At 72.3% G+C, this 109,973-nt stretch carries 117 protein-coding genes and 1 tRNA gene (2 of these 118 only partly in view); 78 read left to right on the forward strand and 40 right to left on the reverse strand.

Annotated features, from left to right (window positions below; all coding sequences use genetic code 11):
• Positions 1-773, forward strand: partial view of a bis-aminopropyl spermidine synthase family protein gene (locus ACQEU6_RS36650; RefSeq protein WP_499338207.1) — the 3' end only. The gene continues 820 nt to the left of window position 1, outside the view; the window shows 773 of its 1,593 coding nt (coding positions 821-1,593); the start codon falls outside the window, past its left edge; its stop codon occupies positions 771-773.
• A gap of 10 nt (positions 774-783) precedes the next feature.
• On the opposite strand, the gene ACQEU6_RS36655 is transcribed toward ACQEU6_RS36650, so the two are convergent.
• Genes ACQEU6_RS36655 through ACQEU6_RS36680 form a run of 6 tightly spaced genes read right to left on the reverse strand, consistent with a single transcriptional unit; the run spans position 784 to position 6,110 of the window.
• On the reverse strand, positions 784-1,821 hold the full coding sequence (locus tag ACQEU6_RS36655) for a threonine aldolase family protein (protein WP_499338209.1): 1,038 nt from the start codon (positions 1,819-1,821) through the stop codon (positions 784-786).
• A gap of 9 nt (positions 1,822-1,830) precedes the next feature.
• Positions 1,831-2,577, reverse strand: coding sequence for an SDR family NAD(P)-dependent oxidoreductase (locus ACQEU6_RS36660; protein ID WP_499338211.1), 747 nt, complete (start codon positions 2,575-2,577; stop codon positions 1,831-1,833).
• A 14-nt stretch (positions 2,578-2,591) separates the two neighbouring features.
• The gene (locus ACQEU6_RS36665) at positions 2,592-3,317 is read right to left on the reverse strand and encodes an MBL fold metallo-hydrolase (RefSeq protein ID WP_499338213.1); all 726 of its coding nucleotides are present in this window, start codon (positions 3,315-3,317) and stop codon (positions 2,592-2,594) included.
• The gene (locus ACQEU6_RS36670) at positions 3,307-4,236 is read right to left on the reverse strand and encodes a succinylglutamate desuccinylase/aspartoacylase family protein (protein ID WP_499338215.1); all 930 of its coding nucleotides are present in this window, start codon (positions 4,234-4,236) and stop codon (positions 3,307-3,309) included. The genes ACQEU6_RS36665 and ACQEU6_RS36670 overlap by 11 nt, the downstream gene beginning before the upstream one ends.
• Before the next feature lie 33 nt (positions 4,237-4,269).
• Entirely contained in the window at positions 4,270-5,367 is a 1,098-nt protein-coding gene (locus tag ACQEU6_RS36675; RefSeq protein WP_499338216.1) for an alanine racemase, read from the reverse strand.
• On the reverse strand, positions 5,364-6,110 hold the full coding sequence (locus ACQEU6_RS36680) for an IclR family transcriptional regulator (RefSeq protein ID WP_499338217.1): 747 nt from the start codon (positions 6,108-6,110) through the stop codon (positions 5,364-5,366). The genes ACQEU6_RS36675 and ACQEU6_RS36680 overlap by 4 nt, the downstream gene beginning before the upstream one ends.
• Before the next feature lie 107 nt (positions 6,111-6,217).
• On the opposite strand from ACQEU6_RS36680, the gene ACQEU6_RS36685 reads away from it, so the two are divergent.
• The 10 genes from ACQEU6_RS36685 (at position 6,218) to ACQEU6_RS36730 (ending at position 18,573) form a co-directional block, all read left to right on the forward strand.
• On the forward strand, positions 6,218-7,792 hold the full coding sequence (locus tag ACQEU6_RS36685) for an N-acyl-D-amino-acid deacylase family protein (protein WP_499338219.1): 1,575 nt from the start codon (positions 6,218-6,220) through the stop codon (positions 7,790-7,792).
• A gap of 35 nt (positions 7,793-7,827) precedes the next feature.
• Positions 7,828-9,177, forward strand: a complete 1,350-nt coding sequence (locus tag ACQEU6_RS36690) for an ABC transporter substrate-binding protein (RefSeq protein ID WP_499338221.1) — start codon at positions 7,828-7,830, stop codon at positions 9,175-9,177.
• A gap of 2 nt (positions 9,178-9,179) precedes the next feature.
• Positions 9,180-10,235 (forward strand): carbohydrate ABC transporter permease, encoded by a 1,056-nt coding sequence (locus ACQEU6_RS36695; RefSeq protein ID WP_499338223.1) that lies wholly within the window; start codon positions 9,180-9,182, stop codon positions 10,233-10,235.
• Positions 10,235-11,119 carry a carbohydrate ABC transporter permease gene (locus tag ACQEU6_RS36700; protein ID WP_499338225.1) on the forward strand — a complete coding sequence of 295 codons (885 nt, stop codon included), beginning with the start codon at positions 10,235-10,237 and terminating at the stop codon, positions 11,117-11,119. Before ACQEU6_RS36695 ends, ACQEU6_RS36700 begins: the two co-directional genes overlap by 1 nt.
• 3 nt (positions 11,120-11,122) lie before the next feature.
• Positions 11,123-12,220 (forward strand): ABC transporter ATP-binding protein, encoded by a 1,098-nt coding sequence (locus tag ACQEU6_RS36705; protein ID WP_499338226.1) that lies wholly within the window; start codon positions 11,123-11,125, stop codon positions 12,218-12,220.
• Positions 12,213-13,670 (forward strand): aldehyde dehydrogenase family protein, encoded by a 1,458-nt coding sequence (locus tag ACQEU6_RS36710; RefSeq protein ID WP_499338228.1) that lies wholly within the window; start codon positions 12,213-12,215, stop codon positions 13,668-13,670. Before ACQEU6_RS36705 ends, ACQEU6_RS36710 begins: the two co-directional genes overlap by 8 nt.
• A gap of 16 nt (positions 13,671-13,686) precedes the next feature.
• Entirely contained in the window at positions 13,687-15,981 is a 2,295-nt protein-coding gene (locus tag ACQEU6_RS36715) for a thiamine pyrophosphate-binding protein (RefSeq protein ID WP_499338229.1), read from the forward strand.
• Between the two features lie 104 nt (positions 15,982-16,085).
• The gene (locus tag ACQEU6_RS36720; RefSeq protein ID WP_499338231.1) at positions 16,086-16,499 is read left to right on the forward strand and encodes a VOC family protein; all 414 of its coding nucleotides are present in this window, start codon (positions 16,086-16,088) and stop codon (positions 16,497-16,499) included.
• 142 nt (positions 16,500-16,641) lie between these two features.
• The gene (locus tag ACQEU6_RS36725; protein WP_499338233.1) at positions 16,642-17,796 is read left to right on the forward strand and encodes a PP2C family protein-serine/threonine phosphatase; all 1,155 of its coding nucleotides are present in this window, start codon (positions 16,642-16,644) and stop codon (positions 17,794-17,796) included.
• 525 nt (positions 17,797-18,321) lie between these two features.
• Positions 18,322-18,573, forward strand: coding sequence for a hypothetical protein (locus tag ACQEU6_RS36730; protein ID WP_499338234.1), 252 nt, complete (start codon positions 18,322-18,324; stop codon positions 18,571-18,573).
• A gap of 211 nt (positions 18,574-18,784) precedes the next feature.
• Here the strand turns inward: ACQEU6_RS36730 and ACQEU6_RS36735 are convergent, their stop codons facing one another.
• Complete coding sequence (locus tag ACQEU6_RS36735) at positions 18,785-19,396, reverse strand: hypothetical protein (protein WP_499338235.1); 612 nt, start codon at positions 19,394-19,396, stop codon at positions 18,785-18,787.
• Positions 19,397-19,948: 552 nt separating this feature from the next.
• On the opposite strand from ACQEU6_RS36735, the gene ACQEU6_RS36740 reads away from it, so the two are divergent.
• The 3 genes from ACQEU6_RS36740 (at position 19,949) to ACQEU6_RS36750 (ending at position 20,957) form a co-directional block, all read left to right on the forward strand.
• On the forward strand, positions 19,949-20,248 hold the full coding sequence (locus ACQEU6_RS36740) for a DUF6247 family protein (protein WP_499338236.1): 300 nt from the start codon (positions 19,949-19,951) through the stop codon (positions 20,246-20,248).
• Positions 20,245-20,502, forward strand: coding sequence for a hypothetical protein (locus tag ACQEU6_RS36745; RefSeq protein ID WP_499338237.1), 258 nt, complete (start codon positions 20,245-20,247; stop codon positions 20,500-20,502). The genes ACQEU6_RS36740 and ACQEU6_RS36745 overlap by 4 nt, the downstream gene beginning before the upstream one ends.
• 161 nt (positions 20,503-20,663) lie before the next feature.
• Complete coding sequence (locus ACQEU6_RS36750; protein WP_499338238.1) at positions 20,664-20,957, forward strand: MafI family immunity protein; 294 nt, start codon at positions 20,664-20,666, stop codon at positions 20,955-20,957.
• Between the two features lie 202 nt (positions 20,958-21,159).
• Here ACQEU6_RS36750 and ACQEU6_RS36755 read toward each other — a convergent pair.
• Positions 21,160-21,231: transfer RNA gene (locus tag ACQEU6_RS36755), tRNA-Arg, on the reverse strand.
• Between the two features lie 115 nt (positions 21,232-21,346).
• Between ACQEU6_RS36755 and ACQEU6_RS36760 the strand changes: the two genes are divergently transcribed.
• The 16 genes from ACQEU6_RS36760 to ACQEU6_RS36835 all read left to right on the forward strand — a co-directional run bounded on the left by ACQEU6_RS36760 (position 21,347) and on the right by ACQEU6_RS36835 (position 37,865).
• The gene (locus tag ACQEU6_RS36760) at positions 21,347-21,709 is read left to right on the forward strand and encodes a response regulator transcription factor (RefSeq protein ID WP_258942170.1); all 363 of its coding nucleotides are present in this window, start codon (positions 21,347-21,349) and stop codon (positions 21,707-21,709) included.
• Between the two features lie 21 nt (positions 21,710-21,730).
• Positions 21,731-22,405: a DALR anticodon-binding domain-containing protein gene (locus tag ACQEU6_RS36765; protein WP_499338240.1), complete on the forward strand. Its 675-nt coding sequence runs from the start codon at positions 21,731-21,733 to the stop codon at positions 22,403-22,405.
• Positions 22,402-23,793 carry a diaminopimelate decarboxylase gene (gene lysA / locus ACQEU6_RS36770; protein WP_499338242.1) on the forward strand — a complete coding sequence of 464 codons (1,392 nt, stop codon included), beginning with the start codon at positions 22,402-22,404 and terminating at the stop codon, positions 23,791-23,793. Before ACQEU6_RS36765 ends, lysA begins: the two co-directional genes overlap by 4 nt.
• Positions 23,790-25,094, forward strand: a complete 1,305-nt coding sequence (locus ACQEU6_RS36775; protein ID WP_499338244.1) for a homoserine dehydrogenase — start codon at positions 23,790-23,792, stop codon at positions 25,092-25,094. The genes lysA and ACQEU6_RS36775 overlap by 4 nt, the downstream gene beginning before the upstream one ends.
• A 59-nt stretch (positions 25,095-25,153) precedes the next feature.
• Complete coding sequence (gene thrC, locus ACQEU6_RS36780) at positions 25,154-26,221, forward strand: threonine synthase (protein ID WP_499338245.1); 1,068 nt, start codon at positions 25,154-25,156, stop codon at positions 26,219-26,221.
• A gap of 22 nt (positions 26,222-26,243) precedes the next feature.
• A complete protein-coding gene (thrB, locus tag ACQEU6_RS36785; RefSeq protein ID WP_499338247.1) occupies positions 26,244-27,164 on the forward strand; it encodes a homoserine kinase in 921 nt (306 codons plus the stop codon).
• 452 nt (positions 27,165-27,616) lie between these two features.
• Positions 27,617-29,740: a transcription termination factor Rho gene (gene rho / locus ACQEU6_RS36790; RefSeq protein WP_499338248.1), complete on the forward strand. Its 2,124-nt coding sequence runs from the start codon at positions 27,617-27,619 to the stop codon at positions 29,738-29,740.
• Positions 29,741-29,930: 190 nt separating this feature from the next.
• On the forward strand, positions 29,931-31,316 hold the full coding sequence (locus ACQEU6_RS36795) for a sensor histidine kinase (RefSeq protein ID WP_499338250.1): 1,386 nt from the start codon (positions 29,931-29,933) through the stop codon (positions 31,314-31,316).
• 40 nt (positions 31,317-31,356) lie between these two features.
• Positions 31,357-32,004: a response regulator transcription factor gene (locus ACQEU6_RS36800; RefSeq protein WP_499338252.1), complete on the forward strand. Its 648-nt coding sequence runs from the start codon at positions 31,357-31,359 to the stop codon at positions 32,002-32,004.
• 169 nt (positions 32,005-32,173) lie between these two features.
• Positions 32,174-32,392 (forward strand): 50S ribosomal protein L31, encoded by a 219-nt coding sequence (rpmE, locus tag ACQEU6_RS36805; RefSeq protein ID WP_067453124.1) that lies wholly within the window; start codon positions 32,174-32,176, stop codon positions 32,390-32,392.
• A gap of 111 nt (positions 32,393-32,503) precedes the next feature.
• Complete coding sequence (gene prfA / locus ACQEU6_RS36810; RefSeq protein WP_499338255.1) at positions 32,504-33,565, forward strand: peptide chain release factor 1; 1,062 nt, start codon at positions 32,504-32,506, stop codon at positions 33,563-33,565.
• A gap of 166 nt (positions 33,566-33,731) precedes the next feature.
• Complete coding sequence (gene prmC / locus ACQEU6_RS36815; RefSeq protein WP_499338257.1) at positions 33,732-34,592, forward strand: peptide chain release factor N(5)-glutamine methyltransferase; 861 nt, start codon at positions 33,732-33,734, stop codon at positions 34,590-34,592.
• Positions 34,593-34,653: 61 nt separating this feature from the next.
• The gene (locus ACQEU6_RS36820) at positions 34,654-35,469 is read left to right on the forward strand and encodes an L-threonylcarbamoyladenylate synthase (RefSeq protein ID WP_499338259.1); all 816 of its coding nucleotides are present in this window, start codon (positions 34,654-34,656) and stop codon (positions 35,467-35,469) included.
• 106 nt (positions 35,470-35,575) lie between these two features.
• Positions 35,576-36,049 (forward strand): AfsR/SARP family transcriptional regulator, encoded by a 474-nt coding sequence (locus tag ACQEU6_RS36825; protein ID WP_499338260.1) that lies wholly within the window; start codon positions 35,576-35,578, stop codon positions 36,047-36,049.
• Positions 36,046-36,249: a hypothetical protein gene (locus ACQEU6_RS36830; protein ID WP_499338263.1), complete on the forward strand. Its 204-nt coding sequence runs from the start codon at positions 36,046-36,048 to the stop codon at positions 36,247-36,249. The genes ACQEU6_RS36825 and ACQEU6_RS36830 overlap by 4 nt, the downstream gene beginning before the upstream one ends.
• Positions 36,250-36,260: 11 nt before the next feature.
• The gene (locus ACQEU6_RS36835) at positions 36,261-37,865 is read left to right on the forward strand and encodes an RNA polymerase sigma factor (RefSeq protein WP_499338265.1); all 1,605 of its coding nucleotides are present in this window, start codon (positions 36,261-36,263) and stop codon (positions 37,863-37,865) included.
• A gap of 90 nt (positions 37,866-37,955) precedes the next feature.
• On the opposite strand, the gene ACQEU6_RS36840 is transcribed toward ACQEU6_RS36835, so the two are convergent.
• Positions 37,956-38,387, reverse strand: coding sequence for a hypothetical protein (locus ACQEU6_RS36840; protein ID WP_499338267.1), 432 nt, complete (start codon positions 38,385-38,387; stop codon positions 37,956-37,958).
• Between the two features lie 238 nt (positions 38,388-38,625).
• On the opposite strand from ACQEU6_RS36840, the gene ACQEU6_RS36845 reads away from it, so the two are divergent.
• From ACQEU6_RS36845 to ACQEU6_RS36910, 14 genes are all read left to right on the forward strand, one after another.
• Positions 38,626-39,762 (forward strand): DUF2207 domain-containing protein, encoded by a 1,137-nt coding sequence (locus ACQEU6_RS36845; protein WP_499338269.1) that lies wholly within the window; start codon positions 38,626-38,628, stop codon positions 39,760-39,762.
• A gap of 100 nt (positions 39,763-39,862) precedes the next feature.
• Positions 39,863-41,023, forward strand: a complete 1,161-nt coding sequence (locus ACQEU6_RS36850) for an MraY family glycosyltransferase (protein ID WP_499338270.1) — start codon at positions 39,863-39,865, stop codon at positions 41,021-41,023.
• A gap of 230 nt (positions 41,024-41,253) precedes the next feature.
• On the forward strand, positions 41,254-41,670 hold the full coding sequence (locus ACQEU6_RS36855; protein ID WP_499338272.1) for a Cg1360 family ATP-synthase-associated protein: 417 nt from the start codon (positions 41,254-41,256) through the stop codon (positions 41,668-41,670).
• A gap of 87 nt (positions 41,671-41,757) precedes the next feature.
• A complete protein-coding gene (locus ACQEU6_RS36860) occupies positions 41,758-41,982 on the forward strand; it encodes an AtpZ/AtpI family protein (RefSeq protein ID WP_499338274.1) in 225 nt (74 codons plus the stop codon).
• 61 nt (positions 41,983-42,043) lie between these two features.
• Positions 42,044-42,835, forward strand: coding sequence for a F0F1 ATP synthase subunit A (atpB, locus tag ACQEU6_RS36865; protein ID WP_499338276.1), 792 nt, complete (start codon positions 42,044-42,046; stop codon positions 42,833-42,835).
• Between the two features lie 102 nt (positions 42,836-42,937).
• Positions 42,938-43,168, forward strand: coding sequence for an ATP synthase F0 subunit C (gene atpE, locus ACQEU6_RS36870; protein WP_179846409.1), 231 nt, complete (start codon positions 42,938-42,940; stop codon positions 43,166-43,168).
• A gap of 32 nt (positions 43,169-43,200) precedes the next feature.
• Positions 43,201-43,758, forward strand: coding sequence for a F0F1 ATP synthase subunit B (locus tag ACQEU6_RS36875; protein ID WP_499338279.1), 558 nt, complete (start codon positions 43,201-43,203; stop codon positions 43,756-43,758).
• Positions 43,755-44,576 (forward strand): F0F1 ATP synthase subunit delta, encoded by an 822-nt coding sequence (locus ACQEU6_RS36880; RefSeq protein WP_499338280.1) that lies wholly within the window; start codon positions 43,755-43,757, stop codon positions 44,574-44,576. Before ACQEU6_RS36875 ends, ACQEU6_RS36880 begins: the two co-directional genes overlap by 4 nt.
• A gap of 41 nt (positions 44,577-44,617) precedes the next feature.
• Positions 44,618-46,252, forward strand: coding sequence for a F0F1 ATP synthase subunit alpha (atpA, locus tag ACQEU6_RS36885; RefSeq protein ID WP_499338282.1), 1,635 nt, complete (start codon positions 44,618-44,620; stop codon positions 46,250-46,252).
• 5 nt (positions 46,253-46,257) lie between these two features.
• Positions 46,258-47,154: a F0F1 ATP synthase subunit gamma gene (locus ACQEU6_RS36890; RefSeq protein ID WP_499338284.1), complete on the forward strand. Its 897-nt coding sequence runs from the start codon at positions 46,258-46,260 to the stop codon at positions 47,152-47,154.
• 7 nt (positions 47,155-47,161) lie between these two features.
• Entirely contained in the window at positions 47,162-48,592 is a 1,431-nt protein-coding gene (atpD, locus tag ACQEU6_RS36895) for a F0F1 ATP synthase subunit beta (protein WP_499338285.1), read from the forward strand.
• Between the two features lie 78 nt (positions 48,593-48,670).
• Positions 48,671-49,057: a F0F1 ATP synthase subunit epsilon gene (locus tag ACQEU6_RS36900; RefSeq protein ID WP_499338287.1), complete on the forward strand. Its 387-nt coding sequence runs from the start codon at positions 48,671-48,673 to the stop codon at positions 49,055-49,057.
• A gap of 23 nt (positions 49,058-49,080) precedes the next feature.
• The gene (locus ACQEU6_RS36905; RefSeq protein ID WP_499338288.1) at positions 49,081-49,545 is read left to right on the forward strand and encodes a DUF2550 domain-containing protein; all 465 of its coding nucleotides are present in this window, start codon (positions 49,081-49,083) and stop codon (positions 49,543-49,545) included.
• 139 nt (positions 49,546-49,684) lie between these two features.
• Positions 49,685-51,223 (forward strand): M28 family peptidase, encoded by a 1,539-nt coding sequence (locus tag ACQEU6_RS36910; RefSeq protein ID WP_499340479.1) that lies wholly within the window; start codon positions 49,685-49,687, stop codon positions 51,221-51,223.
• 28 nt (positions 51,224-51,251) lie between these two features.
• Here the strand turns inward: ACQEU6_RS36910 and ACQEU6_RS36915 are convergent, their stop codons facing one another.
• The 3 genes from ACQEU6_RS36915 to ACQEU6_RS36925 form a co-directional block, all read right to left on the reverse strand.
• Complete coding sequence (locus tag ACQEU6_RS36915) at positions 51,252-51,818, reverse strand: DUF4913 domain-containing protein (protein WP_499338290.1); 567 nt, start codon at positions 51,816-51,818, stop codon at positions 51,252-51,254.
• Positions 51,819-51,950: 132 nt separating this feature from the next.
• A complete protein-coding gene (locus ACQEU6_RS36920; RefSeq protein WP_499338292.1) occupies positions 51,951-52,889 on the reverse strand; it encodes a DUF4097 family beta strand repeat-containing protein in 939 nt (312 codons plus the stop codon).
• Between the two features lie 120 nt (positions 52,890-53,009).
• Entirely contained in the window at positions 53,010-53,624 is a 615-nt protein-coding gene (locus ACQEU6_RS36925) for a cob(I)yrinic acid a,c-diamide adenosyltransferase (protein ID WP_499338294.1), read from the reverse strand.
• A gap of 70 nt (positions 53,625-53,694) precedes the next feature.
• Between ACQEU6_RS36925 and ACQEU6_RS36930 the strand changes: the two genes are divergently transcribed.
• The 3 genes from ACQEU6_RS36930 (at position 53,695) to ACQEU6_RS36940 (ending at position 57,254) form a co-directional block, all read left to right on the forward strand.
• Positions 53,695-55,287, forward strand: coding sequence for a GMC family oxidoreductase (locus ACQEU6_RS36930; RefSeq protein WP_499338295.1), 1,593 nt, complete (start codon positions 53,695-53,697; stop codon positions 55,285-55,287).
• Between the two features lie 419 nt (positions 55,288-55,706).
• Positions 55,707-56,786 carry a DUF6745 domain-containing protein gene (locus ACQEU6_RS36935; protein WP_499338297.1) on the forward strand — a complete coding sequence of 360 codons (1,080 nt, stop codon included), beginning with the start codon at positions 55,707-55,709 and terminating at the stop codon, positions 56,784-56,786.
• Between the two features lie 12 nt (positions 56,787-56,798).
• On the forward strand, positions 56,799-57,254 hold the full coding sequence (locus ACQEU6_RS36940) for a DUF8820 family protein (RefSeq protein WP_499338298.1): 456 nt from the start codon (positions 56,799-56,801) through the stop codon (positions 57,252-57,254).
• 6 nt (positions 57,255-57,260) lie between these two features.
• Here the strand turns inward: ACQEU6_RS36940 and ACQEU6_RS36945 are convergent, their stop codons facing one another.
• The 5 genes from ACQEU6_RS36945 to ACQEU6_RS36965 all read right to left on the reverse strand — a co-directional run bounded on the left by ACQEU6_RS36945 (position 57,261) and on the right by ACQEU6_RS36965 (position 61,909).
• Positions 57,261-57,740 carry a GNAT family N-acetyltransferase gene (locus ACQEU6_RS36945; RefSeq protein ID WP_499338299.1) on the reverse strand — a complete coding sequence of 160 codons (480 nt, stop codon included), beginning with the start codon at positions 57,738-57,740 and terminating at the stop codon, positions 57,261-57,263.
• Positions 57,741-57,758: 18 nt separating this feature from the next.
• Positions 57,759-59,258 (reverse strand): aldehyde dehydrogenase family protein, encoded by a 1,500-nt coding sequence (locus tag ACQEU6_RS36950; RefSeq protein WP_499338301.1) that lies wholly within the window; start codon positions 59,256-59,258, stop codon positions 57,759-57,761.
• Positions 59,259-59,324: 66 nt separating this feature from the next.
• Entirely contained in the window at positions 59,325-60,683 is a 1,359-nt protein-coding gene (locus tag ACQEU6_RS36955; protein ID WP_499338303.1) for a carotenoid oxygenase family protein, read from the reverse strand.
• A 36-nt stretch (positions 60,684-60,719) separates the two neighbouring features.
• Positions 60,720-60,959: a hypothetical protein gene (locus ACQEU6_RS36960; RefSeq protein WP_499338304.1), complete on the reverse strand. Its 240-nt coding sequence runs from the start codon at positions 60,957-60,959 to the stop codon at positions 60,720-60,722.
• Between the two features lie 128 nt (positions 60,960-61,087).
• Complete coding sequence (locus ACQEU6_RS36965) at positions 61,088-61,909, reverse strand: SDR family oxidoreductase (RefSeq protein WP_499338305.1); 822 nt, start codon at positions 61,907-61,909, stop codon at positions 61,088-61,090.
• 85 nt (positions 61,910-61,994) lie between these two features.
• Here ACQEU6_RS36965 and ACQEU6_RS36970 point away from each other — a divergent pair, with 85 nt between their 5' ends.
• Entirely contained in the window at positions 61,995-62,615 is a 621-nt protein-coding gene (locus tag ACQEU6_RS36970; RefSeq protein ID WP_499340480.1) for a TetR/AcrR family transcriptional regulator, read from the forward strand.
• On the opposite strand, the gene ACQEU6_RS36975 is transcribed toward ACQEU6_RS36970, so the two are convergent.
• The 5 genes from ACQEU6_RS36975 to ACQEU6_RS36995 all read right to left on the reverse strand — a co-directional run bounded on the left by ACQEU6_RS36975 (position 62,612) and on the right by ACQEU6_RS36995 (position 67,035).
• A complete protein-coding gene (locus ACQEU6_RS36975) occupies positions 62,612-63,433 on the reverse strand; it encodes a site-2 protease family protein (protein WP_499338307.1) in 822 nt (273 codons plus the stop codon). The genes ACQEU6_RS36970 and ACQEU6_RS36975 overlap by 4 nt on opposite strands.
• 52 nt (positions 63,434-63,485) lie before the next feature.
• Positions 63,486-64,079, reverse strand: a complete 594-nt coding sequence (locus ACQEU6_RS36980) for a TetR/AcrR family transcriptional regulator (protein ID WP_499338311.1) — start codon at positions 64,077-64,079, stop codon at positions 63,486-63,488.
• 31 nt (positions 64,080-64,110) lie between these two features.
• Complete coding sequence (locus ACQEU6_RS36985; RefSeq protein ID WP_499338313.1) at positions 64,111-64,518, reverse strand: DUF3224 domain-containing protein; 408 nt, start codon at positions 64,516-64,518, stop codon at positions 64,111-64,113.
• 250 nt (positions 64,519-64,768) lie between these two features.
• Positions 64,769-66,148, reverse strand: coding sequence for an amidase family protein (locus ACQEU6_RS36990; protein ID WP_499338315.1), 1,380 nt, complete (start codon positions 66,146-66,148; stop codon positions 64,769-64,771).
• Between the two features lie 446 nt (positions 66,149-66,594).
• Positions 66,595-67,035: a YybH family protein gene (locus ACQEU6_RS36995; protein ID WP_499338316.1), complete on the reverse strand. Its 441-nt coding sequence runs from the start codon at positions 67,033-67,035 to the stop codon at positions 66,595-66,597.
• 811 nt (positions 67,036-67,846) lie between these two features.
• On the opposite strand from ACQEU6_RS36995, the gene ACQEU6_RS37000 reads away from it, so the two are divergent.
• Entirely contained in the window at positions 67,847-69,685 is a 1,839-nt protein-coding gene (locus ACQEU6_RS37000) for a serine/threonine-protein kinase (RefSeq protein ID WP_499338317.1), read from the forward strand.
• A 59-nt stretch (positions 69,686-69,744) separates the two neighbouring features.
• Here the strand turns inward: ACQEU6_RS37000 and nucS are convergent, their stop codons facing one another.
• Complete coding sequence (gene nucS / locus ACQEU6_RS37005; protein WP_499338319.1) at positions 69,745-70,425, reverse strand: endonuclease NucS; 681 nt, start codon at positions 70,423-70,425, stop codon at positions 69,745-69,747.
• A 33-nt stretch (positions 70,426-70,458) separates the two neighbouring features.
• Positions 70,459-71,481 (reverse strand): HEAT repeat domain-containing protein, encoded by a 1,023-nt coding sequence (locus ACQEU6_RS37010; RefSeq protein WP_499338321.1) that lies wholly within the window; start codon positions 71,479-71,481, stop codon positions 70,459-70,461.
• A 160-nt stretch (positions 71,482-71,641) separates the two neighbouring features.
• Between ACQEU6_RS37010 and ACQEU6_RS37015 the strand changes: the two genes are divergently transcribed.
• Together ACQEU6_RS37015 and ACQEU6_RS37020 are read left to right on the forward strand one after the other, a co-directional pair.
• Positions 71,642-71,830, forward strand: coding sequence for a hypothetical protein (locus tag ACQEU6_RS37015; RefSeq protein WP_499338323.1), 189 nt, complete (start codon positions 71,642-71,644; stop codon positions 71,828-71,830).
• Between the two features lie 137 nt (positions 71,831-71,967).
• Positions 71,968-72,354 carry an SCO5389 family protein gene (locus tag ACQEU6_RS37020; protein WP_499338325.1) on the forward strand — a complete coding sequence of 129 codons (387 nt, stop codon included), beginning with the start codon at positions 71,968-71,970 and terminating at the stop codon, positions 72,352-72,354.
• A 124-nt stretch (positions 72,355-72,478) separates the two neighbouring features.
• Here the strand turns inward: ACQEU6_RS37020 and ACQEU6_RS37025 are convergent, their stop codons facing one another.
• Entirely contained in the window at positions 72,479-73,519 is a 1,041-nt protein-coding gene (locus tag ACQEU6_RS37025) for an LLM class flavin-dependent oxidoreductase (RefSeq protein ID WP_499338327.1), read from the reverse strand.
• Between ACQEU6_RS37025 and ACQEU6_RS37030 the strand changes: the two genes are divergently transcribed.
• The 4 genes from ACQEU6_RS37030 to ACQEU6_RS37045 all read left to right on the forward strand — a co-directional run bounded on the left by ACQEU6_RS37030 (position 73,518) and on the right by ACQEU6_RS37045 (position 77,118).
• Positions 73,518-75,089: a 3-hydroxyacyl-CoA dehydrogenase family protein gene (locus ACQEU6_RS37030; RefSeq protein WP_499338330.1), complete on the forward strand. Its 1,572-nt coding sequence runs from the start codon at positions 73,518-73,520 to the stop codon at positions 75,087-75,089. The genes ACQEU6_RS37025 and ACQEU6_RS37030 overlap by 2 nt on opposite strands.
• Before the next feature lie 81 nt (positions 75,090-75,170).
• Complete coding sequence (locus tag ACQEU6_RS37035) at positions 75,171-75,482, forward strand: Rv1322 family protein (protein ID WP_499338332.1); 312 nt, start codon at positions 75,171-75,173, stop codon at positions 75,480-75,482.
• 58 nt (positions 75,483-75,540) lie between these two features.
• On the forward strand, positions 75,541-76,263 hold the full coding sequence (locus ACQEU6_RS37040) for an alpha/beta hydrolase (RefSeq protein WP_499338334.1): 723 nt from the start codon (positions 75,541-75,543) through the stop codon (positions 76,261-76,263).
• A 63-nt stretch (positions 76,264-76,326) separates the two neighbouring features.
• Positions 76,327-77,118, forward strand: coding sequence for an alpha/beta fold hydrolase (locus tag ACQEU6_RS37045; RefSeq protein ID WP_499338336.1), 792 nt, complete (start codon positions 76,327-76,329; stop codon positions 77,116-77,118).
• Between the two features lie 47 nt (positions 77,119-77,165).
• Here ACQEU6_RS37045 and ACQEU6_RS37050 read toward each other — a convergent pair whose 3' ends face one another.
• The 3 genes from ACQEU6_RS37050 to mce all read right to left on the reverse strand — a co-directional run bounded on the left by ACQEU6_RS37050 (position 77,166) and on the right by mce (position 80,846).
• Positions 77,166-78,656: an AI-2E family transporter gene (locus ACQEU6_RS37050; protein WP_499338338.1), complete on the reverse strand. Its 1,491-nt coding sequence runs from the start codon at positions 78,654-78,656 to the stop codon at positions 77,166-77,168.
• A gap of 100 nt (positions 78,657-78,756) precedes the next feature.
• The gene (locus ACQEU6_RS37055; protein ID WP_185027575.1) at positions 78,757-80,082 is read right to left on the reverse strand and encodes a DivIVA domain-containing protein; all 1,326 of its coding nucleotides are present in this window, start codon (positions 80,080-80,082) and stop codon (positions 78,757-78,759) included.
• Positions 80,083-80,411: 329 nt separating this feature from the next.
• Positions 80,412-80,846, reverse strand: coding sequence for a methylmalonyl-CoA epimerase (mce, locus tag ACQEU6_RS37060; protein WP_499338340.1), 435 nt, complete (start codon positions 80,844-80,846; stop codon positions 80,412-80,414).
• 107 nt (positions 80,847-80,953) lie between these two features.
• On the opposite strand from mce, the gene ACQEU6_RS37065 reads away from it, so the two are divergent.
• The 3 genes from ACQEU6_RS37065 to ACQEU6_RS37075 all read left to right on the forward strand — a co-directional run bounded on the left by ACQEU6_RS37065 (position 80,954) and on the right by ACQEU6_RS37075 (position 85,296).
• Positions 80,954-82,153 carry an acetyl-CoA C-acetyltransferase gene (locus tag ACQEU6_RS37065; protein WP_499338342.1) on the forward strand — a complete coding sequence of 400 codons (1,200 nt, stop codon included), beginning with the start codon at positions 80,954-80,956 and terminating at the stop codon, positions 82,151-82,153.
• Between the two features lie 418 nt (positions 82,154-82,571).
• Positions 82,572-85,034, forward strand: coding sequence for an NACHT domain-containing protein (locus tag ACQEU6_RS37070; RefSeq protein ID WP_499338344.1), 2,463 nt, complete (start codon positions 82,572-82,574; stop codon positions 85,032-85,034).
• A 7-nt stretch (positions 85,035-85,041) separates the two neighbouring features.
• Positions 85,042-85,296, forward strand: a complete 255-nt coding sequence (locus tag ACQEU6_RS37075; RefSeq protein ID WP_499338346.1) for a hypothetical protein — start codon at positions 85,042-85,044, stop codon at positions 85,294-85,296.
• A 26-nt stretch (positions 85,297-85,322) separates the two neighbouring features.
• Here the strand turns inward: ACQEU6_RS37075 and ACQEU6_RS37080 are convergent, their stop codons facing one another.
• Both ACQEU6_RS37080 and ACQEU6_RS37085 read right to left on the reverse strand, forming a co-directional pair.
• Complete coding sequence (locus ACQEU6_RS37080; RefSeq protein WP_499338348.1) at positions 85,323-86,048, reverse strand: DUF4230 domain-containing protein; 726 nt, start codon at positions 86,046-86,048, stop codon at positions 85,323-85,325.
• 34 nt (positions 86,049-86,082) lie between these two features.
• Positions 86,083-86,880, reverse strand: a complete 798-nt coding sequence (locus tag ACQEU6_RS37085) for a DUF2127 domain-containing protein (protein WP_499338350.1) — start codon at positions 86,878-86,880, stop codon at positions 86,083-86,085.
• A gap of 123 nt (positions 86,881-87,003) precedes the next feature.
• Between ACQEU6_RS37085 and ACQEU6_RS37090 the strand changes: the two genes are divergently transcribed.
• Positions 87,004-87,312 (forward strand): DUF3817 domain-containing protein, encoded by a 309-nt coding sequence (locus ACQEU6_RS37090; protein WP_499338352.1) that lies wholly within the window; start codon positions 87,004-87,006, stop codon positions 87,310-87,312.
• A 41-nt stretch (positions 87,313-87,353) separates the two neighbouring features.
• On the opposite strand, the gene ACQEU6_RS37095 is transcribed toward ACQEU6_RS37090, so the two are convergent.
• Complete coding sequence (locus tag ACQEU6_RS37095; protein ID WP_499338354.1) at positions 87,354-88,640, reverse strand: hypothetical protein; 1,287 nt, start codon at positions 88,638-88,640, stop codon at positions 87,354-87,356.
• Positions 88,633-89,559, reverse strand: a complete 927-nt coding sequence (locus ACQEU6_RS37100; RefSeq protein WP_499338356.1) for an ATP-binding cassette domain-containing protein — start codon at positions 89,557-89,559, stop codon at positions 88,633-88,635. The genes ACQEU6_RS37095 and ACQEU6_RS37100 overlap by 8 nt, the downstream gene beginning before the upstream one ends.
• A gap of 421 nt (positions 89,560-89,980) precedes the next feature.
• On the opposite strand from ACQEU6_RS37100, the gene ACQEU6_RS37105 reads away from it, so the two are divergent.
• Both ACQEU6_RS37105 and ACQEU6_RS37110 read left to right on the forward strand, forming a co-directional pair.
• Positions 89,981-90,934 carry a tetratricopeptide repeat protein gene (locus ACQEU6_RS37105; protein ID WP_499338358.1) on the forward strand — a complete coding sequence of 318 codons (954 nt, stop codon included), beginning with the start codon at positions 89,981-89,983 and terminating at the stop codon, positions 90,932-90,934.
• A gap of 437 nt (positions 90,935-91,371) precedes the next feature.
• A complete protein-coding gene (locus tag ACQEU6_RS37110) occupies positions 91,372-92,775 on the forward strand; it encodes an NAD-dependent malic enzyme (RefSeq protein ID WP_499338360.1) in 1,404 nt (467 codons plus the stop codon).
• 46 nt (positions 92,776-92,821) lie between these two features.
• On the opposite strand, the gene ACQEU6_RS37115 is transcribed toward ACQEU6_RS37110, so the two are convergent.
• Complete coding sequence (locus ACQEU6_RS37115) at positions 92,822-93,487, reverse strand: hypothetical protein (RefSeq protein WP_499338361.1); 666 nt, start codon at positions 93,485-93,487, stop codon at positions 92,822-92,824.
• Positions 93,488-93,648: 161 nt separating this feature from the next.
• On the opposite strand from ACQEU6_RS37115, the gene ACQEU6_RS37120 reads away from it, so the two are divergent.
• The 4 genes from ACQEU6_RS37120 (at position 93,649) to ACQEU6_RS37135 (ending at position 97,546) form a co-directional block, all read left to right on the forward strand.
• Positions 93,649-94,224, forward strand: a complete 576-nt coding sequence (locus ACQEU6_RS37120; RefSeq protein ID WP_499338363.1) for a YqgE/AlgH family protein — start codon at positions 93,649-93,651, stop codon at positions 94,222-94,224.
• Between the two features lie 10 nt (positions 94,225-94,234).
• Positions 94,235-94,498: a DUF3039 domain-containing protein gene (locus tag ACQEU6_RS37125; protein WP_089310307.1), complete on the forward strand. Its 264-nt coding sequence runs from the start codon at positions 94,235-94,237 to the stop codon at positions 94,496-94,498.
• A gap of 207 nt (positions 94,499-94,705) precedes the next feature.
• Positions 94,706-95,767 (forward strand): zinc metalloprotease, encoded by a 1,062-nt coding sequence (locus tag ACQEU6_RS37130; protein ID WP_499338365.1) that lies wholly within the window; start codon positions 94,706-94,708, stop codon positions 95,765-95,767.
• 36 nt (positions 95,768-95,803) lie between these two features.
• The gene (locus ACQEU6_RS37135; RefSeq protein ID WP_499340482.1) at positions 95,804-97,546 is read left to right on the forward strand and encodes a DEAD/DEAH box helicase; all 1,743 of its coding nucleotides are present in this window, start codon (positions 95,804-95,806) and stop codon (positions 97,544-97,546) included.
• A gap of 4 nt (positions 97,547-97,550) precedes the next feature.
• Here ACQEU6_RS37135 and ACQEU6_RS37140 read toward each other — a convergent pair whose 3' ends face one another.
• Both ACQEU6_RS37140 and ACQEU6_RS37145 read right to left on the reverse strand, forming a co-directional pair.
• A complete protein-coding gene (locus ACQEU6_RS37140; RefSeq protein WP_499338367.1) occupies positions 97,551-97,916 on the reverse strand; it encodes a hypothetical protein in 366 nt (121 codons plus the stop codon).
• Entirely contained in the window at positions 97,913-98,347 is a 435-nt protein-coding gene (locus ACQEU6_RS37145) for an ATP-binding protein (RefSeq protein ID WP_499338368.1), read from the reverse strand. Before ACQEU6_RS37145 ends, ACQEU6_RS37140 begins: the two co-directional genes overlap by 4 nt.
• A gap of 133 nt (positions 98,348-98,480) precedes the next feature.
• On the opposite strand from ACQEU6_RS37145, the gene ACQEU6_RS37150 reads away from it, so the two are divergent.
• Positions 98,481-99,293 carry a helix-turn-helix domain-containing protein gene (locus tag ACQEU6_RS37150; RefSeq protein ID WP_499338370.1) on the forward strand — a complete coding sequence of 271 codons (813 nt, stop codon included), beginning with the start codon at positions 98,481-98,483 and terminating at the stop codon, positions 99,291-99,293.
• On the forward strand, positions 99,284-99,469 hold the full coding sequence (locus ACQEU6_RS37155; protein ID WP_499338371.1) for a DUF397 domain-containing protein: 186 nt from the start codon (positions 99,284-99,286) through the stop codon (positions 99,467-99,469). The genes ACQEU6_RS37150 and ACQEU6_RS37155 overlap by 10 nt, the downstream gene beginning before the upstream one ends.
• Positions 99,470-99,592: 123 nt before the next feature.
• Here ACQEU6_RS37155 and ACQEU6_RS37160 read toward each other — a convergent pair whose 3' ends face one another.
• Both ACQEU6_RS37160 and ACQEU6_RS37165 read right to left on the reverse strand, forming a co-directional pair.
• Positions 99,593-99,760 (reverse strand): hypothetical protein, encoded by a 168-nt coding sequence (locus tag ACQEU6_RS37160; RefSeq protein ID WP_499338373.1) that lies wholly within the window; start codon positions 99,758-99,760, stop codon positions 99,593-99,595.
• Positions 99,761-100,867: 1,107 nt separating this feature from the next.
• Entirely contained in the window at positions 100,868-101,089 is a 222-nt protein-coding gene (locus ACQEU6_RS37165; protein ID WP_499338374.1) for a hypothetical protein, read from the reverse strand.
• 3 nt (positions 101,090-101,092) lie between these two features.
• On the opposite strand from ACQEU6_RS37165, the gene ACQEU6_RS37170 reads away from it, so the two are divergent.
• Entirely contained in the window at positions 101,093-101,512 is a 420-nt protein-coding gene (locus ACQEU6_RS37170; protein ID WP_499338375.1) for an ABATE domain-containing protein, read from the forward strand.
• A gap of 100 nt (positions 101,513-101,612) precedes the next feature.
• A complete protein-coding gene (locus ACQEU6_RS37175; protein ID WP_499338376.1) occupies positions 101,613-101,927 on the forward strand; it encodes an FHA domain-containing protein in 315 nt (104 codons plus the stop codon).
• A gap of 211 nt (positions 101,928-102,138) precedes the next feature.
• Here the strand turns inward: ACQEU6_RS37175 and ACQEU6_RS37180 are convergent, their stop codons facing one another.
• The 3 genes from ACQEU6_RS37180 to ACQEU6_RS37190 all read right to left on the reverse strand — a co-directional run bounded on the left by ACQEU6_RS37180 (position 102,139) and on the right by ACQEU6_RS37190 (position 104,697).
• Positions 102,139-102,684 (reverse strand): gluconokinase, encoded by a 546-nt coding sequence (locus ACQEU6_RS37180; protein ID WP_499338377.1) that lies wholly within the window; start codon positions 102,682-102,684, stop codon positions 102,139-102,141.
• Between the two features lie 2 nt (positions 102,685-102,686).
• Positions 102,687-103,268: an isochorismatase family protein gene (locus tag ACQEU6_RS37185; RefSeq protein ID WP_499338378.1), complete on the reverse strand. Its 582-nt coding sequence runs from the start codon at positions 103,266-103,268 to the stop codon at positions 102,687-102,689.
• Between the two features lie 76 nt (positions 103,269-103,344).
• Positions 103,345-104,697, reverse strand: a complete 1,353-nt coding sequence (locus ACQEU6_RS37190; RefSeq protein ID WP_499340483.1) for a nicotinate phosphoribosyltransferase — start codon at positions 104,695-104,697, stop codon at positions 103,345-103,347.
• A gap of 127 nt (positions 104,698-104,824) precedes the next feature.
• Here ACQEU6_RS37190 and clpS point away from each other — a divergent pair, with 127 nt between their 5' ends.
• The 9 genes from clpS to ACQEU6_RS37235 form a co-directional block, all read left to right on the forward strand.
• Positions 104,825-105,121 (forward strand): ATP-dependent Clp protease adapter ClpS, encoded by a 297-nt coding sequence (clpS, locus tag ACQEU6_RS37195; protein WP_138646758.1) that lies wholly within the window; start codon positions 104,825-104,827, stop codon positions 105,119-105,121.
• A 4-nt stretch (positions 105,122-105,125) separates the two neighbouring features.
• Positions 105,126-105,653, forward strand: coding sequence for a DUF2017 domain-containing protein (locus ACQEU6_RS37200; RefSeq protein WP_499338379.1), 528 nt, complete (start codon positions 105,126-105,128; stop codon positions 105,651-105,653).
• Between the two features lie 21 nt (positions 105,654-105,674).
• Positions 105,675-106,088, forward strand: a complete 414-nt coding sequence (locus ACQEU6_RS37205; protein WP_499338380.1) for a M67 family metallopeptidase — start codon at positions 105,675-105,677, stop codon at positions 106,086-106,088.
• Between the two features lie 73 nt (positions 106,089-106,161).
• On the forward strand, positions 106,162-106,284 hold the full coding sequence (locus tag ACQEU6_RS37210) for a hypothetical protein (protein WP_499338381.1): 123 nt from the start codon (positions 106,162-106,164) through the stop codon (positions 106,282-106,284).
• 91 nt (positions 106,285-106,375) lie between these two features.
• Positions 106,376-106,648, forward strand: coding sequence for a MoaD/ThiS family protein (locus ACQEU6_RS37215; RefSeq protein WP_089310034.1), 273 nt, complete (start codon positions 106,376-106,378; stop codon positions 106,646-106,648).
• Positions 106,649-106,669: 21 nt separating this feature from the next.
• Positions 106,670-107,617, forward strand: coding sequence for a PLP-dependent cysteine synthase family protein (locus ACQEU6_RS37220; protein WP_499338382.1), 948 nt, complete (start codon positions 106,670-106,672; stop codon positions 107,615-107,617).
• A gap of 110 nt (positions 107,618-107,727) precedes the next feature.
• On the forward strand, positions 107,728-108,525 hold the full coding sequence (locus tag ACQEU6_RS37225; RefSeq protein WP_499338383.1) for a thioesterase family protein: 798 nt from the start codon (positions 107,728-107,730) through the stop codon (positions 108,523-108,525).
• A gap of 146 nt (positions 108,526-108,671) precedes the next feature.
• On the forward strand, positions 108,672-109,511 hold the full coding sequence (murI, locus tag ACQEU6_RS37230) for a glutamate racemase (RefSeq protein WP_499338384.1): 840 nt from the start codon (positions 108,672-108,674) through the stop codon (positions 109,509-109,511).
• 29 nt (positions 109,512-109,540) lie between these two features.
• Positions 109,541-109,973, forward strand: partial view of an MBL fold metallo-hydrolase gene (locus ACQEU6_RS37235; RefSeq protein ID WP_499338385.1) — the 5' portion only. 317 nt of this gene lie beyond the right edge of the window; 433 of the gene's 750 nt are visible here — the first part of the coding sequence; it begins with the start codon at positions 109,541-109,543; its stop codon lies off the right edge, out of view.

A 109,973-nucleotide genomic window follows, 5' to 3' on the forward strand; every position in this document is an offset into this window, starting at 1 on the left:
TCGTGAGCGAGGCCGTCTACCCCGACTTCAACGGCTACTTCGGCGCGGAGGCGATCGGTTCGCGCGCCGACCTCTACGTCCTGCGGCCGACCGGCAGGAGCCTGCCTGCCGCGGACGCCCGCGCCGACCGGTTCGCCACCGCCATCTACACCCAGGGGCCCCAGGCCGTCGAGGCCCGGACGGCCGCGCCGGCGTCGCCCGACGACGTCGCCGACCTGCGGCCGGACGTGCTGGTCGGGGACTGGCCCAAGCAGGTGCTCCCGCAGGCGCCGCGGGTGCGGCTGACGACCTGGCTGGCCAAGCCGTACGCCGCGCGGGTGCGGCGCGCTGCCGTCGCGCTGCCCCCGGGGCTGGAGGGCGCGCTGGTCCGCGTGCTGCTGGCCACGCGCGCCGAGCACGTGCGGGTGTTCCTGCCCGAGCCTCCCGGCGACCTCGCTGACGAGGCCGCGTCGCTGGCGGCGGTGTACGAGCTGGCCCGGCGCGGCTCGACGGTGGAGGCGGTGCGCACCCCGTCCGACACGTCCGACCCGATCCAGCGGGTGGTGCGCGCCATCATGGACCGGGCGCACGGGAAGGTCGCGAACGTCTGGCGCGACGCCCTGCTCGACGCGCACGCGGGCCTGACCAAGCGGCAGGCCCGCGCGGTCGTGGCCGACGCCGCTCCCTGGGCGCGGGACGTCACGCTGCTCGAACTGCCGCTCCACCGGCTGCGCGACCTGCCCGCCGCCGTGCGCGCCTCCCTGGACCTCGTCACCACGTCACCGGCCGGCTGAGACCACCCGGTCACAGGTCCTTCGACAGGGCCTCGACGGTGCGGGCGGCGGCGGTGCGGAGGTCCGCCTCGGTGTGGCCGAGATGGGTGACGGCGCGCAGGACGGTGGGGTGGTGCGCGTTGGACCACAGCACGCCGTTCGAGCGCAGGCGTGCCCGGACATCGTCCCGGTCGAGCCCGAGCGAGGCCAGGTCGAGGAAGACGAAGTTGGTGTCGACCGCGGCGGGGTCGATCGGCAGGCCACCCTCGGCGAGCAGCGTGGCGAGGGCGCGGGCGCCCGCGTGGTCGTCGGCCAGCCGCGCGACGTTGTGCCGGAGCGCGTACCGGGCGGCGCCCGCGAGGACGCCGGCCTGGCGGAGCGACCCGCCGAGCATCTGGCGGACGCGCCGGGCCGGGGCCAGCACGTCGGCGCGCCCGACGAGGGCCGCGCCCGCGGGGCAGCCGAGGCCCTTGGAGAAGCAGACGGCGACGGTCCGCGCCCGCGCGGTGATCCGGTCGGGCGGGACGTCCAGCGCGACGGCGGCGTTGAAGAGGCGCGCCCCGTCGATGTGGACGGCGAGCCCCAGCTCGTCGCAGGTGTCGTAGAGGTGGTCCAGCGCGGCGAGCGGCCAGGTCCGGCCGCCGGAGACGTTGTGGGTGTCCTCCACGACGGCGAGCGCGGTCCGGGGCCGGTGCTCGGAGTCGCGGACCTGGGCGATCTCGCGGACCTGGTCGCCGGTGAACACCCCGGCCTCGCCCGGCAGGCCGGTGACGACCGCCCCGGCGAGGAAGGCGGGGCCGCCCGCCTCGTAGCGGAACATGTGGCTGTGCCGCTCCCCGACGATCTCCTGGCCGCGCTGCACCTGGCACAGCATCGCGATCTGGTTGGCCATCGTCGCCGAGGGGACGAACACCGCCGCCTCCTGGCCGAGCAGCCCGGTCAGCTCGTCCTCCAGCGCGAGGACGGTGGGGTCCTCGCGCTCCTGCTCGTCGCCGAGCGGGGCGGCGGTCATCGCGCGCAGCATGCCCTCGGTGGGCAGCGTCATCACGTCGGAACGAAGATCGATCATGGTGGGCCCCTAACCGGCGAGGTATCCGCCGTCGACGACGATCTGGGTGCCGGAGACGAACGAGGCCCCCGGCGAGCAGAGGAAGGCGACCACGTCCGCGATCTCCTCGGGACGGCCGCGCCGGCCGAGCGGCGGCAGGCCCGCGACCCCCGAGCGCGCCCGGTCGGCCTCGACGAACTCGACGAGCCGGTCGCTGCCCGGGGTGCTGATGTCGCCCGGGTCGACCTGGACGACCCGGACGCCGGACGGCCCGAGCTCCATGGCGAGCGCGCGGGTCAGCCCCGTCATCGCCGACTTGCTGACGGTGTAGGCGGAGGCGTCGAGCTGGCCCCGGTGCGCGGCGATCGACCCGATGTTGACGATGGTGCCGCCGCCCGCCGCGACCATGTGCCGCGCCGCCTCGCGGGCGCAGACGAACGGCCCGACGGTGTTGACCGCGAGGATGCGCGCCAGCAGGTCGTCGGAGGTGTCGAGCAGGGGCGCCTTGGCCGGGACGCCGGTCACGGCCGCGCAGTTCACCAGGATCTCCGGGGGCCCGTGCGCGGCGGCGACCTCGGCGACGGCGGCGCTGATCGCGGCCGGGTCGCCGGCGTCGACCGCCATGACCTCGGCGGCGGGCCCGAGGTCGGCGCGGGCCCGTTCGGCGGCGGGCCCGGCCTCGAAGACGGCGACGGTCCGGCCGGGGGCGGCGAGGCGGCGCGTGATGGCGGAGCCGATCCCGCCCCCTCCGCCGGTGACGATGACGCTGGTGCTCATGGGCGCTCCTCGGGTCAGTGGAAGGTGCCGGGCAGCCGGCCCAGCTCGAAGGCGGACAGGGCCTGCTCGATGTGCCAGATCGCGTCCGACATGACCGGTGTGCCGTGGCCGGGCAGCAGGACGTCGGGACGCGCGGCGCGGAGCCGTTCGAGGGACCGCCGCAGCGCCTGGACGTCGGCGTCCTCGGCGCCCGGGAGCACGATCCGGCCCCGGCTGAAGAGGAGGTCGCCGGTGCAGGCGTACGTCGTGCCGCCCGCGGTGAACAGCCAGGCCGTGTGGTCGGCGCTGTGCCCCGGGGTCGGCAGGGCCCGGAGCGGGCCCTCCTCCAGGCCCGCCTCGGCGGGCGTGAGCACGCCGGGGCAGGACGCGAACCGGTAGCCGGCCGGGTAGATCCCGGCGCGCAGCGCGGCGGTGAGGCCGAGCGGCCCGGGGTCGGCGTCGCGGACCAGTTCGGCGGTCAGCGGACCGGCGACGATCGTGGTGCCGTTCGCGGCGAGCCCGGCGGCGCCGCCCGCGTGGTCGGCGTGCGCGTGCGTGACGACCGCGCCGCTCAGCGGCCGCCCCGCGAGCGCCTCCTCGACGCGCGCGAGCAGGACCTCCTGGTCGAGGCCGCTTCCGGTGTCGGCCAGCCAGGCGCCGTCGTCGCCGCGCAGCAGGTAGACGTTGCCGTCGTAGGCGTTGCTGAGCCCGGGGCCGAGCCGTCCGCCGCCGACGAGGTCGACGGCCGCGTCAAGCCGCACGGCCGTCCTCCCCGGCGACGATCGCGGCGACCTCGCCGGGCGTGACCCGCAGGTCGTGGCGCAGCATCATGACGACGCCGGCTGCGTCGGCCCGCACGGTCTCCACCCGGCGCCCGCCGTCGTCGTACACGGCGCCGATCGTCTGACCCGCGGCCACCGCGTCCCCGGCGGCGACGCGGGAGACGAAGGCTCCCGCCGTACCGAACAGGACGCCGGTGTCGGTGTTGCCGTCCCCGCCCGTCACGACGACCTGCCGCGCGGGCGGCGGGCCGGCGAAGGAGACGGGATCGACCGCGCCCGCGACCTCCAGCAGGCGCAGGACCCCCTGCGCGTACCGGTCGACGTCGGCCTCGCGGAGGGCGCCGCCCCCGCCGCTCTCGAAGTAGGCCCAGGGCTTGCCGAGGGCGTCGGCGCGGCTGACGGAGCGGCCCGGCGCGACCGACGCGTGCGACCACAGGTAGGGGAAGGGCGTCGTGCGGGCGGCGTCCAGCAGCGGCCGGCCGCCGAGCGTTCTGTTCGCCCCGAACCCGCACATCGGGGGCATCCGGTAGCGCCGTCCGGCGGAGTGCAGGTCGATCAGCAGGTCGCACGGGTCGATGAGCGCGGTGGCGATCGCGTGGGCGATGCGCTCGCTGAGGCCGCCGCCGGGGTCGCCGGGGAAGAGCCGCGCGAGGTTGGCGTCGCCGTCGCCGTGCCGGGTGCCCGCCGCGAGGGCGGGCGGGTTGGCGCGCGGCAGCACCGTCACCGTGCCGCGGACCGTCGCCGAGGCGAGCAGGTCCGCGACGCGGTACGCGGCGAGGACGCCCTCCATCTCGTCGCCGTGCACTCCGCCGAGGACGGTCACCGCGGGGCCGTCCCCGTCGCCGAACCGGACGGTCTCCAGGTCCAGCCCGGGGCCTGCCGAGAGGCGCCCTCTCACCGCTGTCATCATGCGTGCGTTCCCTTCGTCCGGTCAGCGCCTGCGCGCCTGGATGGGCCAGGTGTCCGCGAAGGACGTCCCGTCGTGCACCTGGTACCGGCCGAACAGGTTCACCGCGGTGCAGGCGTGGTTGGGGATCACCGCGACCCGGTCGCCCGGCGCCAGGCCGTGCGGCTCCGCCGATCCGGCGAGCCCGTGCTCCTCGTAGAGCTTCTCGACGACGATGCCCGGGTGGCCGTCCACCAGGCCGAAGCCGGGCGTCAGCGTGGTCATCCGCTCGGCGGGCAGGCTCTTGGCCCCGGCGTCCAGGACGAGCCGGTCCGGCGCCGGGACGTCCACCACCGTGCTGACCACGGCGAGCGCGCACTCGGCGGCGTCCGGGCCGCCGAGCGCGACCTGCGTGGCGTCGTAGAAGGCGTAGTTGCCGTACCGGTACTCGTGGGCGCGGCCCGATTCCAGCCGGGCCAGCGGGGTGACGCCGACGCTGTGGACGGGCGCCTCGATCCCGCGCCCGGCCAGCGCCGCGCCCGTGCTCTCCAGCGCGCCGTCCTGCTGGTCGCGGACGGCGGCCAGCCCGGCGGCGTCGGCGGCGGCGTAGGCGTGCCCGGCGAACGTCATCAGGCCGCGGAGCCGGACGCGTCCGCCGAACGGCGCGGCGGCGACGGCGTCCGCGGTGGGCGCGCCGGGGGCGGTGCCGAGCCGGCGCGTCCCGGAGTCGATCTCCCAGTAGACGTCGAACTCCGCGCCGGTCGCGGCGAGCGCGGCGACGTGCTCGGGGCGCGAGCAGGTGACGGCGACCCGGCCGCGCCCGGTGAGCTCGGTGAGCGCGCGGACGCGCTCGCCCGGGACGGGCGGGTAGGCGACGAGCACGGACGGGAAGCCCGCGTCGAAGGCGAGGGCGGCCTCGTCGGCGGTCGAGACGGTCGCACGGGAGGCCCCCGCCGCGACCTGGGCCCGCGCGATCTCCAGGCACTTGTGGGTCTTGAGATGGGGTGTGGAGTGCCCGCCGCGGCCCGTGACGCGGTCGGCCATCTCGCGGATGTTGGCCATGAGCCGGGAGTGGCGCAGGGCCAGGAAGGGCGTCGGCGGCCCGTCCCCGGCGCAGACCGCGGCCCAGCCGGCGCCCGTCATCGGGGCACCCCCGGCAGCGTGGCCTTGCCGGTGATCTCGCGGGCCAGGTCGGCCACGGCGGGGCCCATCTCGCGTTCCAGTTCCGGCGACATCCGCTCGACCGAGACGATCAGGCTGAGCGCGGCGACCGGCTCGCCCTGCCGGCCGAGCGCCGACGCGACGCCGGCGATGCCGTCGAAGAACTCGCCCCGGTCCACGGAGTAGCCGCGGGTCGCGGACCGCTCGACGTCGTCGGCGATCCGGGCGCGCACCTCGTCCGACAGCGCCGACCAGCGGGGGCCCGCGCACAGGTCCCGCCGCTGGGCGGCGTCGAGCCGGGCCAGCACGGCCCGTCCGGCCGCGCCCTCCCAGATCGGGGCGGTGCTGCCGAGCCGGGCGCTCGGCGCGAACGGGATGCTGCTGTCGGTGCGCTCGACGTAGACCATCTCGTCGCCGTTGGGGACCGAGAACGCGGTCGCGGCGTCGAACCGCCGGCCGAGGGGGGCCAGCGCCGCCATGGCGTCCCGCCGCATGTTGCGGTGCGAGAGCCGGATCGCGGCCAGCCGGAGCGGCAGTTCCCCGATCTGCCAGTTGCCTTCGGGGTCGCGCTCCACCATGCCGATCTCGGCGAGCCCGCTCAGCAGCCGGTGCGCCGAACTCTTGCTCAGCCCCGCCCGCTCGGCGCATTCGGCGAGGCCGAGGACGGGTTCCTCCTGACTGAACGCGGCGAGCAGAGCACCGACGCGATCGACCACTTGCACCACGAACGCCTCCAGGAATGCCTTGACCGGGGACTGGCAGCGAGATTAGGTTGCCACAACATCCCATCATGTGGAATGCCAAACCACAGAATGGAACGCAGAGGACAGTGGTGAAGATCATCCGAGGGGGTCGCGTCGTCGACCCGGGCGCCGGCACCGACGCCGTGCTCGACCTGCTCATCGAGGGCGAGCGGGTGACGGCGCTGGCGGCGCGGATCGCGCCGCCCGCCGGCGCGACGGTGATCGACGCCTCCGGGCTGGTCGTCCTGCCGGGCTTCGTGGACATGCACACGCACAGCGACTTCACGCTCCAGCACGACCCCGACGCCCTGGCGCGCCTGCACCAGGGCGTCACCACCGACGTCACCGGGAACTGCGGTTTCTCCCCCTTCCCGCTGCCCAGGACGAGCAGGGGCTTCGGGTCCTTCTTCAGCTCGCGGCTGGACCCCGGCTTCCCCGACCTCGACGCCTACGCCGCCCACCTGGAGTCGCTCGGGACGGGCGTCAACGTCGCCCCGCTCGTCGGCCTCGGCGCCGTCCGCGAGCACGTCGCGGGCTCCGACCCCCGGCCGCCGTCGGACGAGGCCGTCGCCGCGATGCGGCGCCTCGTCGACGACGGGCTCGACCAGGGGGCGTTCGGCGTCTCCAGCGGCCTGGTCTACACGCCGGGCCGGTTCGCCGCCGCCGACGAGCTGCGGCGGGTCATCGCGCCGCTGCGCGGGTCGGGCCGCTTCTACGCCACCCACCTGCGGGACGAGCGGGACGGCCTGGTCGCGTCCGTGGCGGAGGCGATCGCGACGGCCGAGCGGGCGGGCGTCGACCTCCAGATCTCCCACCACAAGGCGCTGGGCAGGGCCAACTGGGGACGGACGGAGCAGACCCTCGCGATGGTCGACGAGGCCAACGCCCGCGGCGCCGTCGAGGTCGCCGTCGACTACTACCCCTACACCTCCGGCAGCACGGGCGTCTCCAGCCTGCTGCCGCCCGGCTCGCTGGACGGCGGCTGGCCGCTGCTGCGCACGCGGGCGGGGGAGGGCGCCGAGCGGCTGCGCCTGCTGCGCCACCTGGACGGCGCGGCGCAGTTCCGGCCCGATGAGATCATCATCGGCCGCTCCCGGACCCGGCCGGACGCGTCCGGCCGCACGCTGCCGGACTACGCCGCCGGGCTCGGCCGCGCCCCCGTGGAGGTGCTGCTGGAGCTGATCCTGGCCGAGGGCGAGAGCCTGACCATGATCGTCCCGGCGGCCTCGCGGGACGACCTCGCCCGCGTGTCCGCGCACCCCGCCGCCATGCACGGCAGCGACGGCTGGCTGATGACGGCCGGGCAGGCGCGGCACGAGCACCCGCGCAACCTCGCGAGCACCACCGAGGTGCTGGTCCCCGCGCTCCTCGGGCGGACCCCGCTCGACCGGGCGGTCCGGCACCTGGCCACCGCGCCCGCCCGGCGGCTCCGCCTGGACGGCCGCGGGACCCTGCGCCCCGGCGCGTTCGCCGACATCGCCGTCGCCGACCCCGGACGCGCCGCCGCCTACGAGAGCGGCCGGGGGACGGAGGCGGGCGCGGCTCCGGCAGCGGAGCGCGCCTACCCCGACCTCATGCGCTGGGTCTTCGTGAACGGCGAACCCGCCATCGAGAACTCCCGCCCCACCGGTCGGCGCCCAGGCAAGGTCCTGCGCGCGGCATGACCGTCCCCCACGCACCGATTGGAACGGAGCAGACCATGGCACCCAGGAACGCGTCCCCGGCCGCACCGCACGTCACCCGACGTTCCTTCCTCCGCGGGACGATGGCGCTCGGCGCCGTCGCCGGGCTCGGCGGCACGGGCCTGCTGACGGCCTGCGGGTCCTCCGGCGACGACGGCTCGCCGAACGACCTCCAGATGCACCACGACGCCGCCGTCGGCCCGCTGTTCAAGCCGTACGTGGACTACTTCAACACCAACTACGCCCCGCTCAAGCTCGGCACGTCCTACGTCGCGCAGGACTACCTCACCGTGACCAACCAGCAGCTCGCGGGCGGCAACGCGTCCTACGACGTGCTGTTCGCGGACGAGGGCTACCTGGAGTCGTGGTCGAAGAACCAGTGGGTCCGCTCGCTCAAGGACCTGCCGGGCCTGGACAAGCTGGTCGCCAACATGAACCCCGGCGTCGCCGACGCCCTCAGGGGCCCGGACGGGGAGGTCTACGCGCTGCCCTACTTCCAGGGCGCCGAGCTGTTCGCGGTCAACACCGCCCACCTCAAGAAGATCGACGCGTCGGCGCCCGCGACCTGGGAGGAGTTCCTGGAGCAGGCGCGGGAGCTGAAGTCCAAGGGGATCAGCCAGACGCCGTACTCGCCGTACTGGATCAAGTACGCGTTCCTGATGTGGCACCAGTTCGCCGCCGAGGTCGCCTCCGAGGGCGGCGGCTCGCTGTTCGACCCGTCCGGGAAGGCGAACCTCGCCGGGAACCCCGTCGCGCGCGCCACCCTGGAGCGCTGGCGGACCCTGTACTCCGAGGGGCTGGTCCCCAAGGACCTGTTCACCACCGACTACGGCGGCGTGACCAACGTCTTCGGCGGCGGCAAGAGCAGCTTCTCGATGCGCTACCAGGCGCAGGTCGTCGGCTGGAAGGACCCGAAGCAGAGTTCGGCGGCCAAGGACATCAAGAACGTGCTGATGCCCGGCAAGACGCGTCAGACCCACAGCTTCGGCGCGTACTGGATGCTCTCGTACAACACCGAGGGCGAGAAGAACGCCGGGACGGTCATCGACTACCTCGGCGGCGCGGGCAAGGACGGCTCCTTCCACGTGCCGAAGAACCTGGTCGCGACCGCGCTCGGCCTCTCCAGCGGCTACAGGAGCGTCGACTCCGACCCGGCCGTGCTCAAGTCGTGGGCCGAGTGGGCGGACGTGGACGCCCTCACCGGCCAGCTCGCCAAGACCGTGCCCCTCGGGCCCGTCACCACCAAGACCTGGTACCCCAAGTTCGCCGACATGGCGTGCGCCGTGCTCCAGGAGGTCGTGCTCGGCAAGAAGTCCTCCGACCAGGGGCTCAAGGAGCTGAGCGACTTCGCGGGCACGCAGAAGTAGCCGTGTCCCCGACCCAAGGAAGCGAGCCCGCCGCGGACATGACGACCGAGTCCGACCGGCGCCCGGCGCAGCCGCGCCGGCGACCGGAACGTTCCAGCAAACGTCCACCTCCCACCGGCGCCGGACGCCGTGGCCGGTCCGGCCGCACCGGCCGCACCGGCTACGGGCGGGGCGAGGCGAGGTTCGGCATGGCCATGGCCATGCCGGCCCTGGTCGTCACGCTGCTCCTGCTCGGCTACCCGCTCGTGTACTCGTTCTGGGTCAGCCTGCACGAGCAGACGCTCGGCAGCCGGGCCCCGGCCCGCTGGGTCGGGTTCGACAACTACACCGCCGTCCTCGGCGATCCGATCTTCCTGCCCTCGCTGACCCGCACCGTCCTGTTCGCCGGCGCCGTCGTCCTCGGCACGCTCCTGCTCGGAACGGTGTTCGCGCTGGCCCTGAACCAGGAGTTCCGGGGCCGGTCGGTGGTGCGGGGGGTGCTGATCCTGCCGTGGTCGCTGTCCCAGATCACGCTGGCGCTGACCTTCGGCTGGATCTTCAACTCCACGTTCGGCCCGCTGAACGGGGCGCTCCAGCAGGCCGGCGTGATCGACAAGTACGTCGCCTGGTTCGCCTCCGGGCAGGTGGCCCTCACCGTGATGGCGGTCGCGTTCGTCTGGAGCCTGGTGCCGTTCGCCACGCTGCTGATCCTCGGCGCGCTCCAGACCGTCCCCGAGGACCTGCACAAGGCGGCGCGGATCGACGGCGCCGGGCCGGTCCGGCGGTTCTTCTTCGTCACCCTGCCCTGGATCCGCGACACCGTGCTGGTGGTGTCCGTGCTCGCCCTGATCAACGCGTTCCTGGCGTTCGCGCTGATCTACATCCTGACCGGCGGCGGGCCGGGCACCGAGACGACGCTGCTGTCCTGGTGGGGGTACACCACCGCGTTCCGCGACCTCGACCTCGGCCGGGGCGCGGCGATCTTCTACCTGATGACGCTGGCGATGGTGCTCCTCGCCGGGCTGACCGCGCTCGTCATCCGGGGACCCCGCAGGAACCGCGAAGGGAGGACCGCGTGATGGCCGCCGGAGACCGCGGGCGCACCGCCAGGAAGGCCGCGGCGCGCGCGCTGCGCGCCGGAACCGTCCTGGCGCTGCTGGCATGGGTGCTGCTGCCGTTCTACTTCCTGCTGCTGGTGGCGCTGACGTCCCGGGCCGACTCGCTGCGCACCCCGCCGCGGTGGATCCCCGCCATGGACTTCGGCAGCTTCCGGCAGATCCTCGACTCGGCGTTCAGCTCCGCGCCGCCGAGCAACCCCAGCGACCTGATCGTCCCCGGCATGCAGAACAGCGCCGTGGTCGCGGTCTGCGTCGCCGCCCTCAACGTCGTGATCGCCAGCACGGCGGGCTACGCGTTCGCCCGGTTCCGCTTCCCCGGTTCCCGGGCGGTGCCGGGCCTGATGCTCGGCAGCCAGCTCGTCCCGGTGTTCGCGCTCGTCGTGCCCTTCTACGTGATGCTCCACTCGCTCGGCCTCACCGACACCAGGGCGGGCGTCGTCATCGCCCACCTCGGGTTCACGGTGCCGTTCTCGGTGTGGATGATGCGGGCCTACTTCAACGGCGTCCCCGTCGAGGTGGACCGGGCCGCGATGATCGACGGCTGCACCCGCTGGCAGGTCTTCGCCCGCGTGGTGCTGCCGCTCGCCCGGCCGGGGATCATCAGCGTCGGGCTCTTCTCGTTCATGGTGTCGTGGAACGACTTCCTGTTCGCGCTGGTCCTGAACTCGCGGACGGACGCGATGCTGATCCAGCCCGCCATCTCCGGGCTCTACAACGTGCGCGAGCAGTCCTTCGGCATCATGGCCGCCGGCACCCTGCTGGCCGCCCTGCCCACGATGCTGCTCGCCCTCGTCTCGCAGCGGTTCCTCGTACGCGGCCTGACCTCAGGCGTCGGAAAGGTGTGACGCGTGTCCAGTATCGAACTCCGGCAGGTCACCAAGCGGTTCGGTGACACGCTGATCGTCGACTCGGTCGACCTGACCATCGAGGACGGCGCCTTCACCGTGCTGCTCGGCCCGAGCGGGTGCGGCAAGACGACCACCCTCAACATGATCTCCGGGCTGGAGGAGGTGTCCTCCGGGGAGATCCTGTTCGACGGCGTGCAGGTGCAGGACGTCCCGCCGAACAAGCGCGACGTCGCGATGGTGTTCCAGTCGTACGCGCTCTACCCGAACCGCAGCGTGCGGGAGAACATCTCGTTCGCCCTCAAGCTGCGCAAGCTGCCCGCCGCCGACATCGCGGCGCGTGTCGCCGAGGTCGCCGACATGCTCAGCATCGGCGCGCTCCTGGACCGCAAGCCGCGCCAGCTGTCGGGGGGCCAGCAGCAGCGGGTGGCCCTGGCGCGGGCGATCGTCCGCCGCCCCAACGTCTTCCTGCTGGACGAGCCGCTCAGCAACCTCGACGCCAAGCTCCGCGCCGACATGCGCATCAGCCTGCGCGAACTGCAACGCGAACTCGGCGGCACCTTCGTGTACGTCACGCACGACCAGGGGGAGGCCATGAGCATGGCCGACCAGGTCGTCGTCATGAACGGGGGCGTGGTGCAGCAGGAGGCCCCGCCGCTCGACCTCTACCGGCGGCCCGCGAACCGGTTCGTCGCCGGCTTCGTCGGGACGCCCGGCATGAACTTCGTGCCGGGCGCGGTGGACGCCGGCGGTTCGTTCGCGCACGGCGACTGGACGGTGCCGATCGGCTGGACCGGCGCCGCCCGGGACGGCCTGACGCTCGGCGTCCGCCCCGAGGACGTCACCCTGGAGCCGGACGGTTCCGGCGCGGCGGGCCGCGTCCGCCTGATCGAGCGGCTCGGGGTGGAGGCGATCGTCGTGGCCTCGTTCCCGTCCGGCGACGTCATCGCCCGCGCCGACCCGGACGTCGACCTGGACGCCGGCGCCCAGGTGTCGATGCGCGTCCGTCCCGGGAAGGTCCATCTGTTCGACTCCGGGAACGGCGACGCGGTCGCGTGGACGCCCGCCCCGGCGGCCGCCAAGGAGGTCCGGAATGCCTGACGATGTCGCCCTGCGGATCGGAGGCCGCGCCCGCGCCGCCCGCGGGGAGGCGGTCTACGACGCGGTGAGCCCGGCGACCGGGGAGCGGATCGCCGCCGTCGCGCGGGCCGCGGAGTCCGACGTGGACGCCGCGGTGGCCGCCGCCGCGGAGGCGTTCGAGGCGCACCGCCAGGAGAGCGCGTTCACCCGGGCGGACCGGTGCCACCGGATCGCCGGCCTGGTCGAGGAGCGCGCCGCGGTCATGGCCCGGCTCCTGTCCCTCGAACACGGCAAGCCGGTGGACCAGGCCGAGGCCGAGATCCGGCTGGCCGCCGACGGCTTCCGGCTCGCCGCCGAGGAGGCCAAGCGGCTCGGCGGCGAGACCATCCCGGCGCGCGACGGCGCCAAGCTCGTGCTGACGACCCGCAGACCGCGCGGCGTGTTCGCCGTGATGACCCCCTTCAACTTCCCGGTGAACATCCCCGTGGAGTACCTCGGACCGCTGCTGGCCTGCGGCAACGCCGTCGTCTGGCGTCCGGCCCCCTCCATGGCGGCGGTGGCGGGCGCGCTCTGCGACTGCATCGAGGACGCCGGCGTCCCGCCCGGCCTGGTCAACCTGATCACCGGCCCCGACCTCGGCCCGGCGCAGCGCCTGGTCTCCCATCCCGCCGTCAACGGCGTCGGGTTCACCGGCAGCTCGAAGGCGGGCGCCGAGATCGCCCGCCTCGCCGCGGGCAAGGCCCAGGTGATGGAACTGGGCGGCAACGGGCCCATCGTGGTGCTGCCCGACGCCGACCTGGACCGGGCCGCCCCGGCGATCGCCTCGGCGGCGTTCGCCAACTCGGGCCAGTCCTGCTCGGCCGCGGGACGGGTCGTCGTCGCCGAATCGGTCGCGGCCGAACTGGAGGAACGCCTGGTCGAAGAGGCCCGGCGCGAGGTGGTCGGGTCGCCCTTCGAGGCGGGCACCACCATGGGACCGGTGCACACGCGCGGTGTGGCCGACACGATGGCCCGGCACGTCGCCGACGCCCTGGCCCGCGGCGGCCGGACGGCCTTCGGCGGCGGCCCCCTGCCGGACCGCCCCACCGACCTGTACTGGCGTCCCACCGTCCTGGTCGGGCTGGACGCGGAGGCCGCGGCCATGAGCGAGGAGACGTTCGGCCCCCTGGCGCCAGTGCTCCGGGTCGCCGACGACACCGAGGCCATCCTCGCCGCCGCCAACCGGGGCCGCTACGGGCTCAGCTCGGCGGTCTTCGGACGCGATCTGGACCGTACCCTGGCGGTGGCCGGCCGGCTCCGCGCGGGCCAGGTCACCGTCAACGACACCAGCAACTACTGGGAGCTGCACCTGCCGTTCGGCGGTGCGCCGGGCACCGACAGCGGGCACGGCCGGCTGGGCGGCCGCTACATCGCGGAGGCCGTCACGGAGATCCAGTCGATCTCCGTCGACCTGACCCCGCCCTGGCGCTGAGGCGAAGGAGCCGACGATGAACGATCCTGTGGCGACGGCCACGCACTCCGGCGTGCTGGAGGAGGTCGAGCGGCGGGTGCTGTGGCTGTCCACGGCCATCGTGCACCACGCCAACCGCGTCCGGCCCAACCCGTCCGGGCTGAAGGTGGGCGGCCACCAGGCGTCCTCGGCGTCGATCGCGTCCATCATGACCGCGCTGTGGTTCCGCCACCTCGGCCCGCAGGACCGCGTCTCGGTCAAGCCGCACGCCTCCCCCGTCCTGCACGCGATCAACTACCTGCTCGGCGAGCTGGACGAGCGGTACCTGACGACCCTGCGCGAGTTCGGCGGGCTCCAGAGCTACCCCAGCCGGACCAAGGACCCCGACCCCGTCGACTACTCCACCGGATCGGTGGGCATCGGGGCCACCGCGCCGATCTGGGGCGCGGTCGCCCGCCGGTACGTGGAGGGGGCGCCCGCCGGACGCCAGTACTCCCTGGTCGGCGACGCCGAACTGGACGAGGGCGCCGTCTGGGAGGCGATCCTCGACCCGGGCGTCGCCGACCTGGGCGAGATCGTGTGGATCGTCGACCTCAACCGGCAGTCCCTCGACCGCGTCGTCCCGTACCTGGCCGCGCACCGGCTGAAGGGCATGTTCGCCGCCGCCGGCTGGCAGGTGCTGACGCTGAAGTACGGCCGGCTCCTCACCGGGCTGTTCGAGCGCCCCGGCGGCGAGGACCTGCGCGCCCGCATCGACGCGATGCCCAACCCGGAGTACCAGCGCCTGCTGCGCTGCGACGCCGCCGAACTCCGCGACCGCCTCCCCGGCGGCAGCGAGCCCGTCGCCCGCCTCATCGCGGAACTCGACGACGCCACCCTCCTCGCGGCCCTGCGCAACCTCGGCGGCCACGACCCCGGCACCCTGGCCGAGGCGTTCGACGCCATCGACGACACCCGGCCGACCGTGATGTTCGCGTACACGGTCAAGGGCCACGGCCTCCCCAGCGAGGGCCACCCGCAGAACCACTCCTCGCTCCTCACCGCCGACCAGATCGCCGAGCTCGCTCCGCGCCTGGGCGCCGACCCGGACGCCCCCTGGGCCCGTTTCGAGGAGGGTTCGGACGCCGCCCGCCTGTGCGCCGAGACGGCCGCGCGCCTGCGCCGCGCCCCCGCCGATCTCCAGGCCCCGCCCTCCGTGCCGGACGACATCGGCCGGACCCCCAAGGGCACCGCCACCACCCAGGCCGCCCTCGGCCGCCTCCTGCTCGACCTCACCCGCGAGGCCCCCGACGCCGCCGCCCGCGTCGTCACCGTGAGCCCGGACGTCAGCTCCAGCACCAACCTCGGCGGCTGGGTGAACAAGGCCGGCGTCTGGTCGACCTCCGAACGCCGCGACTGGTTCGCCGACGACGGCGAGACGATCCTGCACTGGCGCGAGGGCCCGGCGGGCCAGCACATCGAACTCGGCATCGCCGAGACCAACCTGGTCGGCCTCCTCGGCGAACTCGGCGCCACCTGGAGCCGCTGGAACCGCCCCCTGTTCCCGATCGGCGTCCTGTACGACCCGTTCGTCGGCCGCGCGCTCGAACCCTGGTCGTTCGGCATCTACGCGGGCGGCCAGTCGATCCTGATCGGCACCCCGTCCGGCGTCACGCTGGCCCCCGAGGGCGGCGCGCACCAGTCCATCGTCACCCCGTCGATCGGCGTCGAGCAGCCGGGCTGCGTCGCCTACGAGCCCGCGTTCGTCCTCGACACCGAGTGGACGCTGCTCGCGAGCATGGCCCGCCTCGGCCGCCCGGACGGCGGCTCCGCCTACCTGCGCCTGTCGACCCGTCCCGTCGACCAGACCCTCGCGGACGTCCCGGCCGACCCGGCCGCCCGCGAGCGCCGCCGCCGCCAGGTGATCGCCGGCGCCTACCCGCTGCGCCGCTCCGCCCGTCCCGCCGTCACCCTCGCGGCGATGGGCGCCCTCGTCCCCGAGGCCCTGGCCGCCGCCGACCGCCTGGAGCAGGCCGGCGTGGGCACGGACGTGGTCTGCGTGACCAGCCCCGGGCTGCTCTTCCAGGCCCTGCGCTCCCGCCAGGGCCAGGACGACGGCCCGAACTGGATCCTCGACCAGGCGTTCCCCGCCTCCCGCGCGACGCCGCTGGTCACCGTCCTGGACGGCCACCCCCACACCCTGGCCTTCCTGGCCGGCGTGAACAACGTCCCCTGCACGCCCCTGGGCGTCACCGCCTTCGGCCAGTCGGGCTCCATGGAGGACGTCCACCGCCACCACGGCATAGACGCGGACTCGATCATCCGCGCCGCACTGGACCTCCACCCCTGCTGAACCCGCCCGGAGGATCGATCAGGAATCGAGAAGTACCTCCCCCCTCCCCTTACGTAGCGTGATCCCTGCAAGGCAGACGACCACGCATCCAAGGGGGACACGACATGAAGGCGCACGTGAGCTCGATCCTGCTGGGCGTCCGGGACATGGACCGGGCCAAGCAGTTCTACACCGAGGGCCTCGGCTGGAAGATCAAGAACGACTACGGCATCTCGGTGTTCTTCGAGTCGGACGGAGCCTCGCCCGTCGGCTTCTACGGCCGCGACGGCCTCGCCGACCTGGTCGGCACGAGCCCGGACGGCAGCGGCTTCAGCGGGCTGGTGCTCACCTACGTCGTCCGCAGCGAGGCGCGCGTCGACGAGGTCATGGCGGAGGCCGAGAAGGCCGGCGCCACGATCCTCAAGCCCGCCGGCGCCCTGCCGTGGGGCGGGTACGGCGGCACCTTCGCCGACCCGGACGGCTACGTCTGGAGCCTCGGCTACAGCGCCCAGGGCGCCGACCAGCCCTACGCGGAGTGATCATCGGTTCGGCGTCGACGCGACACCGCGTCGGCGCCGGACCGCCGCCCGTCGAACGAGAGCCCTGAGCGGACCGCACCCCTGGAAACCGCGGTGCGTGTTCTAATGATCACAGCAGGGACGGCTTTCGGCGGGGCAGGAGATGCGCATCTCGGAGGATCCGGACGGCGCCACGGGACGGGGCGGGGGCCTCACCTGGCGGGTCGTGGCGGGATGGATGGTGGGGATCACGGCCGCCCTCGCGGTGACCGGCGTCGCGCTCGGCAGGGAGACGGGCTTCGCCCCGTTCCTGGTCTTCCTCCCTACTCTGATCGCCGGCCGTGGAACGGTCCGGCAGACCACGGTCGCCTCCGTCTGGACGATCCTGGTCATCATCGGCTCCCTGATCCGCAGCCCGCCGGCGAACGCGGCGGCCACCGCCAGCGTGATCACCTTCGCCGTCGCGCTCAACGGCCTGAGCGTGGTCCAGGCGGTCCGGCGCATCCGCCAGGAAAGGGAGATCAGCCGCCTCCGCTCCGCGGCCGCCGCCCTCCAGCGCCAGATCCTGCGCCCGTTCCCCCTCGCCACCGCCGAACTCGTCGTCCACGGCCTGTACGAGCCGGTCGAGGAGGACAGCATGGTCGGCGGCGACGTCTACGAGGCCATGCCGACCCCGTACGGCAGCCGCGTCCTCATCGCCGACGTCCAGGGCAAGGGCCTCCCCGCCATCAGCGCCGCCTTCGCGGTGCTCAGCTCCTTCCGCGAGGCGGCCCTGGCGGAGCCCACCCTCACCGCCGTCGTGAACGCCCTGGAGAACTCGGTCCTGCGACACAACTCCTTCGCCGCCCAGTCAGGCGAGGAGCAACGATTCGTCACAGCCCTGATCCTGGACATCGGCCCGCGGACAACGGCCCAAGCCATCAACTGCGGTCACATCCCGCCCTACCTGCTGTCCGACCGGGAAACCGGCCAGGTCCCCCTGGGAGAACCAGCCCTGCCACTGGGCCTGGCCTCCCTGAGCTCAGAACCACGAAAGGTCACGGCCTTCAACTTCCCGACCGACTCCACCCTCCTCCTCTGCACCGACGGCATCACCGAAACCCGCAACCCCTCAGGCGCCTTCTACCCCCTGAAAGAGCGCCTGCCGACTTGGAAAGACCTGGCCCCCACCGAAATCGCCCCAACCGTCCGCCAAGACCTTGAGCAGTACGCCAGAGGAAAGCTGACAGACGACAGAGCCCTCCTGATAATCACCAGAAAACAGGCCCCGCAGGACACGCCCACCCTCGAAACGACCGATCGCGCAACGGGACAGTAGCGACCAAGCGTCTCGGCTACGTCCCCTACGGCCAAGCCCCCGAGTCGTGGGAAGTAGAGAGCGTCGACGGAACCATCACCCGCTACGAGACGGTGTGCACACTAATGCGCAAGCAGCTGCCGTAGACCAGCTCAGGGCAGGAAGTAAACGATGACCTGGTACGCACCGACGAGCGCGCCCCCCATTCCCCAATACTGAATCAGAACGAACCACAGCTCGTGCTGATCCTGCTCCTCGGGCGGACGCCCGACCAGAGCCCGAGCTCCCCTCCGATCAGATACCCAAGCCCCGCCCCCACGCCCACGTAGGCGATGGCCGCAATGCCGCCACCCCTCCAGATGATCATCGCGCCATGCCTCCGCACAAGGAAGTCGCGACGATAATAGGCCCGCACGACACCACCCGTTAACTCCCCGACACGCCCATCGCATTCGGCATGCCGATCCTGCTGAGCACCGGCTCGGTGGCATATGCCCTGGCCTGCTGACCCTCCCCACTCGCTGGGCGGTGTGTCACCGTAGAGCAGTGGAACCGACAAAGCTGTCCCGCGAGGACGTCGCACTTCTGCTCCGTGACCTCTGCGTTGAACTCGGTTTCTGCCTGCCGCCGCAGGATCAGGATGCGCTGTGCGACTCGCCACCCGGCGACGTGGATGGCTTCACGGACGCGGTTTTCCGAGCTGAAGGCTTGGACGCGTCGCCACACGCACATCTCTACGGCCGAGTCCAAGAAATGGTGGCCGAAGTCTTCGGCGACTCCTCGACGCCTGACAGCTGAGCCCCGGCTCCGCCCCACAGGCAGACGCCCTCAACCACGTTTCGAGAACGGCGACGCTCGGCGCTTGGAGCAAGTTGGATAAATGCACTCACCAGTACAATTCTGATGACGCATCTGAGGAACTCACTTCAGGGCCCTGGTATGGCCTCATGGACTCAGGCTCGTCGCGTTGTTGTGGGTCTTGACCGATCGGCTGATCGGTATGGCGGCACTAGTCGGTCGAGGATTCCTCGACGTGCACGAGGAGTTCGTAGACGAAGTAGGCCTTCATCGGGCGCCCATCGAGCTCGAACGGAACGATGTGGTAATAGCTGTTGGGCGTCCGGGTCGGTTCCCAGCCGAAGAACGCCTCGGCTTCGAGCCGGAGCACCGACCAGGGGCGCAGGTCGTCGGGTGACCGCATCGGCTCTCCCGATTTGCGCACGAACCGGCGGTCGACGACGTACTCCGCGTTGTCCGTCATGCTCTGGAGGCCGAAGAACTGTTCCTCCGAACTCGTGTGCTCAAGCCAGAAATCGGGCCAGAGCGGCAGGGCGAACCGGTGACGGGAGGGGCCGCCGTCCACCGGATCACCCAGGACCACAGCCAGATCCTTGATCTTCGGCAGCTGCATGTTCCTCCACCGGCCGGCCTCCTCCAACAGATGGGCCGGCGGATCGTCGTAGGGCGCCGGCACAGGCAGCGGCGCCTCCGGAGCGATCTCGCGCATGCGAATGAGCACGGACTGCTGGTAGCCCTCCACGGTCATCGAGGGGTCGGGACGCGGTTCGGGGTCGGCGAGCCGCTCGCATGACCAGCACCACCACGGCTCCGCCGGGCCCATGCACCCGCCGGTGTAGTAGATCTCGCGACGTTCGTGGCGCCTGTACAACTCGTCGCCGACGGGCCTGCCGAACTCCACCGGCACCAGCGGCCCATCACACCGTTCACACCTGGGACTCATGCCCCTTGGACGCCGCAAGCCCCCCCGCCGTTCGGCAGGGTTCGACGAACGAGGCGGCCGCGACTGCCACGACGTCGCGAATGGGTTGCGGGTAAGTCGGTCGTTCAGGCCGGCAGGCGCGTGGCGCCAAGAGTCTGCGGCCGGCGACCTCGGTGCTGGAACACAAATGGAACACACGGCGGCCCGTGGTGCCGTCTGGTGTTGCATGGGCCAGGAATGAGAAGAGCCGGTTTCCGCTGGTCAACAGCGAGAACCGGCTGATCGTTTTGGGGTGCCCCCTGCAGGATTCGAACCTGCGCACACGGCTCCGGAGGGCGGTTACCTGATCACCGGCCATAGGGCCTCTGACCTGCGCTGGGACGCTCTGTCTTGCCTCTCCCGCGCCCGCCCGTTCCGCGCATGTTCCGCAACGAGCACAGGTAGATTGGGGCCATGACCGCCCAGCCCGAGGAACCGCCCGCGCCGCACGATCCCGGCGAGGATCCGGCCGCGATCTACGACGCGCTCCCGCGGTCACACCGGGAGCAGTTCCGGGCCGAGTACGACCAGGCGCTGGACGCCGCACACGACCTGGCGCGCTTCAAACAGGTCAGAACGCTGCTCCAGCAGTGGCGCCTACGAGCCATCGCCTACGCCCGTCCCGGCTACGAGGAGGCTGTCCAGGACGCCCTGCAGGGCCGTGAGGACGCCTTCGTGCGGTACACGCCGCCGGGCTGGGAAGGCCAGGTGTGACCTACCGCTTCGACGGCTTTCACGGGCGCGCGCTGTACGAGCTGAACGGGCTGCCCGAGGAGATCCGCAACGGCCCACTGCTTGAACGGCTCCTCCAACTCCTGGAGTCCCCGTGGGACGCCGTCCCGGAACGGCGGGATCAGACGGCGCTGCGCCATGCGTTCTTCGGCAACGGCAACCAAGGCATGCTGACCCTCCTCGTCGACGACAAGGCAGAGAGCGTCCGCATCATCGACATCCTCTGGGCCGGCTAGCGTCTGGGACGTCTCCGCAGCCCTCTCGTCGCGCGGTGTCCGGTCCCCGCGGCAGCCTTGGGCGTGCGGCGTAGCCGCTGTTCTTCCCCACCCTTCCAGCCCAACCGGCAACACGCCTCAACCCACTTGGCGGTGTGGTGGGAGGCCGATAGGGATGACTCATGGGCTTGTACCGCAGGCATGAGGATTACATCGCCATTCGTGAATGGGAGACGCGCATGGCGGCGCTCCTGTGTCTGGTGGCGGATCGGCTGACTGATGACCAGCTCCGCGGGGGCACGGAGTTCCTTGCGCATGCTGAGTACGGCCCAGCGATCGAGTCGGTCGCGGACTGGCTGGCTGAGGAAGACCGGCCGGTCACAGAGGCTGAGCGGGCAGAGATGACAGCTCTGGCGACTGAGTTGGGGGCCGAGGTACTCGCCAAGGTCGAGCGGAGCCTCGACTACTGCCCATAACGGCGGAGCGCCCCCGTGGAGGGCGGATGGGGCGAAGCCGGCGGACGCGTCGCGATGCGCGGCCGCCCGGTGACCGCGTTCCGCGTATGTTCCGGGAAGCGCGACAATCGGCGGCTTCCGCTGGCACTTGGCAGCATATGCAACAAACCCCGGCGACAGACAAGATGCCTGGTCAACCGGGGTTTGCGGTGGTCGTCTGAGGTGCCCCCTGCAGGATTCGAACCTGCGCACACGGCTCCGGAGGCCGTTGCTCTATCCCCTGAGCTAAGGGGGCGCGACGCGGTATGAGGTTACCAGGGTTGGCGGGGTGACGCGCACGGGGAGGTTCGCCGTGCGTCCGGGGGGTGGAGTGGGCTAACTTCGAGGCCGTGACCGAGCCACTGGGACGCGTGCTGGTCGTCGATGATGACGAGGTGATCCGCCAGCTCATCGCCGTGAACCTGCAACTGGAGGGGTTCGAGGTGTCGACCGCGGTCGACGGTCAGGACTGCCTGGACAAGGTGGTGGAGATAGGGCCGGACGTGATCACGCTGGACGTGATGATGCCCCGGCTGGACGGGTGGGTCACCGCGGTGCGGCTGCGGGAGGATCCCGGGACCGCGCACATCAGGGTCGTGATGATCACGGCGCGGGCGCAGGAGCATGATGTGCGGCGGGGGCACGAGATCGGTGTCGACGCGTACGTGACGAAGCCGTTCGACCCGAACCAGCTGATCCAGACGGTGCGGAAACTGGCCGCGGTGTCCAGATAGTGGTCGGCTAGTCTCACCAGGGTGACTCCAGGGGATGCTCTCGTGCGGGCGGTGCGGGACGCCGTGGACGCGGGGGAGATCGATGTCGCCGTCCCCGAGGAGGTCGTGGTCTTCGGGCGGGGCGGCGGGGTCTTCGAGAGTCCCGTGGCGCTGAGGCTCGGCGTCGATCCGCGGGTGATCGCGCGGCGGGCCGGGGGGAGCGTCTCCGGGCCCGGGTTCGTCAGGCTCGTGGTGGGGCCCGAGCTGGTGGAGTCCATCCGGCGTGATCCTGGTTACGGGGTCGCGCGGGTGCCGCATGGCGGGTGGAGCGAGTGGCCCCGGACGTTCGAGAATCCGGGGTTCTCGGTGCGTTACGCCTACGCGCGGGCCTGTTGGGTGGGGCGCTGGGCGCGGGAACTCGGGGTCGCGGCCGGGCCGTTCGAGGGTGGTGCGGAGGAGCTCGTGGGGGCGTTGGGGGACGTTCCCGGACGGGCAGCGCAGGCGGAGCGGGAAGGCGACGCCAGGCCCCTGATGTTGTGCTTGGAGAGCGTGGCCGGGGCTTACCACGAGGTGCACGAGCGCTTTCCCGCGCTGCCCGTGGGCGATGAGGAGCCGGGGGCGGCGCACGCGGGGCGGGTCGGCTTGGCGGAGGCCGTCGAGGTGGTCCTCGGCAACGGGATGAACATGATCGGTGAAACACCTAGAGAGCGGATATGAGTCGAGTACACCCTGCTGGACCGCGGCATGCCGACGTCCTGCCGGAGGATCATCCGGCGGGGCCGGCGGAGGACCTGAACGCGCTCGAGCCCGCCGTGTGGCCGCGGAACTCCAAGCGTGAGGACGGCGTCCTCACCATCGGCGGCGTGGACGTCAGGGACCTGGCGAAGGAGTACGGGACGCCTCTCTACGTCTATGACGAGGACGACGTCCGCAGCCGCGCCAGGGAGTACGCGGCGGCGTTCCATGACGGGGACGTCCACTACGCGGGCAAGGCGTTCCTGTGCACGGCCGTCGCGCGGTGGCTGAACGAGGAGGGGCTCGGCCTCGACGTGTGCAGCGGGGGCGAGCTCGCCGTGGCGCTGGCGGCCGGCTTTCCCACCGAGCGCATCACGTTGCACGGGAGCAACAAGGCGCCCTGGGAGCTGGAGAAGGCCCTGGAGGCGGGGGTCGGGCGGATCGTGCTCGACTCGTACGAGGAGATCGCCCGGGTGGGGTACCTCGCCCGGGAGATGGGCGTCCGGCCCAAGGTGATGGTGCGCGTCACCACGGGTGTGGAGGCGCACACCCACGAGTTCATCGCCACGGCGCACGACGACCAGAAGTTCGGGTTCTCCCGGAGTTCCGGGGCGGCGCTGGAGGCGGTCCGGCGGGTCCTGGAGCTGGCGCAGCTCGAACTGGTGGGGCTGCACAGCCACATCGGGTCGCAGATCTTCGAGGTGGACGGGTTCGAGGTGGCCGCGCACCGGCTGGCCGAGCTGCTGGTGGCCATCCGGGACGAGCACGGGATCGAGCTTCCGGAGCTGGACCTCGGCGGCGGCTACGGCATCGCGTACGTGCCGGGCGAGGAGCCGCACGACCCGAAGTCGATCGCGGACGGGCTGCGCGGCATCGTGGCGCGCGAGTGCCGGGCGTACGGGCTGTCGATGCCGCGGCTGACCGTGGAGCCGGGACGGGCGATCATCGGCCCCGGCGGCGTCACGCTGTACGAGGTCGGGACGGTCAAGGACGTCGAGGGGCTGCGCACGTACGTGTCGGTCGACGGCGGCATGTCCGACAACCTGCGCACGGCCCTGTACGGCGCCGAGTACACGGGCGTGCTGGCGAGCAGGACGTCCGACGCCGCCCCCATGCTCAGTAGGCTTGTCGGCAAGCACTGCGAGAGCGGCGACATCGTGGTGCGGGACCTGTGGTTCCCCGAAGATCTTTCGGCGGGGGACCTGGTGGCGGTGGCGGCGACCGGTGCGTACTGTCGGTCGATGGCCAGCAACTACAACCATGTTCCGAAGCCGGCCGTGGTGGCGGTGAGGGACGGCAGGCCGCGAGTGATCGTCCGGCGGGAGAGCGCGGAGGACCTGCTGCGGCTCGATGCGGAGGTCGAAGCGTGAAACCCGGACTGCGCGTGGCGCTGCTCGGTTGCGGTGTGGTCGGGACGGAGGTCGTCCGGCTGCTGAACGAGCAGGCCGACGATCTGGCCGCGCGCGTCGGAGTTCCGCTGGAGCTGGCGGGGATCGCCGTGCGCAGGCCCGACCGGGTGCGCGCGGGCATCGATCCGGGGCTGCTGACGACGGACGCGCAGGCGCTGGTGACCCGGGACGACGTCGACATCGTCATCGAGGTGATCGGCGGCATCGAGCCGGCCAGGACGCTGATGCTGGAGGCGATGAAGACCGGCAAGTCGGTCATCACCGCGAACAAGGCGCTGCTGGCCGAGGACGGCGCGACGCTGTTCGCGGCGGCGCGGGAGTACGGCGCCGACCTGTACTACGAGGCGTCGGTGGCGGGCGCGATCCCGCTGCTGCGGCCGCTGAGGGAGTCGCTGGTCGGCGACCACGTGCACCGGGTGCTCGGCATCGTGAACGGCACCACGAACTACGTCCTCGACCAGATGGACACGCACGGCGCCGGTTTCACCGAGTCGCTGGAGGAGGCGCAGGCACTCGGCTACGCGGAGGCCGACCCGACGGCCGACGTGGAGGGTTTCGACGCGGCGGCCAAGGCGGCGATCCTGGCGCAGCTCGCCTTCCACACGCCGGTGACGGCGGCGGACGTCCACCGCGAGGGCATCACCGAGGTGAGCGCGGCCGACGTGGCGGGCGCCCAGGGCATGGGCTGCGTCGTCAAGCTCCTGGCCATCTGCGAGCGGATCCCGTCGCAGGACGGCCGCAACGGCCGCGGAGTGTCGGTCCGCGTCTATCCGGCGATGATTCCCAGGTCGCACCCGCTGGCGAGCGTCCGCGAGGCGTACAACGCGGTGTTCGTCGAGGCGGAGTCGGCGGGTTCGCTGATGTTCTACGGCGCGGGCGCGGGCGGCGCCCCCACGGCGTCGGCGATCCTCGGCGACCTCGTCGCGGTGGCCCGCAACGTGGTCGGCGGCACGCCCGGCCCTGTGGAGGTCACCTACGCGAAGCTTCCGGTGCTCCCGATGGGCGAGACCGTCACGCGCTACTACATCGAGGTGGACGTGACGGACGAGGCCGGCGTGCTCGCCACGGTCGCCGAGGAGTTCGCCAGGCACGGGGTGTCGATCCAGGCCGTCCGGCAGGTGGGCTCTGGCGAGGAGGCGCAGCTCGTCGTGGTGACGCACCGGGCGCCGGACGCCGCGCTGTCGGAGACGGTGGAGGGCCTGCGCGGGCTGGAGATCGTCCGAGAGGTGACGAGCGTCATGCGCGTCGAGGGAGACGAGTGAGGCGGGGCCCTTCCCGGTAGACTTCCGGTCGAACATCGCAGGTCAGCCGAGGAGACCGAGTGAACGCGAACGCCCGCGCGTGGCGCGGCATTATCGAGGAGTACCGCGACCGGCTTCCGGTGACGGACGCGACGCCCGCCGTCACCCTGCTGGAGGGCGGTACCCCCCTGGTGCCCGCCCCGCGGCTCTCCCAGATGACCCGTTGCGAGGTGTTCCTCAAGGTCGAGGGCGCCAACCCGACCGGGTCGTTCAAGGACCGCGGCATGACGATGGCGATCAGCAAGGCCGCCGAGGAGGGCGCCAAGGCCGTCATCTGCGCCTCGACCGGCAACACCTCCGCGTCGGCCGCCGCGTACGCGGTGCGGGCGGGGATGACCTGCGCGGTCCTGGTCCCCAACGGCAAGATCGCGATGGGCAAGCTGGCGCAGGCGCTGGTGCACGGCGCCCGGCTGCTCCAGGTGGACGGCAACTTCGACGACTGCCTCGAACTGGCCCGCAAGCTGTCGGTCGACTACCCGGTGGCGCTGGTCAACTCGGTCAACAAGTACCGGCTGCAGGGCCAGAAGACGGCCGCGTTCGAGATCGTGGACACGCTCGGCGACGCGCCCGACGTCCACTGCCTGCCCGTCGGCAACGCCGGAAACATCTCCGCGTACTGGATGGGCTACAAGGAGTACGCCAAGGACGGCGTCTCCTCGCGCACCCCGCGCATGCTGGGCTTCCAGGCGAGCGGCGCGGCGCCGTTCGTCAAGGGCGAGCCCGTCCTGAAGCCGCAGACCATCGCCACCGCGATCCGCATCGGCAACCCCGCGTCGTGGGACCTCGCGGTCGCCGCGCGGGACGAGTCCGGCGGCGCGATCGACTCGGTCACCGACCGGCAGATCCTCGCCGCCTACCGGCTCCTCGCCCGGGAGGAGGGCGTCTTCGTGGAGCCCGCCTCGGCGGCGAGCGTCGCCGGCCTGCTCCAGGCCACCGAGCAGGGCGGGGTCGAGGCCGGCGCCCGCGTCGTCTGCACCGTGACGGGCAACGGCCTCAAGGACCCCGACTGGGCCATCTCCGGGGCGCCCGCGCCGACGACCATCAAGGTGGACGCGCACTCCGCCGCTTCCGAGCTCGGCCTCACCTGAGGTGGGCTGGCAGGACGGCCCGGTGCTGGTGCGGACCCCGGCGACCAGCGCCAACCTGGGCCCGGGGTTCGACTCGCTCGGCCTCGCGCTGGCCCTGTACGACGACGTCGAGGTCGAGGCGACCGACGGCGGCCTGTCCATCGAGGTGGACGGCGAGGGCGCCGAGGTCGCCGACCGCGGCGAGCGGCACCTGATCGTGCGGGTGTTGCGGCGGACCTTCGACGTCCTGGACGACCTGGCCGGAACCGGTCCCGCGCGCCCGGACGGGCTCCGGCTGCGGTGCCGCAACCGCATCCCGCACAGCCGCGGCCTCGGCTCCTCCTCGGCCGCGATCGTCGCCGGGATCGTCGCGGCCCGCGCGCTGCACCCCGGCGGGAAGCGCCTCGACGACGCCGGGGCGCTGCGCCTCGCGACGGAGATCGAGGGCCACCCCGACAACGTGGCGCCGTGCCTCGCCGGCGGGCTGACCGTCGCCTGGACGGCGCCCGGCGGCCCCCGCTCGGTGCGGCTGGAGTCGCAGGTCACGCGGGTCGTCGCGCTCGTTCCCGAGCAGCGGCTCGCGACCGAGCGGGCCCGCGGCCTGCTGCCCGAGACCGTCCCGCACGGCGACGCCGCCGCCAACGCGGGGCGCGCCGCGCTGCTCGTCGCGGCGCTCACCGGCGGCCTGGACGCCGGGATCCTGCTCGACGCGACCGAGGACCGGCTCCACCAGGACTACCGCGCGCCGGCCATGCCCGAGTCGGCGGCGCTCGTCGCACGGCTGCGGGACGCGGGCGTCCCGGCGGTGATCTCCGGTGCGGGCCCGACTGTCCTGGCCTTCACAACCGCGTCACGCCTTGATTCGATCGGCGGCGCAGTGGGTAAAGGCTGGCACGAACACCCGTTGGACGTCGCGACCCGCGGCGCCCGCGTCATGACCGGAGAATCCGGGTTCCGGGACTGACGACGGCGCCGGGGGCGGGGGACGCGCGTCGCTCCGGCCGGTGCCGTTCCGGCAGGATTCCACTAGGTAAAATGCGAAGACATCGACCTCTGGGGAATAGCAGTGTGCCCTGGTGATGTTAGGCTGATTGCCGCACCAGATGCCCCGTTCGGGGCAGCGTGCTCGTCAGCCACGCGTCGCCTTTTCGGCCCTCCGGCCGTGTCGGTCCCGCGTACCAGGCTCCCCGACACCGTGACTTCCCGTTGTCAGGCATTCCAGCGAAACTTCGGACGTGGCGGTACCGGGGACACGCACGAGCGGAACGTCCCGTCCACCATCTGGCTGTGCCCAGAACTCGCAGATCCCGGTTCCATCGTGATCAGCGGAGCCCGATCCGGCGCCCCCGCCGGGCCGCACCACCGGGTCGACTGGCCGAACGCCGGCCAACGCCCGCGCCCTGGGAAGGACCCTTAGTGAGCGAATCCAGCGAACTCCTTACGGACGCGACCAGCACGGAAGCCGCCGCCGCTCCGGCCGGCGCGGAGACCGCCGCCCCCCGGCGCCGCCGCGGCACCGGCCTGTCGGCGATGGTGCTGCCCGAGCTCAAGTCGCTCGCGTCCAGCCTCGGCATCACCGGCACGACCGGGATGCGCAAGAGCCAGCTCATCGCCGCCATTCAGGAGAAGCAGGGCGGCCAGGGGCAGGGCTCGGCGGGGGGCGAGCAGGGAGCCGCTGCCCCGGTGACGGCCGAGCGTCCGCGCCGCGGCCGCACCGCCGCCAAGCGCGAGGTGTCCGAGGAGCAGGTCACCATCGCCGACGCCGCGCCCGCGGCGGCGCCCGCGTCCGAGAACGCGGCCGCGTCCGAGGGGCAGTCCGGCTCGGCGGGCCAGTCCGGCACGGCCGAGAAGGCCGCGCAGGGCGACCGGCAGGAGAAGGCCGACCGGCAGGGCGGCCGGCAGCGGGGCGAGAAGCAGGACCGGGGAGCGTCCGAGGGACGCGGCGAGCGGCAGGGCCGCGACCAGGGGCGCGAGCAGAACGCCGAGGACGGCGAGTCCCAGGGCGGCCGCGACGGCAACCGCGACGGCCGCGAGGGCCGCGAGGGCGGCGGACGCCAGCGGCAGCGCGGCCGGGAGCGCGGCGAGGGCCGCGACCGTGGCGAGCGCGGCGACCGCGGCGAGCGCGGCGAGGGCCGCGAGCGTGGTGAGCGCGGCGAGGGCCGTGAGCGGGGCGAGCGTGGTGACCGTGGTGACCGTGGTGAGCGGGGCGACCGCGGCGACCGCGGCGACCGCGGCGACCAGGGCGGCGGACGCCAGCGCGGTCAGGGCGGCGGCGGTCAGGGCGGTGGCGGCGGCCAGCACGACGACGACGACGGCGGCGGCCGGGGCCGTCGCGGGCGCCGGTTCCGGGAGCGCAACCGCGGCCGCGGCCGCGAGCGCTACGAGGAGCCGGTGATCACCGAGGACGACGTCCTCATCCCCGTCGCGGGCATCCTCGACATCCTCGACAACTACGCCTTCGTCCGGACGACCGGCTACCTGCCCGGCCCGAACGACGTGTACGTCTCGCTGGCGCAGGTCCGCAAGAACGGGCTGCGCAAGGGCGACGTCATCACCGGCGCCGTCCGGCAGGCGCGCGAGGGCGAGCGGCGCGAGAAGTTCAACGCGCTGGTCCGCCTCGACACCGTCAACGGGGTGGAGCCCGACCAGGCCAAGGGCCGCGTCGACTTCTCCAAGCTGACCCCGCTGTACCCGCAGGAGCGGCTGCGCCTGGAGTCCGACCCGGGCATCCTGACGACCCGGATCATCGACCTGGTGTCGCCGATCGGCAAGGGCCAGCGCGGCCTGATCGTGTCGCCGCCGAAGGCCGGCAAGACGATGGTGCTCCAGGCGATCGCCAACGCGATCACCAAGAACAACCCGGAGTGCCACCTGATGGTCGTCCTCGTGGACGAGCGTCCGGAAGAGGTCACCGACATGCAGCGGACGGTGAAGGGCGAGGTCATCCACTCGACCTTCGACCGTCCCGCCGAGGACCACACCACGGTCGCGGAGCTGGCCATCGAGCGCGCCAAGCGGCTCGTCGAGCTCGGCCACGACGTCGTCGTGCTGCTCGACTCGATCACCCGCCTGGGCCGGGCCTACAACCTGGCGGCGCCCGCGTCCGGCCGCATCCTGTCCGGCGGTGTCGACTCGACCGCGCTGTACCCGCCGAAGCGGTTCTTCGGCGCGGCGCGCAACATCGAGAACGGCGGCTCGCTGACGATCCTCGCCACCGCGCTGGTGGAGACCGGGTCCCGCATGGACGAGGTCATCTTCGAGGAGTTCAAGGGCACCGGCAACATGGAGCTGAAGCTCAACCGGTCGCTCGCCGACAAGCGGATCTTCCCGGCGGTGGACGTCGACCAGTCCTCCACCCGCAAGGAGGAGATCCTCATGGCTCCGGAGGAGCTGCGGGTCGTCTGGCAGCTGCGCCGGGTGCTGCACGCGCTCGACACGCAGCAGGCGCTGGAGCTCCTCATCGAGAAGATGAAGGAGACCAAGTCCAACGCCGAGTTCCTGCTCCAGGTGCAGAAGACGACCGTCTCCGACGATCGCTGAGACGCGCCGCGCACGCCCCCGTCCGGTCCTCCGGGCGGGGGCGTCGCCGTCCGCGCCCGGGGGCGGGGGTGGGGTTAGCCCCACCTCCGATCGGGCGGCGGACGTCATGGCGGCCCCGCGTCCCGCCCGGCACGCTTGACACGCAGGACGGAAAGGGCCAACGCAGGTCGGAGTTGCACGGAGGGACGACGTGGGCGAGCTGAGCAAGGACACCGGCGCCGGGGGCGGCGTCGCCGTCCAGTGGGCCGCGGCGCGGTGGGCGACGGCGACGCGGGCCGGCGACGGGTCGGCGTCCGTCATGAACCGGTCCTGGCATCCGCTCGCGATGGCGAAGTCCTCGCTGACCTGGCGCTCGGCGCTGTACCTGGGCGTCAGCCTGGCGTGGGGGCTCGGCTGGTTCGTCGTCCTCGCCGTCGGGCTGTCCCTGTCGGTCGGGCTGCTGATCATCTGGGTGGGCGTCCCGCTGCTGGCGATGCTGATGGTGGCGTGGCGGTTCGGCGCGGTGCTGGAGCGGAGGTTCGTCCGGGCGGCGTTCGGCGTCCGGATCCCGGCCCCCTACCGCCGCACGCCGGCGGGCCGCAACCCGCTGACCCGGCTGAAGGGGATGGCGGGGGACCCCGCCACCTGGAAGGACCTGGTCTACTTCGCCGTGCTGTTCCCGATCACGCTGGTCGAGTTCGTCGTGTCGGTGACGGCGTGGGCCGGTACGGGCACGCTGCTGTTCCTCCCGGCGGTCGTGGCGGTGGCCGGCGGCGCAGAGGTCAACTTCGGGATCTCGTACTGGGCGGGCAATCCGGTGGAGGCGCTGCCGATGTCGGTCCTCGGGCTGGTGCTCCTCGTCCCGGCGATGTACGTGACGCGCGCGCTGGCGATGGGGCACGCCGCGTTCGCCGCGCTGATGCTGGGCCCGAGCCCGTCGCAGGCCGAGAACGCCGCGCTGCGCGAGCGGACCGAGCACCTGCGGGCCAGCCGCGCCCGCGGGGTGGACGCGGCCGAGTTCGAGCGGCGCCGCATCGAGCGGGACCTGCACGACGGGGCGCAGCAGCGGCTGCTGGCCGTGGCGATGGACATCGGCCGCGCCCGCGCCAAGCTCGACGAGGACCCCGAGGGCGCGCGGGCGCTGATCGAGCAGGCGCACGCGGGCACCAGGGAGGCGATCTCCGAGCTGCGCGACCTCGCGCGCGGGATCTACCCGGCGATCCTCACCGACCGCGGCCTGGACCCGGCGCTGTCCGGGCTCGCCGGGCGCGCCCCCGTCCCCGTCGAGGTGGAGGTCGACCTGCCGGAGCGCCCGCCGGCGGCGGTCGAGAGCATCGCCTACTTCATCGTGGCCGAGTCGCTCGCCAACGTCGCCAAGTACGCCCGCGCGACCCGCGCGTCCGTCCGCGTGGCCCGCGAGGACCGCTGGGTGGTCGTCGAGGTGATCGACAACGGGGTGGGCGGCGCGGTCGCGCGGCCGGACGGCGGCCTGGCCGGGCTGGCCGACCGGGCGGCGACGATCGACGGCATGCTGCTCGTGGACAGCCCGCCCGGCGGCCCCACGATCGTGCGCGCGGATCTGCCCTGCACGTGGTGATCCCGGCGCGCGGCGCCGCCGCGAGCACGATAATGGCCGGATGCGGGTAGTGATAGCCGAGGACTCGGTGCTGTTGCGGGAAGGGCTCGTCCGGCTGCTCGCCGACGCCGGGATCGAGACGGCGGCGACCGTGGGCGACGGCCCCGGGCTGCTCGGGATCGTCGAGGAGCACGCGCCCGACCTCGCGATCGTGGACGTCCGGATGCCGCCCTCGTTCACCGACGAGGGGCTCCGCGCGGCCCTCGACGTCCGGGCGCGCCGCCCCGGCACGCCGATCCTCGTGCTGTCGCAGTACGTGGAGGAGCGCTACGCCACGGACCTGATCGGCGGCGGCGCCCAGGGCGTCGGCTACCTGCTGAAGGAGCGGGTGTCGGACGTCGAGGAGTTCATCGACGCGGTGCGCCGCATCGCCGCCGGCGGGACGGTCATCGACCCCGAGGTGATCGGCCAGCTGCTCGGCCGGCGCCGCACCGGCGACCCGCTGGAGGCGCTGACCCCGCGCGAGCGCGAGGTGCTCGGGCTGATGGCGCAGGGCCGCTCCAACGGCGCGATCGCCGCCGACCTCGTCGTCACCGAGGGCGCCGTGGAGAAGCACATCTCCAACATCTTCATGAAGCTCGGCCTCCAGCCCGCACAGGGCGGCCACCGCCGCGTCATGGCGGTCCTGGCCTACCTGGGGCTCTGCTAGCCCGGCGACTCCGGGGTGATCGGGAATGACCGGTGAGCTCGGCACGTTCGGGTATCTGGCACACTTGGTGTGCAACCGCTGCGGTACCGGTTCACGCCTCCCACATCTCCCATGGCATCGCCATGCGGATCCGGGGGCGCCCGGCGACCGCCTGGAGCGAGGAGAACCCATGAAGCCCGACATCCACCCGAACTACGTCGTCACGACCGTGACGTGTACGTGCGGCAACACCTTCGAGACCCGCAGCACCGCCGCGAACGGTGTGATCCACGCGGACGTGTGCTCGAACTGCCACCCGTTCTACACGGGCAAGCAGAAGATCCTCGACACCGGCGGCCGGGTCGCGCGCTTCGAGCAGCGCTTCGGCAAGAAGAAGGCCGGCAAGTAGGACGAGCCGCACGGCGGACGCCAGGGACGGCCCGGGGACTCCAGGTCCCCGGGCCGTCCGAAATCGGCGCGGGGGCGGCCGTCCCCACGCCGCGACGGGCCAGGACACAGCGTGAATCTCGACGATCTGATCAGCGAATACGCGGGCATCGAGGAACGGCTCGCCGACCCGTCCGTCCATGCCGACCAGAGCCTGGCGCGCAAGCTCGGCAAGCGTTACGCGGAGCTGCGCCCGATCGTCGAGACGCACCGCGAGCTGGCCTCCACCGAGGACGACCTCGGCACCGCCCGCGAGCTGGCCGGCGAGGACGCCGCGTTCGCCGCCGAGGCCGAAGACCTCGCCAGGCGCCGCGCGGAGCTGGAGGAGCGGCTGCGGCGGCTGCTCGTCCCGCGCGACCCGAGCGACGGCAAGGACGTGATCCTCGAGGTCAAGGCCGGCGAGGGCGGCGAGGAGTCGGCGCTGTTCGCCGGCGACCTGCTGCGGATGTACCTGCGCTACGCCGAGCGCGTCGGCTGGAAGACCGAGATCCTCGACTCCCACCCCTCCGACCTCGGCGGCTACAAGGACGTCACGGTCGCGGTGAAGGCCAGGGGCTCCGAGGAGGGGGTCTGGACGCGGCTGAAGTTCGAGGGCGGCGTCCACCGGGTGCAGCGGGTGCCCGCGACCGAGTCGCAGGGGCGCATCCACACCAGCGCCGTCGGCGTCCTGGTGACGCCCGAGGCCGAGGACGTCGACGTCCAGATCGACCCGAACGACCTGCGCATCGACGTGTACCGCTCGTCCGGGCCGGGTGGGCAGAGCGTCAACACGACCGACTCCGCCGTCCGCATCACGCACCTGCCGACCGGCGTCGTCGTCTCCTGCCAGAACGAGAAGAGCCAGCTGCAGAACAAGGAGCAGGCGCTGCGCATCCTGCGGTCCCGGCTGCTGGCGATGGCGCAGGAGGAGGCCGACGCGGCCGCCTCCGCCGAGCGCAAGAGCCAGGTCCGCACGGTGGACCGGTCCGAGCGGGTGCGCACCTACAACTACCCGGAGAACCGGATCTCCGACCACCGGGTCGGCTACAAGGCCTACAACCTCGACCAGGTGCTGGACGGCGACCTCCACAACGTCACGCAGTCGCTGGTCGACGCCGAGATGGAACGCCGCCTGGCCGAAGCGCAAGGCTCATGAGCGCAGCGAATCGGGGGGCGTGGGGGGTCGTCCCCCCTCGGAGGGCAGGGCTCATGAGCGCAGCGAATCGGGGGGCGTGGGGGGTCGTCCCTCCTCGGAGGGCAGAGCTCATGAGCGCAGCGAATCGGGGGGTGTGGGGGGTCGTCCCCCCTCGGAGGGCAGGATCATGAACCTGCTGCTCGACGAGATCGCCAGGGCCACCGCGCGGCTCGCGGACGCGGGCGCCGCCTCGCCCCGCGCCGACGCCGAGGAGCTCGCGGCGGCCGTCCACCGGGTGCGGCGCTCGGAGCTGCACGGCGTCCCCGACAGCGCGTTCGACGCCCGGTTCTGGGAGTTCGTCGCGCGCCGCGAGGCGGGGGAGCCGCTCCAGCACATCACCGGCCGCGCGTTCTTCCGCTACCTGGAGATGAAGGTCGGGCCCGGCGTGTTCGTGCCGCGCCCGGAGACCGAGGTGATGGTCGGCTGGGCGCTGGAGACGCTGCGCGACATGGACGTCCGCGACCCCCTCGTCGTCGACCTCGGCACCGGCTCCGCCGCGATCGCGCTGTCCATCGCGCTGGAGGCCCCCCGCGCCCGCGTCCACGCGGTCGAGAAGGACCCGACCGCCTTCGTCCACGCGACCCGCAACGTGGAGGAGCTGGACGAGCGGGGCCGCGTCCGCCTGCACCTGGACGACTTCGGGACCGCCCTCACCGAGCTGGACGGCACCGTCGACCTCGTCGTCAGCAACCCCCCGTACATCCCGATGAGCGAGTGGGAGTACGTCCCGCGCGACGTCCGCGACCACGACCCCGCCGACGCCCTGTGGGGCGGCGGCGACGACGGCCTGGACGCGATCCGCGTGGTGGAGCGCACCGCCCGCCGCCTCCTGCGCCCCGGCGGCTACGTGTCCGTGGAGCACAGCGATCTGCAGGGCAACGGCGTCTACTGGGTCTTCGCGGAGGAGCACGGCTGGCGCGACGTGCGCAACCGCCGCGACCTGGCGAACCGGGACCGCTTTGTCACCGCGCGCCTGGCCGCCGACTAGCCCCGCTATCCTGGTCGGTGCCATACCCGCGAGCGCTGTGCAGATGGGAAGACGGGCGACCGTGAGCCGACGTTACGACTGCTCTGAGCCGATGGAGCGCAGCCGGGGGATCGCCGAGGCCTTCTCGGCCGTCCGGCGCGGAGAGCTGATAGTCCTGCCGACCGACACCGTGTACGGCGTCGGCGTGGACGCCTTCATGCCACCCGCCGTGACCGCCCTCCTGGACGCCAAGGGCCGCGGCCGCGAGATGCCCCCGCCGGTGCTGGTCGGCTCCGTCCGCGCCGCCACGGCCCTCGTGGACGACCTCGGCACCTACGGGCAGGACCTCATCGACGAGTTCTGGCCGGGCGCGCTGACCCTCGTCTGCCGGGCCAACCCCAACCTCATGTGGGACCTCGGCGAGACGAAGGGCACCGTCGCCATCCGCATGCCGATGCACGAGCTCACCGTGCAGCTGCTCAAGGAGACGGGCCCGCTCGCGGTCAGCAGCGCGAACCTGTCCGGCCGCCCCGCCGCCCGCACGGTCGACGAGGCGGAGAAGATGCTGGGCGACTCGGTCGCGGTCTACCTGGACGGCGGCGCCTCCGGCCACGCCGACCCCTCCACGATCATCGACCTGACCGGTTCGGTCCCCCGCCTCCTGCGCGCCGGCGCCGTCCCCGAAGACAAGATCCGCGCGGTGGTCGGCGTCCTGCTCACCGAGGAGGACGAGCCCGAGAAGCCCGCAGAGCCTCCCTCCACCGCCGAGGAGGCCAAGCCTTCCCTCGTCAAGGGCGAGACGCCTCCGCCTCCCCACGAGCCGTCTGAGTCCCCCCGGGAAGCTCCTGAGCCGACCGCCAAGCCCTCCCTGAACAAGAACGACCCCGGCACCGACTGAGACCGGGAGACGCGCGCTGATGCCGCCTCTCGGTGTCCGGTCCCCCTCGCGCGAGAAAGTCCGGCGGAGGGAGCAGCGGGCGGCGGGGGTCGTGCATCAACCGTGCATGCATGGTGATCGAAATGCTGTGGTCGGGGAGGACGCCGGGCTCGGGCTTCTCGGCCTCTTCCGGTGCCGGGTGGGCGGACGGGACGTCCGGCCGGCCCCCGCGCCGCGCCGTCTGATCGTCACGGTGGCGCTGGAGCCGGGCGGGCTGGGTCGCGAATCGCTGCAGGGGCGGCTGTGGCCGGACGCGGAGGCCGCCGAGCCGGCGAAGCGGCTGCGGCAGTCGCTGTGGCGCGTCCGGCGGGAGACCGGCGCGCGGCTGCTCGCCGTGACGCCGTCCCACGTGGCGCTCGCGGACGGCGTCGACGTCGACCTGCGCCGGGGCGAGCGGCTCGCGCGGCCGGGCGGCCGGGGGAGCGGTCACGGCCGCGGAGCCGGACGAGGTGGAGCTGCTCGGAGCGGAGCTGCTGCCCTGCCGGCCGGAGGAGGACGCGCGGGCGGGCGGCCGCGCACCTGGTGCGGGAGGACCAGGTGAGCGCGTGGCGCGTGTTCACGCGCTACCGGCGGCTGCTGGACGAGGAGATGGGCCTCCAGCCCAGCGCCGCGTTCCGGGGGCTCCTGGAGCGGTGCGGCCGGACGCCCGCGTCGCGACGGACGGCGGCTCTGGGCTCAACCGGCCGCCGAGCGGGCGGGTGGGCGGGTGGTTCGCGACGGTTCCGCGGGCGGCGCGGTTAAGATCACGCCCCGTGGTCGTCCCCCGGACCAGCGATCTCGTCGCGCTCTATGAGGAGCACCAGCTCCGCCTCGTGCGGATGGCGGTCCTGCTGGTCGGGGACGAGGCCACCGCCGAGGACGTCGTGCAGGACGTCTTCCTGCGCATGCAGGACAGGTCCCCCCGGCTGGAGGGCGAGGGGAAGCTGCTCGCCTACGTCCGCGCGGCGGTCCTGAACGGTTGCCGCATGGTCCTGCGCCGCCGCGGGATGATGCGGCGGCACACCGAGCCCCATGAGCCGCCGGTCCGGTCGGCCGAGTCGGCGGCGATGCTCGGGGAGGACCGCCGGGCGGTCATGCGGGCCCTCCGGCGGCTGCCGCGCCGCCTGCGCGAGGCCGTGGTGCTGCGCTACTACCTCGATCTGAGCGACGACGAGGTCTCCGCGGCCATGGGCATCCGGCCCGCGACGGTGCGGTCCACGATGGCCAGGGCGCTCGCCGCCCTGCGCGCCTCGGCGGCGAGCGTGGACGCGGACAAGCCGCGCCCCTTCCCCGAGCGGAGGTCCCCGGCGCGCCGCGGCGCCCTCTCACGGCGGTGGCTGGTCCCGGTCTGCGCCGTGCTGGCCGTCCTCGCCCTGGCGGCCGGGATCGTCGGCGTCCGCAAGACGATGGAGCCCGACCGGCGCCTTCTGAAGGTCCCCACGATGCCTCGCTTCTACTTCGCCAGCTATCTGGCCGGGGGCGGGGAGCCCTCCCGCGTCGAGGTCCGCGAATCCCGCTCCGGCCGCATCCTGGACGCGAAATCCGCGCCCGGCGGAACGAGTTTCCTCAGTCTCGCCGCGTCCGGCGACGGGCGGACGCTTTACGTTCTGAAGCGGGCGCGGGCGATGTGCGCGACGACGGCCGAGAAGATGTCGGTCAGCGATGCGGGGAGGATCGTCCAGAGCTCGGAGGTGGCCGGTTCGGCCGTTTCCGGAGAGCCTCCCGGGCAGGGCTCTCTCGCGGTGACCCCCGACGGGCGCGGGTTGGCCTACAGCGTGGTCTCGTGCGCCGATCCGCCCATCACGCGGATCGCCTCGGACGCGAGAATAACGATTCTGGATTTCGTGAGCGGGAAACGTCATGAATGGCGGGAACCGTCGGCGGCGCTCGCCGACCAGCTTTCCTGGACCGGGCGGGGCGATCGGCTCTTCTGCGTGCGTTCGCGGTACCGGGGGCCCGAGAAGACCGTCCAGGAACCGCGCTCCCTGCCGGTGGGCCGGGACGGAGCCCCGTCGGCCGCCGCGCCTCCCATCAGGGCCGTGACCTCGCCGAGGACGTTCGAGGGCGTCGCGGCGGGCGCGGACGGCCGCCGCGTCTTCGTGATCGAGGGTTCGGTGGGATCGGTCTCCGGGGACGGCGGTGAGACGACCGAGGCGGGGGCCGGGGCGCCGTTCACGGTCCTGGAGATATCGGCCGGAGACGGCCGCGTCCTGCGGTCGATCCGCGGTCGAGGCGCCTCCTTCGCGGGCGACCCGGCGATGAAGGCGGACGCGACCGGGCGGTACCCGGCGACGGGTCACGGATTGATCGATCTCGCAAAGCCCGGCGCGGTCTCGCGAATCAGGGTCGGCGAGGGTTTCTACGACCTGGACTGGTGAGCAGAAAGCGTCCCGGAAAGGGCCCGGAAAAGCGTGAAGGCCCCGCCGGGCCGGGCGGGGCCCGTGCTTCGTCAGGCCGGACGGGGGCGATCAGAAGATCTTCTTGCCCTTGCCGTAGAGGTACTTTCCGGTCTTCTTGTTCCGGCCGCACTCCTGCACCCACATGTGGCTGCCGTAGGAGGACTTCACGCTGATCTTGACCTTCGCCTTGCCGTCGAAGTTGTAGCGCGTGCCGTCCGGCTTCACACCGATGATCTTGAAGCGCGACCAGTACACCTTGGAGCCCTCGGTGAACTTGAAGCGCACGCAGGAGGTCCAGCCGTTGGTCTTGTCGTCGTAGAGGTAGCCCGTGACGGCGGTGCTGCCGCCGCTCCGCGTGTACGTGCCCTTGGCGAGCACGTGGCTGTAGGAGTTGTACGGCTGCCAGCTGCCGGTGGCGGCGGCTTCGGCGGGGACGCCGACGGCGGCCATGCCGGCCATCAGCGTTCCGGCGGTCAGGGCAACTGCAGCGATTCGCCGCATAGATCCCTCCGTGTTCGGATTGGGGGGTTTGCGAGCGACAAGCTAGCAGCCCCCTACCAGGGATTTTCGGGGGGGATCATCATCTGACCGGGGCAGGCCGGATCCGGCGATGCGCCGAACCGATCCGGCGCCGGAGGCGTCCAAGGCGGCCCCGGTCGTCCGCGCCCGCGGCAAAGGGCTTACCCGAGGGGGCGTATCGGGGGCGTTACAGCGACACGATCACGGCAACGGTGGAAGCATGCCCGACGTGCGTGGCCGTGTCCGGCGCCCCGCGACCATCGCGGGAGTGCTGCTGCTCCTCCTCGTGATCGGGCTGCCCGCCTGCGCCGGGCGGCCGGCGCGCGCCGCCGAGCCCGCGCCCGGGTCCGCGGCACCCGCCCCCGAGCCCGTGCCCGGGGCCGCCGAGCCCGCGCCCGGGGCCTCCGGGGTCGCGCCGCCACCCGAACCGGCCTACCGCGGCGAGAGCATCCCGGTCTACGACGTCGTCCTCACCATCGGCGCCGACGGCGTGCTGTACGTGCGGGAGACGATCACCTACGACTTCGACCAGGCGGGGGAGCACGGGATCGTCCGGAGCGTGCCGTTCCGCCGCGGCGACCGCCTCTACGAGGTGCGGGGCGTCAGCAGCAGCTCCTCCACCGGCGCCCCGGCCCGGGTCCGCACGACCCGGTTCCTGCGCGACCTTCGGATCAGCGTCGGCGACCGGCACCGCGAGGTCCGCGGCAGGCAGGCCTACGTGATCGAGTACGAGGTGCGCCGCGCGTTCACCCCGCGCGCCGACCACGACGACCTGCTGTGGGACGCGATCGGGACGGGCTGGGACGTCCCCATCGGGAACGCGGCGGTCCGGGTGCAGGCGCCGGTGCCGCTGCGCCACGCGACCTGCCGGGCGGGCGCGCCCGGCGCGACGACCCGGTGCCTGCGCGACCGCGACGGGCCGTACGCCATCGACTTCGTCCAGAACGCGCTCGCCCCGCACGAGGGGATGACGATCCGGGTCCGGCTGCCCAAGCACGCGATCGCCGTCCCGCCCCCGCGGTACGTCCCGCCGCGCTGGACGGGCCACTGGGCGGGCACCGCCGTGCTGGCCCTCGCGCTCGCCTCCCTGCCCCTGCTCGCGCGCCGCCCGGCGCCGCGGCGGGGGACCGGCGCCGCCCTGGCCGCCGCCGGGACGCTGCTCGTCGTCGCCGACGCGGGGGACGACGTCGCGGCGAGCGGCCCGTGGGCGTTCTCACTGGGCGACCGGTGCCTCGCCGGCCTCGCGTTCATGATCGTCGGGGCCGGGATCGTGTGCGTTCAGCGAGCCCGTAGTGCCCGATATGCGGCGGACGGCCGTCCGGGAGGACTACAGTTGGCCGGTCGCGACGTGAACTGATCGTCCCGGCGGATCGTCAACCAGAGGTGAACCCCGTCCCGGACGGGGCACGTAGGCATCGTCGATCGGTGGGTCAACCGGCGAGGGGAGGCGCAGGGGAGTGCGGGAGTACCTGCTCACGATCCTTGTCGCCGCTCTCGTCGCCTACCTGCTGACCCCTTCGGTGCGCAGGTTCGCCGTGTGGTTCGGCGCGCAGGCCGTCCCGCGCGAGCGCGACGTGCACGTGATCCCGACGCCCCGGCTGGGCGGGCTCGCGATGTTCGGCGGGATGGTGGCGGCGCTGGTGGTGGCGACCGGGCTGCCCGAGATGCGCAAGGTCCTCGGCGACGGCGGGATCAGCGTCAGCAAGGCGCTGCTGCTGTCGGGCGGGCTGATCGTGCTGATCGGGATCGCCGACGACCGCTGGGAGGTGGACGCGCTCACCAAGTTCGCCGGGCAGGTCGCGGCCGCCGGGATCTTCATCATGCAGGGCATCCAGATCTACGTGATCCCGCTGCCGACCGGCGACTCGCTGTCGCTGCCGCCCGCCTACGGGGTGCCGCTCACCGTCTTCGTCGTCGTCGCCACGATCAACGCGGTCAACTTCATCGACGGGCTGGACGGCCTCGCCGCCGGCGTCGTCGGGATCGCCGCGCTCGCGCTGTTCTCCTACGCCTACCTGCTGTCGAGGACGAACGGCCTCACCACGCTGACCGCCGCGACCCTCATCGCCGCGGTGCTGTTCGGCATGTGCGCGGGCTTCCTGCCGCACAACTTCAGCCCGGCCAAGATCTTCATGGGCGACACCGGCTCGATGCTGATCGGGCTCCTGCTCAGCGCCTCCACGATCATGCTGACCGGGCAGTTCGACCCGGCCGTCCTCGCCAACGGGCTGTTCCCGTTCTTCGTGCCGGTGCTGCTGATCCCGGCGGTGGCGGCGGTGCCCTTCATGGACATGCTGCTCGCGGTGTGGCGGCGCACCAACCAGGGCCGCTCGCCGTTCTCCCCGGACAAGCAGCACCTGCACCACCGGCTGCTGGAGCTCGGCCACTCCACCCGGCGCGCCGTGCTGATCATGTACTTCTGGGTCGGGCTGCTGGCCTCCGGGCTGGTCGGCCTCGCGCTGTTCGACGCCGCCTGGATCACCCTCGGCGTCACCCTGCTGGTGGCGGTCGCGGGCGTGCTGCTGATGCTCCGCATCCCCGGTCGCCGCAGGTCCTCCCGCGCCAAGGACCCGGGCGCCGGCGAGCAGCCCGCCGAGCAGCCCTCGATACCCGTCTGACCTGCGGCGGGACGGGTCCGGGCGGACACGGCGCCGATCGCCTCGCCGACCCCGAACGTGCGTGGGCACAGGGCGGGCTCGGCTACAGTCCCTCGTGCGGGCGTTGCGCGCGGTAGTCCCCCGCGCGCGCCGGATCGCATTACCTCTAGGGTAATTGTGGACATTCCGGACGCTTGTGATACCTTTCACGAACAACAGACGACCACTGAACGTGACCAGCCGGAGCCTTCATGCATACCTCCGACGCCCGGATGCTCCGCGGCGCCGCGATCCCGACGTCCGTCGTCGGGGTGGGTGCCGTCGTGATCGGCCTGCTGGCCGCCGGCGCCAAGGGCGCCCTGGCGGCGGCGCTGGCCTCCGTCGTGGTGATCGCCTTCTTCTCGGTCAGCGCGCTGGCGGTCTCCTGGGCCGCCAAGTACTCGTCCCAGACCATGATGCTGGCGGCCCTCGCCAGCTACGCGGTGAAGATCCTCGCGGTGATGGTCCTGGTCACGGTCATCGACGGTGTGTCGATCTTCGATACCCGGGTCTTCGGCTGGACGGTCATCGGGCTCGCGCTGCTCTGGATCGGAGCCGAGTTCCGGGTCGTCCTCCAGCAGAGGCCCTACATTGACGAACCTGAGAACGTGCTGGACCGGAGTCCGTGATGATGCGCTCGCGGACGGTGCCGGCCCCCATGACGGACTACTCCAATATGACCACCGCGGGCATGGCCTGCTATCGTCCGGAGCGCGATGAGCGAGCAGAAACGCCGGCCGGAGGACGGCCAGCGGGAATTCGCCGACGCCGCATGGTCCGCGCCCAGCTATCTCCTCTCCGGGATGCTCATCTGGGGCGGTCTCGGGTGGCTGCTGTCCAAATGGACGCACCAGGCCTGGCTGGTCCCGGTCGGCCTGGTCGTCGGCATCGTGCTCGCCGTCTACCTGATCTACGTGAAGTTCGGTCGCGACTCCTCCTGAGCGGCCCCGCCGCCGAGGAAGCCTTCGTGAAATATCACCACATTGATGAAGGGAACGCCGCGTGAACGCGCTGACGGTCCTCGCCTCCGGCGGAGATGAGTTCCAGGCCCCCGGCCCAGAGCTGTTCGACTTCCCGCCCCTGTTCGCCGGCGGCCCCGCTTGGCTCACCAAGCCCGTCGTCTTCGCGGTCGTCGGGTCGCTGGTGGTCTGCGTCTTCTTCTGGAGCGCCTTCGCCAAGCCGAAGCTCGTGCCGCGGGGCGTGCAGAACCTCGGCGAGGTCGGCTACATGTTCGTGCGGGACGAGATCGCCCGCCCGTTCCTCGGCAAGAACACCGACCGGTGGATGCCGATGCTGATGTCGATGTTCTTCCTGATCTGGATATGGAACATCTTCGCGGTCGTTCCGATCATCCAGTTCCCGATCGCCTCGCACATCGCGTTCCCGATCGTCCTGGCGCTCTTCGTCTACATCGTCAAGATCTACCTCGGTCTGCGGCACCAGGGGATCCGGTACTTCTCGAACATGATCCCCAGCGGCCTGCCGCTGCCGGTCTACTTCCTGCTGGTGCCGATCGAGTACCTCTCGACCTTCATCCTGGCCCCGTTCACCCACGCGGTCCGGCTCTTCGCCAACATGTTCGCGGGCCACACCATCCTGGCGTTCTTCAGCCTCGTCGGCTTCTGGTTCCTGTTCGAGAAGCCCACGGTCGCCGGGTTCGGCGTCGGCATCGTCGGCGTGCTCGTCACCATCGCGATGACGGCGCTGGAGCTGTTGATCCAGTTCCTGCAGGCGTTCCTGTTCACCATGCTGGCCGCCATGTACATCCAGAGCGGCCTGGAAGCCGACCACTAGGACCGCGGGGCACGCGACGCCCCCGGCTCCGCGGCCCCTCCGGACAACCTCGTAAGCCCAGACCGGCGGAGCTTCCGCCGGCCGACAGAAAAGGGAAAGAACATGGGAGACCTCGCTGCCCTCAGCGGTAACGTCACCTCGATCGGTTACGGCCTCGCGGCGATCGGCCCGGGCATCGGCGTCGGCATCATCTTCGGCCAGGGCGTGAACGCCATCGCCCGCCAGCCCGAGCTGACCGGTGTCATCCGCACCAACATGCTGCTGGGCTTCGTGCTTACCGAGGCGCTCGCCCTGATCGGCCTGGTGGCGCCGTTCATCTTCAAGAACATCTGAGAGCCGTCCGAACCTGAGGAAGGGCTGCAGACATGATCACAGCAGCTTCCGTCCTGGCGGCGGAGGAGAACAACCCTCTCATTCCGCACCCGTTCGAGCTGGTCGTCGGCATCTTCTCGTTCCTGGTCGTGCTGATCGTCCTCGGCAAGATCCTCACCCCGCGCATCCAGAAGACGCTGGAGGAGCGGACCGAGGCGATCGAGGGCGGCCTCATCCGGGCCGAGGAGGCGCAGAAGGAAGCCCAGCAGGTCCTTGAGCAGTACAAGGCCCAGCAGAAGGCGGCCGCGGTCGAGGCGTCGAACGAGCGGCGCAAGGCCGAGGAGCAGGGTGCGCAGATCATCGCCCAGGCCAAGGAGCAGGCCCAGGTCGAGGCGCGCCGCATCGTCGAGAACGCCAAGGCGCAGATCGAGGCCGAGCGGCAGCAGGCGCTGCAGTCGCTGCGCGCCGAGATCGGGGCCATGTCGGTCGACCTCGCCGGACGCGTCGTGGGCGAGTCCCTTGAGGACAGCGCGCGGCAGAGCCGGGTCGTCGACCGGTTCCTCGAGGAGCTCGAGGAACGCGCTCGCACCCAGGAGCAGATCACATCATGACCATCACGGGAGCGGTGAGCAGGGCGTCGCTGGCCGAGGCCAGGGAGCGGCTGGAGGCCGTGATTCCCTCCGCCGACCTGGCGCGGCTCGGCGGCGACCTGTTCGCGGTGCTGCACCTGATCGACCGCGAGCACGGCCTGCGGCGGGCGGTCTCCGACCCGGCGCGCGACGGTGCCGAGAAGGCGCAGCTCGTCCAGATCCTGCTGGAGGGCAAGGTGTCGCCGGCCGCTCTCGGGCTGGTCGCCGACGTCGTCCGGCTGCGCTGGTCGACGCCGTCGGAGCTGTCGGACGCGGTGGAGATCCTCGCGGTCACCGCCGAGTCCGCCCGCGCCGAGGCCGACGGCAGGATCGACGACCTGGAGGACGAGCTGTTCCGGTTCTCCCGGGTCGTCGAGGGGGAGCCGGACCTGCGCGGCGCCCTGGCCAACCCCGCGCTGCCGGACGACAACAAGCTCGGCCTGGTCAACGCGCTGGTGGACGGCAAGGTCACCGACGCGACGCTGGCGCTCGTCACCGAACTGGTGCTGCGCCCGCGAGGACGTAGCCTGGAAAGCGGGCTCGCCGACTACGGCAAGCTCGTAGCCCAGCGACGGCAGCGCCTGGTCGCCCTGGTCCGCACGTCGGCCCCGCTGTCGGCGGCGCAGCGGACGCGGCTCGCCGCGGTGCTCGCCGCCGCCTACGGCCACGAGGTACATCTGAACATCGAGCTCGACCCCACCGCGATCGGCGGCCTGTCGGTCCAGATCGGGGACGAGATCATCGACGGCACGATCGCCGGACGGCTGGACGACGTCCGCCGGCGGCTCGGCACCGGCTGACCCGCCGGCTAGCTGACCCCATAGGGAGCAAGAGAGGAATCATGGCGGAGCTGACGATCCGTCCGGATGAGATCCGGAACGCGCTGGAGCGCTTCGTCCAGTCGTACGAGCCCGAGGCCGCCGCGCGCGAAGAGGTCGGCACCGTCGTCGATTCGGGCGACGGTATCGCCCACGTCGAGGGCCTGCCCTCCGCGATGGCGAACGAACTCCTTGAGTTCGAGGACGGTACCCGTGGCCTGGCTCTGAACCTGGACGTACGCGAGATCGGCGCCGTTGTCCTGGGTGACTTCAGCAAGATCGAAGAGGGCCAGAAGGTCCGCCGGACCGGCGAGGTCCTCTCGGTCCCCGTCGGCGACGGCTTCCTTGGCCGCGTCGTGGACGCGCTGGGCAACCCACTGGACGGGCAGGGCCCGATCGAGACGACCGAGCGCCGCGCGCTCGAACTGCAGGCCCCCACGGTCGTGCAGCGGCAGTCGGTGAGCGAGCCGCTCCAGACCGGCATCAAGGCCATCGACGCGATGACGCCGATCGGCCGCGGTCAGCGGCAGCTGATCATCGGTGACCGCCAGACCGGCAAGACGACGGTCTGCGTGGACACCATCATCAACCAGAAGGAGAACTGGGAGTCCGGCGACGACAAGAAGCAGGTCCGCTGCATCTACGTCGCGATCGGGCAGAAGGGCTCCACGATCGCCAACGTCCGCCGCTCCCTGGAGGAGGCCGGCGCGCTGGAGTACACCACGATCGTGGCCGCTCCCGCGTCCGACCCGGCGGGCTACAAGTACATCGCCCCCTACACCGGGTCCGCGATCGGCCAGCACTGGATGTACCAGGGCAAGCACGTCCTGATCATCTTCGACGACCTGTCGAAGCAGGCCGAGGCCTACCGCGCGGTGTCGCTGCTGCTGCGCCGCCCGCCGGGCCGCGAGGCCTACCCCGGTGACGTGTTCTACCTGCACTCGCGCCTGCTGGAGCGCTGCGCGAAGCTGTCGGACGACATGGGCGCCGGCTCGATGACGGGTCTGCCGATCATCGAGACCAAGGGCAGCGACGTGTCGGCCTACATCCCGACGAACGTCATCTCGATCACCGACGGGCAGTGCTTCCTGGAGACGGACCTGTTCAACCAGGGCGTCCGTCCGGCGATCAACGTCGGCATCTCGGTCTCCCGGGTCGGCGGCGACGCGCAGATCAAGGTGATGAAGACCGTCGCCGGCACGCTGCGCCTGGCGCTGTCGCAGTTCCGCGACCTGGAGGCGTTCGCCGCCTTCGCGTCCGACCTGGACGCCGCGTCGCGCGCGCAGCTGGAGCGCGGCGCCCGGCTGGTCGAGCTGCTGAAGCAGCCGCAGGGCAACCCGTTCCCGGTCGAGCAGGAGGTCGTGTCCGTGTGGGCGGGCACCTCCGGTGAGCTGGACGACGTCCCGGTGGCCGACATCCGCCGCTTCGAGCGCGAGTTCCTCGACTACGTCGAGCGGGAGGAGGGCGGCGTGCTGACCTCCATCCGCGAGACCGGCAAGCTGTCCGACGACGGCTTCACCAGCCTCAAGAACGCCATCACGGAGTTCAAGAAGGGCTTCCAGACCAGCGAGGGCGAGCTGCTCGCCGAGGAGCCGGTCGAGGCGATCGACGACGAGGACGTCAAGCAGGAGACGATCACCCGCGTCAAGAAGGGCTGACGGCGATGGCCGCACAGCTTCGTCAACTCCGGCAGAAGATCAAGACGGTCAAGTCGACCGCCAAGATCACTCGTGCCCAGGAGATGATCGCCACGTCGCGGATCGTCAAGGCCCAGCAGGCGGTGGCGGCCTCCAAGCCGTACGCCGACCAGATCACGCAGGCCCTGACCGCGCTGGTGAGCCATCACGTCGGGATCGACCACCCGCTGCTGGAGGAGCAGCCGGCCGACAACCGCAGCGCCGTGCTGATCATCACGAGCGACCGCGGGTTCTGCGGGGCCTACAACGCCAACGTCCTCCGCGAGGCCGAGTCGTTGATCAAGGCGCTGCGGGACGAGGGCCGCGAGCCGGTCCCCTATGTCATCGGGAACAAGGGCATCACCTGGTACCGGTTCCGGGGGCGCGACGTCGCCGAGTCCTGGCGCGGGTTCAGCGACCGCCCGAACTTCGCGGACGCCGAGGGGATCGGGCGGCGGCTGGCCGAGGACTTCCTCAAGACCGACGCCGAGGGCGGGGTCGGGGAGATCCACGTGGTCTACACCGAGTTCGTCTCGATGCTGACCCAGACCGTCCGGGTCACCCGGCTGATGCCGCTGGAGATCGAGGAGGCCGAGTCCTCCAAGGTCCCGCCGGCGTACGAGTTCGAGCCGTCCGCCCAGGCCGCGCTCGACCTGCTCCTGCCGAACTACATCGAGAGCCGCATCTTCCACATGCTGCTGCAGTCGGCGGCGTCCTTCCAGGCGTCGGTCCGGCGGGCCATGAAGTCGGCGACCGACAATGCCAACGAACTGATCGGGGTCTACACGCGCCAGATGAACCAGGCGCGGCAGGCGGCGATCACCCAGGAAATCAGCGAGATCGTCGGTGGCGCTGACGCGCTCGCCGATTCTGGCGGGGAGTGAGAAGGGTATGACTGCTCAGGTAGAGACGGCGACCGCGACCGGGCGCGTCGCGCGCGTGATCGGCCCGGTCGTCGACGTGGAGTTCCCCGCCGACGCCATCCCGGAGATCTACAACGCCCTCAACGCGCAGGTCACCCTGGGCGGCGAGGCGAAGACCCTGACGTTCGAGGTCGCCCAGCACCTCGGCGACAACATGGTCAGGGCGATCTCGATGCAGCCGACGGACGGCCTCGTCCGCGGCGCTCCGGTGACCGACTCGGGCCGGTCGATCGCGGTGCCGGTCGGCGACATCACCAAGGGCCACGTGTGGAACGCCCTCGGCGAAGCGCTGGACGTCCCGACCGCCTCGCTGGAGATCAACGAGCGCTGGGGCATCCACCGCAGCGCTCCGCCGTTCGACCAGCTGGAGTCCAAGACCGAGATGCTGGAGACCGGCATCAAGGTCATCGACCTGCTGTGCCCGTACGTCAAGGGCGGCAAGATCGGCCTGTTCGGCGGCGCGGGTGTGGGCAAGACCGTCCTCATCCAGGAGATGATCCGCCGCGTCGCCCGCAACTTCGGCGGCACCTCGGTGTTCGCCGGCGTGGGCGAGCGCACCCGTGAGGGCAACGACCTCTGGGTGGAGATGGACGAGGCGGACGTCCTCAAGGACACCGCGATGGTGTTCGGCCAGATGGACGAGCCGCCGGGGACCCGGCTGCGGGTGGCGCTGTCAGCGCTGACGATGGCGGAGTACTTCCGCGACGTGCAGAACCAGGACGTGCTGCTGTTCATCGACAACATCTTCCGGTTCACGCAGGCCGGCTCGGAGGTGTCCACGCTGCTCGGGCGCATGCCGTCCGCGGTGGGGTACCAGCCGACGCTGGCCGACGAGATGGGCGTGCTCCAGGAGCGGATCACCTCGACGCGCGGTAACTCGATCACCTCGATGCAGGCGATCTACGTGCCCGCCGACGACATCACCGACCCGGCGCCGCACACCACGTTCGCGCACCTGGACGCCACCACGACGCTGTCGCGAGGCATCTCCGAGAAGGGCATCTTCCCGGCGGTGGACCCGCTCGACTCCACCTCGCGGATCATGGACCCGCAGATCCTGGGGAACGAGCACTACGAGGTCGCCCAGGAAGTGATCCGGATCCTGCAGAAGTACAAGGAGCTGCAGGACATCATCGCGATCCTCGGCATCGACGAGCTCTCCGAGGAGGACAAGGTCACCGTCCAGCGGGCGCGGCGCATCGAGCGCTTCCTGTCGCACCCGATGTACGTGGCCGAGCAGTTCACCGGCCAGCCCGGTGAGACGGTGCCGAAGGACGAGACGATCTCCTCGTTCAAGGCCATCGCGGAGGGCAAGTACGACCACCTCCCCGAGCAGGCGTTCTTCATGTGCGGTGGCATCGAGGATGTCGAGAAGAAGGCCAAGGAGCTGGAGAAGTAGTCCGCTCCGGCGGGCCGCGCCCGGGCCCAGCGCCCGGGGCGGCCCGCCGGATCCGCTCCAGTAGTCGGAGGGAAAGACGTGGCAACCCTGAAGGTCGGGCTGGTCTCGCCGGAGCGCGAGGTCTGGTCCGGCGAGGCCAAGATGGTGGTCGCCCAGACCATCGAGGGCTCTCTCGGCATCCTGCCGGGGCACGCCCCGGTGCTGGGCGTGCTCCTCGACGGCAGCGTGGTGAAGATCGAGCCCGCGGACGGCGGTGCGCCGGTCCTGGCGGCGGTCGGCAGCGGGTTCTTCTCCGTCGCCGGCGACGAGGTGTCGGTGCTGGCCGAGCAGGTCGAGCGGGACGAGGAGATCGACGTCGACGACGCCAAGCGGGCGCTCGACGCGGCCCTGTCCGCCGAGGGCGAGGACGCGACGCCGGAGCGGCGCGCCAGGGCGCGGCTGCGCGCGGCGGGCGTCGAGGCCTAGGTTTCGGGCGGACGGCGGGGGACTTGGGCGAGCACCTGGCACTGGACGTCGGCGGGGTGCTCGCCGCGCTCGTCCTCGCGGCGGCGCTGCTGTTCGTCTCCATGGCGGTGCGCCGCTGGCTGTTCACGCGCGGCGGCGGCACCGTGGAGTGCAGCCTGCGCGAACTCCCCCGGGAGGGCGGAGCCCCCGGAGTGTGGAGGCTCGGCATCGGCCGCTACAAGGGCGATGTCCTGCACTGGCACCGCGTGTTCGGTTTCCGCAGACGGCCCCGGCAGGTGATCCACCGCCGGGGCCTCGTCGTGTCCAACCGGCGCCCCCCGGACCGGGAGGAGGCCGAGGGCCTGCTGCCGGACGTGAGCGTCATCGAGGTCAGGAGCGGCGACCTGACGGTGGAACTGGCGATGGGCGCGGCGGCCCTGACCGGGTTCCTGGCGTGGCTGGAGGCGGCCCCGCCCGGCTTCCCGGTGGACCTGCACTCTCCCGAATGAGGGCGGGCCGGGCATGGGCCGGTAAGACCCCGGTATCGAAACGGCCTACCGGTGCCGCCGCTGCTTGAGGCGGCCGGGGGCGCGGGGTGATGATCGCGCTGGTCCGCTCCCTACTCCGCCCGCTGGAGTGCACGTGCGCATGCTCCTCACCGGCCGCAGGCATCCCGTCGCCCGCCGGCTCCTCTTCGGCGCGGCCGTGGCGCTGCCCGCCGCCTTCCTGCCCGCCGCTCTGCCGATGGCCGGGGCCGCGCCCGCCCGTCCGGATCTGGCGGCGCTGGTCACGTCGAAGGACATCAGGCCGCACCTGGCCGCGTTCCAGGAGATCGCCGACTACAACGGCGGCAACCGCGCGGCGGGGAAGCCCGGCTACGACGTGTCCGTGCGGTACGTCACCGCACGGTTGAAGAAGGCCGGTTTCTCGCCGAAGGTGCAGAAGTTCACCTACCCGTACTGGCAGGAGCGGTCGCAGGCGAGGTTCGCGCGGACGGCGCCGTCCAAGGCGTCCTACAAGCGGGAGGCCGACTTCCTGACGTTCGCGTACTCCGGCTCCGGTGATGTGACGGCGCCGGCGGAGGCGGTGGACGTCCCGGCCAAGGGCGAGGGGACGAGCGGCTGCGAGGCCGCCGACTTCAAGGGCTTCACGAAGGGCTCGATCGCGCTCGTCCAGCGGGGGACCTGCACGTTCGCGCAGAAGGCCGCCCGGGCCCGGGCGGCGGGCGCGCCCGCCGTGGTGATCTTCAACAGGCCGGGGGAGAAGGGGCCGGTGAACGGGACGCTGTCCAGGCCGGCCGCGATCCCGGTCGTCGGGCCGACGCACGCGGTGGGCGCCGCGCTGGTGAAGGCCGCGCGGAAGGGGGGCCTGAAGCTGCGGGTGCGGACCGACACCGTGCACGGACGGCGGACGTCGACCAACGTCATCGCCGACACCCGCCAGGGGCGGGCCGACAACGTCGTGGTCGTCGGAGCGCATCTGGACAGCGTCCCGGCCGGTCCGGGGATCAACGACAACGGCACCGGCGCCGCGACCCTGCTCGCCATCGCCGCCAAGATCAAGGAGCTCGGCCGGGACGGCCTGCGCAACCGGGTGCGTTTCGCCTGGTGGGGGGCCGAAGAGGAGGGCACGCAGGGCTCGGAGCAGTACCTGCGGTCGCTGCCCGCGGCCCAGCGCGAGCGGATCGCGCTGAACCTGAACTTCGACATGCTCGGTTCGCCGAACGGCACCCGGGGCGTCTACGACGGCGACCACTCGACCGGCGCGGGCACGCGGGCGCCCGCCGGGTCGGGCGCGATCGAGAGGATGTTCCGGCAGTACTTCACGGGCCGGCGCCTGCCGACGACCGAGAGCCGGTTCAACGGGCGCTCCGACTACGGGCCGTTCATCGAGCGCGGCATCCCGGCGGGCGGCATGGACACCGGCGCCGAGGGAGTGAAGACCGCCGCGGAGGCCAAGGTGTTCGGCGGCCGGGCGGGCAAGGCGTACGACCCGTGCTACCACGCCAGATGCGACCGCATGAAGAACGTGAACCTCAAGATGCTCGACAGCAACGCCGACGGTGTCGCGCACGTCCTGCAGCACCTTGCCCGGACGACGGTCGCGGTGAACGGCGGCGCTCGCCGCGCACCGGGGCTGGACCCGTCCTACGACCCGCTGTGGCAGGGCCCGTACCTGCTCCGCTAGCGGCGGGCTCCGCGCGGCCGGTGCGGCGTCATGCCAGAGGGGGGCCGAAGTCTTCGACCGGGGTGGCCGGGCCGGGGTCGTGGGCGGGCCGCCCGGGATCGACCATGCACCCCGCGAAGGGGCCGTCGGGGGCGCGCAGGCGCGCGAGCGCGGGGTCGAGATGGTCGCGGTGCCACACGCTGGGGCCGGTGTGCCCGCATCCCGGCGAGTCGGTGAGCGCCTGCCAGGCCATCCAGAGGGCGTGGAGGCGGGCGAGTGCCTCAGGATGATCCCACCAGCGCGTGCACCACGGCCGGAGCGGGCTGACCCGGTGGACGTAGACGGGGACCAGGAGGACGTTGACCCAGGTGGCCATGGCCTCCAGTTCGAGGGTGTGCTCCGGGCCGTCCAGATACAGCAGGAAGGTCGGCACGAGCGGGCGCTCGTCGTCCGGCCGGCCGGCGGTCTCGTCGGTGTCGATGGACGGGGACGAGACGATCCGGTCGCGAAGCCCCTTGATGACCTCCGCGTGCCGGGCGAGGCCATGGCCGTGGATCTCGACGACCGCGCGCAGGTCGGCGAGATCCTCGGCGAGGCCGTCGGATGAGTCGGTCATGTTGAGTCTCCATCGCGCTACCGGCTGCGAGCACCATGGAAGACCGTCCGGAGAGCTCGGGGCGGGTCAAGCCGGGCGTGACCGGTGGTCCGATGTGACGGTGATGTCCTGTTTATGCATGACCGGGATGCCCTAGTTGGGGGTGACTGTGATGGTGCCGTCGCCGCTGCGGAGATCGATGCGCCGCGGGGACCGGGAGTCCTGGCGGACGGCCGGGTCGATCCGCCTGCTCCCCTCGGCGGACAGGGCGATGGCGTAGCCCTCTCCGGCGGGGAGGGCCAGCCGGATCGAGCCGCTGCCGGCGGTGGCCCGGACGTTCGCGGGCGCCGAGTCGAGCCGCATCGTGATGCCGCCGTCGTCGGTCCGAGCGGTGATCCGGTCGGCGGCGAGCCCGTCCAGGCGGATCGAGCCGCTGCCGGCGCCGAGGTCGGCGACGGCGACGCGCCCGCTCACCTGGACGCGGCCGTCGGACGCGCGGACCTTCAGCCGGTCGGCGGTGAGGCCGTCGGCGGTGACCGCGCCGCTGTCGCTGTGCAGGTCGGCGGTGCCCGCCCGGCCCGTCACGTGCACCGATCCGTCGTCGGAGCTGATCGACACGGTCGTCGCCCGCAGGTCCGTCGCCCTGACCGCGCCGCTGCGGCTGCGCAGCCGCACCGCCCCGGCGAGGCCGGACGCCTCGATCGCCCCGTCCTCGCTGTCGATCTGCACGGGCATGCCGCGCGGAACCTGGACGCGGTAGGAGACACCGCACGCCCCGAACCCCATCGCGTTCCTGCCGCACGAGGACGACAGCGCCAGCGTGCGGCCCTCGGAGACGTGCCGCGCCTTCGGCCTGTTCTTGTCGTTGGACCAGCGCAGCCGCTCGGTGACCCTGATGCCGGGGGAGTCGGACGCGATGACCTCGACCCGGCCCCGGTGCGCCGTGATCTTCAGGCCGGTGGTGCCCGCGGGCGCCGTGTAGGAGCGCTCCTGCTGGTGGCGGCCGACGCTCACGTTGCCGCAGCCGGCCAGCGCCGCCGCCGTCGCCGCCGCCGCGGCCGCGGCCGTGGCCGTGGCTGTCAGGGTCCTCACGTGGTCTCTCCCCGTCGTCGGCGTGCGCCCGTCCAGGCCAAGCCTGCTCCAGGCGCCGCGGCGCCACCAGGAGGGGAGCCGGTCAACCGGGGGTGGGGTTAGCCCCACCCCGGCGGCGTCTCAGCGCTCCCCGCCGGGCTTCCAGAGGACGTCGCCGTGCTCGGCGTTGGCGACGCGGCAGAGGATGAACAGCAGGTCCGACAGCCGGTTGAGGTACGCGGCCGTCAGCGGGTTCACGCTCCCCCCGGGCGTGGCCCCGGCGTCGCCGTGGGCCTCGATCGCGGCCCACGCGGACCGCTCGGCGCGGCGGGTCACCGTCCGCGCGACGTGCAGGAGCGCGGCGCCGGGCGCCCCGCCGGGGAGGATGAAGCTGCGCAGCGCCGGGAGGTCGGCGTTGTGCTCGTCGCAGGCCTCCTCCAGCCGCTCGATGTAGGACGCCTCGACGCGCAGCGGAGGGTACTGCGGGTCGGGGACGACGGGCGCGCACAGGTCGGCGCCCACGTCGAACAGGTCGTTCTGGACGCGGGTCAGCAGCGAGACCAGGGCCTCGGGCAGGGACCCGAGCGCGAGCGCCGCGCCGATCGCGGCGTTGGCCTCCTCCACGTCGGCGTACGCGGCGAGGCGCGGATCGGTCTTGGACGTGCGGGACGCGTCGCCGAGGGCCGTGGTGCCGTCGTCCCCGGTGCGGGTGTAGATCCGGGAGAGCACGACGGGATTGTCCCTGTTCTTCGCCATGGTGGCAGCCTAGCCCTGCCGCCGGCAGAAGCCCGTTCGGTAGGGTTTCGGAAAGACCCCGGAGGCCGCCGTGTACGACTACATCATCGTGGGAGCCGGCAGCGCGGGCTGCGTCCTGGCCGCCCGACTGACCGAGGACCCCTCCGTGAAGGTCCTGCTGCTGGAGGCGGGCCCGCCCGACGACGCCCCCGAGATCCACATCCCGATCGGCATGCCCGCGCTGAGCAAGGGGCCGTTCGACTGGGACTACGCGACCGTCCCGCAGGAGCACGCGGCCGGGCGCAGCGTGTACTGGCCGCGCGGGCGCACGCTCGGCGGCAGCTCGTCCATCAACGCGATGATCTACATCCGCGGGGCCCGGTACGACTACGACACCTGGCGCGACTCCTACGGCTGCACCGGCTGGGGCTACGAGGACCTGCTGCCCTACTTCGTCCGCGCCGAGGACCAGCAGCGCGGCGCGCTGCCCTACCACGGCGTCGGCGGCCCGCTGCGCGTCGAGGACCCGCGCTACCGGCACCCCCTGACCCGCGCGTGGGTGCAGTCGGCCAAGGCGTACGGCCTCGCCGCCAACCCCGACTTCAACGGCGCCGACCAGGACGGCGTCGGCTTCTACCAGGTCACCCACAAGCGCGGCCGCCGCTGGTCGGCCGCCGCCGGCTACCTGCACCCGATCGAGCGCCGCCCGAACCTGACGGTCGTCACCGACGCCCTCGCCACCCGCGTCGTGATCGAGGACGGCCGCGCCACCGGCGTGCGCTACGAGGCGCGCGGCGAGACGATGTCGGCCCGCGCCGCGGCCGAGGTGATCCTGTCCGGCGGCGCGGTGAACAGCCCGCAGCTCCTCATGCTCTCGGGGGTCGGCCCCGCCGACCACCTGCGCTCCCTCGGCATCGACGTCCTCGTCGACTCCCCGGTGGGGCAGCGCCTCCAGGACCACCCGTTCGTGAACGTCATGTTCGCCACCCCCCGCACCAAGCCCATCTGGGAACTGGCGAACGCCCGCACCTTCGCCCTCTACCAGACCCTGGCGCGCGGCCCCTTCGCCTCGAACGTCGCCGAGGCCGGCGGGTTCGCCCGCACGGTGGAGGGCCTGCCCGCCCCCGACCTGCAGTACCACGTCCTGCCGACGCCCTTCGTCAACCAGGGCCTGACCGAGCTGTCCGAACGCCTCCTGTCGATCATGGTCACCGCCGTGGCGATCGCGAGCCGCGGCGCGCTCACCCTCCGCTCCGCCAGCCCCCACGCCAAGCCGCTGATCGACCCCGCCTACCTCGCCGACAAGGCCGACCTGGACATCCTGGTCGCCGGCGTCCGGCAGGCCCGGGAGATCGCCTCCACCGGGCCGCTGGCATCGCTGGTCGGCGGCGAGTGGGCCCCCGGCGAGCAGGTCGACTCCGACGCGGCCGTCGTCGACTTCGTCCGCCGCGAGGTCGCGACGCTGTTCCACCCCACCAGCACCTGCGCGATGGGCGCGGACGACTCCGTGTGCGACACCGAGCTGCGCGTCCGCGGCGTCGAGGACCTGCGCGTGGTGGACGCCTCGGTCATGCCGGCCGTCCCGCGGGGCAACACCAACGCGCCGACCATCGCGATCGCCGAACGCGCCGCCGACCTGATCCTGGGCCGCACCCCGCTCGCGCCCGCGGGCGCCCCGAAATGAGGAACGCCCCCGTCGGAGACGACGGGGGCGTGGCCGCTGGGACGCAGGCTGCGGGGTTCACCGCTTGAGCGCCTTCGCGATACGGGCGCGCCGGCTGTTCTTCCCCTCCGCCCGCAGCACTCGTACCCGGTCCTCGATGACGACCTTCATGAACTCCTGGCTGAACATCTGTTTCTCCTTGTCCCTGCCGGGCCCCCTTGGCCCGACATGTACAAGGTTCGCCCTAAGGCCCCACCCCCAACATCGGGACGACGCCTTATCTAGGCATGCCTAGACCGCCTTAGGCGCCCCGGTCCCGCCGGCAGGACCGCCCTAGGACGCTCAGCCGTGTTTCCGAGTCTCGGGTGTGGACAGGTGGGGGCGTGGTGTGCCACCATCCAGAACATGATCAATGAAAGGGGCGCCGCCGCCCTCCTCCGGTGAGCGTCGACGCGCAGCGCGAAGCTGCCGCCGTCCGCGCGGAGTGGCTCGGGCATCTGCTCTCCACCGCGCCCGCCGACCGTCCGGCCGCCGAGGCCGCCGTATCCGAGCTGTACCGGCTGATCGGTCTCGATCCACCCCGTTTCCACTGGGTGCCGTCGCCGCTGGCCGCCCTGGAGACCGTCCCGCCCGGTGTGCGGCCGCGCCCGTCCGAGAGCGCGGCCCGGCTCTCCGACTGGCCTCTGCCCACCCGTTTCCGCAGGCTGATCAGCGGATTGTCCGTGGAGTTGGACAACCGGGTCGCGCTGGGTGATCCATCGCTGGGCCCGATGCTGTGGCGTTCGGTCCGGACGCCGATCGCCACCTCGGCCCAGAGCACGATCCGCGTCGCGCTCCGGTCGGCGCGCGAGGCGTTGGACAGGGGCGCCGCCTGGCACGGGGCCCTGTGCGCCTCCTGGAGCGCCCACTACGACGCGGTCCGCCGCACGTCCGGTGTGGTCTTCACGCCCGAACAGGACCGGCTGATCGACCTGTGGGCGACGCCGGCCCGGTCCTGCGGCTGGTGGTGGCCGCGCGAGGACGTCTGCGTCCTCTCCGAACGCCCCGTCGAGATCCACACGGAGGTCTGGGGCGACGAGGGCGAGGTGCGCCTCCACCGGCGGGACGGTCCCGCGCTCCGGTACGCCGACGGCTGGGACGCGCACGCCTGGCACGGCACCAGGGTGCCGGCCTGGGCGGTGGAGGATCCGAGCGTCGAGCGGATCGCGGCGGAGGCCAACGTCGAGGTCCGGCGGTGCGCGGTCGAGAACATCGGCTGGGGCGAGTACGTCGACCGGGCCGGGCTGCGGCTCGTGGCCGTCGCGCCGGATCCCGGCAACCCCGGCTCGGAGCTGCGGCTCTACGACCTGCGCGACCAGGCGAGGGTGCTGCTCGCCGTCAACGGCTCCGTCGAGCGCGACGGGAGCCGCCGCCGGTACGGGCTGGCCGTCCCCGGCGTCTTCGACGACCCGCTGGCCGCCGCCGGATGGACCTACGGGCTGTCCGCCGAGCAGTACTCACGACTCGTCCGCCGAACCTGAAGGGTGATCTCCATGACCGTGATTCCCGAGACCGTGACCCTCGCCTCCCTCTCCGAGCGTACGGGGCTCGCCGTCCTCGACCATCTCGACCGGTCGGTGAGCGTTCCCGTCGTCGACGGGATCCAGGCGCAGGGCGACCTGATCGTCGTCCCGACGTCCGAGATACCGTCACTGTCCGTCTCGCCGAGCGCCACGTGGACGGACGTGCCGCCCGAGGGCGTCGAACTGCTCCGGGGCGCGGCGGGCGGCAACCCGCACACGCTCGTCGCCGACCCCGGCGCCTGCCGCTGGACGCGAGGCGTGTCGGAGCCCGGCGGCCTGGCCATCGGCGTCTTCGAGGCGTCCGCGACCGTCTACCTGCTGCATCCCGAGCACGGAGCCTCCGGCTGCGCGCCGGGCCGCTACGCCGTCCGCCGCCAGCGTGAGTACGCCCGCGGCGGCTGGGGCTCCCGCCTCGTGGCCGACTAGCGGCGCTCAGGCGGTCTCGACGAAGCCCAGGCGTTCGTAGAGGCGGCGGGCGCGGCGGTTGCGGCGGGTCACCGCCAGGGTGAGGGTGTCGTGGCCCTGCGCCGCCAGGGCGTGCATGACGGCCTGGACGAGGCCCTGGCCCAGGCCTCGTCCGGCGTGGGCCGGTGCCGTGAAGAGGAACGCGAGCAGGGGAAGGTCCTTGTAGACGGTGACGAGGGCCCCTCCCACCGGGCGGCCCTCATGGTCGGCCACGAACGACGCCTCCGGGAGGAACGAGCCGTACTCGCCGGCCATGGTGAGGCGGATCTCGCGGACGGCGCCCTGGACGTCCCCCACGTCGGCCTCGTCGGGGGTTCCGCGGTAGGCGTCCCACATCAGGGCGGCCACCGCGGGCACGTCGGCGCCGGTGAACGGCCGGAAACCGGGCGGCGGCGGAGGCGGCGCCCCCAGGGCGACCTCCAGACGGCTCCGCACCGGGGCGTTCATGCTGCCGAGTCCGCCCGGTCAGCGCTTGTAGCGGCGGCCGTGGATCATGTTGATCATGCCGAGGACGCGCGCCATCTCCTTCTCGGTGCGGGCGAACGTGGTGAGGTTCAGGGTCGCGAACCGCTGGCGGGTGATGGCCTTCGGGCGGGCGAACTCGCGCAGGCCGTCCGCGCCGTGGATGCGGCCGAAGCCGGACTCGCCGACCCCGCCGAACGGCAGGGCCGCGACCTGGGCGAAGGCGGCGAAGGCGTTGATGGACGTCATGCCCGACCGCATCCGGCGGGCGACGTCCATCGCGCGGGACCGGTCGCCCGAGAAGATCGTCCCGGCGAGGCCGTAGCTGGTCCGGTTTGCCTTCTCGACCGCCTCGTCCATGTCCTTCACGCGGTGGACGGTGATCGTGGGGCCGAACGTCTCCTCGCACACGGCGGAGGAGTCGTCCGGGACGTTCGTCAGCACGACCGGCTCGACGTAGGGCTTGCGGACGGACTCGGCGCCGCCGACGACCGCCTTGCCGCCCCTGTCCAGCGCGTCCTTGATGTGGCGCTCGATGACGTCGAGCTGCGAGGGCATCGTGATGGGGCCGTAGGCCGCCTCGCGGTCGAACCCGGGGCGCAGGTCGCGGGCCTTCTCGGTCAGCTTCCCGAGGAACTTGTCGTAGGCCTCGTCCACCACGTAGATCCGCTCGACGCCGATGCAGGTCTGGCCCGCGTTCGACATGGCGCCCCACAGCGCGGCGTCGGCGGCGGCGTCGAGGTCGGCGTCGGCGTCGACGATGCAGGCGTCCTTGCCGCCGCACTCGGCGACGATCGGGGTCAGGTTCTCGGCGCACGCCGCCATCACGCGCTTGGCGGTGCGGGCCGAGCCGGTGAAGGCGATCTTGTCGACGTGGGGGGACGAGGCGAGCGCCGCGCCCGTCTCGCCGAGGCCGATGACCGTCTGCAGGACCGGGTGCTCGGGGATCACGGCGGCGAACAGTTCGGCGAGGAGCACGCCGACGCCCGGCGTGTACTCGGACGGCTTGAACACCACGGCGTTGCCGGCGGCGAGCGCGTAGGCGATCGAGCCCATCGGGGTGAAGATCGGGTAGTTCCACGGCCCGATGACCCCGACGACGCCGAGCGACTGGTACTCCAGGACGCAGCGCTGGTTGATCGCCATGAGCCCGGGGTAGACGTTGCGCGGCCCGAGGACCTTCTGCGCGTTGCGCGCCGCCCAGTCCAGGTGGGTGATCGCCATGATCGTCTCAAGCTGGGCGTCCTGGACGGGCTTGCCGGTCTCCTGGTGGATGAGCTCGGCCATCCGGTTCAGGTTGCGGGCGAGCGAGCCCTTGACGTTCAGCAGCCGGAGCCGGCGCTCCTTCCAGCCGAGGGCGCGCCACCAGCCGGCCGCCTCGCGGGCGCGCTCGACCGCCGCGGCCACGGCGGCGCCGTCCTGGACGGGGTGCTCGGCGACGACCTCGCCGGTGGCCGGGTTCAGCGACGCGAACGTCTCGGTGTTCTCCGTGGCCACGGACATGGGGAACCTCCCGGGAGGGGCCTGGTAAGTGACCGCTTGCACAGCGGTACCGGCTAGTAAACCACCCTATGTGCCGGTGCGGTCGTCGGGGATCCAGCTTCCGTGGAATCCGGCCGGGACGCGGCGCGGCAGCCGGACGCTCGCGGCGGGCGACAGGTCCGCCGCGTCCAGCACCAGCAGCTCCGACGCCGAGCCGCGGGTGACGATCGACAGCAGCCAGCCCTCGTCCTCCGCGCGGGCGCCCTCTGCCGGGACGAAGACCGCCTCGCCGACGTGCGCGTCCTCGCCGAGCCCGTGCGCGGACGCCCCCTGCCCGCGCAGGTCGTACTTCACGATCGATTCGCCGCCCACGGTGTAGAGGTAGCGGTGCTCCCTGCCGGTGCGGGTGTCGTCGTGCGTGGGGAACTCGACGCCGCGGTCGTCGAGCGGCTCCTCGGTCGCGCGGCCGGTCGCGGGGTCGAGGACCCAGCGGTGCAGGTGCGCCTCCTGCGAGCGCGCCGCCCCGGTGACGGGGTCGACGGTTCCGCCGATGTCCTCCCAGAGGGTCACGAAGTTCTCGGGACGGTAGCGCGCCCCGTCCACCACGATCCGTCCGGCGGCGTCCTCGTGGGCGTTGCCGACGTGGAAGACGTAGCAGGGGTCGATGTCGTACCAGGTGACGCCGCCCGCGCCGTCCCGGCGCATCACGCCGAGCCGCGCGCCGTAGGCGTCGTCCCAGACGTACGGCATGCCGGTCGATCCGGACAGCGCCAGATCGACGTCGAACACCACCGGCAGGTCGAGCCACACGACGTGGTTCTCCGTGATCGCGAAGTCGTGCATCATCGTCGGGCCCGGCACCGCGACCTCGCGGCTCTCGGCCAGCGTCCCGTCCGGCGCCAGCCGGTGGTAGGTGAGATAGGGCTCGAACGCGCCGTACCCGAAGAACAGCAGGTCGCCGGTGACCGGGTCCTCCTTCGCGTGCGCGGTCATGGCGCTGGTGAGGCGCCCGCCGAAGTCGCAGGCCCCGACGGTCTCCAGCTCGGGCGTCACCTCGTAGGGGAACCCGGCCTCCACCAGCGCCCAGATCCTGCCCGCGTGCGGGACGACGTGGGTGTTGGCCTGCACCGAGCGGCGGTCGAAGGTGAGGTCGTCGCGGACGAACGGCGTCCCGTTGAGGTAGGCGTCGGTCCGCACCCACCGGTTGCGGTACCACTCGGCGCGGCCGTCCCTCAGCCGGATGCCGTGGATCATCCCGTGGCCGGTGAACCAGTGCCCGCTCGGCTCGCCGGGCTTGGGGTTCGGGCCGTTGCGCAGGTAGCGGCCCGTCAGTTCGGGCGGCAGCACGCCGGTGACCTCCAGGTCACGGGCGTCGGTCTCGTCGGGGACGGGGGCCAGGTGACCGTCCAGCCAGGTGGCGGGGCGCTCGGTGGTGTTCTCACCCATCTCGGTGCTCCTTTCCGGGCCGTTCCTCGGCGAGGGTCAGCGGGAGGACGGCTCGGGCTGCGACGTGGCGGGCGCCTCCGCCAACGGTAGCCCGAGCCGCCTGAGGTGGCGCAGGCGCGCGGCCTCGGGATACCGGGCGGTGACGACGGCCGGGACCAGGAAACCGGCGACCTTGACGGCGACCAGCAGCGCCGTGTCGTCCGGTGACCAGTGCTGGACGCACCCGAGGGCGGCGGCCAGCACGGTGAAGCTCGCCGCCCACACGGTGGTGAGCACGCGGTTGATGCTCCGGAACACGTCCGTCGCGGCGATCTCCGCGGTGCGAGATCGAGTCCCTCGGCGAGCGCGGCGGCGAGCGCGGGCAGGGCCGCGAGCGGTGACGCCCGCGGCCCTGCCCGGGTCGGTCAGCTGAACTCGTGGGCGTGGTCGGCGGCCCACTCCTTGAACGTCCGGCCCGGACGACCGGTGATCCGCTCGACCTCCCCGGACGGCTCCATCGGATGGTCGACGGCGCGGGCGCGCAGACGGAGCAGGACGTCCACCAGGCCCTCGCGCATGTAGGGGCGGCCGAGCATCTCCTCCCGCGCCCGCTCGGGAGCGATCTCCTCGAACCGCGCCGGACGGACGGCCGCCTCCCCGATGAGCCCGACCATCTCCGGATGGGTGAGCGCCTCCGGGCCGGACAGCACCGGCCTGGCGCCGACGAGGGCGTCGGTGAGCAGCGCCTTCGCCGCGACGGCCGCGATGTCGCGCTCGTGGATCGGCGTGCTGCGCGCCGCGCCGTACGGCTCGCGGACGGGCTCGCCGGCGCGGATCGCCTCGCGCCACGCCAGCGCGTTGGTGGCGAACTCGCCGGGACGCGTGAACGTCCACTCCATCCCGGTGGCCTCGATCGCCCGCTCGATGGCGAGGTGGTGCACGGCCAGGTCGTTGGACGGGTCGTCGTCCAGCGCGGCGGCGGACGAGAGCATGACGACGCGCCGGACGCCGTGGTCGGCCGCGCGGGCGAGCAGGTCGCCGAGGCCGCCCCAGAACACGGCCGGGTTGAGGAAGAGCGACGTGACGCCGTCCAGCGGCATCGCGTCGGTGCGGGCGACCTGCGCCTCGCTGGGCAGGTTCGCGGTGGCGGGGTTCCGGGTCAGCGCGCGGACGGCGACGCCCGCGGTGAGCAACTCGCCGACGAGATGGCGCCCGACGTTGCCGGTCGCTCCGGTTACGAGAATCATGCGGTCAGCTTCAACCAAGCGGATGAAGTTGTCAAACAGCTGGATGGTTGAACTTCTCAGAAGCCCGGCTACCATGGGGAACGTGATGGAACCGACGAAGCGGCCGGGCGCGAGGCAGGCGCGGCGCGCCCCCGCCCCGGACGAGCGCACGCTCGACGCCGAGCGGTCGCGGCGCCTGCTGCTCGACGCCGCGCTGGAGGAGTTCTCCGCCAAGGGCTACGCGGGCGCCCGCGTCCAGGACATCGCCGACCGCGCCGGCGTCAACAAGCAGCTGATCAACTACTACTTCGGCGGCAAGGAGGGGCTGTACTGCGACCTGCACCGCCGCTGGCTGGAGCGGGAGGCCGAGTTCAACGATCCGGACGTCCCGTTCGACGAGATCGTGGTCCGGTACCTGCGGCACGTCCTCGACGACCCGCGCGGCACGCGGCTGAACGCCTGGCGCGGCCTCACCGAGGACCTGAAGGACATCCCCCGCGCCCCCCGGGAGGACCTGTCCGACATCGAACGCCGCCAGGCCGCCGGGGAACTGCCCGGCGACCTGGACCCGGCCGCGATCATGTTCGCCGTGATGGCGCTGGTGTCGGCGCCGGTGACCAAGCCGCTCGCCGTCCGGCACGTCTTCGGGATGGACCCGGAGTCACCCGAGTTCCAGAGGCACTACGCCGAGCAGCTCCGCCGCGTCGTCCGCCACCTGACGCGCTAGTTCTTCCACCACTGGAACAGGTAGTGCCCGAGCTCGATCGGGAAGTGGTCGATCGAGCCGCTGACCCGGAACGGGAACTCGCCGAGGCCGATCGCGTCGGTGAGGTAGTAGATGACGTTGAAGAAGCCCTCGTTGATCGGGCCCAGCCACAGCAGCGCGATCAGGATGAGGAACGCGTAGCCGCCGTAGGCGTTCGCCTGGTCCGCCCAGCGGCGCGGCAGGTACGGCTCGACGATCCCGAAGCCGTCCAGCCCGGGGATCGGCAGCAGGTTCAGGATCGTGGCGGTGACCTGGAGGAACGCCAGGAACGCCAGGCCCGACCAGAACAGCGCGTGGTCGGCGTCGGCGAAGTTCTTGAAGATCACCGCGAGCATGATGGCGAACAGCGCGTTCGACAGCGGGCCCGCCGCCGAGATCAGGCTGTGCCGCAGCCGGCCCTGGATCACGTGCCGGTCGATCCACACCGCGCCGCCCGGCAGGCCGATGCCGCCGAGCACGATGAACACGACCGGGATGAGGAAGCTCAGCGTGACGTCGGAGTACTTCAGCGGGTTCAGCGTGAGGTAGCCCTTGGCGGCGACGCTGCGGTCACCCGACCGGAAGGCCATGTACGCGTGCCCGAACTCGTGCAGGGACAGTGACAGGACCCACGCCGCGACCACGAACCCGAACAGCGCGATCCGGCCGGGCCTGTCCAGGATCGTCCCGTACCGCCAGGCGATCAGGCCGCACAGGACGGTCGCCCCCACGACCGCGAGGAACACCGGGCTCGGCCGGACGGCCGCGCCTCCCCGGCTCTCGCGCGCAGTGCCATTCATCGTTCCCGGCCCCTTTCGCCGCGCCGTCTCCGCGGCGTCCCGTCCCAGGTCGTCATGCGGATGCCGGCGTAGCGATGACCGGCACGACATAGGTGCGCAGGAAGCGGCGCAGCCCGTCGGCGTCCCGGTCCCGGTCCATCACGATCAGCGAGGTGATGATGCGGAACAGGAACTCGACCGTCCCCTCCACCTCGATGTCGGCGCGCAGCGTCCGCTGCCGCTGCGCCTGCTCGAAATAGGGCCGCACGTACTCGCAGCACAGCGCGAGCACGTGCTCGGCCGCCCCCGCCACCGCCGCCTGCATGTGCCCCGCCGCCTCCGGGACGAGGAAGTGCGCGATCGCCGGCTCCTCGCGGACGTAGGTCACCGCGTCCAGCGTCCCCTCGACGATCGCCTCCGAGACCGAACGCTCCCGGCGCAGCCGCTCGGCGAGCCGGTCGAGGAACCGCCGCAGGTCGCGCACCACCACGGCGAGGATCAGTTCGTCTCGCCCGCCGGTGACGCTGCGGTACACGGTCGCCCGCGACAGCTTCGCGGCGGCGGCGATGTCCTCGACCGTGGTCTTGGCCACGCCGAAACGGCCGAAGCACGCTTCGGCCGCGTCGATGATGCGCTCGCGCGTGGCGTCGCCGGTGATCGGGGGCATGACCCGAACATTACCGGCCGCTGGTCGGCGCTCAGTCCAGCGTGTACTCCAGCGCCCAGGTGTGCCCGCCGTCCTCGGTGACGGAGATCTGGCCGACGCCGCGGAGCCCGGCGAGCTCCCCCGTCCCCGAGGTGGGAACGATCAGCCACCGCAGCCACTGGGTGTCGGCCGTCCCGTCCTCGCTGCCCGCGCTGTGCTGCAGGACGAACGTCCCCTCCCGGCCGTGCAGGATCCCCTGGACGTGCTCGATCCCCACATAGGCGACCGGCCCCGCCGGCGACTCCACCGTGATCAGCTCGGTGGAGCTCGTCCCCACGAGGTCGCCGTGGAACGTCTTGCCCACGTGCACCCGGGTCATCCGGTTGCCGCCCTGCTCGTCATAGGGCTTGTCGGCGTCCCACGCCTCGATGTCGAAGCTGCCGCTGGCTTGAAACGTCATGCCCGCAATGATGCCCGCACCGTCCGACACCAGGGGACCCCCGGCTCAATGATCGACTCCACGAAGATCCCCGACACGGGACGCCTCCGGCTTGATCGGCGCGACTCCAGGCACCGCCGGCCGGACCGAGGGCGATGGAGCCTTGGTTCTGCGGAGAATCGATGGGACGTTCCGGTCGGGCCTTGGAGAAGGGGCCGGCCCCAGCGGGTGGCTGGGGCCGGCGGGAGTTCACCTTTCACACTTCCCGGTGTCAGGCCGGGAGCGTGGGCAGGTACAGGGGCCGCTTGCGGGCCTGGGTCGCCTGCTCGAAGGAGTAGGCGATGCCCAGGACCTCCTCGTCGCGGTTCCTGCGCCCTGTGAACGAGACCCCCAGCGGCAGCTGGGAGTCGGCGTAGCCGGCCGGGACGGTGATGTTCGGATATCCGCCGACCGCCGCCGGAGCGGAGGAGTGCAACCAGGCGAAGTCGCGCTGGGAGACCCCCGGCGCCCGGCTGTTGGTCGGGCTCATGACCGCGTCCAGGCGGTGACGCCCGAACACGCGGTCGATGCCTCCGCGCGCCTCCTCGGTGATCCGAACGCGTTCTTCCAGGTAGTCGCTCGGCCGGCGGGCCATGTCCGAATCCTGGGCCCGCTCGAACTTGGCCAGGCCCAGATCGGACGTCCGCTCGGCCGGATGGCTCCGGAAGGCGATCAGGTCGCCGAGGTCGTGCGGACCGTCGCCGCCGACCGTGCTCAGGTAGTCGTTGATGCTCACCTTGAACTCGTAGGAGAGCACCTCGGACGTGTCCGGTACGGTCAGGTCCACCTCGACGATGGTCGCGCCCAGTTCGTGCAGCTTCGCCGTGGCTTCGGCGAGAACACGATCCACTTCCGGGTGCCGTGTGCCGTCCTTCTTCGCACCCCTCCACACACCGATCCTGGTCCCGGCCAGAAGGCCCGTTTCCAGACGGATCGCGCGGCGGAGCGTGGCGATCACCTGGAACACCGCGGCCGCGTCGGTCACGTTCCGGGTGATCGGCCCTGCCGTGTCCTGATACGGCGAGATCGGCAGGATGCCGGTCCCGCTGACCCGCCCCAGGGACGGCTTGAAACCCACGACCCCGTTCATCCCGGCGGGCGAGACGATGGAGCCGAAGGTCTCGGTGCCGATGGTCACCGGGGCCAGACCCGCGGCCGCCGCGACCGCGGAACCGCTGGACGACCCCCAGGGCGACCGATCCAGGACGTAGGGATTCCTGGTCTGGCCACCGACCGGGCTCCACCCGTTGTGCGGGATGTCGCTGCGGAAGGCGGCCCACTCCGACATGTTCGCCTTGCCCAGGATGATCGCGCCGCTTCGGCGCAACCGGGCCACCAACTCCGCGTCGCGGAGCGGCAGGGCGTGGCGCAGAGCCTCGGAACCCGCCGTGGTGGGCAGGCCGAGGGTGTCGATGTTGTCCTTCACCAGGACCGGAATCCCGGCGAGCGGTCCGAGCGGGAAGCCCGAGGCCCGAAGTCGGTCGACCTTGCGGGCCTCCACCGGCGCGTACGGATCCACGCTGATGACGGCGTGCAGCAGGGGATTCAGACGTTCGATGCGGTTCAGGCACCGGGTGGTGAGCTCTTCTGCGGTCAGATCACCGTGCGCCATTGCTCGAAGCAAGTCGCCGACGGTCATCCTTTCGAAAAAGGCCGTTTCCATTGGCCTCCTCCTATCTTGTTTACCTCCGCCGTTCGGCGGGGTCGCCTTAGGCGGCCATCAGGAACAGTCCGGAGGAGGAGGGCGGCGTCAAGGTGCTGCCTCGTGCTCGACGCGCTGGTGACGGGGGTTGCGACCTGGGGATTCGGCTCCGGGGGGCGAGTGCTTTCAGCCTGGGTGAGCGATGTGCTGGACTGCGCCGGTCTCGTCCTTTCCGGCGGAGGAACCGCCTTCCTCGGCGGTCGGTGCGCGGATGCGTGCGACCGGACGCCCGGGACCGTCCCAGGGCCGGGGACGGCCGCTCGTTCACCGCGCCGGCCTGGCGTCTTCCGGGGACGCGGGTTCGGTCGGCACCGAGCAGGGCGTCGCAGGCCCCGGGCGCTCCGGTCGGCGTTCCGTCAGGGCTGGAGGTCGATCACTCCCGCGCCGCTCGCCACGTCGAGGGGGACGGAGACCTGGTCGTGCGCGATCAGCCAGTCGTCGCCGACCTTTCTGAAGCAGAAGGTGGCCCGGACCCACATGCCGCTCGTCGCCGTTCCGTTCCCCAGCGTGCCGCTGAGCCGGCCGAAGCCGTGCCCGAACGCCACGTCGGCGCCCACGGTGAGTTTCAGATCGCGGACCTCGTAGGACGCCTCATGGAAGAACGTGAACACGTTCTTCCAGTTCCTCATCTTCGCCGCGACCCCGACGTGCTGCAGCGGCGGCTCCACGTCGAAGGACACGACGTCCGCCGCGTACACCTCCTCCAGGGCCTTCGGATCCTTGGCCCGGATCCCCTCGACGATCTTGTCGATCAGCTGCCGGATCTCGGCTTCGTCGTGCTCGCGTTGCGCAGGCATACCCGTCCACCCCTTGGTCCCTTGGGTTCTTGCTTTCTCACCCCTATGACGGAACAGCCCCCTGGAATGTGATGGCCCCGCCGGGATCCGCCGGGACGGTGGCCGGCTCCGCCGGACGGGCTCCGCGACCCCGCGCAAGGCCTGTCGTTGCCCACAATCGGCCACATGATCAGTGCTGTCGCCGATCCGCCGCCCGTTCTCTCAATGGTGGGATGGCCCGAAGCTGTCTCTCGGGGAGGTTGCACGTGTTTCGACGGGCGGGCATCGCGGCGGTGGCGGTCTCCGCTCTGCTGCTGGCGGCATGCGGGGGGCGGCGCCTGCTCCGGAGCAGGCGGCGGGTCGTCGGCGGAGGGCTGCGCGTCCTGCGAGGCCGCCGCGTCGCCGGCGGCGCCCGGGGCGATCGACGGCCCGACGCCTCTCGTGCCCACCGGATGTGGATGTCTCAGGCTCGGGGCGGGATGGCGGCAGGCCGAGCCGGCGGGGCTCATCGACGTCGGCCCGGAGCCGCCCAGGGGGAACGGGGGGCGGCACGTCCGACCTTGAGGAGCTCCGCAGCGGGGCCCGGTCCCGGGCGGGTGCTCCTCGGCCGCTCGCGGCGCCGTGTCGATCGTCGCCGAGGACGGCATGAGCAGCCCCGAGGGCGTCAACGTCGCCTCGCGGGATTCGGAGGCGCGTCCGGAACTCCGCACGGGCCGGGGCGCCGCTCCGGTCACGGCGCCGGGTAACGGCCACGCCGCCGGATACCGGGTCGAACATCGTCGCGGGCCGTCGCGTCACATGATCAACAAGGTGGACGCGGCGAGGAGAGTGCGTGGGCGAGTGGAGGATCTCCGGTTTCCGCGAGGTGCGGGAACTCGGGGCGGGGGCGCAGGGCCGCGTCGTTCTGGCGCAGCACGAGGAGACCGGTTTCCCGGTCGCGGTGAAATACGTCGCCGTCGGGGCGGACGCGGCCCCGCTGGAGGCGCTGCGGCGCGAGGCCGCGATGCTCTCCCGGGTGCGGAGCCCGCACGTGGCCCGGCTGTACCAGCTGGTGGAGGGTGAGCACGGCGCCGCCATCGTGATGGAGGCGGTCGACGGCGTCTCGCTCAAGGCCGTCCTCGGCGAGCACGGGCGGCTGGAACCGCTCGCGGCGCTGACCGTCCTGAAGGGGTCGCTGCTCGGACTCGGGGCGGCGCACGCGGCGGGCGTCGTCCACCGCGACTACAAGCCCGCCAACGTGGTGGTGCCCGAGGACGGGCGCAGCAAGCTCATCGACTTCGGCATCGCGTCGGCCGCCGGTTCGGCGTCGCGGTCGGGAACGCCGTCCTACATGGCGCCGGAGCAGTGGCAGGCGGGTGAGACGGGCCCGTCCGCCGACGTGTACGCGGCGACCTGCGTCTTCTACGAATGCGTCATGGGCAGGCGCCCGTTCCGCGCGGACAGCGCCGTCGGGCTGCGCGGGCAGCACCTCACCGCCCCCGTCCCGCTGGAGGACTTTCCCGGGCCGCTGCGCCCGCTGGTCGCCCGGGGGCTGGCGAAGATCCCGGCGGAGCGGCACGCCGGGGCCATGGAGTTCGTCGCCGAGCTGGAGAGCGTCGCCCGCGCGGCCTACGGGGACGACTGGGAGGGCCGCGGCATCCGGACGCTGGCCGCGATGGCGGCGGGACTGTCCATGCTGTTCCCGCTCGTCGCCGCGGGGATCTCCGCGCCGGCGGGGACGACCGCCGCCGGCGCCGCGGCGGGGACCGGAGCCGCGGGCGCGGCGGGCGCGGGGGGCGCCGGGACGGCCGGGACCGTCGCCACGGGCGCCGGGAACACCGCGGCGGGCTTCCTCGCCAAGGCCGGCGTCGCCAAGGCGGCGCTGGTCGTCGCCGGGGCGACCGCCGCGGGCACCGTGAGCGTGGTCGCCTACGAGACGACGCGCCCCGAGGCCGCGGAGGGGCCCAAGATCACCCTCGCCTCCCTGAACCGGACCTACGCCGACCGGGCGCTGAGGGTCCAGGACGGCCGGTACGCCCAGATCAAGGGGCTGAAGAAGGCCTCGGTCCAGGCCGCGGCGAACAAGGCCCTGCGCGTCCCCCTCGACCAGGCCATCACGTTCTACAAGGAATGGGGCAAGACCGCCGCCGCGCGCGCCGCCTGCGGTGGCGGGACGAACCTGCTCGGCATGAGCGTCGTCAAGGGGCTGACCGGCCCGAACCTCGTGTCGGTGCGCTACGTCCCGAAATTCCAGAGCAGATGCGGCGAGGGGCCCGGCCACTACCCGGGGTTCGTCGTCACCGTCGACCTGCGCACGGGCCGCGCGCTGACGGCCGACGACGTCTTCAAGCCCGCCTCGTTCGGCGAGGCCGGAATGACCCGGCTGTGGGACGCGCTCCCGGAGGGACACGACAAGCAGCAGCTGATGCGCGGCCACTCCGGCTCGGGTGGCTTCTTCAACCCCTTCGACCGCTACTCGTTCACCCCGAACTCCCGGCGCCCAGAGTCGCCCCCGTGGGCGCTGCCGTTCTTCGGTGAGAGGCGGCTCGACCTCATCTACGCCGGACTGGACGGCGGCGGCTCCCCGGAGTTCGACCTGAGCCGCACGAGCGCCTACGACTTCGCCATCCCCTACGCCAAGGTGAAAACCCTCTTCAAGCCCGAATTCGCGTCCCTGCTTCCCGCCTCATGACCGCCACGGGAACAAGAGCGCAAGGAACGCGAGAGGCGAGCCCGGTCGGGGCACGTCGGTCAGAAGAGGGTGCCCTCGTGTTCGATGCCCCGGAGGGCGTCGTAGTCGAGGGTGACGCAGGCGATGCCGCGGTCGGTGGCGAGGACGCGGGCCTGGGGCTTGATCTCCTGGGCGGCGAAGACGCCGCGGACGGGGGCCAGGTGCGGGTCGCGGTTCAGCAGTTCCAGGTAGCGGGTGAGCTGCTCGACGCCGTCGATCTCGCCTCGGCGTTTGATCTCGATGGCGACGGTGGCGCTGGCGGCGTCGCGGCACAGGATGTCGACCGGGCCGATGGCGGTGGGGAACTCGCGGCGGATCAGGGTGTAGCCGTCGCCGAGGGTGGTGATGTGCTCGGCGAGCAGTTCCTGGAGGTGCGCCTCCACACCGTCCTTCTGGAGGCCGGGGTCGATGCCCAGCTCGTGGCTGGTGTCGTGCAGGAGCTCCTCGATGGTGAGGATCAGCCGCTCGCCCGATTTGCCGTGCGTGACCGTCCAGCGCGCGACGGCGCCGTTCTCCTCGTAGACCTCCTCGCGCAGCGAGCAGGGCGGATTCATCCAGTTGAGGGGCTTGTAGGCGCGGTCGTCGGCATGCACGCTCACACTCCCGTCCGCCTTGATGAGGATCAGGCGGAGGGCCATGGGCAGGTGGGCTGTGAGCTTGCCGGCGTAGTCGACGCTGCAGCGGGCGATAACGAGACGCACGCTGCATCACCTTAGTGCGACGTCGGGCCTGCTTCAGGCGAGACCGGCGTACCGGCGGCACTCGTCCTGGACGGTGGGCAGGCCCCAGGCGCGGAGGATCTCCAGCAGATTGCCCCACCGCCGGCTCTCGGACGGCAGTCCGGCGATCGTGCGGACGGTCCGCTGTTGCCCGGGGGCGAGGTCGGCGAACCGGGGGAGCGGGAGGGCCGGTGTGCGGAACGTCAGTCTCAGCGCCGCCTCGGCCATCGGGAACGACGCCTCGCCGGACGTGCGGGACAGGCCGTCGAGGACGGCGTCGACCGCATCGGGCGGCGCCTCCTCCAGCGCGGCGAGCGCCAGCGCCGAGTAGAGGCGCGGATCGCCCTCCAGGTAGGCGACTCCCGGGGCGTCCGCGTCCGTCTCCGGCGAGGACGCGCTGGAGGCCGCGAGTTCGGCGATGACGGGTGCGTCGGCGGCGCCCAGCCGGGCGAGCGCGATCGCGGCGGCCCAGCGCGAAAGCGGCTCGGCACCGGCGAGGCGCTCCCGCAACCGGGGGAGGAGCGCTTGGCCGTCCAGCAGGCCGGCGCGGACGGCGTCGTAGGCCGCGAGTTCCGCCTCGGCGGAGCGCCGTGCCCACGCGAGGTCGAAGTGGTCCCGCTCGTACGCCCGGTCGCGGTGCTCCTGCTCGTTCGCCTCGGCGGCGGGGTCGGTCTCGCGCAGCCGGGCCGCCTCCTCGCGCCAGGCCGTGATGGCGACACCGGACGGCAGGTGCGCCTCGTCGTATCCGATCGCCAGCGCGGCCGCCAGGTAGAGCGGCCAGGTGCGTTCGGGGATACCGGGATCGGACGCCAAGGCGAGCAGGAACGGGACCGCCGCCGCGGACGCCTCGTACCGGCTTCCCTGGTGGAAGATGTTGGTGAACAGCTCGCCCAGCGCCGCCTCGCGCTCATCCTCGTCGGCCGAGGAAAGCGCGCGAAGCAGGTCGGGAACGTCCCCCGCGGAGCCGTGGGCGTGGTCGAGCCCCGCCCAGTCGACGTCGTCCAACCCCGCCGGCGGTCCGCCCACGCGATCGTGCATGCCGCGATCATGCCAGCCGGGCCGACCATCCGCCCTGAGCATGCCTAAGGCCGCTGACCCGGCGATATAGGGCGTCATGCCCATGTGGGGACGGGGGCCTTAGCGGGAGTCTCTTGGATGTCGGGCCGTGCCGATCGGCCCGCACCATTCGGGAGGGGCCGTGTACCACCACGAGATCATGCAGTCGCTCATGAGCGAGCGGGTCCGCGCGCTGCGCGCGGAGGCCGGGGCCGAGCGGGACGCACGACTGGTGCGCCGGGCCCGCGAGTACTGGGCCGAGCGCGCGGAGCGCCTCGCCGCCCGCCCGGCCGCACGGCGCCGCCGGCACGGCGCCGCGCCCGCGCGGTGATCACGGTCCCGGTCGGCCGCCCGGCCGGGACCGCGGTCATAGCGGAATGAAAACCTTTGTCAAGCCTGGAATTCTCCCGGGTCCGTGATTACCGTCGGCACGTGGGTGTTCATCCTCCGTCTGCGAAAGGACCCCGCATGTCTCTCGACGTGACCCCCGAACTGCTGGAGACGGCGCAGAAGGGCGAGGTCGGCGACGCGGACTTCGTCGAGTGCATCAGGACCTCCCTCCCCTACGCCTGGGACATGATCAGCGGCCTCGTCGCCCGGCTCCAGGTGGACGGGGGAGACTTCGCCGACAACCTCACCCCGCCGCCGGACGAGACGGCACGCGGCCAGCTCCTCCGCGTCCTCGCGAGCGACGCCATGCGCGCCGCGCTGGAACGTTACTTCGGGGTGAGACTGGCGTTCCAGAACTGCCACCGGGTCGCGGTCTTCCCCATCCAGGACTCCTCCGCCTACCGGACGTTCGTCACGGCCCGCGAACAGATCCTCAACCAGTCCCCCGAACTCCGGGACTGCTGACCGCTCCCCCCACGCGGCGCGCCGACCCGCTCGGCGCGCCGCGCGCTTGCGTCGCACCAGAGTTCGGTGAGAGAGCCCCTGAGCCGGTCGTCGTGAGTACCGCCCGTTGGGCGGGGGTGCTTCGTTATCCGCCGGGGCGGAGTTGGGGGAGGACTTCCTGGCCTAGGCGGGTGATGTTCTCCAGGGTGGCCTTGTGGGAGCCGGCGGCCTCTACCAGGAGGATCAGGTGGCTTATGCCGGTTCGTTCGACTGTGGTGAGGAGGGACTCGGCGCAGTCGTCCGGGGAGCCGACCGGGTGGAGGTCGCACATCAGGCGTGTGTAGGCGACGGGGTCGTGAGGCCGGCGGGGCCGGTCGTCCACGGGGACGTATCCGCCCAGACCGGGGCCGAGCCAGCGCGGCATCGCGTCCATGAGGGTGGCGACCGCCTGCTCCCGCGTGTCGGCGACCTGGGCCACATGGGTGGAGACGTGCGGCAGGGACGGGTCGCCGTGACGGGCGACGGCCGCGGCCTTCTCGTCCGGTCCGACATGCATGCCGAGCAGCATCGGCAGGCCGCGCTCCGCCGCCAGCGCCTCGGTCGCGGGGGACGTGCAGGCGACCGTCACCGGCGGCGGGACGGGTGCCCGCGGGACGACCGGAACCTCGCGGAAGGCGAAGTGCTCGCCCGACCACGCGAGACGGTCGGAGCGCAGCCACGCGAGGAGGAGGTCGAGGGATTCGGCGAAGCCGTGCTCGTAGCGGGGGAGGCCCGTGCCGAACACCTCCAGGTCGCGCCACGGCCCGCCGCGCCCGACGCCCAGCCGGAAACGGCCGCCGGACAGCAGCGCCAGCATCGCGGCCTGCTCGGCCAGCGCCACCGGATGCTGGGTGGACAGCACGCTCACCGCCGTCCCGACGTCGACCCGGGTGGTGGCGGCCAGCAGGTGCCCGGCCAGCAGGGGCGCGGACGGCACCACCCCGTACGACATGAAGTGGTGCTCGGCCAGCCACACGTCGTCGAACCCGGCGTGCTCGGCGGCGACGGCGGCCTCGACGGTGCGGGACAGGGCGGCGGCGTCGTCCTGGCCGGGGAAACGGGCGGCGAGGAGGAAGATTCCGAGGCGCACGTCCCCGTCGTACCCGCCATGGGCGACGGGCGAGCGCTCTGCAAGACTGCGATCCATGACTGGTGGTTCGTTCAGCAGGGTCGGGGTCGTCGGACTGGGCACGATGGGCGCGGGCATCGCCGAGGTGCTGGCGCGCGGCGGCCTCGCGGTCGTCGGCATCGAGGTGAACCGGGAGGCGCTGGAGCGCGGGCGCGGCAACCTGGAGTCCTCGACCGGGCGGGCGGTCAAGCGCGGCAGGCTCACCGAGGACGCGCGGCGCGAGATCCTCGGACGGATCACCCTGTCGACCGACTTCGCCGACCTCGGCGACTGCGACCTCGTCGTCGAGGCGGTCCCCGAGCGGCTCGACCTGAAGCGCACGGTGTTCGCCGAACTCGACCGCGTGTGCCGCGACGACGCCGTCCTCGCCACCAACACCTCCTCCCTGTCGGTCACCGACATCGCGGTCACCACCGGCCGTCCCACCAAGATCGTCGGGGTGCACTTCTTCAACCCGGCGCCGGTCATGAAGCTCGTGGAGGTCATCGGGACCGTCCTCACCGAACCGGAGGCCGTCGCCCGGGTCGCCGCCCTGGTCGAGGGTCTCGGCAAGACGCCGGTGACGATCGGGGACCGGGCCGGGTTCGTCGCCAACCGCCTGCTGTTCGGCTACCTGAACCAGGCCGCGGCCATGCTGGAGACCGGGCACGCGACCCGCGACGACATCGACGCCGCGATGAAGGCGGGCGCCGGCCTGCCGATGGGCCCGTTCACCCTGATGGACCTGATCGGCCTCGACACCTGCCTCGAAGTGCTGGACGCGATCTACGCCGAGTCCCGCGACCGCCGTCACGCCGCGTCGCCCCTGCTGCGCGAACTCGTCACCGCCGGGCTGCTCGGCCGCAAGACCGGACGCGGCTTCCACACCTACGGCGCGTCCGCCGAGGCCGAGGAGGGGACGGCCGAGACGGCGGCGCCGAGCGTGGGCGTCGTCGGGGTCGGGCCGCTCGCGGACGCGGTCGCCGCGCTGTGCGAGCGGGCGGGCGTCCGGGTCGGCGACTCCGCCGCCGAACTCGCCGGCTGCGACCTGATCATCGAGGCCGCGGAGGACCCCGAGGCCGCGCGGGCGCTGCTGTACGCCGCGGTGCGGGCCGCCAAGCCCGGCACGGTCATCGCCGTCACCTCGCTGGACGGCTCCGCGATCCGGCAGGCCATGGCCACCGGGCGCCCGTCCGACGTCGTCGGGCTGCACCTTCCCGACCCGGCCGGCGCGCTGGCGGAGATGTCCGCCACGGTCGCGACGGCCCCGGACGTCGCCGACCGCGCCGCCGGCCTCCTCGCGCGCCTCGGGCTCACCGTCGTGCGCTGCCGCGATCGCGCCGGGTTGATCGTGGACGCCCTGCGCCTGCCGTACCTGAACGACGCCGCCGCCATGCTCGGCGCCGGATACGCCGACGCGGACTCCATCGACGCCGCGATGACGCTGGGCTGCGGCTACCCGACCGGCCCCGTCGCCGACCTCGACCGCATCGGCCCCGACCTCGCCGTCACCGTCCTGCGCGCCCTGCACGCCGAGACCCGCGACCCGGCGCTCGCCCCGGCCCCCCTCCTCGTGGAGCACGCGACGGCCGGCAAGCCACTGCGCTAGCCCCGGCGCCTCCGGGCGGCACGGGACTTTCTGTGACCGGGCGACACGTGGGGGTGGCTGGGGGTTCATATGCTTTAGGGCATGAGCCCCCGGAAGAATCGCCGTGCCGCATCTGGACGTTCCGACCGGGGCGGGGGCGCGTCGTGGGCTCAGGAGACCGAGGAGGGGCCGGACGGCGAGTGGATCGTCCGGTCGATCTCCGGGGCCGGAGCGGCCAAGCCGTACCGCTGCCCGGGGTGCGACCAGGAGATCCCGCCGGGCGTCGGCCACGTCGTCGCATGGCGGGCGGGCGACGGCGGCGACGACCGGCGGCACTGGCACCGGCCCTGCTGGCAGGCGCGGACCCGCCGGTCGCCCCGCGTGCTGCGGTCGCGGAACGCCCCGCGCCACTGACGACCGGCGTCCGGAGCGCGGCGGACGCCGCCCGGCCGAGTGAGAGACGGAGAGATCGATGGCGGAGATCAGGGCGGCCTCGGTGCTGCCGGCGCGGCGCGAGGACATCACGCTGCACACGTCCGACGGCCTGGAGCTGGTCGGGGAGCTGGCGCTGCCGCCGGAGCGGCCTCCGGCGGCGACGCTGGTCTGCCTGCATCCGCTGCCCACGGCCGAGGGCATGATGGACAGCCACGTCCTGCGCAAGGCGTCCTTCCGGCTGCCCGCGCTCGCCGGCCTCGCCGTGCTGCGCTTCAACACGCGGGGGACGACGTCGGCGCGCGGCACGAGCCAGGGCGAGTTCGGCGAGGGCGACGCCGAGCGGTTCGACGTGGCGGCGGCGCTGGAGTACACCGAGTACCACGACCTGCCGCGGCCGTGGCTGCTCGGCTGGTCGTTCGGCACCGAGCTGGCGCTCAGGTGGGGGCGCGACCCGCTCGTCGAGGGCGCGATCCTGCTGTCGCCGCCGCTGAAGCGGGCCGGCGACGCCGACCTTGACGCGTGGGGCGCCGACGGACGGCCCGTCGTGGCGCTGGTGCCGGAGTTCGACGACTATCTGCGCCCGGCGGAGGCACGGGAGCGCTTCAAGCGCGTCCCGCAGGCCGAGGTGGTCGCGGTGGACAACGCCAAGCACCTCTGGGTGGGGGAGCCCTACGTCCGGATCGTGCTGAACGAGATCGTCAGGCGGGTCGCGCCGGCCGCCTACCCGCTTCCCACCGAATGGGATGAAAAGGACAGATAAACGCATGCGGCCGATCGCGGCCACTCCGTCCCACCGGCCCTGCCAGAGGGCGACCATTGCCCAATGACGGTGCAGCTGTACGCAAGGGACGTAGGGACCGGCACGCCGCTCGTGCTGCTGCACGCCTTCCCGCTGTCGTCGGCGATGTGGCTCGCCCAGCGCGAGGGCCTCGCCGGCCGGTTCCGGGTCGTCACCCCCGACCTGCGGGGCTTCGGCGGCTCCCGGCTGGGCGACGACGAGCCGTCCGTCGACGCGATGGCCGACGACGTGGCCCGCGCGTGCCGCTCGCTCGGGGTGCGGCGCGCCGTCGTCGGCGGGCTGTCCATGGGCGGGTACGTGGCGATGGCGCTGTGCCGGCGCCACCCCGACCTCGTCCTCGGCCTCGTGCTGGCCGCCACCCGTGCCACCGCCGACACCGCCCCCGTCCGGGAGGACCGGCTGCGGCAGGCCGCCGCGCTGGAGGGCGAGGGCAGCATCCGCGTCCTCGTGGACGAGGTGCTGCCCGGTCTCGTCGGCCCCACCACCTACCGGCAGCGGGCGCTCGTCTACGGGCGGGTCCGCGGCCTCGTCCAGGCGGCGCCGCCGCTCGCCGCCGCGTGGGCGCAGCGGGCCATGGCGGGACGCGCGGACTCCCTCGGGACGCTCGGCGGCCTCCGCGTCCCCGCGCTCGTCATGATCGGGGACGAGGACGCGCTCGCCACCGAGGACGAGGCCCGCGCCATGGCCGAGGCGATGCCGAACGCCGAACTGCTGGTCATCCCGCGCGCCGGGCACCTGTGCGCGGTCGAGCAGCCCGACCTGTTCAACCAGGCGGTGGCGGAGTTCGCCACCGCCCTCGCCCGCACCGCCCGCTGACCCCGGCGCGGGCGCGCCGCTCTGGGCGCGGCGCGGGCGCGCCGCGGCTAGAGCGTCTCCTGGCGCGGTATGACGACCTCGCGGATCAGCAGCGAGATCGCGGCGGCCGTGGGGATCGCCAGCAGCGCGCCGACCACGCCGAGCAGCGCCGCGCCGACCAGCGCCGCCACGATCGTCACCGCCGGCTGGACGTCCACGGTCCGCTTCATCACCCGGGGGTAGACGACGTAGTTCTCCACCTGCTGGTAGATGACGTAGAAGACCGCGCAGACGATGAGGTCGGTCGTGGTCCCGGTCAGGAACGCCACCAGGGAGACGATCACCGCGCCGATCGTGGCGCCGATGAGCGGGATGAGGTCGGTCACCGCGACGATCAGCGCCAGCGCGAGCGCGTACTTCACCCCGAGGACCGACAGGAAGACGTACGAGCACACGCCCGCGATGAGCGCGATCGTGAACTGGCCGGCGACGTAGCCGCCGATCCGGTCGAGGATCTCGTCGCCGAGCAGCGCGACGCGGGCCCGCCGGGTGCGCGGCGCCAGCTGGTAGAAGAACGTCTTGATCTGCGGCAGCGAGCTGAGGAAGTACAGCGTCAGGATCAGGATCGTGATCGTCTGGAAGATGCCGTTGATCGCGACCTTGCCGATGCCGGTGGCGGTGTTGGTGAGGCCCTTCTGGAAGCCGTCGCCGTTGACCGTCTTCTCGGCGCGTTCCAGCAGGCCGTAGCGCTTGTCCCAGTCGGCCAGCGTCTTGTTGTTCTGCAGTTGCTGGACGTACTCGGGGATGTTGTGCCGCAGCTCGGTGACCTGCTCGGACACCGGCTGGACGAGGGAGGCGACGAACCCGGCGAAGAACAGGATCACGATCAGGAACACCGTGGCGACCGCGGCGCCGCGCGGGAGGCCGAACCTGCGGAGCCGCTCCACCGCCGGATTGAGGCCGACCGCCAGGAACATCGCGACCACGATCATGACGAGCACCGACTTGGCGTTCGTCGCGGTCTTCACCAGCATCCAGGCGGTGATGACGCCGAGCGCCGCGGTGAACCCGAACACGAACGGATGCGCGCGGCCGAGCGGCTGGCCGGGCCTGCCGAACGGGAACAGGTGGTCGACGCCGGCCTCGCGCCTGCGCTGCTCGACGTCGTGCGCCGGGTCGGGCGCGCCGGGCTCGGGCGCCACCGGCTCGGTGGCCGACGGCGCCGCCGGGAGGGTGACCGGGGCGCCGGTCGCCGGGTCGCGTTCCCCCACGGGCTGCTCGATCTCCTCGGGTATCAGCGCCCCGCTGGGCGCGACGCTCTCGTCGTCGACGCTCTCACCGGGGCCGCCTTCGCCGCCGCCGGTCTCGCCGGCGCCGGTTTCGTCGCGGGTCCCGCCAGGTGCGGTCTCGCTCTCGCGGGTCTCGCCGGACGGGGCGGTCTCGGTCTCGGCCGTGTCGTCGGCGGGAGGAGCCGGAGCGGGGACCCGGCGGCCGGTCGCGGACCGTCCCTCGCCAGGGGCGGGCTCGCGGCCGTCGTCGTGGGGGGTCTCGTCGGGCACGCCGCTCTCCTCTGTCGTGCGTCTACCGGGTTGAGACGACGGAAAGCCCGGAGGCGTTTCACCGCCACCAGGCTTCCCGTCATGCCCGACCTTTAAGGGGTCACTCCTGCCACCAGTCCTCGTCGTCCTCTTCGGACTTCTTGGCCTGGGCCGGCTTGGCGGGCGCGGCCTTGGCGGCCGGCTGCTGCTTGGGCTGGGCCTGCTGCGCCGGGGCCGGCTTGGGCTCGGCCGCCGGGATGGCGGCCTTCTCCGGGGGCGCGGCCAGCTCGGGCTCGGGGCTCATCGTCGGCGCGACGCCGCCGATCAGCTGGCGCAGCTGGTTGAGGTGGCTGGTGATGCTGTCGCGCTGGCGGGTCAGCTCGTCGACCTGGCGCTGCGCCGCCGTCCGGACGCGGTCGGCCTCGGACTTGGTCTCGGCGAGCAGCTGCTCGGCCTGCGACTTGGCCTCGGCGATCACGTTGTCGGAGTTCTTGCGGGCGTTGGCCATCAGCTGCTTGGCGTGCGAGTCGGCCTCGCGCCGGGTCTGCTCGGCCTGCTGCGTCGCCTTCGCGGCGCGCTGCTCGGCGGACGCGGCGCGCTGCTCGGCCTCGGCGACCAGCTTCTGCGTCGCGGCCTGGGCGGCGGAGTGGCGCTCGGCGTCCTGCCGGTCGGCCTCCTCGCGGCGGGCGGCGAGCTGGATCTCGAACTCGGCCTCGGCCTGGGCGCGCTGGGCCTCGCTCTCCTCCAGGATGCGCTGGGCCTGGGCCCGCATCTCGTCGGCCTGGCGCTTGGCCGTGGTGAGGATCTCGTCGCGCTCCCGCTTGGTCGACGCGCGAAGCTGCGCGACCTCGCGCTCGGTGGTGGTGCGGAGCTTGGCGATCTCACGCTCGGCGGCGGCGCGCTTCTCGGCGACCTCGTGGTCGGCGGTGGCCCGCAGCTTGGCGACCTCGCGCTCGGTGGTGGAGGTCAGCTCGTCGGCCTCGCGGCGGGCGGAGGTGCGCACCTCCTCGGCCTCCCGCTCGGCCGCCTGCCGCATGTCGTCGCCTTCGCGCTGCGCGTTGGCGCGCAGCTCGGAGGCGTCGTTCTCGGCGGTGGCGCGCTGCTCGGCGGCGTCGACCTTGGCCGCGGCCTTGATCTCGTTCGCCTCCGAGCGGGCCGCCTGGACCAGCTCGGTCGCCTGCTCCTCGGCGAGCCGCAGCAGCTGCTCGATGCGGGCGCCGAGACCGGAGTAGGTCGGACGTTCCTGCTCCTGCAGCTGACGATGGGCGTCCGACAGCTCGCGCTGCAGGGCCTGGGTCTGCTCGCGGGTCTGCCGCACCTCGTTGTCGAGCTGCTTGATGTGCTCGTCGACCTGGTGCCGGTCGTAGCCGCGAAGCACCACGTCGAACTCGCGCGGGGGCGTGTCTTCAAAGAAGTTGCTGAGCTGGGCGTCGATGTCGGACTGCATGTGGCTCAATCCTGATGTGACGGGGCTACGGGTGGTTCCGGGGACCGGTTGATCGCCTGGCATGACGGACGCACTTGCCCCAGACCTCTTCCGGCGAATGAAGCGTACTCCGGACACTGCCGTGTTGGGGGCTCATCTTGACGCGCTGCGTGGAATGTCCTTTTTGTTCGAACATGTGACGGGCCCGCGGCAGCCCAGGTGTTGGGGGTGCAAATACACCAGATGTGTCTGAACGGTCACAGAGCGGCGGTCCAAGTCGCGCGGTCGGTGATCGTGATATCGAACACGTCACGATCTTGGCGCACCCCCGCCGGGCCCGTCCTGCAAGATCATCCAGCGTCCGGACGCTTCTGCACCAGCTCCGTCAGGACGCCGTGGCAGTCCTTGGGATGCAAAAAGTTGATCAAGGAACCCATCGATCCGTCGCGCGGCGCGTCGTACAGGACGCGCACGCCCTTGCCGGCGATCCCGGCGGCCTCGCCGGCGACCGTCCCGTCCGTCCCGAACGCGATGTGGTGGACGCCCTCGCCGTTCTTCTCCATCCACTTGGCGACGGCCGAGTCCTCCCGGATCGGCTCGATGAGCTGCAGGTAGCTCGCCGCGCCGTCCCCCGTGTCGTTGATCTTGAGCATGCACTCCCGCACGCCCTGCTCCTCGTTCACCTCGAAGTGCGCGTCGGTGAAGCCGTAGGTCGCCTTGTAGAACTCGACGGTCGCGTCCAGATCGCGGCAGGCGATGCCGATGTGGTCGATACGGGTCAGCATGGGCTTTGTCCCTCCTCGGACGGCCAGGCGGGGGCGAACGGAACCGAACGCCGCTCCCCTGGGTATCGTGGCAAACGTCGCCGCAGCACCACCCTGGAGGCCCCCACATGACCACCTCGTCCGTGATCGTCGCCGGAGCGCGCACTCCCATCGGGCGCCTGACGGGCTCGCTGAAGGACTTCTCCGCGGCCGACCTCGGGGCGCACGCGATCAAGGCGACGCTGGAGCGGGCCGGGGTGTCCGGCGACCAGGTGCAGTACGTGATCCTCGGCCAGGTGCTCCAGGCGGGCGCGGGCCAGATCCCGTCCCGGCAGGCGGCGGTCAAGGCCGGCGTCCCGATGAGCGTCCCGTCCATCACGATCAACAAGGTCTGCCTCTCCGGGCTGGACGCGATCGCGCTGGCCGACCAGCTGATCCGGGCGGGCGAGTTCGACATCGTGGTCGCGGGCGGCATGGAGTCGATGACCCAGGCCCCGCACCTGCTGCCGAAGTCGCGCGGCGGCTACAAGTACGGCTCGGTCGAGGTCCTCGACCACATGGCCTACGACGCCCTCACCGACGCCTTCGACGGCGTCTCCATGGGCGAGTCCACCGAGCGCCACAACGCGAGGCTGGGCATCTCCCGCGAGGAGCAGGACGAGTTCTCCGCACGCTCCCACCAGCGGGCCGCCGAGGCGATCAAGAACGGCGTGTTCGACGAGGAGATCGCCCCCGTCGAGGTCCCGCAGCGGCGCGGCGAGCCGGTCGTGTTCTCCGCCGACGAGGGCGTGCGCGGCGACACCACCGCCGAGGGCCTGGCCCGGCTGCGCCCGGCGTTCGGCAAGGACGGAACGATCACCGCGGGCTCGGCCTCGCAGATCTCCGACGGCGCCGCGGCGGTCGTCGTGATGTCCAAGGCGAGGGCCGAGGAGCTCGGCCTCGCATGGCTCGCCGAGATCGGCGCGCACGGCAACGTCGCGGGTCCCGACAACTCGCTGCAGTCCCAGCCGTCCAACGCGATCAAGCACGCCCTCGGCAAGGCGGGCCTCACCGTCGACGACCTCGACCTGATCGAGATCAACGAGGCGTTCGCCTCCGTCGGCATCCAGTCGATGCGCGACCTCGGCGTCGGCCCCGAGAAGGTCAACGTCAACGGCGGCGCCATCGCGGTCGGCCACCCGGTCGGCATGTCCGGCGCCCGCATCCTCCTGCACCTGGCCTACGAGCTGAAGCGCCGCGGCGGCGGCACCGGCGCCGCGGCCCTCTGCGGCGGCGGCGGCCAGGGCGACGCTGTGCTCATCAGTGTTCCGACTCCGGCGCTTGCCTAGCGGCTCGCTTCGGATCGGACCACGGGCGATCGCTGGCATCGCTTCGGCTCGCCTTGCGGCTCGCTGCGCGATCAGGTTCTCGCGGGCTCGAACCTGCCTTCGGACGCGATCGCGCGGTGGCGGTGGTTGCGTGGCCGGGCTTGGAGGCGCTGTGGTGATTTCGTTCTGCGGGCTTGCCGGCTTCTGGGTTCCGACTCCTCCGGCGCTTGCCTAGCGGCTCGCTTCGGATCGGACCACGGGCGATCGCTGGCATCGCTTCGGCTCGCCTTGCGGCTCGCTGCGCGATCAGGTTCTCGCGGGCTCGAACCTGCCTTCGGACGCGATCGCGCGGTCGCGGTGGTTGCGTGGCCGGCGGGGCGGCTCGCGGTACTTCTCGGGATGCGCGGACACGGCGACTCGTTGTCATCAGTATGTGACTATGAGTACCGGTCGGCGAGTGCTGATCTTCATGACGGCGACCGCGGCGCTGGCGGGCGGCGAATGGTTCGTCGCCTGGCGGCTCCATGTGGGGTGGTGGACCTTGACCACCACCGTGCTGGCGGTCCCGCCTCTGATCGTCACCTTGATGGGCTGGTGGGAACGGGCGGCCGCGGCCGACCCCCGCGCCCCCGCCGAGTGCGCCGACCGGGCCGCGCGGGCCTTGGCCGAGCTCGTCCAGACCCAGTGGCAGGCCGAGATCCAGATCCGCCACCTGAACGACCCGGCGCCGCTGGCCCTGGGCTGGCGACTCACCGACCGGCCCGTCATGGATCATCTGGAACACATCGAACCGGGACGCCGGCTGGCCAGAAGGCTCGGTGGCCGTGCCCGGGAGTTCGGGCGGGCCGACCGGCCGGCCGAACTGGCCGACCGGTTCCGTGCCCTGCCGCGGCGCAGGCTGGTCATCCTGGGCGACCCGGGCATGGGCAAGTCCACCCTGGCGATGCTCCTGCTCCAGGAACTGCTGCGCACCCGCACTCCCACCGACCCGGTGCCGGTGGTCTTCACCGTCTCGGACTGGGACCCCGCCGCGCGACCGGTGGCCGCCTGGCTGACCGACCAGCTCGGCGCCGCCTACCCGGCCCTCGACGCGCCGGAGTTCGGCCGGGACGCGGCGCGGACCCTGATCGGAGGCGGCCGCGTCCTGCCCGTCATCGACGGCCTGGACGAGGTGCGCGCGCGTTCCCGAGCCAGTGTCCTGACCGCGCTCGACAACGGACCGGCCGGCGTCGGCCCCGTGATCATCACCTGCCGCACAAGCGACTACGTCGCCATGGTGGAGGAGGCGCACGGCCGGGTGCTGCGCGGTGCGGCCGTCATCGAACCCGCACCGGCCCCGGTCGACCGGGTCGTCGCCCACCTGCGGTCCTGCCTGCCGCCCAGCCCGCGTCCCGGCTGGACCGAGCTGCTGACCGCGGTGACCGCCGAGCCGCACAGCCCCTTGGCCCGTGCCCTGTCGGCACCGCTCACCCTCTGGCTGCTGCGAGTCGTCTACATCGAGACGGGCCGCAATCCCATCGAACTGCTCGACACCGACCGATTTCCTACCGAGTCAGCGGTCACCACCCACCTGCTCGGACACCTCGTCCGTGCCCGGGTCGAGGCCCCGCACGCGCGGCCGACCGGGCGGACACCGGCCGACGTCGAACGCTGGCTCGGCTTCCTGGCCGGTCACATGTCGGCCGAGGGCACGCGTGACCTGGCCTGGTGGCATCTCGGGCGACTCGTCCCGCGCGGCTGGTTCAAGGCCGGTGCCGGCGTGCTTCTGGGCCTTCTGGTCGCGATCATCGACTGCCTGCTCAACCTGCCCTTGCACGCCATGGGCGGATCGGTCGTGTCCGGCCTGCTGAACGGGCTGGTGTTCGGCACCCTCAGTGCGCTTCTCATCGAACCCGACCGGCCCCGCCCGCGTTCCCGGCCCCGCCGGCCCCGCACCATGTCGCTGCTGAACGACCTGGCCCGGGGCACCCTGCTCGGCGCGCTGGTCGGCCCGCCGATCGGCCTGCTGCTGCTCGCCCTGAACCTGATGGGGCACGACATGGAGGCGGCGCTGCTCAGCGGCCTTCACCACGGTCTGACCATCGGGGCGATCTGCGGGTTGTGGCCGACGCTCACCGCCATGTTCCCCGACTTCCCCGGCGATCCCGGCCTGAGCCTGCGAGGCAAGGGCCGCCTCGTCGCCGCCGAACTGCGGGCCGGGCTCGCCGTGGGCCTGCCGTGCGGGACGGTGCTGGGGCTGGGCTTCCTGCCCTGGCTGCTGTCCTCCCTCCCGGTCGGGCCGGCCGCCTTCCTCGCGGCGGCCCAGATCGGCCTGGGCCTCGGGGTCGTCATCGGCCTGGTCATCGGCCTGGCGGCGGCCCTGGGCGCCCCCCTGGCGGACGCGCCCGCGCTCACCCTGCCCGACGCTCTGCGCCGCGACCTGCAACTGACCGCGGTGCAGGTCATGGGCGTCGGGGTGCTGGTGCTGCCCGTCCTGGTCCTGCTCACCGGCGGATCGTCGATGCGCATTCCCGCGGTCTTCCTGGTGGTCCTCGGGACGACCAGGCTGAGCGCGGTCTACTCCATCACCGTCGCCATCCTCGGCATCCGGCGCCGCCTCCCCTGGCGGCCCATGCGCCTCCTCCAGGACGCCCACCGAGACGGCCTCCTGCGCCAGGTGGGCCCCCTCTACCAGTTCCGCCACGCCGCCCTCCAAGATCTCCTCGCCGCCCGGTCGGCTGATACTCGTGGTGAGGGTCGTCGAGAGCGCCGGCACCGGCGCGAACCGCTCGGCCGACGGCACCCGCAGGCGCCCGCCCCCCTTCGCCGGGGGGACCCGGACCGGCCACGGGTGCCACCGCCGTCCTCGCCGGTCCGGGCGCCGCGCCACCTCCGCCAGACCTCCAGCCGCGACGAGGAGTAGATCTCCAGTGGCCGTCGTCGTCCAACGCCCGGAGCCGATGATTTTGCAGCAGGACGGTGACGGCGCGCCGGTCGAGTTCGGCGACCACCGGGGCGAAGACCGGGTCGCCGAGGTAGGCGCCGTCGTAGTTGGTGACGATGACGAAGCCCTCGGCGTGCAGTTCCTCCAGGGCCCGGCCGATCTCGGCGATGGCGCGGTCAGGTTCGCCGAGCGGGAGGTTGGCGAGCAGGCCGAAGCGGTCCGGGTGGTCGGCGGCCCGTGACCACCGTTGCTCCTCGGCGGCGCTTCCTATTGGGGGGCGGGGGTGATGGTCACCTTCGTGAAGCCGAGGGCCTTGAGCATGTTCTCCAGCATCGACTTCGTGTTGGCGTCGGCGCGTTGCTTCAGGCCGCTCTGGTCCGCGGCGGTCTGGATCTTCTGGGACGCCAGGATGTAGAGCTGCTGCTGGTTGTTGGGGTTGCTGCTGAAGAAGTCGCCGAAGCGGTCGAAGACGCCGCGCTGGGTCGCGTAGACGTAGCTGTTCTTCGTGTCGAGGTTCGTCTTCTCCAGCTGGGCGGGCGGGAGCGTGATCGTCGCCGCCGTCCGGTCCGCGTTGACCTTGAGGGCGCCCGAGCCGAGCCGGGAGAGGTCCACGTAGGCGTCGACCGAGCCGTTGCCGACGAACAGGGTCCGCTTGCCGCGCAGCGAGGACGGCAGGAACTTGGCGTCCTTCTCCAGGTCCACGACGACCTGGAAGTTGCCGCTGGCCGCCTCGTAGCGGTGCAGGTCGCGGATCGACTTCAGCAGGACGGGGCCGCTGCGGTCCTTCGTCTCCTCCTGGAACGGGTTGAGCCAGTGGGGGAGGCCGTGCAGCGCCTGCTGGGCGACCAGGACGAGCGCGACGGTGGCGACGATGATCGCGACCGGGGTGAGCAGGCCGCGCCGCGGGGGGCGGGACCGGCCGGGGGACGGCTTGACGGGCGCGTCGTTCTTCCCGTCGTTCTTCGCGTCGTGCTTCGTTTCCGAGCGAGCCATGTATCCGACATTCCCGGCAGCGGCGTCCGCTACCTCATCCGGCGGGTTCGGGCGCCGGCGGGTTCGGGCGCCGCAGGTCCGACTCGTGGGTCGCCTGCTCCACCTCGATCAGCGACTCGCTGCGAAGATGAGCCTCGTGGGCCGCCCGGCCGCCCCGCACGCCGAATAGCCGTTTGGTGACGACGATGTAGACGATGAGACCGATATTGAGCACCAGCGCCCCGACGCGCAGCGCGGTGACCTTCTCCGCCAGCTCGTAGATCTCGATCGGCAGGCCGAAGCACGTCGCGACGACCGCGAAGTACTCGCCCCAGCGCCGGAGCAGCCACAGCCCGACCGCCTCGATCAGCTCGATCGCGCCGTAGACGATGAGGCCGACGGCCAGCCAGCGCAGCGTCCGCGCGTCCAGGTCGAAGACGTGCCGCACGGACGTGACGACCTTGCTGTGGTCGAGGTCCCAGCCGATCTGCTCGGCGAAGGGCCGCAGCAGCGGGATCTCCTTCTCGAAGATCCGCTCGATCGAGCCGCGGCTGCCGGCGAAGCGCCACACCCCGTACGCGGCGACCAGCACGATCAGGCCGCGGATGCCGCGCTCCACCGCGAAGAACCGCATGATGAGGGCGTCGCGCAGTTCCCGGCCGCGCTTGACCAGCGGCGCCCGGTCGGCCGGGCCGGTCCCGTGCGGCTCGCCGTGCACGTAGGTCCCGCAGCGCAGGCAGCGCCACGCTTCCCCGATGGGGGACGAGACGACGAGCCGCTCGCGCAGCTTCTCCTCGTCCGGCGCGTAGGTGGTGTGCCCCTTGCGCGCGCAGGTCAGCAGGCTCCAGTCCACGCGGACACACTAGAGGCTCGCCGGGGGCGGCATACGTCACGGTTTGCGCACGGTCGTGTGAGCAACGCCATACACGGCGCGGAAACCGCGGGCCGATGCCTCGCCGTTGAGCCGGGCGTGGACATGATTCGTGCTTTCCGGTTCGTCTCCGTCGCCGAGGCGTTCTCGTTCCTCCTCCTCCTGCTGGTCGCGATGCCGCTGAAGTACGGGGCGGACGCGCCGATCGGCGTGCAGGTGATGGGCCCGGTGCACGGCGTCCTGTTCATGGCCTACGTCGGCCTGGTCTTCCTCGTCCGCGAGCAGCTGGCCTGGGACCTCAAGCGCACGGCCCTCGCGCTCGGCGCCGCCGTGCTGCCCGTCGCGCCGTTCTTCGTGGAGCGCCACTGGACGCGGCGCGCCGCCGCGCCGGAACTGGCGGGGCGGGGCGCCTGACCTCCTGCGTGACCGCGGCGGGCCGGGGGGTCCTGTCGCGGTCACGCAGGACGGGGATCCGGGGCCTCGCGGCGGCGGCTCTCGGCGGTGCGGGGGACGCGGAAGTCGTGCGGGCCGAGCGTGCAGGCGCGGTACCCGGCGAAGTGGAGCCGCAGCCAGTCGCGCCGCCGCTGCTCCGTCCAGGAGGCGAACCGGTGCCCGGCGCGCGTGCCGGCCACGGCCGGGGGCTCGTCGCCGAGAAGCCACGCGTCGACCAGCGCGCGGTAGCCGTCGCCGGCCGCGCAGGCCCGCGGGTCCTTGAGCGCCTCGCTGATCTGCCGGACGGCCCGGGACGCGTAGCCGGGCGAGAGGCCCTCGTCGAGATGGACGCCGGCGACGCCGTCCGCCACCGTGACGGGCATCCAGGCGGGACGCTGCTCGACCATGGTGAAGGCGCCGGGCGTGCCGTTCAGCCGCGCGGCGAGCGGGGTGGCGGCCGCCATCAGCTGGGGCAGCGCGTCCCGCAGCGCGGGGTGCACGCAGACGGTGATGGGCCACCTCCGGCACACCGGCTCCGCCTGGACGAGCGAGACCGTCCCGCCGGAGCGGTGCAGGCCGAGGGTGGCGGAGGCGGTCGCGGCCAGCGCCACCGCCAGGGGCAGGACGAGCAGGAGCCGCCGCGTCGCCCACATCACGTAGGCGAGGATCAGCGCGGTGGTCAGCCCGGCGGCCCAGAGGACCTGGACGGCGAACACGGCGGGGCGCAGGGTGGTGAACAGCTGGATGTGGGGGAACGCGGCCGGGGGCAGCAGGCTCCACCAGGACATGCCGGGGATGCGCAGGGCGGCCCACAGGGAGGTCGCGGCGAGCACCAGGGCCGCGGTGGCGCGGTGCGGTGCGACGCGTCCCGTCAGGTAGCCCACGACGACGTGCAGGACGAGCGCGCCCGCGCCCGAGACCACGCCGAGCGGCTGGGGCTGCCCGGCGTGCGGGTGAACGAGGGTGACGGCGACGACGACCGCCGTGGCCACGATGTAGGAGACCAGCGCGGCGGACGACAGCAGCAGCAGGTCGAACAGCACGCCCGTCGCGGGGGAGCGGGCGGTGAGGTCGCGCAGGTAGTCGAGCGGGCGTTCCCGGACGGCCGTCCACGCGGCCAGGCCGGCGGCGGCCGGGCCGAGGAGGCGGACGGCGTTGACCAGCGCGACGACGGAGTTGTCCCAGTAGGCGACCGCCGGGCTGAGCGACAGGCACGCCGCCGCCGTTCCGAGCACGGTGAGGACCGGCACCGCGACGAGCAGTGCCGTGCGGCGGGCGTCCAGCCGGAGCACCCGCCCGAGGTCAGACACCGGTGGCGCTCTCGGCGGGCGACCGCCGCGCCCGCGCCTTCGCAAGCTGTGGCAGGGGCAGCTGCGGCAGCGCCAGGTGCGGCAGCTGGACCTGCGGCAGCGACACCTGCGGCAGCGCGCGCCGGGCGGGGCGGCGCCGGGTCATCGCGTCGACGGTCTGCGGATGGAGGGCGCCGCGCGGGGAGCCGGCGCCCCGCCGGTCGGCGGGGGAGCGGCCGCGGCGGGTGGTGGCCGAGTGCGTGGGCTGCTCGGCGAGCCGGCCGCGGGCGAGTGTGAGGAGGCGGTCGCACCAGCCGGTGAGCGTCTCGGTGGCGTCGGCGGTGACGACCACGGTGGGTGCCAGCGTGCGCAGCACGGGGATCAGCTCGGCCATGGCCGCGGTGAGCGAGTGCCGCCCGGGGCCCGCGGCGCCCGTGGGCCAGGGTTCGGCGGCGGCGCACAGCTCGCCGAAGGGGTCGTCGAGCAGCACCAGGCCCGGCTCGTGGACGCAGGCGGCGGCCAGCCCGGCCCGCAGCCGGACGTCCGGCGGCAGCAGCGCGAGCTCCGTCCCGGCGGCGTCGGTGAGGTCGAAGCGGCGGATCATGCTCTGCGCGGCGGACGCGCTCGTCCGCTTGTAGTACGCGGCGTAGGCGACGAACTCGCCGGCCGTCATTCCCTCCGCGCGCCAGAAGCGGGCGGGCAGGTAACCGATCCCGGCGCGGGCGGCCCGCTGCCCGGCGGCGTTCGTGATGTCGTGCCCGAGAATACGCAGCGCGCCGGTGTTCGGCCTGCGCAAGGTCGCGAACGTGGCCAGCAGAGTGGATTTCCCGGCACCCGGTGGACCGGCCAGGCCGACCACGCCTTCGGGCACGCCGAAGGTCACCGGGCGCAGGAGCCACCGCCCCCCGCGGCGGACACCCATTCCTCGGGCCACGATCACGGAATGCTCCGCGATCACAAGTTTCCCCCCGTTGTTCGTCATGCTGTCGCGGCGGCCGGACGGTGCGCCCGCCGCGCCGGTGGCCTCGGGTCCCCCAACCCGCCACACGGCGCGCCCGCAGGCCGGGCCGCCCCCCGGCGGCTCCGGCCCGGTCGCTTTTGCCGGGCCGCAATGCATCGACATCGTGACTATAACCGGGCTTGGTGATGGCTGTCAGCAATCTAATCGCCTTTACGGCAGGACGACGGAAGTCTTTGCCCGGGGTGCGGCGGGAAAGAGAATAAAAAAGGCGGACAATTCTCTCGATATGCCGCCTATAGGGACGCCCGTACGGACGCGCCGGGCGTGCGGCGCGCACGCCGCGCTCCGCTGGGAGCGTACGGACGTACGGCAGGGCGCGGTCATGGGGCAGGATGGACCCATGCCTTCTCGGGACTTTTCGTTGCACGGGGCCATCGACCTGGGAGCGCGCCAGGCCGCGACAAGGAAGCAGCAGGAGCGCCGGGCCCAGGGCGGCGGTGCGCCGGCGCCGGGCGCGCCCGGCGCCGGGCCCTACGTCGTGGACGTCACCGACGAGACCTTCAACACCGAGGTCGTGGAGCGTTCGCAGTCCGTCCCCGTACTGGTGGACTTCTGGGCCGAGTGGTGCGGTCCGTGCAAGCAACTCGGCCCCATTCTGGAGAAACTCGCCACCGAGGCGGCCGGCAAGTGGATCCTCGCCAAGGTCGATGTCGACGCCAACCCGCAGCTCGGCGCCTACATGCAGCAGATGGGCGTTCGCGGCATCCCGTTCGTGGCGGCGGTCGTCGCCGGGCAGCTGCTGCCGTTCCTGAACGGCGCCGCGCCCGAGCCGCAGGTCCGCCAGGCCATCGACCAGCTCTTCGAGGCGCTGCGCAAGGAGGGCATCCTCCCGGACGCCCCCGAGGGCGAGCAGCCGGCCCCCGGCGCGGAGGCCCCCGAGGCCGACCCGGTCTACTCCGAGGCCGAGGACGCCCTGCAGCGCGGTGACCTCGACGGCGCCAAGGTCGCGTTCGAGCGCATCCTCGCCGTCGACCCGAGGGACGACCAGGCCAGGCAGGGCCTCGCCCTGGTCGGCCTGAGCCTGCGCGTGCGGTCGCTGGACGCCGAGCGCGTCCTCCAGGAGGCGGCCGAGAAGCCCGGCGACGTCCAGGCGCAGATCAGCGCGTCCGACGTGGAGATGGTGTCCGGGCGCATCGACGACGCCTTCGACCGGCTCGTCGGCGCGGTGCGGCGCGGTGCGGGCGACGACCGCGACGCGGCGCGCAAGCACCTGCTGTCGCTGTTCGAGCTCCTCCCGCCGGACGACCCCCGCGTCGGCAAGGCCCGCCGCGGCCTCCAGTCCGCCCTGTTCTAGCCGGCCGCCGTTCCGGCCCGGGCCGCGGTGCGACCCGGGCCCGTCTCCTGGCGCGCGCCGGCGGACGGGCGTCAGCCGAAGGGTGGCGAGCTGGGGCGAGCGGGACACCTGACCGCGCTGGTGAGCGTATGCTCGTTGACTGATGACCGCGCCCGTGCGGCCGCGTGGAGCACTTCCACGGGTGAAGCACCTCCACGGGGCCCATCCGGCCGGTCCGCGGTTCCGCCGCCTCGTGATCGACACCGGCCCGTGCCCGGCACCGGCTCGTGATCGGCACCACGGGGGCGCCCGTGCCCGCGACCGTCGAGCCGATCGTCGTCGCGGTCCGGGCTCTGCGGGACGCGGTCCGGGACCGGGCGGCGGCCCCGGACGCACCGTCCCCCGCGGAGGGGCGCGCCCGAATGTGGACAAACCCGTATAAATAGGGAGCAGCTGTCGTGGCGAGCGTGCCAAGCGTGTCGTACTCCATCACCGTCCGGCTGGAGGTCCCGGCCGGCGGCCGGGCCGTCAGCCAGATCACCCACGTGGTCGAGAACGCCGGTGGCATCGTCACGGCCCTCGACGTCAACACCGCGGGCCACGAGACCCTGCGGATCGACGTCACGATCGCCACCCGCGACACCCAGCACGCCGAGGCGATCTCGGGCGCGCTGGAGCGGATCGACTCCGTCAAGATCCACAAGGTCAGCGACCGGACGTTCCTGATGCACCTCGGCGGCAAGATCGAGATGCAGTCGAAGGTGCCGCTGCGCAACCGCGACGAGCTGTCGATGGCCTACACCCCCGGCGTCGCCCGCGTCTCGCTGGCCATCGCCCGCAACCCCGAGGACGTCCGGCGGCTGACGATCAAACGCAACAGCGTCGCCGTCGTGACCGACGGCTCGGCGGTGCTCGGCCTCGGCAACATCGGCCCGGAGGCCGCGCTGCCGGTCATGGAGGGCAAGGCGGCGCTGTTCAAGCGGTTCGCCGGGATCGACGCGTGGCCGATCTGCCTCGACACCCAGGACACCGACGAGATCGTCCGGACGGTGCAGATCCTCGCGCCGGCGTTCGGCGGCATCAACCTGGAGGACATCTCCGCGCCGCGCTGCTTCGAGGTCGAGGCCCGGCTGCGCGAACTGCTCGACATCCCCGTCTTCCACGACGACCAGCACGGCACCGCGATCTGCGTGCTCGCCGCGCTGACCAACGCGCTGCGCGTCGTCGGCAAGGACATCGGCGCCGTGCGCATCGCGATGGCGGGCGCGGGCGCGGCCGGCAGCGCCATCCTGAAGCTGCTGATGCACGCGGGCGCCCGCAACCTCGTCGTCTGCGACTACGCCGGCGCCGTGCACAAGGGCCGCGAGGACCTGGACGACTCGCTGCGCTGGATCGCCGACCACACCAACGAGGGCGGCTACTCCGGCGACCTGCGCGGCGCGGTGAAGGACGCCGACGTCTTCATCGGCGTGTCCGCCCCCGGCATCCTGAACGGCGACGACATCGCCACGATGAACGACGACGCGATCGTGTTCGCGCTCGCCAACCCCGAGCCGGAGGTCTCGCCGGACGAGGCCCGCGAGCACGCCGCCGTGGTCGCCACCGGGCGCAGCGACTACCCGAACCAGATCAACAACGTGCTGGCGTTCCCCGGCGTCTTCCGCGGCCTCCTGGACGCCCAGGCCGACGGCGTCACCCTCGACATGCTCGCGGCCGCGGCCAAGGCCCTCGCCGAGGTCGTCACCCCGGACGAGCTCGGCCCGAACTACATCGTGCCGAGCGTCTTCCACCCGGAGGTCAGCACCCGCGTGGCCGGGGCCGTCCGCGAGGCCGCGGGCGGCCGCCCCCGCACCGAGGCCTAGAGGCCCGGCGGCGCGGGCGGGCCCGGGTGCGGGCCCGCCGCGGCGCTCAGCCGGACTTGCGGCCCGCGAACATGTGCTCGCGGCGGCGCGGCCAGGTGCCGCCCCACCAGAAGATGATCGCGCCGGTCAGGATGACGGCGACGCCGGTCGCGGCCCGCGCCCACAGCACGGTGTCGGGGCCGGTGTGCGGCAGCTTGCCGGGCGGTGTCTCGCGCGGCGCGGCGGCGCCCGCCTTCTTGCAGTTCGCCTTGGCGGCGGTGCTCTCGATCTGCCGGTTCGCCCAGCGGACGGTGATGCGGGTGCTGCGGTCCTCGCGCAGCTTCACCGCGACCGTCCGGGTGGTGCCCGGCCCGATCTTGCCGGGGACGGCGGCGGTGTCGTCGTTCTTCTCGACGGAGAAGTCCTCGGTCTGCGTCCCGGTGTTGCGGAGCCTCACGTTCACGGTGCGGTCCGGGCAGGAGACCGATCCGATCGTGGCCGTCACCGGCCGCGCGGGCGCGTGCGACGGCGTCCGGGACGGGGTGTGCGACGGCGTCCGGGTGGGCTTGCCCGAGGCGGACGGCGAACCGCCGGACGGGCTCGGGCTCGCGCTGGTGGATTCGGTGCTGGAGGTCGGAGACGCCGAACCGTCCGACCCCAGCAGGGCCGGGATCGCGATCAGCGCCCCGATCACGATGAACACGGCGGCGATGACGACCCTGGGCAACTGCATCGCTGGTCCTCCCGGCCCGCACCAAGCGGGTGGCCGATGATCCTAGATCATTCTTAACCCAGGACCTTGTGGTGCCGATATCCCCATCGATAGGAATGCGTAACAGGCTAACGAGCGAGGGGGCGTGCCGCCGGAGGTCCGGGCAACGCATCATGGGACCCATGGAAGACGGGATCAGGGTCGGGCTCCTGCTGGTGGCCACTCCGCAGCTGGAGGATCCGAACTTTCGGCGCAGCGTCGTGCTGCTGGTCGAGCACGACGGCGACGGGGGGACCCTCGGTGTCGTCCTCAACCGGCCGACCGAGGTTCCGGTGGACCGCGTGCTGCCGCCGTGGGCGGAACTGGTGACGGGCCCGGCCGTGGTCTTCCAGGGCGGGCCCGTCGCGCTGGAGAACGCGCTCGCCCTCGCCCGGCTCCCCGGCGAGGACGAGCCGCTCGGATGGCGCGCCCTGCACGGCGGCACCGAGGTCGCCAGGGTGGGCCTGGTCGACCTGGAGGCCCCGCCCGGCCTGCTCGCGGCGGAACTGCTGCAACTGCGCGTGTTCGCCGGATACGCGGGCTGGTCGCCCGGGCAGCTGCGCACCGAGGTCGAGGAAGGCTCGTGGTACCTGGTGCCCGCCGAGGCCGGCGACGTTTTCGCCGGCGATCCGGACCGGCTGTGGCAGAACGTGCTGCGCCGGCAGGGTGGCGACCTGGCCTTCGTCGCCACTTTCCCCGAGGACCCGACGCTGAACTAAGGTGAACGGTGTGAGTACGAAGATCCTTCCCGACGGCGACACCCAGAGCGATGTCAAGCCGGACCTCTCCCACGGTGACGGCGACCACGAGCGGTTCGCCCACTACGTGAAGAAGGCCAAGATCACCGAGAGCGCGGTGACCGGCACGCCGGTGATCGCGCTGTGCGGCAAGGTCTGGGTGCCGAACCGGGATCCGAAGAAGTACCCCGTCTGCCCGGAGTGCAAGGAGATCTACGAGTCCATGCAGTCGGGCGGGGGCAAGGGCGAGGAGTGACCGGCCGCTGAACGGCGGTCGAGGGCGCGGCGCCGGGTAGGCGTGCGCGCGTGAGGTCCTGCGGTCATGTGCCGCGGGACCTCGGCGTTTCCTGTCGCGGGACGCCCCGAAAGGGACGTCCCTGAACAATCGGGGGATTGAATGCGGCGCTTGGCCGGGGTTTCACTGTGCGCACTGGCGGTCACGGTGTGTGCTGTTCCGGGTTCGGTGAGTGAGGGGGACTGGGAGCGGACGAAGGTCGCTCCCGCCGCCCGCGGCGACGACTGCGTCCGCGGCCGCGCGGGCGGGACGGCCGCCGCCGGCGGGGCCGCACTCCGCGGGAGGGGCGCCTCGGGCGGGGCGGCGCGGTCGGCCCGGGCGCGCGACCGGGCCGACCTCGGCCACGAGCAGGCCGCCGCCATGCTCGCCGACCTCCGCCGCACGCTCCTCGACCGGTTCGGGACGTCCGACGAGGCCCTCCTCGACTCGCGCCTGCTCGGCGGGACGCTTCCGGGCCCGGCCCGCCGCGAGGCGGAGCGGCGCGCGACGGGGAGCCTCGTCGTGCCGGTGCGGTTCCACGTCGTCCACAGCGGGAGCTCCGGGCGGCTGTCCACGGCGGCGGTCCAGCGGCAGATCGCCACGCTGAACGCGGCCTACGGCGGGCGCCTCGGCGGCTCCGACACCCATGTGAGGTTCCGGCTCGACTCCCTGGACCGCACCGACAACTCGGCCTGGTTCCACAACCCGCAGCGCAACGAGGGCCCGATGAAGCGGCGCCTCCGCAAGGGCGGGCGCGGGACCCTCAACCTCTACACGGCGGCCGTCGGGTCGGACGTGCTGGGCTTCTCCACCTTCCCGCAGTGGTACCGGCGCGACCCGCGCCTGGACGGCGTCATCGTCGACTTCCGCAGCCTGCCGTACGGGTCGTACGCGCCGTTCAACCACGGGTTCACGGCCGTCCACGAGATCGGGCACTGGCTCGGCCTCATGCACACGTTCGAGGGCGGCTGCGTGTCGCCGGGCGACGGGGTGGCCGACACCCCGTACGAGGCGGAGCCGGCGCAGGGCTGCCCGCAGGGACGCGACTCGTGCCCGCAGCGGGGCCGCGATCCGATCCACAATTTCATGGACTACGCCCACGACTCCTGCATGCGGGGCTTCACCACAGGTCAGGGCCGCCGTGTCCGGGCGGCGTGGGCGGCGTACCGGTCCCGCAAGGCCGGCCGCCACCGTGTGGATCTCGGCACAGGTGCGCCGGCCGCGGCACGATCTGTCGGTGCGGCTCGGTAGCCTTCAATGACCGTGAGCACCTTCGCCGCATCGAGCATGCCCCCCGCCTTCCCCGAGCGGGCCGCCTGGGGGACCGCGTCCTCCCTGCGCGCCTGGCAGCAGCAGGCGCTGGAGGCGTACTTCGGCGTGGACGGAACGGCGCCCGGCCCTCGCGACTTCCTCACCGTCGCGACGCCGGGCGCCGGCAAGACGACGTTCGCGCTCCGGCTCGCCCGCGAGCTGATGGAGCGCCGCGTCGTCGCCTCGCTCACGATCGTGTGCCCGACCGAGCACCTCAAGCGGCAGTGGGCCGAGTCGGCGGCCCGCGTCGGCATCAGGATCGACCCGGAGTACCAGAACGGGCAGGGGCCCGTCGGCAAGGACTTCCACGGCGTCGCCGTCACGTACGCGACCGTCGCCGCGCGCCCGGCGCTGCACCGCAACCGCACCGAGGCGCGCAAGTCGCTGGTCATCTTCGACGAGGTGCACCACGCGGGCGACGGCCTGTCGTGGGGCGACGCCGTCCGGGAGGCGTTCGAGCCGGCGACGCGGCGGGTCGCCCTGTCCGGCACGCCGTTCCGCACCGACATCAACCCGATCCCGTTCGTCCAGTACGAGGAGGGGCCGGACGGCATCCGGCGCAGCCGGGCCGACTACACCTACGGTTACGGCCCCGCCCTCGCCGACGGCGTCGTCCGACCGGTGATCTTCCTGGCCTACGCGGGCGAGATGCGCTGGCGCACCCGCGCGGGCGACGAGATCACCGCGACCCTCGGCGAGCCGCTCACCCAGGACCAGACGTCCCAGGCGTGGCGGGCCGCGCTCGACCCCAAGGGCAACTGGATCACGCAGGTGCTGGCCGCGGCCGACCGCCGCCTCACCGAACTGCGCCGCGTCATCCCGGACGCGGGCGGCCTGGTCATCGCCACCGACCACGAGGCCGCCCGCGCCTACGCCAAGATGCTGCGCGCGGTCACCGGGCAGGGCGCCACGATCGTGCTGTCGGACGACCCGACCGCGTCCAAGAAGATCAAGGCGTTCGGCGAGACCGACGACCGCTGGATGGTCGCGGTCCGCATGGTGTCCGAGGGGGTCGACATCCCGCGCCTCTGCGTCGGCGTCTACGCCACCTCCACCAGCACGCCGCTGTTCTTCGCGCAGGCCATCGGCCGCTTCGTCCGCGCCCGCAAGCGCGGCGAGACCGCCTCGGTGTTCCTGCCGTCGGTGCCGACGCTGATGGGCCACGCCTCCGAGATGGAGGAGGAGCGCGACCACGTCCTCGACCGCCCCGTCAGCGAGGACGGCCTCGACGACGACCTGCTCGCCGAGGCCAACCGCGAGAAGGACACGCCCGACGTCGGCGAGGAGCTGCCGTTCGAGACGGTCGAGGCGTCCGCGACGTTCGACCGCGTGCTCTACGACGGCGGCGAGTTCGGCATGAACGCCGAGCCGGGCTCGGCCGAGGAGGAGGAGTTCCTCGGCATCCCCGGCCTGCTGGAGCCCGACCAGGTGTCGGCGCTGCTGCGCAAGCGGCAGGCCGAGCAGATCGCCAACGAGCGCCGGCGCAAGACCGGCGACCCCCGCGCCGACCGCACCGCCGCGGAGGACATCGCGGCCCTGCGCCGCGAGCTGAACGGCCTCGTCAACTCCTGGAACCACCGGACGGGCCAGCCGCAGGGAGTCATCCACAACGAGTTGCGCCGCGCCTGCGGCGGCCCGCCCGTCCCCCAGGCGAGCGCCGAGGAGATCCGCGGGCGCATAGCCAAGATCCGCGACTGGGCCGCCAAGCGCCGCCACTGACGCCTCACCCCCGCGCCGCGGCTGAGCCCGCCGCTGAGCCGGCGGCGCCGCGTGCGCTCAGGCGATCCCGGAGGACGTCGTCGAGGACGCCCGCAACGCGCTGAGGGCTGTCGCACGGGTACCGCATCGCCCCTGAGACCCGGTAGGCCCACCGTCCGCCGGCACGCTCCGCCGTGACGCTGACCGCGAGGCTTCCGGCGCCCTCGGGGAAGATCCACAGCACCGGCGGCGACTCCACGTAGACCTTGAGCTGGGACCAGCCGTGAGCGTGCGTCGCGGCGGCCAGGACGTCGAGGTGCCGTTCGGCGGTGGCATGCCAGAACCGGACACGCCACCACCCCATCACCAGCCGGCCGCGGGCCACTCTCACCCGTGAAGCCGAGCCCATGTCACCTTCCCGCCGCCGTCCAGTGCCCGGACGCCCCAGTCGGCGGCGAGCAGGGCGACCATGAGCAGCCCCCGCCCGGACTCCGCCGCGTCGTCCTCGCCCTGGAGAACCGGTGCCACATCGGACCTGTCCTCCACTTCCACCACGAAGTAGCCGTTTTCCAAGACGAGACGTACGGGAATGGCTTTGGTCTCGGTGTGCCTATAGGCGTTCGTGACTAATTCTGTGACGACGGTCCTCGCGATGTAGTCGTCGCCTAGGCGCCACTTAGCGAGAACGTCGGCGACCCAGGAGCGCGCCCGCTGCGGCGCATGTTCCGAGGATTCGAGCAGGACGGCTTCTGCGGCCGTTCCCGAATCGATCATAATTTCGACCTCCAGGAATTCGTTTTCGAAATCCAGTGGTCGAATCATCGCCCCTGTGTCACCCTGAGTAGCGTCAAGACCGCGATGAGTGCTCATAGTGTGCGCATTCGCAGGTCAACCGCCGCTCATGGCCGGTCGCCCCCGGTCATCTCCGGTCATCCGAGGCAAGGGAGGAACAGCGATGGGACAGCGTCCGAACGATCTGCGGCCCTGGGAGTCGCCGAACGCGCTTCTCGGCTCCGAACTACGTCGCTATCGAGAGGCGGCGGGCTTGAGCATCGCCGCCTTCTGCGAACTCATTCAGGAGAGCGCGCCCTACTCGAAGAGCACGGTCGGTTCCGTGGAACGCGGGGAGTCCCGCCCTGACCGGCTCCTCGCCGTCCACGCCGATCGCGTCCTCGACACCCGCGAGGCCCTCACCCACCTGTGGGACGGCCTGTACAAGGGAACCAACGCGGTCCCGGTCTGGTTCGCCGACTGGGCCATGCAGGAACCGAAGTTCGAAAGGATCCGGAGTTACGAGCCTTTGATCGTGCCCGGCCTGCTCCAAGTGCCCGCCTACGCCGCCACCATCCTCGACGACGAGGCGGCCCTTGAGGCACGCCTGGCGCGGCAGGGCATCCTGAGCGGGGACCGGACGCCGCCGCACCTCCTCTACGTGCTGGACGAGAGCGTGCTCTATCGCGACGCCGGTGGAGCCGAGGTGATGCGCGAACAACTCCAACGCCTCATCGCGGTCTCGTCGCGCCTCGTGCGCATCCAGATCATTCCGCTTCACCTTCACGAAGGCATCGGTGGCGCATTCGCCATCGGTACCCTCCCGGACGGAAGCGAGGTAGGGTACAAGGACAACCCGATCAACGGCGACACGACCACAGACCGTGCCGAACTCAATCGCCTCACCGGGTTGTTCGCTTCAATTCAGTCCGCCGCGTATCCCGTAGACCAGTCCCTCGAACTGATAGCTAAGGTGGCGCAGGAGAAATGGACTTGAGTTCAGTGGTTTGGCGCAAGGCGTCCCGCAGCTCCAACAACGGCGGCAACTGCGTCGAGCTCGCCCGCGTCGGCGACGCCGTGGCCGTCCGTGACAGCAAGGACCCCGACGGCCCCAAGCTTCTCATGACCCCCCAGGCCCTCCGTGACCTCAGCACGGCTATCGAGAACGCCTAGCTAGTAGGTCACGGCCACCAACGGCCGAAACGTGGCCGGGTCCGAGCGGCGCTTCCTGCCGCCCCGTCCGGTAAGCGAGGTGGCCGGGCCCTCATCGAGAGGGCCCGGCCGGGTGCGACACGATCAGTGGCTCGGTCGCTCTTGAGTGGTCTGGCTGGAGCAGGGGGCATCCTGCGGTGTGCTGGAACCCCGCCCCTTGTCTTCGTGAAGTGCGGCAACCGCGAGCAACAGCCCGACGATCAGCGCTGCGATGACCTGGTTGCGGGTGAGTTTGAAGCCTTGTTGTGCCATTGCTGCACTCCGGTCTCTCGTTTGCGCGTGGACTGCGGGGACGACCCCCGCACCTTGGACCGTCCACGGGCGCGAACCGATAGCAAGAGCGCAGATCAATGGCCGCATGTCCCGGACCGAACTCGCGCGCCGCCGACCGTCACATGCGAGCAAAGATCAAGGAAGCCGGACGCACATGCATCAGCGAACGCACGACTGCCTTTACGTGGATCCTCGCGGCCGCGTAAAGGCAGTCAGGCCGGCTATTTGAACGAGGTGTAGCGGCCGTGGGGCGCGGTCAGCACGAAGCTCTTGTGCTTCCCGGTCTTGCAGTTGCTCCGCGTGTAGTACGTGTTCCCGTAGATCCGGCGCATCTCGAAGCCGCGGGTGACGACCAGCGTCGTCTTCGGCGGGACGGTGGTCTCATCGCTCTGCGTGGTGGTGATGCTCTCCGACTTCTCGAGACCGCCGCCGACCGAATCCAGGGAATAGGCGCCCTAGGGCCCTAGGCGGCACCGATGGGGACCTCAAGGGTGACGACCGAAGCGCACGATCCACACAAAAAGTTCGTGACTGCAAGGACCCGGATGGTCCCAAGCTCCTCATCACCCCCCGGGCCGGGAGCGTCCCCGCTTCCCTGAGCCCTCGAATCAGAAGAAAAACGAGGGCCTGGCTGCGCCAGGCCCTCGTGGGTGGTGCGAAGAGGCGCGAGCCTTCTCACATGTGACCGCCCTTTAGACGATCCTGTTGCCCCTACGAGTACGACCACTCACACGAAGAGGCCCTGGAGGTCTGCCTCAAGGGCATCCTCTGGTGGGAGTACACCTCCGCGAGGAAGGCGCGTCCAAACCCCTCTCACGCCGAGGTGATCGAAGAACTGCTGGCCTCCGCCGACCGCGGGGACCTGGACGACTGACGGAGCCACATCCCGGCTCTGTCGCGACCCACCCACCGTCTTCGAGGCGGAGGGGGCCTTCAACGATCGCGCGGGCCCCAGGCCCGCGCGATGAACCGCACAGGAACACGGCCGGCCTGCCCCTCATCGGGCGGGCCGGTTCTCTTTCTTGGCAGCTTGCCGCTGCTCGTGGGCACCGCCGCCTTTGGTCCTCGTGTTCGCGCGCTCGGCGGTCAGGACGGCTGGACCTGGTCGAAGAGGGCGACCGCTTCGGCGGGGTCCGGGCTCACCAGGCGTTCCAGGCCGGCTGTGGTGATCTTCGCCCACGTGCCGGCGCGTGCCCACATCCGTTCCTCGAAGGCGCGGACGGCCTTGTCCAGATCTCCTGGGCCGGCGGCGACGGTCTCGGCGCCCTCCAGCATCGCGAGGTTCGCGCCCGCTCCCAGCGGGGGCATCAGATGGGCGGCGTCGCCCAGGAGCGGCCCAGCCGTCGCACGGGTACCGCATCGCCTCTGAGACGCGGTCTCGTCGACCGGCCGGCGGTGAACGGCCTCGCCGTGGACTCCTGCACCACCGCCCAGCTCGGCCTCGCCCGGGAGTTGAGGGAGTCGATCCACCTCGCCGCGACGGCGGGCGCGCTCCAGGACGCTATCCCCGCGTCCGCTGTCCAGGTCATCAATGACCGCGGCGTCGAGGGGCGGGCCGCCGTGATCCTGACGCCCGAGGGCACGCCGCGGTGGCGAATCGGTTCGGCTTCCCGCGTGGAGGACGCCGCAACTGGCCGCGATGCCGCCGACCTACGGTCGTACATCCGCTGTCGTCGGTCATCGGACTCAGGGAGCCTGCGTGATCGGTTCACGTGGCCCGCTCGACTCTGAACAGGGCGGCCCGCTGCAGATCGCACTTGCCATCGCTGATCATTTCAGGACTGTAGAGCCGCAAGGAAGCACAAAGAAGACGCAGTTGGGAGATACGACCATGAGCAATCTCGCCCACATGACCCGGACGCCCGAGGGCCCCATCGCCACGGTCTGGACCGTCGGCCGCGACGAGTCATGCACCGTCCGCCCCGTTGCCGGCAGTGTCAGCCGGAAGCACGCGGAGGTGAGCTACACCGCCGCCGCCGGCTGGTCCGTGAAAGACCTCGGGTCCACGAACGGCACTGTGGTCGAGCCCAAGGAAGGCGACCCTTGGAAGCTTGCCCCCGGGCAGCAGTATCCCATCGGGGAAGACGACACGCTCTTCTTCGGCCCCGACGTCAGCCTCCACCCCCGGAGCCTCCGGTGGCCGTGAGGTCCGACATGTGGCAGACGTCTCCGCGTCAGCCACCCCCACCCGGTGCTCTCCGCCTCGCAAAAAGGCAGGAGAGCACTCGTGTTTACGGTCACTTTCAGGTCGTCCGCCACCGGACGCCGAGACCGCCTTCGCGACCGGCCTGGGCTGGGTCCTCGACGCGGTGGCCGCCAAACTCGCCCGGCCGTAGCGGCTTCCCTGCCCAAGGCCGTCAGGGGGAGGCGGTGTCCAGGGCCAGCGTCTTGAGGATGTGGGTGACGGTTTCCTCGGGGGTGCCCGTGATGGGGGCGGTGACGATGTTCTCGTCGGGGGCAGGGGTTTCGAGGTCGGCGAACTGTGAGTCGAGCAGGCCGGCCTTGAAGAAGTGGCCCTTGCGGGAGCGCATGCGGGCGGCGATCGTGTCGCGGTCGCCGTCCAGGAGGACCAGGCGGACGCCCGCGTGACCGTCGAGCAGCATGTCGCGGTACCGGCGTTTCAGGGCGGAGCAGGTGACGACGCCGGGGCGGCCGGTGGCGAGGCGGTCGGCGATCCACGCGGCGATGGAGCGCAGCCAGGGGAGGCGGTCCTCGTCGGTGAGGGGGCGGCCCGCGCGCATCTTGGCGACGTTGGCCTCGGAGTGGAACGCGTCGGCCTCGGCGTACTCCCAGCCGAGGCGCTCGGCGAGGAGCGCGCCGATGGTCGTCTTGCCGCTGCCGGACACTCCGGCGACGAGGATGACCGTGGGCTCCGCGACGTTCGGGGGCGTGTCCGGGGGCATGGTCAGGCGGTCACCACCGGGGCGCCGGACAGGACGACGCCCTCCTGCCCGAGCTCGTCCAGCGCCCGGTCGACGGTGGCCTTGCCGACCCCGGCCGTGAGGTCGAGCAGGACGGTGGTGCGCAGGCCCGCGCGGACGGCGTCCACGGCGGTGGCCCGGACGCAGTGGTCGGTGGCGATGCCGACGACGTCGACGGAGTCGACGCCGCGGTCGGCGAACCAGTCGGCCAGCGGGGTCTCGTCGTCGGAGAACCCCTCGAAGCCGCTGTAGGCGGCGGTCTCGCGGCCCTTGCTGAACACGGCCTCGATGGGGGCGAGGGAGAGGTTGGGGTGGAAGTCGGCGCCGGGGGTGCCGATCACGCAGTGCGGCGGCCAGGTCTCGGCGAAGTCGGGATCGGCGGAGAAGTGGCCGCCCGGATCGAGGTGGAAGTCGCGCGTCGCCACGATGCGCGCGTACTCGGACCGGTGCGCGGCCACGTACTCGGAGATCGCGGTCGCCACCGCGGCGCCCCCGCCGACGGCCAGCGAACCCCCCTCGCAGAAATCGTTCTGCACGTCCACGATGATCAGCGCTTTCGTGCCCATGACCGCTCCCTCTGCCGGTTGCCCCACCGGATCTGCCACGACCGTACCCCAGCGTCGTTCCCGCACGCGGGACGGCTCAACGGCGTGGCCCGCCGTTGACGAACTCGGTCGGGACGGCCGGCTCTCCCTTGGAGAGGCGGCGCGCCGTCGGGGGCAGCTCGGCGACCGAGCGCGCGTGGCGGTCCCGCGCCTCGCGGAGCGGCTCGCGTCCGACGACTTCGCCGTCCCGCACCAGCGGCACCTGGAGGACGCGGTCGTGGGGGCCGGGCGCCGGCTCGGTGGTGAACACGGTCTCGGCGTAGGCGACGCCGTGCCCGTCGACGCGGCGGACGGCGGTCTTGCGGCCGCCGCGGCTCGGCTTGCCCGCCGAGCGCTTGGCGACCGGGCGCATGGGCGCGTCCTCCTGCGGGCCGTCCGCCCGCGCGACGAGCTTGTACACGAGCGACGCCGTGGGGGCGCCGGAACCGGTCACCAGGGACGTCCCCACGCCGTACCCGTCCACGGGCGCCGCGCCGAGCGCCGCGATGCCGTACTCGTCCAGGTCGCCGGTGACCACGATGCGCGTGCCGTGCGCGCCGAGGGAGTCGAGCTGCTCGCGGACGCGCCGCGCCATCACGCCGAGGTCGCCGCTGTCGATCCGGACGGCGCCGAGGCCGGGCCCCGCCAGCTCCACCGCCGTCCGGACGGCCCGTTCGACGTCGTAGGTGTCGACCAGCAGCGTGGTGCCCTCGCCCAGGGCGGCGAGCTGCGCCTCGAACGCGTGCCGCTCGCTGTCGTGCAGGAGGGTGAAGGAGTGCGCGCTCGTCCCGGCGGTCGGGACGCCGTACAGCCGGCCCGCCTCCAGGTTGGACGTGGTGGTGAACCCGGCGATGTAGGCGGCGCGGGCGGCGGCCACGGCGGCGCGCTCGTGGGTGCGGCGCGACCCCATCTCGATGATCGGGCGCTCCTGGGCGGCCTGCGCCATCCGGGACGCGGCGGACGCGATCGCGCAGTCGTGGTTGAGGACCGACAGCGCGAGGGTCTCCAGCAGGACCGCCTCGCCGAACGTGCCCTCGATCATCAGGATCGGCGACTCGGGGAAGTAGCACTCGCCCTCGGGGTAGCCCCAGACGTTCCCGGTGAAGCGGTACTTCTCCAGCCAGCGCACCGTGGGCTCGTCCACGATGCCGTTCTCTGCGAGGAACTCCAGCTCGGCGTCGCCGAACCGGAACGCCTCGATGGCGTCCAGGAGCCGCCCGGTGCCCGCGACGACCCCGTACCGGCGCCCGGCGGGCAGACTCCGCGCGAACACCTCGAAGACCGCGCGGCGGCCGTCCGTCCCGCTGCGCAGGGCGGCCTGCAGCATGGTCAGCTCGTACTGGTCGGTCAGCAGCGCGGTGCCGTCGCCAAGGTCCACAAGTGGAACTTTAGGGCCGGGTGCGGGCACCATGGTGACGCGGGCCGTCACACGCGGCGGGGAAGCGCCGCATAGCATCGGATGCGGCGGGCGGCCGCGTCCTCCAGGGCGGCGCCGCGCGCGCGAGTTCAGAGAGGGGGAGGCCCGGCCAATGAGCGCCATGAGCACGGCGCCCGCACCGGTGGAGCTGGAGCGGCCGGACGCGGCGGAGGACGTGAGCGCCGACCGGCCCTGGCTGGCGATCGTCTGGAACGACCCGATCAACCTGATGTCGTACGTCACGTACGTGTTCCAGGCCGTCTTCGCCTATCCCAAGGCGAAGGCCGAGAAGCTGATGCTCGATGTGCACCACAAGGGCCGCGCGGTGGTGGCCAACGGCACCCGCGAGGAGATGGAGCGGGACGTGGAGATCCTGCACTCCTATGGCCTGTGGGCGACAGTGAAACGGGACGACTGAGCCGATGAGCCATGTGAGGAAGAGACGCGACGGCTTCCGGGTGCGGCTGGAGCCGGAGGAGACCGCGCTGCTGCGCGCCCTCATGGAGCAGATGCTCTCCCTGCTCGGCGAGGAGGCCGGCGAGGACGGCGAGCTGGCGTCCCTCGGCATCGCCGAGAACGCCACGAAGTCGGACGACCCGGTCCTGGCGCGGCTGTTCCCGGACGCCTACCGCGACGACGGCGAGGCCGCCGGGGAGTTCCGCCGCTACACCGAGCTGGGCCTGCGCGACGGCAAGCGCGAGGCGGCCCGGACGGTGCTCGGGGCGCTGGGCGAGAAGGGCACCGAGGCCGTCCTCGACGAGAAGCAGGCGCAGCAGTGGCTGCGGGCGCTGAACGACGTCCGGCTGGCGCTCGGCACCCGGCTGGAGATCACCGAGGACTGGTACGAGGAGGCGGGCGGCCTGGACCCGCGCGACCCGCGCGCCCCCATGTTCGCCGCCTACGACTGGCTGACGATGCTGCAGGACGGTCTCGTCCGCGCCCTGGAGTAGGCGCCGCCTAAGCTTGCGGCCATGCTGACGATTGAACGGGCCCTGGTCGACCAGATCATCGCGCACGCGCGCGCGGACCACCCGGACGAGGCCTGCGGCATCATCGCGGGACCGGTCGGCTCGGACCGGCCCGTCCGGTTCGTCGCGATGGTCAACGCCGAGCGCTCCCCGACGTTCTACCGGTTCGACTCCCAGGAGCAGTTGAAGGTGTGGCGGGAGATGGACGACCGGGACGAGGAGCCCGTGGTGATCTACCACTCCCACACCGCGACCGAGGCCTACCCCTCGCGCACCGACGTCTCGTACGCGTCCGAGCCGAACGCGCACTACGTCCTCGTCTCGACCCGCGAGGAGGGCGAGACCGAGTTCCGCTCGTTCCGGATCGTGGACGGCGAGGTCACCGAGGAGGAGGTCGCCGTCGTCGACGGGCCCTGACGGCGGGACGCGCGGCGCGGGAGGTCCGGAGGCGGCCGGGATCGGCGGCTCCGCGGCCGGTAAACTGGCCGACATGCGGACGAGCGGGCATGGGACGGGCGGCGCCGGGCGCCGTGCCGGGGCCCCAGCGGTGCCGCCCGTGCAGAGCTTCCTGTTCGGGCACTCGCGCGCCGAGGTCGTCTACGACTGTCGCTGACGCGCTGATCACGCCTGGAATCATCCCGCCGCCCGCCCGGTTCCACCACCAGGGGCGGGCAGTCCCGTACGACGTTAAGGAGATCATCGCGATGGCGATCGAGGTCCGGATCCCGACGATCCTGCGCAACCTCACCGACGGCGCCAAGGCCGTCGAGGGCAAGGGCGGCACGCTCGACGAGCTGTTCGCCGACCTGGACACCCGGCACGCCGGCCTGCGCGCCCGGCTCGTGGACGACAAGGGCCTGCGCAAGTTCGTCAACGTCTACCTGAACGACGAGGACGTCCGCTTCCTCGGCGGGCTGGAGACGGAGGTCGCCGACGGCGACAGCGTCACGATCCTCCCGGCCGTCGCCGGCGGCTGAGCCGGTCGGGACGAGCGCCACATGCGATTCGACTCACTGCTGGACTCGCTCGGCGGCACCCCGCTGGTCGGGCTGCCGCGGCTGTCGCCGAGCGAGGACGTGCGGCTCTGGGCCAAGCTGGAGGACCGCAACCCCACCGGCTCGGTGAAGGACCGCCCCGCCTTCCACATGATCGAGAAGGCGGAGAAGGAGGGGCTGCTGACGCCCGGCTGCACGATCCTGGAGCCGACGTCCGGCAACACCGGCATCTCGCTGGCCATGGTCGCCAAGCTGCGCGGCTACTCGATGGTGTGCGTGATGCCCGAGAACACCTCCGCCGAGCGCCGCCAGCTCCTGGAGATGTGGGGCGCGCGGATCATCTCCTCCCCGGCGGCGGGCGGCTCGAACGAGGCCGTGCGGGTGGCCAAGGGCCTGGCGAGGGAGAACCCCGACTGGGTGATGCTGTACCAGTACGGCAACGAGGCCAACGCGCTCGCGCACTACGAGACGACCGGCCCGGAGATCCTCGCCGACCTGCCGTCGGTGACGCACTTCGTCGCCGGGCTCGGGACGACGGGCACGCTGATGGGCGTCGGCCGCTTCCTGCGGGAGCGGGTGCCGGACATCAGGATCGTCGCGGCGGAGCCGCGGTACGGGGAGCTGGTGTACGGGCTGCGCAACATCGACGAGGGCTTCATCCCCGAGCTGTACGACGACTCCGTCCTGACGACCCGGTTCTCCGTCGGGTCGCTGGACGCGCTGCGCCGCACCCGCGAGCTGCTGGAGCAGGAGGGCATCTTCGCGGGCATCTCGACCGGCGGGGCGCTGCACGCGGCGATCGGGATGGCGAACAAGGCGGTGAAGGCCGGCGAGCGCGCCGACATCGTGTTCATCGTCGCCGACGGCGGCTGGAAGTACCTGTCGACCGGCGCGTACGGCGGCACCCTGGAGGAGGCCGAAGCCCGGCTCGAAGGCCAGCTCTGGGCCTGACCGGGCGGCCGGCGGCCGGCGGTCGGGGTAGTGTGCGTATGCTACTCGAACGTGATTCTAGAACCGTCCCGGCGGGCATCCGCCGGGACGGTCGGACCGGGAGAGTGCGGATGAGCGGGTTCGGGGACTCGACGGCGGTGAAGCCGGTCGGCGAAGGCCGGTACGAGGCCGTCCTGGACGAGGGCTACGGCATCGCCCAGGCGCTGAACGGCGGATACCTCATGGCCGTGCTCGCCCGCGCCGCCGTGGACGCCTCGCCGCACGAGCACCCGGTCTCGACCGCGGCGAACTTCCACCGCGTCGCCAAGGCCGGCCCCGTCGAGATCGTCGTCGACTCCCGCAAGGTGGGCCGCACGGCCGCCTCGTACCTCGTCACCCTCCTCCAGGACGGCCGTCCCGCCGTGGACGCGCTGATCACCACCGGCACCCTCGACCCGTCCGCCGAGCCCGACTTCGCCACCGGGCCGCCCGCCGGGCTGCCGCCGCTGGAGGAGTGCTCGGGGTTCCGGCCGCCCGCCGCGACCGGCGGCGGCTTCGCCGACCAGGTCGACATGCGCTTCGACCGGACGACCATGGGCTGGCTGGACGGGCGGCCGAGCGGCCGCCCGGACATCCGCGCCTGGTTCCGGCACGCCTGCGGCCAGGAGCCCGACGGCTACTCCCTGGCCCTCGCCGTGGACGCGCTGCCGCCCGTGGCGCTGAACCTCGGCGCGCAGGGCTGGGCCCCGACCGTCGAGCTGACCTGGCACATGCGGGCCGTCCCGGCGCCGGGCTGGCTCGCCGTGCACGGCACCGGGCGGCTCCTCACCGGCGGCTGGTTCGACGAGGAGGTCGAGGTGTGGGACTCCGCCGGCCGCCTCGTCGCGCAGAGCCGGCAGATCGCCCGAGTCCCCCTCGCCCGCTCCTAGCCGGGGCGGCGCACCGGCGTTTCGCGCCGGCGAACGACCGGATCACGCGCCGGCGGCGTGAGCTGGACGGTTTTCCGGTGCGTGACGGTGTGATGTCCAACGCATGACGCACCTGGGCGGGGCCACGTCGCTTAGCCTTGTGCACCATGTCAGATCCATCCCGGGGGGACGGCCTCCGAGACGCGCCCATCGGGATCTTCGACAGCGGGTTCGGGGGCCTCACGGTGGCCCGCGCCATCCTCGACCAGCTGCCGAACGAGCCGGTCGTCTACCTCGGCGACTCGGCCCGCCAGCCGTACGGCCCGCGCCCGATCGCGCAGGTCCGGGCGTTCGCGCTGGAGATGCTGGACGAGCTGGTCGGCGAGGGCGTGAAGATGCTGGTGATCGCCTGCAACAGCGCCAGCTCGGCGATGCTGCGCGACGCCCGCGAACGCTACGACGTCCCGGTCGTGGAGGTCATCAACCCCGCGACCCGGCGCGCCGCCCGTGCCACGTCCAACGGGCGGGTGGGCCTGATCGCGACCGAGGCCACGGTGAACAGCCGCGCCTACGAGGACGCGTTCGCCGCGGCGCCGCACATCGAGCTGGTCGGCGTCGCCTGCCCGCGCTTCGTCGACTTCGTCGAGGCGGGCGTGACGATGGGCGACGAGCTGCTCGACGCCGCCCGCGGCTACCTGCGGCCGATCGTGGACGCGGACTGCGACACCCTGATCCTCGGATGCACGCACTACCCCCTTCTGGCGGGCGTCATCTCGTATGTGGTCGGGGACGGGGTCACACTGGTCTCAAGCGCCGACGAGACCGCCAAGGACGTGTACCGAGTGCTGCACGATCGGGGACTGGCCCGCGCCGAGGCGACGCCCCGGCCGCGGCACCGGTTCCGCGCCACCGGTGACCCCGCCGTGTTCGCCGAGCTCGGCCGCCGCTTCCTCGGACCGGAGATCGGTCCGGTGGAGAGCACGTTGAGCAAGGCTTTGACGACCTGATTCCTCGGGACTCCAGAGGAGGAGTGAGCGTGCGGGTCACTGTGATCGGCTGTTCCGGCAGTTTCCCAGGGCCGGACAGCCCCGCGTCCAGCTATCTGATCGAGGCGGACGGCTTCTCCATGCTCCTCGACATCGGCAACGGTGCGATCGGAAGCCTCCAGCGCTTCCACGGCCTGCTGGACATCGACGCCATCTGCATCTCGCACCTGCATCCGGACCACTGCCTCGACCTCACGGTCTACTGGATCGCGCGGACGTACTGCCCGGGCGGCCCGGCGCCGCGCATCCCGGTGTACGGCCCCCGCGACACCGCGGACCACATGATCAAGGCGTACGAGCTGGAACCGAACCCGGAGATGACCGACACCTTCGACTTCCGCCTGCTGGAGCCGGGGCCGACGAGCATCGGCCCGTTCAGGGTGACCACCGCGCTGATGAACCATCCCGTCGAGGCGTACGGCC

Source organism: Spirillospora sp. CA-108201, from assembly GCF_050936235.1.
GTDB lineage: Bacteria > Actinomycetota > Actinomycetes > Streptosporangiales > Streptosporangiaceae > Spirillospora.

Excerpts from the sequence above, each read along its gene's own strand:
- ACQEU6_RS36655 (WP_499338209.1), bottom strand. The coding sequence starts at position 1,821 with ATGATCGATCTTCGTTCCGACGTGATGACGCTGCCCACCGAGGGCATG.
- ACQEU6_RS36660 (WP_499338211.1), bottom strand. The coding sequence starts at position 2,577 with ATGAGCACCAGCGTCATCGTCACCGGCGGAGGGGGCGGGATCGGCTCC.
- ACQEU6_RS36675 (WP_499338216.1), bottom strand. The coding sequence starts at position 5,367 with ATGACGGGCGCCGGCTGGGCCGCGGTCTGCGCCGGGGACGGGCCGCCG.
- ACQEU6_RS36690 (WP_499338221.1), top strand. The coding sequence starts at position 7,828 with ATGGCACCCAGGAACGCGTCCCCGGCCGCACCGCACGTCACCCGACGT.
- ACQEU6_RS36700 (WP_499338225.1), top strand. The coding sequence starts at position 10,235 with ATGGCCGCCGGAGACCGCGGGCGCACCGCCAGGAAGGCCGCGGCGCGC.
- ACQEU6_RS36710 (WP_499338228.1), top strand. The coding sequence starts at position 12,213 with ATGCCTGACGATGTCGCCCTGCGGATCGGAGGCCGCGCCCGCGCCGCC.
- ACQEU6_RS36715 (WP_499338229.1), top strand. The coding sequence starts at position 13,687 with ATGAACGATCCTGTGGCGACGGCCACGCACTCCGGCGTGCTGGAGGAG.
- ACQEU6_RS36720 (WP_499338231.1), top strand. The coding sequence starts at position 16,086 with ATGAAGGCGCACGTGAGCTCGATCCTGCTGGGCGTCCGGGACATGGAC.
- ACQEU6_RS36725 (WP_499338233.1), top strand. The coding sequence starts at position 16,642 with ATGCGCATCTCGGAGGATCCGGACGGCGCCACGGGACGGGGCGGGGGC.
- ACQEU6_RS36735 (WP_499338235.1), bottom strand. The coding sequence starts at position 19,396 with ATGGGCCCGGCGGAGCCGTGGTGGTGCTGGTCATGCGAGCGGCTCGCC.
- ACQEU6_RS36740 (WP_499338236.1), top strand. The coding sequence starts at position 19,949 with ATGACCGCCCAGCCCGAGGAACCGCCCGCGCCGCACGATCCCGGCGAG.
- ACQEU6_RS36750 (WP_499338238.1), top strand. The coding sequence starts at position 20,664 with ATGGGCTTGTACCGCAGGCATGAGGATTACATCGCCATTCGTGAATGG.
- lysA (WP_499338242.1), top strand. The coding sequence starts at position 22,402 with ATGAGTCGAGTACACCCTGCTGGACCGCGGCATGCCGACGTCCTGCCG.
- ACQEU6_RS36800 (WP_499338252.1), top strand. The coding sequence starts at position 31,357 with ATGCGGGTAGTGATAGCCGAGGACTCGGTGCTGTTGCGGGAAGGGCTC.
- rpmE (WP_067453124.1), top strand. The coding sequence starts at position 32,174 with ATGAAGCCCGACATCCACCCGAACTACGTCGTCACGACCGTGACGTGT.
- prmC (WP_499338257.1), top strand. The coding sequence starts at position 33,732 with ATGAACCTGCTGCTCGACGAGATCGCCAGGGCCACCGCGCGGCTCGCG.
- ACQEU6_RS36825 (WP_499338260.1), top strand. The coding sequence starts at position 35,576 with ATGCATGGTGATCGAAATGCTGTGGTCGGGGAGGACGCCGGGCTCGGG.
- ACQEU6_RS36840 (WP_499338267.1), bottom strand. The coding sequence starts at position 38,387 with ATGCGGCGAATCGCTGCAGTTGCCCTGACCGCCGGAACGCTGATGGCC.
- ACQEU6_RS36845 (WP_499338269.1), top strand. The coding sequence starts at position 38,626 with ATGCCCGACGTGCGTGGCCGTGTCCGGCGCCCCGCGACCATCGCGGGA.
- ACQEU6_RS36855 (WP_499338272.1), top strand. The coding sequence starts at position 41,254 with ATGCATACCTCCGACGCCCGGATGCTCCGCGGCGCCGCGATCCCGACG.
- ACQEU6_RS36860 (WP_499338274.1), top strand. The coding sequence starts at position 41,758 with ATGAGCGAGCAGAAACGCCGGCCGGAGGACGGCCAGCGGGAATTCGCC.
- atpE (WP_179846409.1), top strand. The coding sequence starts at position 42,938 with ATGGGAGACCTCGCTGCCCTCAGCGGTAACGTCACCTCGATCGGTTAC.
- ACQEU6_RS36875 (WP_499338279.1), top strand. The coding sequence starts at position 43,201 with ATGATCACAGCAGCTTCCGTCCTGGCGGCGGAGGAGAACAACCCTCTC.
- ACQEU6_RS36880 (WP_499338280.1), top strand. The coding sequence starts at position 43,755 with ATGACCATCACGGGAGCGGTGAGCAGGGCGTCGCTGGCCGAGGCCAGG.
- atpA (WP_499338282.1), top strand. The coding sequence starts at position 44,618 with ATGGCGGAGCTGACGATCCGTCCGGATGAGATCCGGAACGCGCTGGAG.
- ACQEU6_RS36890 (WP_499338284.1), top strand. The coding sequence starts at position 46,258 with ATGGCCGCACAGCTTCGTCAACTCCGGCAGAAGATCAAGACGGTCAAG.
- atpD (WP_499338285.1), top strand. The coding sequence starts at position 47,162 with ATGACTGCTCAGGTAGAGACGGCGACCGCGACCGGGCGCGTCGCGCGC.
- ACQEU6_RS36910 (WP_499340479.1), top strand. The coding sequence starts at position 49,685 with ATGCTCCTCACCGGCCGCAGGCATCCCGTCGCCCGCCGGCTCCTCTTC.
- ACQEU6_RS36915 (WP_499338290.1), bottom strand. The coding sequence starts at position 51,818 with ATGACCGACTCATCCGACGGCCTCGCCGAGGATCTCGCCGACCTGCGC.
- ACQEU6_RS36925 (WP_499338294.1), bottom strand. The coding sequence starts at position 53,624 with ATGGCGAAGAACAGGGACAATCCCGTCGTGCTCTCCCGGATCTACACC.
- ACQEU6_RS36940 (WP_499338298.1), top strand. The coding sequence starts at position 56,799 with ATGACCGTGATTCCCGAGACCGTGACCCTCGCCTCCCTCTCCGAGCGT.
- ACQEU6_RS36945 (WP_499338299.1), bottom strand. The coding sequence starts at position 57,740 with ATGAACGCCCCGGTGCGGAGCCGTCTGGAGGTCGCCCTGGGGGCGCCG.
- ACQEU6_RS36950 (WP_499338301.1), bottom strand. The coding sequence starts at position 59,258 with ATGTCCGTGGCCACGGAGAACACCGAGACGTTCGCGTCGCTGAACCCG.
- ACQEU6_RS36955 (WP_499338303.1), bottom strand. The coding sequence starts at position 60,683 with ATGGGTGAGAACACCACCGAGCGCCCCGCCACCTGGCTGGACGGTCAC.
- ACQEU6_RS36965 (WP_499338305.1), bottom strand. The coding sequence starts at position 61,909 with ATGATTCTCGTAACCGGAGCGACCGGCAACGTCGGGCGCCATCTCGTC.
- ACQEU6_RS36970 (WP_499340480.1), top strand. The coding sequence starts at position 61,995 with ATGGAACCGACGAAGCGGCCGGGCGCGAGGCAGGCGCGGCGCGCCCCC.
- ACQEU6_RS36975 (WP_499338307.1), bottom strand. The coding sequence starts at position 63,433 with ATGAATGGCACTGCGCGCGAGAGCCGGGGAGGCGCGGCCGTCCGGCCG.
- ACQEU6_RS36980 (WP_499338311.1), bottom strand. The coding sequence starts at position 64,079 with ATGCCCCCGATCACCGGCGACGCCACGCGCGAGCGCATCATCGACGCG.
- ACQEU6_RS36985 (WP_499338313.1), bottom strand. The coding sequence starts at position 64,518 with ATGACGTTTCAAGCCAGCGGCAGCTTCGACATCGAGGCGTGGGACGCC.
- ACQEU6_RS36990 (WP_499338315.1), bottom strand. The coding sequence starts at position 66,148 with ATGGCGCACGGTGATCTGACCGCAGAAGAGCTCACCACCCGGTGCCTG.
- ACQEU6_RS36995 (WP_499338316.1), bottom strand. The coding sequence starts at position 67,035 with ATGCCTGCGCAACGCGAGCACGACGAAGCCGAGATCCGGCAGCTGATC.
- ACQEU6_RS37010 (WP_499338321.1), bottom strand. The coding sequence starts at position 71,481 with ATGCACGATCGCGTGGGCGGACCGCCGGCGGGGTTGGACGACGTCGAC.
- ACQEU6_RS37020 (WP_499338325.1), top strand. The coding sequence starts at position 71,968 with ATGTCTCTCGACGTGACCCCCGAACTGCTGGAGACGGCGCAGAAGGGC.
- ACQEU6_RS37030 (WP_499338330.1), top strand. The coding sequence starts at position 73,518 with ATGACTGGTGGTTCGTTCAGCAGGGTCGGGGTCGTCGGACTGGGCACG.
- ACQEU6_RS37025 (WP_499338327.1), bottom strand. The coding sequence starts at position 73,519 with ATGGATCGCAGTCTTGCAGAGCGCTCGCCCGTCGCCCATGGCGGGTAC.
- ACQEU6_RS37035 (WP_499338332.1), top strand. The coding sequence starts at position 75,171 with ATGAGCCCCCGGAAGAATCGCCGTGCCGCATCTGGACGTTCCGACCGG.
- ACQEU6_RS37040 (WP_499338334.1), top strand. The coding sequence starts at position 75,541 with ATGGCGGAGATCAGGGCGGCCTCGGTGCTGCCGGCGCGGCGCGAGGAC.
- ACQEU6_RS37045 (WP_499338336.1), top strand. The coding sequence starts at position 76,327 with ATGACGGTGCAGCTGTACGCAAGGGACGTAGGGACCGGCACGCCGCTC.
- ACQEU6_RS37055 (WP_185027575.1), bottom strand. The coding sequence starts at position 80,082 with ATGCAGTCCGACATCGACGCCCAGCTCAGCAACTTCTTTGAAGACACG.
- mce (WP_499338340.1), bottom strand. The coding sequence starts at position 80,846 with ATGCTGACCCGTATCGACCACATCGGCATCGCCTGCCGCGATCTGGAC.
- ACQEU6_RS37065 (WP_499338342.1), top strand. The coding sequence starts at position 80,954 with ATGACCACCTCGTCCGTGATCGTCGCCGGAGCGCGCACTCCCATCGGG.
- ACQEU6_RS37070 (WP_499338344.1), top strand. The coding sequence starts at position 82,572 with ATGAGTACCGGTCGGCGAGTGCTGATCTTCATGACGGCGACCGCGGCG.
- ACQEU6_RS37080 (WP_499338348.1), bottom strand. The coding sequence starts at position 86,048 with ATGGCTCGCTCGGAAACGAAGCACGACGCGAAGAACGACGGGAAGAAC.
- ACQEU6_RS37090 (WP_499338352.1), top strand. The coding sequence starts at position 87,004 with ATGATTCGTGCTTTCCGGTTCGTCTCCGTCGCCGAGGCGTTCTCGTTC.
- ACQEU6_RS37105 (WP_499338358.1), top strand. The coding sequence starts at position 89,981 with ATGCCTTCTCGGGACTTTTCGTTGCACGGGGCCATCGACCTGGGAGCG.
- ACQEU6_RS37115 (WP_499338361.1), bottom strand. The coding sequence starts at position 93,487 with ATGCAGTTGCCCAGGGTCGTCATCGCCGCCGTGTTCATCGTGATCGGG.
- ACQEU6_RS37120 (WP_499338363.1), top strand. The coding sequence starts at position 93,649 with ATGGAAGACGGGATCAGGGTCGGGCTCCTGCTGGTGGCCACTCCGCAG.
- ACQEU6_RS37135 (WP_499340482.1), top strand. The coding sequence starts at position 95,804 with ATGCCCCCCGCCTTCCCCGAGCGGGCCGCCTGGGGGACCGCGTCCTCC.
- ACQEU6_RS37145 (WP_499338368.1), bottom strand. The coding sequence starts at position 98,347 with ATGATTCGACCACTGGATTTCGAAAACGAATTCCTGGAGGTCGAAATT.
- ACQEU6_RS37150 (WP_499338370.1), top strand. The coding sequence starts at position 98,481 with ATGGGACAGCGTCCGAACGATCTGCGGCCCTGGGAGTCGCCGAACGCG.
- ACQEU6_RS37155 (WP_499338371.1), top strand. The coding sequence starts at position 99,284 with ATGGACTTGAGTTCAGTGGTTTGGCGCAAGGCGTCCCGCAGCTCCAAC.
- ACQEU6_RS37160 (WP_499338373.1), bottom strand. The coding sequence starts at position 99,760 with ATGGCACAACAAGGCTTCAAACTCACCCGCAACCAGGTCATCGCAGCG.
- ACQEU6_RS37165 (WP_499338374.1), bottom strand. The coding sequence starts at position 101,089 with ATGCCCCCGCTGGGAGCGGGCGCGAACCTCGCGATGCTGGAGGGCGCC.
- ACQEU6_RS37170 (WP_499338375.1), top strand. The coding sequence starts at position 101,093 with ATGGGCGGCGTCGCCCAGGAGCGGCCCAGCCGTCGCACGGGTACCGCA.
- ACQEU6_RS37175 (WP_499338376.1), top strand. The coding sequence starts at position 101,613 with ATGAGCAATCTCGCCCACATGACCCGGACGCCCGAGGGCCCCATCGCC.
- ACQEU6_RS37180 (WP_499338377.1), bottom strand. The coding sequence starts at position 102,684 with ATGCCCCCGGACACGCCCCCGAACGTCGCGGAGCCCACGGTCATCCTC.
- ACQEU6_RS37185 (WP_499338378.1), bottom strand. The coding sequence starts at position 103,268 with ATGGGCACGAAAGCGCTGATCATCGTGGACGTGCAGAACGATTTCTGC.
- ACQEU6_RS37190 (WP_499340483.1), bottom strand. The coding sequence starts at position 104,697 with ATGGTGCCCGCACCCGGCCCTAAAGTTCCACTTGTGGACCTTGGCGAC.
- clpS (WP_138646758.1), top strand. The coding sequence starts at position 104,825 with ATGAGCACGGCGCCCGCACCGGTGGAGCTGGAGCGGCCGGACGCGGCG.
- ACQEU6_RS37200 (WP_499338379.1), top strand. The coding sequence starts at position 105,126 with ATGAGCCATGTGAGGAAGAGACGCGACGGCTTCCGGGTGCGGCTGGAG.
- ACQEU6_RS37205 (WP_499338380.1), top strand. The coding sequence starts at position 105,675 with ATGCTGACGATTGAACGGGCCCTGGTCGACCAGATCATCGCGCACGCG.
- ACQEU6_RS37210 (WP_499338381.1), top strand. The coding sequence starts at position 106,162 with ATGCGGACGAGCGGGCATGGGACGGGCGGCGCCGGGCGCCGTGCCGGG.
- ACQEU6_RS37215 (WP_089310034.1), top strand. The coding sequence starts at position 106,376 with ATGGCGATCGAGGTCCGGATCCCGACGATCCTGCGCAACCTCACCGAC.
- ACQEU6_RS37220 (WP_499338382.1), top strand. The coding sequence starts at position 106,670 with ATGCGATTCGACTCACTGCTGGACTCGCTCGGCGGCACCCCGCTGGTC.
- ACQEU6_RS37225 (WP_499338383.1), top strand. The coding sequence starts at position 107,728 with ATGAGCGGGTTCGGGGACTCGACGGCGGTGAAGCCGGTCGGCGAAGGC.
- murI (WP_499338384.1), top strand. The coding sequence starts at position 108,672 with ATGTCAGATCCATCCCGGGGGGACGGCCTCCGAGACGCGCCCATCGGG.